At 34.5% G+C, this 115343-nt stretch carries 101 protein-coding genes, 1 pseudogene and 1 riboswitch (2 of these 103 running past the window's edge); of the genes and pseudogenes, 30 read left to right on the forward strand and 72 right to left on the reverse strand.

What is annotated here, in order from left to right; genetic code table 11:
• Together BR43_RS08365 and BR43_RS08370 are read right to left on the reverse strand one after the other, a co-directional pair.
• A protein-coding gene (locus BR43_RS08365) for a carbohydrate ABC transporter permease (protein WP_034561057.1) crosses the window boundary here: on the reverse strand, nucleotides 1-689 show its 5' portion. Its footprint begins 205 nt before the window's first position; only the first 689 of its 894 coding nucleotides appear in the window; the start codon lies at nucleotides 687-689; the stop codon falls past the left edge of the window.
• 88 nt (nucleotides 690-777) lie between these two features.
• Entirely contained in the window at nucleotides 778-2031 is a 1254-nt protein-coding gene (locus BR43_RS08370) for a sugar ABC transporter substrate-binding protein (RefSeq protein WP_034561059.1), read from the reverse strand.
• 305 nt (nucleotides 2032-2336) lie between these two features.
• Here BR43_RS08370 and BR43_RS08375 point away from each other — a divergent pair, with 305 nt between their 5' ends.
• The gene (locus BR43_RS08375) at nucleotides 2337-2852 is read left to right on the forward strand and encodes a cupin domain-containing protein (RefSeq protein WP_034561061.1); all 516 of its coding nucleotides are present in this window, start codon (nucleotides 2337-2339) and stop codon (nucleotides 2850-2852) included.
• 414 nt (nucleotides 2853-3266) lie between these two features.
• Here BR43_RS08375 and BR43_RS08380 read toward each other — a convergent pair whose 3' ends face one another.
• The 23 genes from BR43_RS08380 to BR43_RS19090 all read right to left on the reverse strand — a co-directional run bounded on the left by BR43_RS08380 (nucleotide 3267) and on the right by BR43_RS19090 (nucleotide 26907).
• Nucleotides 3267-4064, reverse strand: a complete 798-nt coding sequence (locus tag BR43_RS08380) for a MurR/RpiR family transcriptional regulator (RefSeq protein WP_034561063.1) — start codon at nucleotides 4062-4064, stop codon at nucleotides 3267-3269.
• A 9-nt stretch (nucleotides 4065-4073) separates the two neighbouring features.
• Nucleotides 4074-5171: an agmatine deiminase gene (aguA, locus tag BR43_RS08385; protein ID WP_034561070.1), complete on the reverse strand. Its 1098-nt coding sequence runs from the start codon at nucleotides 5169-5171 to the stop codon at nucleotides 4074-4076.
• A 132-nt stretch (nucleotides 5172-5303) separates the two neighbouring features.
• Nucleotides 5304-6242: a carbamate kinase gene (arcC, locus tag BR43_RS08390; RefSeq protein WP_034561071.1), complete on the reverse strand. Its 939-nt coding sequence runs from the start codon at nucleotides 6240-6242 to the stop codon at nucleotides 5304-5306.
• 11 nt (nucleotides 6243-6253) lie between these two features.
• Nucleotides 6254-7345: an agmatine deiminase gene (gene aguA, locus BR43_RS08395; protein ID WP_034561073.1), complete on the reverse strand. Its 1092-nt coding sequence runs from the start codon at nucleotides 7343-7345 to the stop codon at nucleotides 6254-6256.
• A gap of 125 nt (nucleotides 7346-7470) precedes the next feature.
• A complete protein-coding gene (locus BR43_RS19085; protein WP_169741033.1) occupies nucleotides 7471-7713 on the reverse strand; it encodes a hypothetical protein in 243 nt (80 codons plus the stop codon).
• Nucleotides 7714-7785: 72 nt separating this feature from the next.
• Complete coding sequence (locus BR43_RS08400; protein ID WP_051933877.1) at nucleotides 7786-8859, reverse strand: MATE family efflux transporter; 1074 nt, start codon at nucleotides 8857-8859, stop codon at nucleotides 7786-7788.
• 34 nt (nucleotides 8860-8893) lie between these two features.
• Nucleotides 8894-10252, reverse strand: a complete 1359-nt coding sequence (locus BR43_RS08405; protein WP_034561080.1) for an APC family permease — start codon at nucleotides 10250-10252, stop codon at nucleotides 8894-8896.
• Nucleotides 10253-10418: 166 nt separating this feature from the next.
• The gene (locus tag BR43_RS08410; RefSeq protein WP_034558391.1) at nucleotides 10419-11804 is read right to left on the reverse strand and encodes an ISNCY family transposase; all 1386 of its coding nucleotides are present in this window, start codon (nucleotides 11802-11804) and stop codon (nucleotides 10419-10421) included.
• Nucleotides 11805-11967: 163 nt separating this feature from the next.
• Nucleotides 11968-12996, reverse strand: coding sequence for a putrescine carbamoyltransferase (gene ptcA / locus BR43_RS08415; protein ID WP_034561083.1), 1029 nt, complete (start codon nucleotides 12994-12996; stop codon nucleotides 11968-11970).
• A gap of 250 nt (nucleotides 12997-13246) precedes the next feature.
• On the reverse strand, nucleotides 13247-14071 hold the full coding sequence (purR, locus tag BR43_RS08420; protein WP_034561084.1) for a pur operon repressor: 825 nt from the start codon (nucleotides 14069-14071) through the stop codon (nucleotides 13247-13249).
• 176 nt (nucleotides 14072-14247) lie between these two features.
• Nucleotides 14248-15081, reverse strand: a complete 834-nt coding sequence (locus BR43_RS08425; protein WP_034561086.1) for a metal ABC transporter permease — start codon at nucleotides 15079-15081, stop codon at nucleotides 14248-14250.
• Nucleotides 15027-15734, reverse strand: a complete 708-nt coding sequence (locus BR43_RS08430; RefSeq protein ID WP_034561088.1) for a metal ABC transporter ATP-binding protein — start codon at nucleotides 15732-15734, stop codon at nucleotides 15027-15029. Before BR43_RS08430 ends, BR43_RS08425 begins: the two co-directional genes overlap by 55 nt.
• A 93-nt stretch (nucleotides 15735-15827) precedes the next feature.
• Nucleotides 15828-16772: a metal ABC transporter substrate-binding protein gene (locus BR43_RS08435; RefSeq protein WP_034561091.1), complete on the reverse strand. Its 945-nt coding sequence runs from the start codon at nucleotides 16770-16772 to the stop codon at nucleotides 15828-15830.
• Nucleotides 16773-17063: 291 nt separating this feature from the next.
• Complete coding sequence (locus tag BR43_RS08440) at nucleotides 17064-18473, reverse strand: glycoside hydrolase family 1 protein (protein WP_034561093.1); 1410 nt, start codon at nucleotides 18471-18473, stop codon at nucleotides 17064-17066.
• Nucleotides 18474-18485: 12 nt separating this feature from the next.
• Nucleotides 18486-20348: a beta-glucoside-specific PTS transporter subunit IIABC gene (locus tag BR43_RS08445; protein ID WP_034561095.1), complete on the reverse strand. Its 1863-nt coding sequence runs from the start codon at nucleotides 20346-20348 to the stop codon at nucleotides 18486-18488.
• 129 nt (nucleotides 20349-20477) lie between these two features.
• The gene (gene licT / locus BR43_RS08450) at nucleotides 20478-21311 is read right to left on the reverse strand and encodes a BglG family transcription antiterminator LicT (protein WP_034561097.1); all 834 of its coding nucleotides are present in this window, start codon (nucleotides 21309-21311) and stop codon (nucleotides 20478-20480) included.
• Between the two features lie 312 nt (nucleotides 21312-21623).
• A complete protein-coding gene (locus BR43_RS08455) occupies nucleotides 21624-22358 on the reverse strand; it encodes an amino acid ABC transporter ATP-binding protein (RefSeq protein WP_034561099.1) in 735 nt (244 codons plus the stop codon).
• Nucleotides 22359-22360: 2 nt separating this feature from the next.
• On the reverse strand, nucleotides 22361-23998 hold the full coding sequence (locus BR43_RS08460; protein WP_034561101.1) for an ABC transporter permease subunit: 1638 nt from the start codon (nucleotides 23996-23998) through the stop codon (nucleotides 22361-22363).
• 118 nt (nucleotides 23999-24116) lie between these two features.
• A riboswitch (Lysine riboswitch) is annotated at nucleotides 24117-24298 on the reverse strand.
• A 106-nt stretch (nucleotides 24299-24404) separates the two neighbouring features.
• On the reverse strand, nucleotides 24405-25601 hold the full coding sequence (locus BR43_RS08465; RefSeq protein WP_034561104.1) for an MFS transporter: 1197 nt from the start codon (nucleotides 25599-25601) through the stop codon (nucleotides 24405-24407).
• Nucleotides 25594-25881, reverse strand: a complete 288-nt coding sequence (locus BR43_RS20165) for a hypothetical protein (protein ID WP_169741034.1) — start codon at nucleotides 25879-25881, stop codon at nucleotides 25594-25596. The genes BR43_RS08465 and BR43_RS20165 overlap by 8 nt, the downstream gene beginning before the upstream one ends.
• A gap of 7 nt (nucleotides 25882-25888) precedes the next feature.
• The gene (locus tag BR43_RS20600) at nucleotides 25889-26023 is read right to left on the reverse strand and encodes a hypothetical protein (RefSeq protein ID WP_281173960.1); all 135 of its coding nucleotides are present in this window, start codon (nucleotides 26021-26023) and stop codon (nucleotides 25889-25891) included.
• A 63-nt stretch (nucleotides 26024-26086) separates the two neighbouring features.
• Nucleotides 26087-26245, reverse strand: a complete 159-nt coding sequence (locus BR43_RS19875) for a hypothetical protein (RefSeq protein WP_157463978.1) — start codon at nucleotides 26243-26245, stop codon at nucleotides 26087-26089.
• Nucleotides 26246-26328: 83 nt separating this feature from the next.
• Nucleotides 26329-26907 (reverse strand): TetR/AcrR family transcriptional regulator, encoded by a 579-nt coding sequence (locus tag BR43_RS19090; protein ID WP_084679831.1) that lies wholly within the window; start codon nucleotides 26905-26907, stop codon nucleotides 26329-26331.
• A gap of 111 nt (nucleotides 26908-27018) precedes the next feature.
• On the opposite strand from BR43_RS19090, the gene BR43_RS08480 reads away from it, so the two are divergent.
• Nucleotides 27019-27435: a hypothetical protein gene (locus BR43_RS08480; protein ID WP_034561110.1), complete on the forward strand. Its 417-nt coding sequence runs from the start codon at nucleotides 27019-27021 to the stop codon at nucleotides 27433-27435.
• Between the two features lie 196 nt (nucleotides 27436-27631).
• On the forward strand, nucleotides 27632-28600 hold the full coding sequence (locus BR43_RS08485) for a ketopantoate reductase family protein (protein WP_034561112.1): 969 nt from the start codon (nucleotides 27632-27634) through the stop codon (nucleotides 28598-28600).
• A 228-nt stretch (nucleotides 28601-28828) separates the two neighbouring features.
• Here BR43_RS08485 and BR43_RS08490 read toward each other — a convergent pair whose 3' ends face one another.
• Both BR43_RS08490 and BR43_RS08495 read right to left on the reverse strand, forming a co-directional pair.
• A complete protein-coding gene (locus tag BR43_RS08490; protein ID WP_034561114.1) occupies nucleotides 28829-30262 on the reverse strand; it encodes a 6-phospho-beta-glucosidase in 1434 nt (477 codons plus the stop codon).
• Nucleotides 30263-30279: 17 nt separating this feature from the next.
• A complete protein-coding gene (locus BR43_RS08495) occupies nucleotides 30280-31626 on the reverse strand; it encodes a PTS sugar transporter subunit IIC (RefSeq protein ID WP_211252919.1) in 1347 nt (448 codons plus the stop codon).
• A gap of 150 nt (nucleotides 31627-31776) precedes the next feature.
• On the opposite strand from BR43_RS08495, the gene BR43_RS08500 reads away from it, so the two are divergent.
• A complete protein-coding gene (locus tag BR43_RS08500) occupies nucleotides 31777-32676 on the forward strand; it encodes a LysR family transcriptional regulator (protein ID WP_034561119.1) in 900 nt (299 codons plus the stop codon).
• A 62-nt stretch (nucleotides 32677-32738) separates the two neighbouring features.
• Here BR43_RS08500 and BR43_RS08505 read toward each other — a convergent pair whose 3' ends face one another.
• Together BR43_RS08505 and ispE are read right to left on the reverse strand one after the other, a co-directional pair.
• A complete protein-coding gene (locus tag BR43_RS08505; RefSeq protein ID WP_034561121.1) occupies nucleotides 32739-33755 on the reverse strand; it encodes an alpha/beta hydrolase in 1017 nt (338 codons plus the stop codon).
• Nucleotides 33756-33917: 162 nt separating this feature from the next.
• Nucleotides 33918-34769, reverse strand: a complete 852-nt coding sequence (ispE, locus tag BR43_RS08510) for a 4-(cytidine 5'-diphospho)-2-C-methyl-D-erythritol kinase (RefSeq protein WP_034561130.1) — start codon at nucleotides 34767-34769, stop codon at nucleotides 33918-33920.
• A 740-nt stretch (nucleotides 34770-35509) separates the two neighbouring features.
• Between ispE and BR43_RS08515 the strand changes: the two genes are divergently transcribed.
• Both BR43_RS08515 and BR43_RS08520 read left to right on the forward strand, forming a co-directional pair.
• A complete protein-coding gene (locus tag BR43_RS08515) occupies nucleotides 35510-37429 on the forward strand; it encodes a beta-glucoside-specific PTS transporter subunit IIABC (RefSeq protein WP_034561132.1) in 1920 nt (639 codons plus the stop codon).
• 101 nt (nucleotides 37430-37530) lie between these two features.
• Complete coding sequence (locus BR43_RS08520) at nucleotides 37531-38958, forward strand: glycoside hydrolase family 1 protein (RefSeq protein ID WP_034561134.1); 1428 nt, start codon at nucleotides 37531-37533, stop codon at nucleotides 38956-38958.
• A gap of 160 nt (nucleotides 38959-39118) precedes the next feature.
• On the opposite strand, the gene BR43_RS08525 is transcribed toward BR43_RS08520, so the two are convergent.
• Nucleotides 39119-39376 carry a Veg family protein gene (locus BR43_RS08525; protein ID WP_034561136.1) on the reverse strand — a complete coding sequence of 86 codons (258 nt, stop codon included), beginning with the start codon at nucleotides 39374-39376 and terminating at the stop codon, nucleotides 39119-39121.
• A gap of 1488 nt (nucleotides 39377-40864) precedes the next feature.
• Between BR43_RS08525 and BR43_RS08530 the strand changes: the two genes are divergently transcribed.
• Nucleotides 40865-42250, forward strand: coding sequence for an ISNCY family transposase (locus tag BR43_RS08530; RefSeq protein WP_034558391.1), 1386 nt, complete (start codon nucleotides 40865-40867; stop codon nucleotides 42248-42250).
• Between the two features lie 708 nt (nucleotides 42251-42958).
• On the opposite strand, the gene BR43_RS20800 is transcribed toward BR43_RS08530, so the two are convergent.
• The 10 genes from BR43_RS20800 to BR43_RS08575 all read right to left on the reverse strand — a co-directional run bounded on the left by BR43_RS20800 (nucleotide 42959) and on the right by BR43_RS08575 (nucleotide 51276).
• Nucleotides 42959-43108, reverse strand: coding sequence for a glycine zipper domain-containing protein (locus tag BR43_RS20800; protein ID WP_483772834.1), 150 nt, complete (start codon nucleotides 43106-43108; stop codon nucleotides 42959-42961).
• A 17-nt stretch (nucleotides 43109-43125) separates the two neighbouring features.
• Entirely contained in the window at nucleotides 43126-44301 is a 1176-nt protein-coding gene (locus tag BR43_RS08535; RefSeq protein ID WP_034561138.1) for an ABC transporter permease, read from the reverse strand.
• Nucleotides 44294-45193 (reverse strand): ABC transporter ATP-binding protein, encoded by a 900-nt coding sequence (locus tag BR43_RS08540; protein ID WP_034561140.1) that lies wholly within the window; start codon nucleotides 45191-45193, stop codon nucleotides 44294-44296. Before BR43_RS08540 ends, BR43_RS08535 begins: the two co-directional genes overlap by 8 nt.
• A gap of 15 nt (nucleotides 45194-45208) precedes the next feature.
• Complete coding sequence (locus tag BR43_RS08545) at nucleotides 45209-45931, reverse strand: SDR family oxidoreductase (RefSeq protein ID WP_034561142.1); 723 nt, start codon at nucleotides 45929-45931, stop codon at nucleotides 45209-45211.
• A gap of 28 nt (nucleotides 45932-45959) precedes the next feature.
• Nucleotides 45960-46511: a hypothetical protein gene (locus tag BR43_RS20170; RefSeq protein ID WP_169741035.1), complete on the reverse strand. Its 552-nt coding sequence runs from the start codon at nucleotides 46509-46511 to the stop codon at nucleotides 45960-45962.
• A 104-nt stretch (nucleotides 46512-46615) separates the two neighbouring features.
• Nucleotides 46616-47788 (reverse strand): IS256 family transposase, encoded by a 1173-nt coding sequence (locus BR43_RS08555; protein ID WP_034558139.1) that lies wholly within the window; start codon nucleotides 47786-47788, stop codon nucleotides 46616-46618.
• 77 nt (nucleotides 47789-47865) lie between these two features.
• On the reverse strand, nucleotides 47866-48207 hold the full coding sequence (locus BR43_RS08560; RefSeq protein WP_034561145.1) for a hypothetical protein: 342 nt from the start codon (nucleotides 48205-48207) through the stop codon (nucleotides 47866-47868).
• The gene (locus tag BR43_RS08565; RefSeq protein ID WP_034561147.1) at nucleotides 48200-49429 is read right to left on the reverse strand and encodes an aminotransferase class III-fold pyridoxal phosphate-dependent enzyme; all 1230 of its coding nucleotides are present in this window, start codon (nucleotides 49427-49429) and stop codon (nucleotides 48200-48202) included. Before BR43_RS08565 ends, BR43_RS08560 begins: the two co-directional genes overlap by 8 nt.
• Complete coding sequence (locus BR43_RS08570) at nucleotides 49422-50138, reverse strand: class I SAM-dependent methyltransferase (protein WP_034561156.1); 717 nt, start codon at nucleotides 50136-50138, stop codon at nucleotides 49422-49424. The genes BR43_RS08565 and BR43_RS08570 overlap by 8 nt, the downstream gene beginning before the upstream one ends.
• Nucleotides 50131-51276, reverse strand: coding sequence for a hypothetical protein (locus tag BR43_RS08575; RefSeq protein WP_034561159.1), 1146 nt, complete (start codon nucleotides 51274-51276; stop codon nucleotides 50131-50133). The genes BR43_RS08570 and BR43_RS08575 overlap by 8 nt, the downstream gene beginning before the upstream one ends.
• 2049 nt (nucleotides 51277-53325) lie before the next feature.
• Here BR43_RS08575 and BR43_RS20445 point away from each other — a divergent pair.
• The gene (locus BR43_RS20445) at nucleotides 53326-53487 is read left to right on the forward strand and encodes a transposase (RefSeq protein WP_245617898.1); all 162 of its coding nucleotides are present in this window, start codon (nucleotides 53326-53328) and stop codon (nucleotides 53485-53487) included.
• Between the two features lie 151 nt (nucleotides 53488-53638).
• Here BR43_RS20445 and rsmA read toward each other — a convergent pair whose 3' ends face one another.
• The 7 genes from rsmA to menB form a co-directional block, all read right to left on the reverse strand.
• Entirely contained in the window at nucleotides 53639-54538 is a 900-nt protein-coding gene (gene rsmA / locus BR43_RS08580) for a 16S rRNA (adenine(1518)-N(6)/adenine(1519)-N(6))-dimethyltransferase RsmA (RefSeq protein ID WP_034561160.1), read from the reverse strand.
• On the reverse strand, nucleotides 54525-55091 hold the full coding sequence (gene rnmV, locus BR43_RS08585) for a ribonuclease M5 (RefSeq protein ID WP_034561162.1): 567 nt from the start codon (nucleotides 55089-55091) through the stop codon (nucleotides 54525-54527). The genes rsmA and rnmV overlap by 14 nt, the downstream gene beginning before the upstream one ends.
• Nucleotides 55088-55858, reverse strand: a complete 771-nt coding sequence (locus BR43_RS08590; protein WP_034561164.1) for a TatD family hydrolase — start codon at nucleotides 55856-55858, stop codon at nucleotides 55088-55090. The genes rnmV and BR43_RS08590 overlap by 4 nt, the downstream gene beginning before the upstream one ends.
• Nucleotides 55859-55979: 121 nt before the next feature.
• Nucleotides 55980-58004: a methionine--tRNA ligase gene (gene metG, locus BR43_RS08595; RefSeq protein WP_034561166.1), complete on the reverse strand. Its 2025-nt coding sequence runs from the start codon at nucleotides 58002-58004 to the stop codon at nucleotides 55980-55982.
• Nucleotides 58005-58151: 147 nt separating this feature from the next.
• The gene (locus BR43_RS08600; protein ID WP_034561169.1) at nucleotides 58152-59573 is read right to left on the reverse strand and encodes a cryptochrome/photolyase family protein; all 1422 of its coding nucleotides are present in this window, start codon (nucleotides 59571-59573) and stop codon (nucleotides 58152-58154) included.
• A 170-nt stretch (nucleotides 59574-59743) separates the two neighbouring features.
• Nucleotides 59744-61186 carry an o-succinylbenzoate--CoA ligase gene (locus BR43_RS08605; protein WP_034561172.1) on the reverse strand — a complete coding sequence of 481 codons (1443 nt, stop codon included), beginning with the start codon at nucleotides 61184-61186 and terminating at the stop codon, nucleotides 59744-59746.
• Between the two features lie 64 nt (nucleotides 61187-61250).
• The gene (gene menB, locus BR43_RS08610) at nucleotides 61251-62069 is read right to left on the reverse strand and encodes a 1,4-dihydroxy-2-naphthoyl-CoA synthase (protein WP_034561174.1); all 819 of its coding nucleotides are present in this window, start codon (nucleotides 62067-62069) and stop codon (nucleotides 61251-61253) included.
• Nucleotides 62070-62206: 137 nt separating this feature from the next.
• Between menB and BR43_RS08615 the strand changes: the two genes are divergently transcribed.
• The 3 genes from BR43_RS08615 to BR43_RS08625 all read left to right on the forward strand — a co-directional run bounded on the left by BR43_RS08615 (nucleotide 62207) and on the right by BR43_RS08625 (nucleotide 64521).
• Nucleotides 62207-62581: a PaaI family thioesterase gene (locus tag BR43_RS08615; RefSeq protein WP_034561176.1), complete on the forward strand. Its 375-nt coding sequence runs from the start codon at nucleotides 62207-62209 to the stop codon at nucleotides 62579-62581.
• A gap of 33 nt (nucleotides 62582-62614) precedes the next feature.
• On the forward strand, nucleotides 62615-63562 hold the full coding sequence (locus tag BR43_RS19100) for a hypothetical protein (RefSeq protein WP_051933880.1): 948 nt from the start codon (nucleotides 62615-62617) through the stop codon (nucleotides 63560-63562).
• A gap of 413 nt (nucleotides 63563-63975) precedes the next feature.
• Nucleotides 63976-64521, forward strand: a complete 546-nt coding sequence (locus BR43_RS08625; protein WP_034561183.1) for a biotin transporter BioY — start codon at nucleotides 63976-63978, stop codon at nucleotides 64519-64521.
• A 74-nt stretch (nucleotides 64522-64595) separates the two neighbouring features.
• Here BR43_RS08625 and BR43_RS08630 read toward each other — a convergent pair whose 3' ends face one another.
• Complete coding sequence (locus BR43_RS08630) at nucleotides 64596-65237, reverse strand: nitroreductase family protein (RefSeq protein WP_034561185.1); 642 nt, start codon at nucleotides 65235-65237, stop codon at nucleotides 64596-64598.
• A 103-nt stretch (nucleotides 65238-65340) separates the two neighbouring features.
• Here BR43_RS08630 and BR43_RS08635 point away from each other — a divergent pair, with 103 nt between their 5' ends.
• The 3 genes from BR43_RS08635 (at nucleotide 65341) to BR43_RS08645 (ending at nucleotide 67460) form a co-directional block, all read left to right on the forward strand.
• A complete protein-coding gene (locus BR43_RS08635; protein WP_051933881.1) occupies nucleotides 65341-65664 on the forward strand; it encodes an ArsR/SmtB family transcription factor in 324 nt (107 codons plus the stop codon).
• Between the two features lie 490 nt (nucleotides 65665-66154).
• Entirely contained in the window at nucleotides 66155-66712 is a 558-nt protein-coding gene (locus tag BR43_RS08640; RefSeq protein ID WP_034561187.1) for a hypothetical protein, read from the forward strand.
• A gap of 97 nt (nucleotides 66713-66809) precedes the next feature.
• Nucleotides 66810-67460: a DUF5105 domain-containing protein gene (locus BR43_RS08645; protein WP_034561190.1), complete on the forward strand. Its 651-nt coding sequence runs from the start codon at nucleotides 66810-66812 to the stop codon at nucleotides 67458-67460.
• A 50-nt stretch (nucleotides 67461-67510) separates the two neighbouring features.
• Here BR43_RS08645 and BR43_RS08650 read toward each other — a convergent pair whose 3' ends face one another.
• Complete coding sequence (locus tag BR43_RS08650; protein ID WP_034561192.1) at nucleotides 67511-68827, reverse strand: C40 family peptidase; 1317 nt, start codon at nucleotides 68825-68827, stop codon at nucleotides 67511-67513.
• 171 nt (nucleotides 68828-68998) lie between these two features.
• Here BR43_RS08650 and BR43_RS08655 point away from each other — a divergent pair, with 171 nt between their 5' ends.
• Entirely contained in the window at nucleotides 68999-69823 is an 825-nt protein-coding gene (locus BR43_RS08655) for a Cof-type HAD-IIB family hydrolase (protein WP_034561194.1), read from the forward strand.
• Between the two features lie 242 nt (nucleotides 69824-70065).
• Here the strand turns inward: BR43_RS08655 and BR43_RS20605 are convergent, their stop codons facing one another.
• Both BR43_RS20605 and BR43_RS08660 read right to left on the reverse strand, forming a co-directional pair.
• Nucleotides 70066-70194 (reverse strand): hypothetical protein, encoded by a 129-nt coding sequence (locus BR43_RS20605; RefSeq protein ID WP_281173961.1) that lies wholly within the window; start codon nucleotides 70192-70194, stop codon nucleotides 70066-70068.
• A 97-nt stretch (nucleotides 70195-70291) separates the two neighbouring features.
• Entirely contained in the window at nucleotides 70292-70528 is a 237-nt protein-coding gene (locus BR43_RS08660) for a (4Fe-4S)-binding protein (protein WP_034561196.1), read from the reverse strand.
• Between the two features lie 259 nt (nucleotides 70529-70787).
• On the opposite strand from BR43_RS08660, the gene BR43_RS08665 reads away from it, so the two are divergent.
• A complete protein-coding gene (locus tag BR43_RS08665; RefSeq protein ID WP_034561198.1) occupies nucleotides 70788-71510 on the forward strand; it encodes a YebC/PmpR family DNA-binding transcriptional regulator in 723 nt (240 codons plus the stop codon).
• 431 nt (nucleotides 71511-71941) lie between these two features.
• On the opposite strand, the gene BR43_RS08670 is transcribed toward BR43_RS08665, so the two are convergent.
• A complete protein-coding gene (locus tag BR43_RS08670; RefSeq protein ID WP_034561200.1) occupies nucleotides 71942-72709 on the reverse strand; it encodes a tyrosine-protein phosphatase in 768 nt (255 codons plus the stop codon).
• Between the two features lie 249 nt (nucleotides 72710-72958).
• Here BR43_RS08670 and BR43_RS08675 point away from each other — a divergent pair, with 249 nt between their 5' ends.
• The 3 genes from BR43_RS08675 to BR43_RS08685 all read left to right on the forward strand — a co-directional run bounded on the left by BR43_RS08675 (nucleotide 72959) and on the right by BR43_RS08685 (nucleotide 75626).
• Nucleotides 72959-73531 carry a glycoside hydrolase family 73 protein gene (locus BR43_RS08675; protein ID WP_034561202.1) on the forward strand — a complete coding sequence of 191 codons (573 nt, stop codon included), beginning with the start codon at nucleotides 72959-72961 and terminating at the stop codon, nucleotides 73529-73531.
• A 75-nt stretch (nucleotides 73532-73606) separates the two neighbouring features.
• A complete protein-coding gene (locus tag BR43_RS08680) occupies nucleotides 73607-74242 on the forward strand; it encodes a response regulator transcription factor (RefSeq protein WP_034561204.1) in 636 nt (211 codons plus the stop codon).
• A gap of 118 nt (nucleotides 74243-74360) precedes the next feature.
• Nucleotides 74361-75626 (forward strand): sensor histidine kinase, encoded by a 1266-nt coding sequence (locus tag BR43_RS08685; RefSeq protein ID WP_245617841.1) that lies wholly within the window; start codon nucleotides 74361-74363, stop codon nucleotides 75624-75626.
• Nucleotides 75627-75933: 307 nt separating this feature from the next.
• On the opposite strand, the gene BR43_RS08690 is transcribed toward BR43_RS08685, so the two are convergent.
• The 5 genes from BR43_RS08690 to BR43_RS08710 all read right to left on the reverse strand — a co-directional run bounded on the left by BR43_RS08690 (nucleotide 75934) and on the right by BR43_RS08710 (nucleotide 81989).
• Complete coding sequence (locus tag BR43_RS08690; protein ID WP_051933882.1) at nucleotides 75934-76551, reverse strand: PepSY domain-containing protein; 618 nt, start codon at nucleotides 76549-76551, stop codon at nucleotides 75934-75936.
• 144 nt (nucleotides 76552-76695) lie between these two features.
• Nucleotides 76696-78075: a catalase KatA gene (gene katA, locus BR43_RS08695; protein WP_245617899.1), complete on the reverse strand. Its 1380-nt coding sequence runs from the start codon at nucleotides 78073-78075 to the stop codon at nucleotides 76696-76698.
• A gap of 274 nt (nucleotides 78076-78349) precedes the next feature.
• Nucleotides 78350-79189, reverse strand: a complete 840-nt coding sequence (locus BR43_RS08700; RefSeq protein ID WP_034561210.1) for a Cof-type HAD-IIB family hydrolase — start codon at nucleotides 79187-79189, stop codon at nucleotides 78350-78352.
• Between the two features lie 329 nt (nucleotides 79190-79518).
• Nucleotides 79519-80790 (reverse strand): hydroxymethylglutaryl-CoA reductase, degradative, encoded by a 1272-nt coding sequence (locus tag BR43_RS08705; protein WP_169741081.1) that lies wholly within the window; start codon nucleotides 80788-80790, stop codon nucleotides 79519-79521.
• Nucleotides 80791-80804: 14 nt separating this feature from the next.
• On the reverse strand, nucleotides 80805-81989 hold the full coding sequence (locus BR43_RS08710) for a thiolase family protein (RefSeq protein WP_034561214.1): 1185 nt from the start codon (nucleotides 81987-81989) through the stop codon (nucleotides 80805-80807).
• 247 nt (nucleotides 81990-82236) lie between these two features.
• On the opposite strand from BR43_RS08710, the gene BR43_RS08715 reads away from it, so the two are divergent.
• Complete coding sequence (locus BR43_RS08715) at nucleotides 82237-83406, forward strand: hydroxymethylglutaryl-CoA synthase (RefSeq protein WP_034561216.1); 1170 nt, start codon at nucleotides 82237-82239, stop codon at nucleotides 83404-83406.
• A gap of 60 nt (nucleotides 83407-83466) precedes the next feature.
• On the opposite strand, the gene BR43_RS08720 is transcribed toward BR43_RS08715, so the two are convergent.
• The 8 genes from BR43_RS08720 to BR43_RS08755 all read right to left on the reverse strand — a co-directional run bounded on the left by BR43_RS08720 (nucleotide 83467) and on the right by BR43_RS08755 (nucleotide 95341).
• The gene (locus BR43_RS08720; RefSeq protein ID WP_034561218.1) at nucleotides 83467-85890 is read right to left on the reverse strand and encodes a bifunctional diguanylate cyclase/phosphodiesterase; all 2424 of its coding nucleotides are present in this window, start codon (nucleotides 85888-85890) and stop codon (nucleotides 83467-83469) included.
• 404 nt (nucleotides 85891-86294) lie between these two features.
• Complete coding sequence (locus BR43_RS08725) at nucleotides 86295-87140, reverse strand: diguanylate cyclase domain-containing protein (protein ID WP_034561220.1); 846 nt, start codon at nucleotides 87138-87140, stop codon at nucleotides 86295-86297.
• Nucleotides 87130-89223 carry a cellulose biosynthesis cyclic di-GMP-binding regulatory protein BcsB gene (locus BR43_RS08730; protein ID WP_034561223.1) on the reverse strand — a complete coding sequence of 698 codons (2094 nt, stop codon included), beginning with the start codon at nucleotides 89221-89223 and terminating at the stop codon, nucleotides 87130-87132. Before BR43_RS08730 ends, BR43_RS08725 begins: the two co-directional genes overlap by 11 nt.
• A 63-nt stretch (nucleotides 89224-89286) precedes the next feature.
• The gene (locus tag BR43_RS08735) at nucleotides 89287-90537 is read right to left on the reverse strand and encodes a glycosyltransferase family 2 protein (protein ID WP_034561225.1); all 1251 of its coding nucleotides are present in this window, start codon (nucleotides 90535-90537) and stop codon (nucleotides 89287-89289) included.
• Between the two features lie 10 nt (nucleotides 90538-90547).
• Nucleotides 90548-92137: a hypothetical protein gene (locus BR43_RS08740; RefSeq protein WP_245617842.1), complete on the reverse strand. Its 1590-nt coding sequence runs from the start codon at nucleotides 92135-92137 to the stop codon at nucleotides 90548-90550.
• Complete coding sequence (wsfD, locus tag BR43_RS08745) at nucleotides 92134-93639, reverse strand: glycan biosynthesis hexose transferase WsfD (protein ID WP_051933883.1); 1506 nt, start codon at nucleotides 93637-93639, stop codon at nucleotides 92134-92136. Before wsfD ends, BR43_RS08740 begins: the two co-directional genes overlap by 4 nt.
• Before the next feature lie 33 nt (nucleotides 93640-93672).
• Complete coding sequence (locus BR43_RS08750) at nucleotides 93673-94875, reverse strand: hypothetical protein (protein ID WP_034561227.1); 1203 nt, start codon at nucleotides 94873-94875, stop codon at nucleotides 93673-93675.
• Between the two features lie 16 nt (nucleotides 94876-94891).
• Nucleotides 94892-95341, reverse strand: a complete 450-nt coding sequence (locus BR43_RS08755; protein ID WP_034561229.1) for a thioredoxin family protein — start codon at nucleotides 95339-95341, stop codon at nucleotides 94892-94894.
• A gap of 478 nt (nucleotides 95342-95819) precedes the next feature.
• On the opposite strand from BR43_RS08755, the gene BR43_RS08760 reads away from it, so the two are divergent.
• The 3 genes from BR43_RS08760 (at nucleotide 95820) to BR43_RS08770 (ending at nucleotide 97355) form a co-directional block, all read left to right on the forward strand.
• A complete protein-coding gene (locus BR43_RS08760; RefSeq protein WP_034561233.1) occupies nucleotides 95820-96023 on the forward strand; it encodes a helix-turn-helix transcriptional regulator in 204 nt (67 codons plus the stop codon).
• A 213-nt stretch (nucleotides 96024-96236) separates the two neighbouring features.
• Nucleotides 96237-96476, forward strand: coding sequence for a hypothetical protein (locus tag BR43_RS08765; RefSeq protein WP_034561235.1), 240 nt, complete (start codon nucleotides 96237-96239; stop codon nucleotides 96474-96476).
• Nucleotides 96477-96512: 36 nt separating this feature from the next.
• Nucleotides 96513-97355: a DUF72 domain-containing protein gene (locus tag BR43_RS08770; RefSeq protein WP_034561237.1), complete on the forward strand. Its 843-nt coding sequence runs from the start codon at nucleotides 96513-96515 to the stop codon at nucleotides 97353-97355.
• 141 nt (nucleotides 97356-97496) lie between these two features.
• Here BR43_RS08770 and BR43_RS08775 read toward each other — a convergent pair whose 3' ends face one another.
• From BR43_RS08775 to BR43_RS08790, 4 genes are all read right to left on the reverse strand, one after another.
• Nucleotides 97497-100145: a calcium-translocating P-type ATPase, PMCA-type gene (locus tag BR43_RS08775; protein WP_034561243.1), complete on the reverse strand. Its 2649-nt coding sequence runs from the start codon at nucleotides 100143-100145 to the stop codon at nucleotides 97497-97499.
• 87 nt (nucleotides 100146-100232) lie between these two features.
• Nucleotides 100233-100814: a TerD family protein gene (locus BR43_RS08780; protein ID WP_034561246.1), complete on the reverse strand. Its 582-nt coding sequence runs from the start codon at nucleotides 100812-100814 to the stop codon at nucleotides 100233-100235.
• A gap of 57 nt (nucleotides 100815-100871) precedes the next feature.
• Nucleotides 100872-101453 (reverse strand): TerD family protein, encoded by a 582-nt coding sequence (locus BR43_RS08785; RefSeq protein ID WP_034561247.1) that lies wholly within the window; start codon nucleotides 101451-101453, stop codon nucleotides 100872-100874.
• Between the two features lie 116 nt (nucleotides 101454-101569).
• Complete coding sequence (locus BR43_RS08790; RefSeq protein ID WP_034561248.1) at nucleotides 101570-102178, reverse strand: TerD family protein; 609 nt, start codon at nucleotides 102176-102178, stop codon at nucleotides 101570-101572.
• Nucleotides 102179-102390: 212 nt separating this feature from the next.
• Here BR43_RS08790 and BR43_RS08795 point away from each other — a divergent pair, with 212 nt between their 5' ends.
• From BR43_RS08795 to BR43_RS08820, 6 genes are all read left to right on the forward strand, one after another.
• Nucleotides 102391-104004 (forward strand): YceG family protein, encoded by a 1614-nt coding sequence (locus BR43_RS08795; protein WP_034561249.1) that lies wholly within the window; start codon nucleotides 102391-102393, stop codon nucleotides 104002-104004.
• A 15-nt stretch (nucleotides 104005-104019) separates the two neighbouring features.
• Nucleotides 104020-105123: a toxic anion resistance protein gene (locus BR43_RS08800; RefSeq protein ID WP_034561250.1), complete on the forward strand. Its 1104-nt coding sequence runs from the start codon at nucleotides 104020-104022 to the stop codon at nucleotides 105121-105123.
• Between the two features lie 98 nt (nucleotides 105124-105221).
• Nucleotides 105222-106454, forward strand: coding sequence for an HpcH/HpaI aldolase/citrate lyase family protein (locus tag BR43_RS08805; RefSeq protein ID WP_034561252.1), 1233 nt, complete (start codon nucleotides 105222-105224; stop codon nucleotides 106452-106454).
• Between the two features lie 2 nt (nucleotides 106455-106456).
• Nucleotides 106457-107827 carry a phosphoribosyltransferase family protein gene (locus BR43_RS08810; RefSeq protein WP_034561253.1) on the forward strand — a complete coding sequence of 457 codons (1371 nt, stop codon included), beginning with the start codon at nucleotides 106457-106459 and terminating at the stop codon, nucleotides 107825-107827.
• A 12-nt stretch (nucleotides 107828-107839) separates the two neighbouring features.
• Complete coding sequence (locus BR43_RS08815) at nucleotides 107840-108997, forward strand: cysteine protease StiP family protein (protein ID WP_034561254.1); 1158 nt, start codon at nucleotides 107840-107842, stop codon at nucleotides 108995-108997.
• On the forward strand, nucleotides 108994-109770 hold the full coding sequence (locus tag BR43_RS08820) for an HAD family hydrolase (protein WP_084679837.1): 777 nt from the start codon (nucleotides 108994-108996) through the stop codon (nucleotides 109768-109770). Before BR43_RS08815 ends, BR43_RS08820 begins: the two co-directional genes overlap by 4 nt.
• Nucleotides 109771-109823: 53 nt before the next feature.
• On the opposite strand, the gene BR43_RS08825 is transcribed toward BR43_RS08820, so the two are convergent.
• The 3 genes and pseudogenes from BR43_RS08825 to BR43_RS08835 all read right to left on the reverse strand — a co-directional run.
• Nucleotides 109824-110258 (reverse strand): NUDIX hydrolase, encoded by a 435-nt coding sequence (locus BR43_RS08825; RefSeq protein WP_034561255.1) that lies wholly within the window; start codon nucleotides 110256-110258, stop codon nucleotides 109824-109826.
• 568 nt (nucleotides 110259-110826) lie between these two features.
• Nucleotides 110827-112365, reverse strand: a complete 1539-nt coding sequence (locus tag BR43_RS08830; protein ID WP_034561257.1) for a flavocytochrome c — start codon at nucleotides 112363-112365, stop codon at nucleotides 110827-110829.
• A 377-nt stretch (nucleotides 112366-112742) separates the two neighbouring features.
• Nucleotides 112743-114098: pseudogene (locus BR43_RS08835) on the reverse strand (PTS transporter subunit EIIC); the annotation flags it as partial.
• Nucleotides 114099-114368: 270 nt separating this feature from the next.
• On the opposite strand from BR43_RS08835, the gene BR43_RS08840 reads away from it, so the two are divergent.
• Nucleotides 114369-115343, forward strand: the 5' portion of a protein-coding gene (locus tag BR43_RS08840) for an enolase C-terminal domain-like protein (protein WP_034561268.1). 225 nt of this gene lie beyond the right edge of the window; 975 of the gene's 1200 nt are visible here — the first part of the coding sequence; its start codon is at nucleotides 114369-114371; its stop codon lies beyond the right edge, outside the window.

Genomic DNA, 115343 nt, shown 5'->3' on the forward strand with positions numbered 1-115343 from the left:
TGCAACCAACCAATCATCGTTGTAATTGTCACAAAAAAGATTGAAAAACGAAGCATTGGTACTGTAATATAACGCAATTGGTTCCAGCGACTAGCTCCATCTAGCTGAGCAGCTTCATAATATGCTTGAGGAATTCCTTGCAACGCTGCTAAAAAGATAATCATATTAATCCCAATCGAACGCCACAACGCAAGGATGACCAAAGAAACTTTCGCAACAATCGGATCTTGTAGCCATGGGATTGGTCCAATATGAACAAATGACAACACATGATTAATCAAACCAATACTCGGATTAAATAAGTACGTCCAAACAACGGCTACAGCTACCACATTTGTAATCGAAGGTGTATAAAAAACTAAGCGCATAAAAGCGAAAAAACGATTATTCCCAAAGTTGATTAATAACGCAATTGCTAGTGAGAAAATAATCACTAATGGCACACCTAAAACAACATAAAAAATCGTGTTCCCAATGGATTTCAGGAAAATCGGATCACTTAAAATATTCTTATAGTTATCAAATCCAATAAAACTAATTCGAGACCAATTAGCTAATCCTGCCAAATTAATATCTGTAAAACTAATGACAAGTGCAATCACAATTGGAAATAAGGAAAATAAAGCGAGTAAAACTAAGGACGGTCCAACAAAGAAATATGGTATTTTTTTATTCAAATAGGCTCTCATAACTTTCCCCTTCTTTTTAAAATCTAGGTAATTTAGTGAAAGAAAGGTAGTCAGTCTAAAAACAACTTGGCTACCTTTCAATCATCCATTACTTACCTAAAAGTGTTTTTGTTTGATCATTCAATTCATTCATTTGTTTTTGAACATCGGCACCATTTCCATAGATTTGTTCCCATGATTTCAAGTAATTTTGACTAATTTCTTCCCATTCTTTCATCATTGGCATTGGTTCTGAATTTTGCAACTGTTCCCCAAAGATTGAGATCATTTTGTCATCGGCTAGAATTGGATCTTCCCATGATTTATGTGAAGTTGGTAATGAATTTGAATTTTTGAAGAAGGTTAATTGATTTTCTGGACGTGCTAAGAATTCAATTAATTTCATGGCATTTTTTTCATTTTTGCTACTTTCAAAGACTGCTAAGTTGGCACCACCTGTGCTAGACATATTGTTTTCTTTTTTCGGTAAAACGGCAGTTGCCCATTTGCCTTCAATATCTGGCGCATTTTCAGTGATCGCATTAATCATCCATGGACCGCTGATAAACATCGGAACAATCCCCGTACCACCAAAGGTTTGTGAAATATCTAGACCTAAATCAGCTTTGGGTGCGCTACCATTTTGAATAAACTTATCTAAATAAGAAACAGCTTCAACAAATGGTTTTTTATCAAATAATGGTGTTCCGTTTTTATCAAATAATTCTGAACCATTTTGTCTAGCAAACATAAATGCTGATGTTGGTTCAGCTAAATCAGCACCAAAACCATACATGTCTTTTCCTCGGTCAGCTAATTTAGTTGCAGCATCAGATAACTCTTCCCAAGTTGCTGGTGCTTTATCGTAGCCAACTTCTTTCAGTAAATCTGTTCGATAATATAACGCACGGGTTTCAGTATACCAAGGGACTGCATAGTATTTATCATCGAATTTAGTCGTAGTAACAGATCCATCGAAGAAGTTCTCAGATTTTAAATTTTTCTCAGAATCAATGTAAGAAGAAATATCTTTTAGCGCTCCAGCATCCACAAATTCTGCCATCCAAGTTGTTCCCATTTGAACAACATCAGGTCCTTCTCCAGACGCAACAGCTGTTAGTAATTTATCATGTGAAGCTGACCAAGGAATGCTTTGAATATCAACTTTAACACCGCTCTCTTTTTCAAAATCATTAAGAATCGGTTGAATCTCTTTACTGCCGTCTCCCATATACCAAAATGTCACTTTATCACTATCTGTTGCTTTTTTACTATCGTCTTTTCCTGAAGAACATCCTGCCAATAATCCTACTGATACAAGCGCTATCGAACTAATAAGTGCAATTTTCTTTTTCATATTCATTTTCTTCTTACCTCCAAATTTCTGTATTTTTTAAAAAATAGAAACGTTTCGACAAATTGATTATATATTTTTTTGCAATCGTTTGCAAGTTTTTTATTTATATTTTTCAAAACAGCTTTGAATCAACCTTTTGTTATTTAAAATAATTAAAACCCAAAACAATAATAGCGCTTACTAGAAACGTTTCTATTTACTTAGAATTTCTTATCCCCTTAACTAAATCAAACTTAAATTCTAACTGTACATTAAGTTTAGAAACCGCTATACTTTTCATATAAATCGTTTACTTAGAAAGGATGTTTTTTATGTCAACACACCAACCAGAAAATTATTGGGTTGAAAAATTAGACTTACTCCCACATTCAGAAGGTGGCTACTTTAAAGAGATGTTCCATTCTGCTGAACAATTTCAAACGGAGGATCAACGTTTACGCCATCATTATTCAAGTATTTATTTTTTATTAAATCAAGAAAGTCCCTCTCATTTTCATCGTTTAAAATCCGATGAAATTTGGTATTATCACACTGGATCACCGTTATCCGTTCATTTATTGCATCCCGATGGACGTTATGAAGAAATTCAATTAGGACTTGATGGTGAGGCTGGACAAGTATTACAAGCTGTAGTTCCTAAAAATGTTATTTTTGGTTCAAGTATTGAAAACAATGGCGATTATGCCTTAGTCAGTTGCATGGTTTCACCAGGATTTGACTATCAAGACTTTGAATTATTTACAAAAGCTCAGTTATTAAAAGATTATCCTGCTCATCATGAAATTATTGAAAAATTAGCCTATGAAACAATTCCAGTTGCGGAATAATAACATTATGTAAAACGATAAATTTTAGAATCCATGCTCTTCATTTATTCAAAAAATAGTCTTGTATTCTTAATTAAGAATGCAAGACTATTTTGATGTTTAACTTTCCATATAAATTCCTTCAATAACAAGTATTTCTGTAATAAATAAAACAATCGCTTTTTTAGAATAATAAGTCAGGATATTCTCCTTTTAAATTATGTATTTTTGTTTAACTCCTGTATATCATGTCAAACATATTCGACATGGTTTAAGCTTTATTTGACACTAAGTAATCTAAACTTGACAGAAAAAGACCATTGACTATCTAAAGAATAAAGACGCTCCATTGACGGAAACGCCTTTTAACCAACTTTTTTGGCTGAATTAAATACTATTTTGTTTCTTATAATTTAGGCAAATATAAAATCTTACTTAACGAAAAACCAAATGATACTCTCCGTCATCTGTGCTGTCTAAGTATTGATAGAGAATCAATTCTAGAATTGCAATCATTGAGATATGAGATGTAATTTCCATCTTATTTAAAAATAATTCATCTGTAAATACATAAAAATTCAAATCGCTCATATTCTGAACAACGTTATTATCTGCACCGGTAATCGAGACAATTAAAGGTCGAATTTCTTTTTTCACATACTGCATCAATTGAATCCATTCTTCATCCTTGCCTTGATAGGTGAGAATAAAAATAATATCTTGAGGAGTAATCTGTTTTTGCACAACTTTACGCATCGCTTGATCGTCAGGAAAGACTACTAAAAATCCTGCAGCGACAAATAAATACTTTACATAATGCATTAGCTGCTTATTCATGCCTTTGGCAAATAAGTAAATAATCGGTTTCTTGCGCAAATATGCCGCCACCAGATCTAGCTTTTTTGTATCAATCACTCGTACAGATTCGTTAATATTTTTTAAGTACTCTTCACGGTAATCTTTTTGAGAAACCACGAAAGGGCTTGGCTTTTCTTCAGTCTTTTGATTGAGCAGTGTGTATTTGGCAACAGTTGTGAATTCACTATATCCAGAGAAACCAATCTTCCGAACAAATCGTAAAAAGGTCGTTGTTGAAACAAAACAATCATCAGAGACTTCTCGAATGCTTTTATTTTTAATCGCGTTTAAATTCTTCACTACATAGTCAAAGAGAAGGTGCTCGTTTTTCGTTAATTCTGCGACATGCGGATTTACTACTTCAAAAAAATCCATCCTTCTCCCCTACTTCCCTTCTGGAATACTTTGCGCAATACAGTGAATGTTCCCACCACCAAGTAAAATTTCTCTTGCTGGCACGCCGATAATTTGTCTATCTGGATAGATTTCCTTTAATTGTGCTTCTGCTAGCAAATCATTTTTATCATCAAATAAGGGATAGATAATTCCTTGATTAGCCGTATAATAGCTTACATACGTTGCGGTTAAGCGATCTCCGGGAAAACGAGGCAACATTCCATTAACCGAGTCTACTCCCTGACTTTCCTCAGTTGTGATATACATAGGTTCAGGCATTAGCATCTTATGAATTAATAATTTGCGCCCTTTAGCATCTGTTGCATTTTTCAATACTTCATATGCCGCATGAGAAATATCATATTGTGGGTCACTTTGATCTTCTGTCCAAGTTAAGACAACTTCTCCTGGTCGAACAACGTTTAAAATATTGTCAATATCCCCATTGGTTTCATCTAAAAAATAACCCTGATTGATCCAAATAATTTTTTCAACATGACAGTAAGCTTTTAAAACAACCTCAATCTCAGACTTTGAAAGCTGACCATTACGTCCTTCCGATAGCAAAACTTCTTCTGTCGTAAATAAAGTACCTTCGCCGTCTACGTGAATCGAACAGCCTTCTAAAACAAAATCTGGCAATGAATAGTAATCAAGTTGATTGAACTCGCAAACTTTTGCGGCAATTAAATCATCTTGATCCCACGGGAAATAAAGCCCGTCTAACAAGCCACCCCACGCATTAAAGCGCCAATCAACTCCACGAACTTCCTTGTGTTGATTCATCACATAAGCGGGGCCAACGTCTTTCATCCAAGCATCATTATTGCTCATCTCTACCACTCGAATGGGATTTGGTAAGGCACTTCGAGCATGTTGGTATTGTTTTGCTGAAACCAGCATTGTAACAGGTTCAAAAGTGGCAATCGCCTTAGCCACTGCCCCATATGCAACTTGCGCTGGTTTGCCACCATTCCGCCAATTATCGGCGCGTTCTGGCCAAATCATATACGTTTCTTGATGAGGTTCAAACTCACCAGGCATCCAAAAACCATCTGCTTGAGGCGTTCCTTTTGACAACTTCATAACCTTATACACTCCTTTTATGTAAACCTAACTGCTTAAATATATCAGAAAATTTATAAATAGACTAGCAATCCCCCTTCAAAAAACGAAGGCTGGCTAAATCAATCATTTAGCACAACCTTTCGCAACCTTTTACGCGGTAATCACTGTTCCAGTCTCTGCTTCTAATAAATTTTTGATATTTTTCAATGATGTTATCACTGCTTTTCCTTTAGGATTTTCCTTAACAAAAGCAATGGCTGCTTCAACTTTAGGCAACATGCTTCCTGGTGCAAATTGATTTTGTTCACTATACATTTCCATGTCTGCAACTGTTACTTGCATCAGCTCTTTTTGATCGGGTTGGTTGTAGTTAATCGCTACATGATCCACCCCAGTTAGAATCACTAACATATCCGCTTTGACTAAAACAGCAATCTTTTCAGAAGCAAAATCCTTATCGATTACTGCTTCAACACCTTGATAAGAACCATTGCGAATGACAACAGGGATTCCTCCTCCGCCACCAGCAATCGTAATCACACCACTTTCTACCAATTGTTGAATAACTGGATATTCAACGATATCAATTGGTTTTGGTGAGGGAACCACTTTACGGTATCCACGACCCGCATCTTCTTTAAAGATAGCTGTTGATTTAGCTTGCTCTGCTTGTGCTTCTTCTAATGTTAGAAATGGACCAATGGGCTTGCTCGGTGCTTGAAAAGCCGGATCATCTTCACTAACAACTACTTGCGTTAACACCGTCACCGCTGATTTCTGAATATTGCGTTTCTTCAATTCATCAACTAATGCATTTTCTAACCAATAGCTGATACTTCCTTGCGTCATAGCTACTGCTGTGTCTAAAGGCATTGCAGGATTTTCAGCGCTTGAACCTAATTGCTGTTGTAATAATAAATTTCCAACTTGTGGACCATTTCCATGAGAAATAATTAACTCATGACCAGCTTCAACAAAGTCAGCTAAATAATAGGATGTTTCCGCTAACGCTTTTTGTTGCGCTTGGGCACTGGCATCATCTGTTAAAATAGCATTTCCGCCTAATGCAACGACAATTCTCTTCTTCATTTTCTCGCTCCTTATTTTGGCACTTGTTGAGTAATACAGTGAACATTACCCCCACCAAGTAAAATTTCTCTTGCTGCAACACCCACAACTTTACGATCTGGATAAAGTTCTTGTAACAAATTAATTGCTTTTTGATCGTTAGGATCATCGAACAACGGGACAATTACCCCACCATTAGCTGTATAATAATTCGCATAGCTTGCCGCCAAACGATCGCCCATTTCTCTAGGAAGTGTACCATCAACAGCGTCTACACCTTGACTTTCAGCATTCGTAATTAAGATTGGTTTTGGTACGTGTAATTTATGCACCTTTAATTTGCGACCTTTTGCATCAGTTTCAGATTCTAGAATTTCCAAACATTCTCTAGAAATCTCATATTGCGGATCCGTTTCATCATCTGTCCAAGCTAACACAACTTCTCCTGGCTTCACAATATTGATGATATTATCCACATGCCCATTGGTTTCATCCAAATAAATTCCACGTTTTAGCCAAATGATTTTTTCTAATGACAAATATTCTTTTAACACTTGTTCAATTTGCTCTTTTGATAATTGAGAATTACGTCCTTCAGAAAGTAAACATTCTTCAGTTGTGATCAACGTTCCTTCGCCATCCACATGAATCGAACCGCCTTCTAAGACAAAATCGTTTAAACGATAGCGATCTTTAAATTCAACTTCGCAGATTTTTTGTGCTACTTGATCGTCCTTATCCCACGGAAAATAAAGTCCGTCGACTAAACCACCCCACGAATTAAAGGCCCAATCAACCCCACGAATCACACCATCTTCATTCTTGACAAATGTTGGACCGCAATCACGAACCCAGGCATCATCATTATCCACTTCAATAACACGAACGCCATCTGGTAACATATGACGCGCATTATCATATTGCGCTGGTGAAACACCCACAGTAACTGGCTCAAACTCATGAATCGCAACTGCGACATCGACAAACGTTTTTTGTGCTGGTTTTCCACCATTGCGCCAGTTATCTGGACGTTCTGGCCATAAAATATAAACACCTTGGTGTGGTTCAAATTCTCCTGGCATACGGAATCCATCTTTTTTGGGTGAGCTATCAATTGTTTTCATCTTTTCTTCTTCCTTTCCAATTTAAGTGAATTATTTATTTTTAAGATACAATCTCGCCATTAACCATTGTTAAAACCGATTGTGTTTGACTTATTTTTTCAGTTGTTGCAATTAAAATAGTTGTATCAGCTTTTACATAACAACATTCCTTCATCTAACGACTTCAATTGAAGCAATTCGTTACGAATCAAAATAACAGACAAGACAAATGCAATTATATCCGCTACAGGCTGACTATGCCATACTCCATCAACACCATATACATTTGAAAATAAGAACATTAAAGGGATGGCTAAAATCAAAAAGCGTGAAACGCCTAAAATAATTGACAATTTAATCTTATCAATCGCTTGAAAATAACCAGACATGATATTGGAAGTTAGACCGAATGCTGAACAGCCAATCATAATAAATGCATTATGTGAAGTTACGGCTACTAGTTATTGATCACCACCGGCAAACAACTCAATCATATTCGTTGAAAATACAGCAAACAATCCCGTTAAAACAGCAACAATAATAAAATTACTGCTGATGCTAATATTGATTAATTCTAAAAGACGGTTTTTCAATTTAGCACCATAATTGTAACTAGCGATTGGTTGCATGCCGTTTGTTAATGCTGTTGTGACTAGATTTAGATTATAGAAGATATAGCCGTTGATAATACCAAATGAAGCCACATCCGTACTAGTTCCTAGCTTTCCTAGCAACACATTGACAACCCACGTAAAGATAAAGCTTGAGATTTGCACAATGAAGAAGGGCAGACCAATAATCAACATATTTTTCATATCAGGGAGGTTCATTTTCATACTCAATCGAATACGAAATCCGGTTTTTCCGACTAAGAAATACACGATTGCCAAAAACCAAACACCGATAGATAAAGCGTAGTAAATCGCAACACTGACAATTCCTAGATTGGCAACTATCACCCCGTAATACAGTTCAACAATTGCAATCACAGAAGCGAGAGTCATTAGAAAAGTTGCAATAATCGGTTTTTCATCTACTCGAACCATATAACAGAGCAATTGACCAATCACGCTAAAAGGAAAACCAATCATAAATATCTGAATAAACGTTGTTGAATGATCTAAAATATCGGGCGTTGCGCCTAATAAACTAGCGACACTACTAGCATTTAAACCAATAACGACAGCTACAATTACCGTAATAATGGTAGTTAACCAAAATCCTTCAGAGAAAATCCGATGCGCCTCAGCTTTTTTGTCTTCACCTAATTTAATCGCTGACATGGTACTTATCCCAATTCCGAAGGCCCCACCTAGCGCTAAACTAAGCAATTCCAACGGCATAATAATACTAACCGTCGCTAAACCTAATGCTCCTAAACCATTGCCAATAATGACACCTTCAATCATCACCATAATGGCTTGGGCAAATACCCCGATTAACGTGCTAGCGCCATATTTTAGAAATAAGCTTTTAATCGGCTTACCCCCTAGTTCGCCTTCAGCAACTTCGATTGTTTCCATACTATCATTCATCTGTTTATCCTCTCTTTCTCAAGGATAGCGAAATTTATTTCTGAGAACCTTTTTTACCAGCAAAATGAATACATAATTCGCCAACAATAACTGAGATAATCGTTCCAATAAGGACAGGAATTTTCTCACCATATTCGCTACTAGCCAATGGAATCGTTGAAAAGAATAACGTAATAATCAATAAAGCGAGTGGCACATAGGCAATAATTCTTAGCAAAGTTGGACCACCGGGAACTTTAAATGGACGTTCTGTATCTGGATCAATTTTGCGTAATTTTAGGAATGCTGGGAACATCATAATATATGAAAGTAACAATGCCACTACATTTAATGAGAAGAAGGCCCAGAAAATATTTTCATTTGGAATAAATGGTGCAGCAATAACTAAGACAGAAGCTACAATTCCATTCATCATTGAAGCGCCAATTGGCATTTGGTTTTTAGGATTTTCCTTAGCAAAAACAGCTGGCATATCATGATTTTTGGCTGCATAAAAGGCTACATAGTTTACACCTAATGCCCATGAAATCAGATTTGCTGCTAAGGTATACATAAATAACAAACCAATAATCACAACAAATGGATTAACACCGCCAACTAAAAGGATAAAGCTATCAATTAAACCACCTGAAGTTGATAGTTGATCGGCAGGGACTGCAGCACCCATTCCAAAGGCTGCAAACAAGTAGAAGAAGGCAATTAAAATTCCGCCATAAATAATTGCTTGAGGAATTTGTTTCTTAGGATTTTCCATATCGCTCGCTAACGTTGTGACTACTTCAAAGCCTAAAAAGTTAAATAAAATAACAGATATAAAGGATAAACTCTTTAAATCAAACTTAGGTAATAACGCAGCACCTGAGAAATCATTTGCCATCCCAACGGTAACTGCATGATAAATTCCTAACACACCTAAACAAAGCATAATCGATACTTTAGCGAAGGCTGCCAGATTTAGAATCCATTTGCTGTCGCTGACTGGGTAACAGCTGATTGCGGTTACAAGCCAGATAAAAATTAATTGAGCAATAATCAATATCGGTTTATTTAAAGATAACCCAAAAATCTGAGTCATTACTTCAGTGAATAGAACCGCCAAACTCGCCATCCATATAGGGAAATTCAACCAATAAAACCAAGCGACGCGTCCGCCCCAACGACGACCAAAAGCCATCTTGACCCAATCATAGATTCCACCATCACCTGTGTAGGTAGTTCCTAGCTCCGCTGAAATTAATCCATAAGGTAGGAAGAATAAGATTAATAGTGAGCCCCACCAGAAAAATTGAGACGAACCGATTGCTGCAGCAGGGGCAGCAGATTCAACAACAAGAATAACAACGACTGCCATTAAAACTGCGTCAAACAAACGAAATTTCTTTTTTTCTTTCATGTTTTATACGCACCTTTCAATTGTGAATAAGAGCAATAGCTGAAAAAGAGGAAACCCGATTATGTCAAGCGAAAGGTAAAATGTCCTAAACCTTAAGCTCACATTAATGCAAGCTTTTCCTTCGTAAAAACTTGCATTAATGTGACCGTATTTGGTAAAATGAGTGTTAAGCTGCTCGTTCAGCTTCGTATTCTTCGAGTGTTTTTCCGATGCTGCGAAGATATCTTTTGAAAGACTCTAGTTTCCACGGGTGAGATTGTGGGGGAATATACTGGCGTCTTTCTTTTTTTTGCTCTGGAATCGGGTCAAACTCTGTTGAATAGTCGTCATGTTCTTTCAGTCTCCTTGTTGTGTATATTTTTTCAGCGATATTTACATAGATTTCGCCGTTAAAGGATTCGATAACGAGGGCTTTTGATCCGCGTGTAAAGTACTGATCTTCGCTACCCTCCGTCGGTAAATAGTAGTTATTTTGATACCGAATGTGATGCCCACTATCGATTTTTCTATTTGCGACTCGTGCTAATAATAAATTCATCTCTGATTTCGTAGGTGCCTTCTCATAGATTGATTCCTTCGTCTTATTACCAAACTTCCTGTTAAATGATTGAATCCATTTTGTTAAAAAATGATTGGCTTCCACAATAGATTGGATCCCTGCTAATTCTAAATCTACAGGAAGTCGTGATTGAACCGTGCCGTTTAATCGTTCTACACGGCCTTTCGCTTGTGGAATAGAGGAGGTACGAATGTCAATACCGAGTTGATGGCAGGCAAAACCAAATTGCGTGAAGGTATCTTCCTCAACGACTTTCTTGGTTTTGGATTGATAGTCAAAAACGGTTCGTTTATCGGTTAAAAAAGCTAAAGGAATCCCTCGGTTACGGAGGATCTGATGGAGCACATGATAATAGCCATTGAGCGTTTCTTGCGTGTCGAAATACCCACCAACGATATCCCCAGAAGCGTCATCAATCGCTAAGTGAAGATGGGTGACGTCGTTCCCGAACCAATTGTATGAACTGGCATCCATTTGAATCAGCTCTCCTTGGTATTTTTTCCTAGAGCGGCTAGGATGGATTTTTTCGGGTGAAGCCAGTTGATCTTCGGCTCTTGGAAGCAGTGGATTATCAAGCTTTGTCTTTGCTTTCATTGATTGTGCTTTGATTCGAGCTTTTATTTTTTTTCGTGTCTTTCTTTGTGTTTTAGGTGAGATAATATTCGCTAGGTATAAAATATTTCGAATCGTTGTATCGGTGTAACAGATCGCATAATCCTCCTTTAATATTTCAGTAAAGTGCTTCACATTCGGTTTTATATTAAACTGTTGATAAAGCCCAATGATTTGTTTTTTTACATCCTCCGGTACGGCATGCATCTGTTTTTTTCCTCTATTGCCGTGTGAAAAAACAGCCTTTCCTCCTTCTTGATATTTTTGGATTAATCGATTGACTTGTCTGATCGAGAGATCTAGTTCAACACAAGCTCTCTTCTTATCTTTTCTTTTTTCTGTGACAGCTTTTATTACGTTATATTTCTTATCTTCATTCATTGTTAGTATTATCCTTTTCATGGTTTGATTTTATCACGAAGGGACATTTTGTGCTTCGATTACATTAAGACATTATCATGTTCGAACGATAATAGCTGAAAAAGAGGAAACCCGATTAATATGTGTCTCGCTCTTTTCCATTAAACTGTTTAGTTAAGCTTTTTTAGTTTGATTCGATAACAGCATTTCTCAACATTAATTCAAATTCTGCATCATATTTAAGCGCTACTGCTTCACTTGCATAATTTAAATGAGGATTTAAGAAATAAACTAATAATGCACGCATTGCTGTTAAACGATTGCCAGCTTCATCTAATACAACTGAATAAGGCGCATCTAAAACTTCATCTGTCACTTCTTCACCACGAGTTGCAGGTAAACAATGTAAGAATTTCACAGTTGGTGCAGCCATATCAATCATCCCTTTGTTGACTTGATATTTAGGATAGAAAGTAGCCATACGTTCTGCTTCTGATAATTCTGCTTCATATAAACCATACCAAACATCTGTATAAATGAAATCAGCATCGGTTAATGCTTCTTTTGCATCTTCAGTGATTAACACGCTACCGCCAGAAAGTTCTGCATTTTTACGACCAATTGCTACTGTTTCTTCTTTAATTTGAAAACCTTTAGGACCATATTGCACAAAATTCATGCCCATTTTTGTTGCCATAAACATTGTTGAAACACATACTTGAGTGGCATCCCCAACAAAAACAATTTTACAATCGCTTAGTTTTTTTCCTGCTGGAAGATGTTCAGTCATAGTAATGATATCTCCTAACTCTTGTGTTGGGTGATTGTAATCACTCATCCCATTAATAACTGGAATCGTTGCATTGTCCGCTAACTCTACAACTGTATGATGACGTTCAACACGAGCCATTAAGATATCAACTAAACGAGAAAGTACACGAGCTGTGTCGCCAACTGATTCATGTCCGCCTAATTGAATTTGACCTGGTGCTAAATATTGAGCATGTCCACCAAGTTGAGTCATTGCTGTTTCAAATGAAACACGGGTACGAGTTGAAGATTGTTCAAAAATCATGCCTAACGTTTTATCTTTTAATAGTGGAGGATAATAGCCATCTTTAATTGATTCTTTTAATTTTAAACCTAATTGAATTAAATAATCGATTTCTGCTTGTGTAAAATTAGTTGTGTCGATAAAATCTCTTTTTGTCATTTGTTTTTCCACCTATCATTTTTATTTGATTTGTCGAATCCTCGAGTATTCTTTTGACACGTTAAGCATACCTTTCTCAACTATTTTTTTAAAGAGTTTACAGCGCTTTCATACCTAAGCAGAGTGAGATGTATTTTGTTACATTTAGTGAAACAGGTTACATAGGATTCAGAAATTAATAGATTCAATCCACAAAAAGAGAGACAAATCATTAGCTGACTTGTCTCTCTTGCATATTATATATCGACTTCTATTTCTTCACTTGATAATAATTTCCTGGGCTTACATGAATCGTTTTGTCGCGAATATCGACTTCATCCACACACAATAACGAAGAGTAATCATCAATCATCCGGTTGCCACTAAATGTTGACTCTGCAAACACCGTTACACCGACTAGTTCAGCTTCAAACTCATCAATCAAACTCTTCATTCCATTAACCGTTCCGCCACCCTTCATAAAGTCATCCACGATTAATACTCGTGAACCACGTTTCAGGCTACGTTTTGACAACTCCATTTTTTCAACACGTTCTGATGAACCAGACACATAGTTGATACTAACTGTTGAACCTTCTGTAATTTTTGAGTCACGACGCACAATAACAAAAGGAACATTTAGATAGCTAGAAACAGCCTGTGCAATTGGCACACCTTTTGTAGCAACAGTCATAACCGCATCGATTTTTTCATTTAAGTATTGCGTTGCGATAATTTTACCAACTTGACGCAAGACACTTGGCTCACCTAACAAATCTGATAAATAAACATATCCACCTGGAAGTAGGCGATCTTGTTCAGATAAACGAATGCACATTTCTTTCACAAATTCATCTGCTTCAACTTTATCAATTTCAGGAATAAATTTTACACCACCAGCTGCACCAGGAACTGTCTCTAACGTTCCAGTACCACGTTCTCTAAACGTTTTTTTCACAATGGTTAAATCTTCACTGATTGAAGACTTTGCTGAATCATAGCGATTAGCAAAATAAGTCAAAGAAACTAATGTATGGGGTCTTTCTAATAAATAACGTGTCATATCAATTAAGCGTTCACTTCTTTTTACCTTCAAAATTGTCACCTCTTTATTTTAATTTTAGTCTAGAATTTTTCACTTTCCTTATTATAATCGTTTTTCACGAAAAAAGGTAGTTAATTCTTTTAAAAACAGTTAAATTGTTCGTTTTTATTATATTTTTCTCATAAAAAAAGAGGAGAATTTTCGGATTCCCCCCTTTTTTGACTAATTTATTTAATTCGGCTAGTCTTTTTTCTAAAAAGTGACAATAATTTTCCAATCATACCACTAAAAATAAAGATGACAATAAAAATTAACGTAATTGTTGCTCCTGGTGGTGTGCCTAATTCATAAGAAGTCGTTAATCCACCAAACATGCCAATCAATCCTACAACCACACCCATTAACATGACTAAATTAAAGCTTTTAGATAAACGCATAGCAATCGCCGCTGGTAAAATCATAATTGCAGAGACTAATAACGCACCAGCAATCGGCATAATCACAGCAATGGTGATCCCTGTGATAACGTTAAACAATAGTGACATAAAACGCACAGGTAACCCCGCTGTAAAAGCTGTATCTTCATCAAAAGTTAACACATACATTGGCTTTCTAAATAAGAAAAACAGAAGAACAATGATTGTAAACAAAACGGCCAATAAATAAACTTGTTCTTGGCTAATCGTTACAATCGAGCCAAATAAATATTGCTGAATACTAGAAGTACCACTTCCTTCATCTAAACTCATCAAAACTAACGCAATCGATAAACCTGCTGACATTAAAACCGCAATTGAAACTTCTGAATAAGTTTTATAGATACTTCGGATATATTCAATGACTACTGCAGCAATCACTACAATAATTAATGTGGTTACAGTCGGATTTACATTTACAAACATTCCTAAAGCCACTCCGGCTAAGGAAATATGTGACAATGTATCTGCCATTAAAGATTGTCTACGCAAAACTAAGAATAAGCCTAATAATGGCGCAATAACGGCAATTAAGAACGAGGCTTGGAAGGCATGTTGCATGAATTCATGGCGAAACATCTCCACGGCGAATCCTCCTTTCGCACTAACTGAATATGACGATCAGCATAGTCTTTTATATCTTCGTGATCATGAGTTACCATCAGAATTCCTTTCCCATGAACCTCACTATTATGACGCAATAATTTATAGAAATCAGCACGTGCTTCAACATCCATCCCAGTAGTTGGCTCATCTAGCACAAACAAATCTGGGTCCGTTGCAAAAATTCGAGCTAGACAAATCCGTTGCTTTTGTCCACCAGATAATTCACCGACTTTTTTATGGCGCATATCCCACATACCTACAGACTGCAATGCCCGTTCAACATGTTCATGATCTTCAGGAGTCAAACGTTTAAACCAGCGTCCTCTTTGATAACGTCCAGAACGAACCAGTTCAATCACTGTGCTAGGAAATCCCGCATTAAACGAAGCTACTTGTTGAGGAATATAGCCGATACTTAATTTTTCACCTTGAACATTTACTGGTGAAATAGTTGCTACACCTTTATCTGGCTTTAATAATCCTAAGACATTTCTTAAAAGAGTTGATTTTGCTGCGCCATTTTCACCTGTTAGCATCACAAATTCACCAGGATCAACATTAAAAGATATATTTTCTAAAACAGGTTCATCATCATAATAAAATGTTAACTCTTTGACATCAATATAATGCAAGTCTAACTCTCCCTTTCAATAATTTATTTCATTTTTTAGACGTTTAAACAACACTTCACTATACGCCAAAATTCATTTAAATAAAAGAATAAACTATTTTATCGATTTTTGTAATGCTGCCAGATTCGATTCCATCACTCGAATATAATCAACACCTTTATCCTGTTCTTCTTTAGTAATGCCTTCAATTGGACTAAGCACTTCAAGCGCTGCCCCTGTTTCATTAGCTAATGTTCGTGCAATTTTTGGTGAAGCCGTTTCTTCAAAGTAAATAACTTTCACATCATTATCCTTTACAAAATCATTTAATTCAGCTAACTTAGCTGGACTAGGTTCTTGATCTGGTGATAAACCAGCGATAGCGACTTGTTTTAAATCATAACGATTGGCTAAATAAGCAAAAGCTGAATGTTGCGTCACAAATGTACGATTTTCAGCATCCTTTAAACCATTTACGAATTTTTGATTCAACGCCTCTAACTTCTCATTATAAGCATCTGCATTTTTTTCATACATTACTTTATTTGCTGGATCAGCCTTAATTACTCCTGCTTTGATTGCATTTACTTCTTCTTGCGCTAATACTGGATCTAACCAAACATGAGGATCATGGGCATGAGAGTGATCGTCATGGCCTTCTTCATCGTGATCGTGATCTTCAGCGCCATCCAGTAATTTAATTTCCTTACTTGCATCAATCACCACAGTTTTCTTTGTATCAACATTCTTCAAAACGCTGGCTACCCACGTTTCCATTTCCTCACTATTGTAAACAAATACGTCAGAATCAGCAATCTTAGCAATATCCTTAGCACTTGGTTCATAATCATGCGGTTCTGTTCCAGCCTTCATTAGTACTGAAACCTCCGCTTGATCGCCAGTTACATTTCGAGCAAAATCATACATTGGATAAAAAGTCGTTACTACTTGCAATTTAGTGCTATCTTTTGCTTCATTATTATTAGAGCCACAACCAACCATTACTAAAATAATTCCTAAAGTCAATGCAATTAAACTTAATTTGTTTCTTTGTTTCATCGATAAATTCCTCCTATAATTAACGGCAACTATTGAATGTCGAAATTAATTGCAACAGCCTTCCTCCACAAAGGATGGATTTCCCAGTTAAACAATTCCATTCAAATAAGTACACAAGCTAACAAATAAATTAGGTTATTTCGCACAAATCGTAACCATTACTATTTGCTTGCATAATGTAGCTTATCATTAACCGAAAGTATCGTCAAGCGAAAACCAATAAAGTTTATTAAATTTATTGGTTTACTAAAAAATCTACCTAAGAATAACTAAATTCTTAGGTAGATTTTCTTATTTCATTACCAAACTCTCACCATTCGTTGCAATTACTTCTTGATACCAATTAAAACTTTTCTTTTTATAACGAGCCAAACTCCCTGAACCATCGTCATTACGATCCACATAAATAAAACCATAACGTTTACGCAATTCAGCTGTCGTAAAGCTAACAAGATCAATACAACCCCATGACGTATAGCCCATTACCTCAACGCCATCTTCAATTGCTTCACTAACTTGAACTAAATGGTCCCGCATATAATCAATACGATAATCATCTAGAACGGTTTTCGTACCATCTTCCAATTCAACTAATTCATCAACCGCACCTAGCCCATTTTCAACAATAAAGACTGGTTTTTGATAACGATCAGCTAAACAGTTTAGATAATAGCGCAAGCCTTCTGGGTCAATTTGCCAGCCCCATTCACTTGCTTTTAGATACGGATTAGGCACGCCGCCAAGAATATTGCCTTCACCTGCCTCAATCGTTTTGTCAACAGACTCGCACGTACTCATATAGTAGCTAAATGAAATAAAATCCACTGTTGCTTTCAATGCTGCTGTATCTTCGGGAGTCATGATTAATTCAATTCCATTTTCTTTAAAGAAGCGTTTGGCATAAGCCGGGTATGCACCCCGAACTTGAATATCTGAAAAGAAGAAATTTTCTCGTTCTGTTGCCATTGCCGCTAAAACATCTGCTGGTGCAGGGGTCAACGGATAAACAGGCATCCCTAAAATCATACAACCAATCTGAGCTGTTGGAATAATCTCATGGCATGCTTGAACCGCTTTGGCGCTAGCAACTAATTCATGATGAATAGCTTGATATAAGTCTTGTTTAGATAATTCATCTTTCGGCGTATGGATGCCACCACTTAAGAATGGCGCATGAGTAATTGAATTGATCTCATTAAACGTTAACCAGTATTTTATTTTATCTTGATAGCGTGTAAAAACTGTTTTTGCATAATGTTCAAAGAAATCAATCATTTGACGACTACGCCAGCCATCATAAGTCCTTGCCAAATGTAATGGTGTTTCATAATGTGACAACGTCACTAAAGGCTCCATTCCATACTTATGACACTCATCAAATACACGATCATAGAAAGCCAATCCTGCTTCATTTGGTTCTAACTCATCACCTTGTGGGAAAATTCGTGACCATGCAATGGATAAACGGAAAGTTTTAAAACCCATCTCGGCAAATAAACGAATATCCTCTTGATAACGATGATAAAAATCAATCCCAACTAACTTTAAATTATCTTCCGTTGGCAACTTCGTTGGCGCTTCACGCCAGCCCTTTGGAGCAACATCTTGAACACTCAAACCTTTGCCATCTTCATCGTAAGCACCTTCACATTGGTTAGCCGCAACTGCGCCGCCCCATAAAAAATCTTTTGGAAAATTCATTTTTCTTCCTCCTTAAACAACATAAATTAATGTCTCTTGACTTTCAGTCTCACTGATTTCTTTGACAACAACATCAATAAAATTCGGTGTATTTGTCACAATAATCGGTGTCACACAGTCATAACCTGCTGCTTTCACTTGATCAAAATCAACCGTTAAAATTGGTTGCCCTTTTTTGACAACATCCCCTGCTTCAATATGCGCCGTGAAAAATTCACCATTTAACTCAACTGTATCCACTCCCACATGAATCAATAATTCAATCCCACTCTCACTAGTCAGACCAATTGCATGCTTTGTTGGAAATAAAACTGAAACTGTACCATCGAAGGGGGCATATAACGTATCTGACTCAGGTAAGATTGCCACACCTTCACCCATCATCTTGCTAGAAAAAGCTTCATCATTAACCTTCTCCAATGGAATAACTTGCCCTTTAACAGGTGCATAGATTTTCATTGGGTCACTACTACCTGTTTTCACTGATTCAGGTGCCTCAACTACCGCTTTTTTACTATCCAAATTCCCTTCATCAATTCCAAATATCCACGTTAAAATAAACGTTAAAACCATTGACATTACAGCAACTATAATAGCATTTATACTATTGCTGTTGCCCTCACCGCCAATAAATTGAGGAATCGATACTAATGATGGAACGGCAAATGCATAGGATTCTAATCCTGTAATTCCCATGTAAACACCACAGATTGCCCCAGAAATCATTGCTGCATATAAAGGACGTTTGTATTTCAACGTAATCCCATAAAGTGCCGGCTCAGTAACTCCTGCTAATAACGCTGAAATTCCCGATCCCATTGCCACTTGCTTTAAATTTTTATCTTTTGTTTTAAAGGAAACTGCTAAAGCCGCCGCCCCTTGCGCTAAATTCGCTGCTAACATCGCTGGTAAAATCAAGATATCTGGCGTAGCTGGTGAAGCAATTAAGAAAATTGGAGCAAATGCCCAATGCATTCCAGTCATCACAATTAACGGCATAAAGGCTGCCATTAAGCCCATTGCTAACCAACCTGCTTTGCTTTGAATCCAAATAATTGCTGTTGATAAAGCTTGACCTGCGTAGATGCCAATTGGTCCAACTAAAACTAACGCAATGATTCCAGAAATCAACAATACCAATAACGGCACCGTAATACTCTTAATCACGGATGGAATAATTTTATCAAAAAAGGTTTCAATGTATTTCATTAACCAAACCATAATTAAAATTGGAATAACTGAAGAACCATATGAAGCTAACGTAACAGGTAAACCGAATAAGTGGAGCGGGTCACCGGCTGTTACCATCCCGACAAAGTTTGGATGCAGCATAATTCCAGCAACTGACACTGCCAGCATTGGCGAAACTTTAAATTTTTGAGCCGCTGTAAAAGCCAACATAATTGGCATAAAGTAAAATGGTGCATCGCCAAAGAATGACAGCATCGCAAAAGTTTGACTGGAATCTTTTAATACTCCAGTCATTGGTAGAATAATCAGCAATACCTTAATCATCCCGCCGCCTAGCATCGCTGGAATCAATGGTGACATACAACCCGAAATCACATCAACAAAGGCTTCAAATAAATTCTTTTTTGGACCTGATTCTTCACTACCTCCATCATTACTAAAATGTCCTAATTTTACTAGCTCTTTATAATAAGAAGAAACATCATTGCCAATAATAATCTGATATTGACCTCCCTTCCGCATAACCCCCATTACACCTGGTACTTGTTTAACCTGATCATCATTAACAATTCCTTCATTATTTAAAACAAAACGCAAACGAGTCATACAATGTGTAACCGATTTAACATTTTTCTCACCACCAACTAACTCAATGATTTCTTTTGCTGTATTTGTATACTTCATTTTTATTCCTCCTAATTTTCAACCTATTGCACTTAAGAAAACAAAGCAAACCTAGCCAGACTTACCAAATAAAGTAAGTCCAACTAGGTCATGCTCCCAAATAATGCTGGGATAACAATCCTATTCTTTTTATAAATTTTTTGTGACTCTTCTAATATGTGCAGTTAGGTATAATAATTCTGTTGAGCTTAACTCATAATCAAATTCCGCCTTAACAAAGTCACCAATCTGCATCGCACACAAATATTCTAGATGATATTTACTTTGCAGTGTAGCCAGTAGCTCCACATCATCATCTTCATAATGTTCCCCAACTAACAGCCGCTGTGCGAAAAATTTTAGATGCGTAATAAAGCGATAATAATCGAGTGAACTTTCATCAAATTCAGTTCGATATTCTTTTTTTACAATATTTTCAATTTGTTTCGTTATTTCTGTGACTTCATAAGCCAGCTGAAAAGTTTTGTCCTGCTCAGCATTCACAAAATGAATGGCAATAAAAGCCGCTTCATCAATTTCAAAAGCGATTCCTAGTTCATTCCGGACAATTTCAATAGCCTTTTCGCCAACGCTGTATTCGTCTGGGTAAAAACGTTCAATGTCCCATCGCAACGGATTTTTTAAAATAATGCCCTCTTGATAACGCTCAACCGAAGAATGAATGTGATCCGTTAAATTTACATAGATCGTTTCATTTAAATTTTTACCAAGCTTAATCTTTCCAAAATTAATAATTTTTTCTGCCACTAAAATATGTTCCATCGGTACATCAATTAAAAGCTCGGTGAATTTGCTTAATGTATCTTTATCACGCAATAAGAAGGTTTTTTCCACCAGTTCCATATCAACTGCTTGATTCCGCTTCTTACCAAAAGCAACACCTTTGCCCATCAATAAAACCTCAACGCCCATACTATTTACAGAAATAACCGTATTATTATTCAACACACGTTTTATGATCATAAAACAACCCCATTTTATACAAAAAAATCCCATTCACTCGCTTTCCCAAAGAGTTCTCCAAAAAGACTCCCAGCCGCGATGCAAATAGGTCCTGCTCACTACAAATAGTGATAACATCCATATATACTGCATTTACACTCTATAGCATGCTTACCCGAAGTAATAACATCTACAGTCTATCTACTAAATTACCACTTATTGAAAGGGCTGTCAACAGCTTTTCAAATTTTCAATAATGAACACACATGTAAATCATGATGAAAATCAAAAAAAGATTGAGTAAAATTTACTCAACCTTTTGATTTTCACTTTTTAACGCAATGTCCGTTGCAAAAACTCTTTTGTCCGATCTTCTTTAGGATGATTAAAGATTTCTTCTGGAGGACCTTCTTCCACAATAACCCCTTTATCCATAAAGACAACCCGATCTGAAACCTCTTTTGCAAAATCCATTTCATGGGTCACGACTAACATCGTTAAACCAATTTTTGCTAACTCTTTCATAACTTTCAATACTTCCCCAACCATTTCAGGATCTAACGCAGAAGTCGGTTCATCAAATAATAAAACATCTGGATCCATCGATAACGCTCTAGCAATCGCAACCCGTTGCTTTTGCCCACCAGAAAGCTGACTTGGTTTTGCATTACTAAATTGCTCCATCCCCACTAACTGTAGGTTTTTACGAGCAACTTTTTCAGCTTCTTCCTTAGAACGCTTCAATACTTTGATCTGTCCCACCATACAATTGCTTAAAACATCATGATTGTTAAACAAATTAAATTGCTGAAAAACCATCCCTAAATGTTTACGATACTCATTAATATCATGAGTATCCTGCATAATGTTGTTGCCTTTATATAAAATATCGCCACCACTTAATTTCTCTAACAAATTAATGCAACGTAGCAATGTCGATTTCCCAGATCCAGAAGAACCGATTACACAGACAACTTCACCTTTATTTACTGAAAAATCAATATCTTTTAACACTTCATGAGCGCCATATGATTTCATTAAATGTTGTACTTCAATAATTTTTTCCATGATTATCTTCCTTCCCGATCATTAATATCTTCAATTGCTGATACTTGCATTTGATTGCCCATCATTGTAAAATCGGCTGGTCCGTCCATTCGTCTCTCAACATAACGCAAAATTCGAGTAACCGTAAAGGTCATAACAAAATAAATGACACAGGCTACTAAGAAGGATTCAAAGTAACGGAAATTATTCCCTGCCACTGACTTCGTTTGGAAGTAAAGCTCTGTAACTGAAATAACATTTAACACTGAAGTATCTTTAATATTAATCACAAATTCATTCCCAGTTGCTGGCAAAATATTACGAACAACTTGTGGTAAAACAACATTCATCATTGTTTGAATATGATTCATTCCAATCGCATGAGCGGCTTCAAATTGACCTTTATCAATCGAAACAATCCCACCACGAACAATCTCAGACATATAGGCTCCAGTATTAATCGATACAATTAGAATAGCTGCAAATAAACGACTCATATCTAAGCCAAAAGCTTGCGCTGATCCATAGAAAATCACCATCGCCTGAACAATCATCGGCGTTCCACGGAAGATTTCAATATAGATAGAAAGAATGGTATTCACTACTTTCAAGACGCCTCTTTTCACCTTAGAATCTGGCGTTGGAATCGTCCGGATCACTCCAATAATCAAACCTAAAATTGAACCGATAATCGTTCCTACAAGAGCGATTAATAAGGTAATCCCCGCTCCTCTTAAGAACATTGGTCCATTCTCTTTGATAATTTTAAAAACCCATTTGAAGCTAAAACCACTATCTTCTAAGTCTGCTGCCGATGGATCATCTGTTGCAGCTGCTGCATTCGCTTCTGATTCAGAAGGTTGATTTTTAATTGCCATCTCCATCATTTGACTGCGTTCTTCATCTGAAATTTTCGCTAACGCTTGATTCACTTCGGTTTTCAATGGACTATTTTTTAATAGCCCTACCGCTGTATCCGTATCTTCTGGCGCTGCGACAAACCCTTCTTTAAATTCAATCATTTTAAAGCTTTTATTTGCTGATTCGGCGGTAATTCCTTCTGGCAATTCAGAAACATACCCATCAATTACACCTGATTGTAAGGCAACACGCATTGCTGTAAAATTATCCATTGCCGTTTCTTGCTTTACACCCTTAATCTGATCAATTACTGAGTAATGGAACGTATTTAATTGGGCTGTAATTTTTGCACCAGCAAAATCTTGAATGGATGTTGCATTCTCATATGGACCACCCTTTTTCACTACCATAACTAGATGGGATTTGTAATAATTATCAGAGAAATCAATTGTTTTTTTACGTTCTGCTGTTGGCGACATTCCCGCCATTACGGCATTGATTTTTCCAGAAGTTAAGGCTGGAATTAAACCATCCCATTCAGTTTTAACGATAACTAATTTTTTCCCCATACTGTCCGCGACTTTTTTCGCCATCTCTACATCATAACCGCCTGCATAATCAGCAGATCCATCAATCTTAACTCCACCATTTGCATCCCCAGTTTGTGTCCAGTTAAACGGCGCATAGCCAGCTTCCATCCCAACAACAAACGTATCTGTTTCCTTATCAGATGCACAACCTGCAATCATAAAAGTAAATGCAGCAATTAATGCTAATCCAAGTACTAGTCTTTTTTTCATTAAAATCTCCTCTTCCTTCTTTCAACTTTTCCATGATAACCTTTAACAAATCGGGTAAAATACAAAACAAAAAACGCCCTAAGTTTTGAGCTTAGGACGTTTGAAAATTCATTTACGTAACCCTGTCAGCACAACTTAATAATCTGGGTAGACTACTAAGACAGTTCTGTAATTATTCATTACAGACCCAACAGAAAATCATGAGGTTATTTTCTATTTCGGCAATAGTTCCTTCTCCAAGCTTCACGGTTTCCTCAAACTCCACGGTGGACTAATAAATATTGCGCCTCTCCCTCATAAATGAGGTTCTATTCAATTCTATCCCAAATTTTACAGTAACTTATTCCCACTGTCAACCCTAGTTTTTGCTTATACTTCAGTAAAAACCCTTTATTTTAATGCGTACTTAAATTTCCTTGACTGAATAAAATACTAGGATAGTTCCTAGCAACGAGCTAATTAATCCAGCCAAAAGCATAATAAAAATGCCATAACTATCTAACAAAACTCCACCTAATAAATTACCAAATACACCACCTAAAGTCATTGCAACAATAACAATAGCTTGCCCTTTCACTTTATCTTCAGGTCGCATTATCCCATTAATGTAATAAACTGAGGCCGGAATATACAAAGCAAATGATAAAAATTGCAATCCTTGTCCAAAATAAATCATGCCTACACTTGGAGCGAATAAAAAAACAACCGCCTTAATCGTAAAGAAAAAAGCTGCCATCTTTAACAAGGTACTCCCCTTTACTTTGCGAACCAAGAAAGTAAAAGCCATCATCATAGGCAACTCCACACTCGCTGCTACCGCCAATGAAATACCAAAATCACTATCACCACCGCCAACATGGTGCATAATCTGAATCAAATACGTATTAATAATATTGTGGAAAATAAATAGACAACAAATTCCAATTAATAATATCAACAACTGAGGATAGCCCTTAAAAAAGTTGATTAATTCTGTGATTTTCAACCCTTTTTTTGAAGCAGCTCTTTCTATTTTCTGCTTTCCAGCCATTTTTGTTGGTGTTTTAAAACTATATGCTATCAAACCAACTAAACCATAAAAAAGAATATATAAATACGGTAAAATCGCTGGACTGAATTTGCTGACAATAAAGCCTAAAATAAAGGACATCGCCGCAAATGATAGCGACCCTAATCCCCGAGCTAGTCCATAGTTAATTGAAATTCCTTGATTAATATATTCAAAAATCAAAGAGTTTAGTAAAGGTTGAATCGTTAACATTAAAGTGCTGATGCTAATAAATAAAAGTGCGACTACCCACTGAATAGTTGGCAGATTAATTAGTAAAATGGACAAAATAATAACAAGTAACGCAAAAATACTAATCATTTCTTTTAAGGTGATTTTTTGTGTCTGATCCGCAAAACTTGCCACAATTGGTTGAATAATAGCAGCGCCAATGTTTGCCATTGCTAAAATTATTCCAACTTCCTTACCAGTAAATCCTTTGTCTAACAAAAAGATTGTTGCAAAAGCAAAAATCGCACAAAAACCCATCCAATACGTACTTTGCAAAAAGGAATAACGAACTGTCAACCAAACAGCATTTTCTTTTTTAGACACCCTTCCACCACACTCCGCTTCTATGTTTTACGTTTTCAAATAAATCGACCTTCTCCAACACAATAGGGACCTTCAAAAATCTCAAATTCCCGACCAATTCCGTAAACTGATAAAAAACTACACCTAAATATTCACGCTCCATATCCTCTTTCATTACACGATGAGGAGGATGATAATTATTTCCTGGGAAATATTCCCGAGCTATTCCATAAAAATAGACTTCCACTAATGATTCTCGCTGTAAAACTAACCATTGATTTACTCTATCATACTCAATCACTACAACACTAAGTCGTTTTCAAATTTGAACATTCGTCAAAAAAGATTGATTTTTTTTCATGAGTTGGCAAAATAATACCTACTACACCAGCTACATTCATTCTAATTCCTTGTGGATAAAAATAGTTTACACTATCTGACATTCTTTTGCCAATTGGATAGCGTTACATCGTCCGTTCCCACTCATCTTGATATGGAGCTAATGCTTACTCCCATGCCTTTTCAAATTGATTTTCAGATAAGAAAAGAGTTGCCTCATCAATCAAAACTTCTTGATCCGTTAAACAAGCTTCCTTTGCCGAAATCTGAATTCCCTGGCCTTCTAACTGCGTAAGTTGTCTCAATTCACAGCGCTTTCCACCCATTTTAATCCACGATTGCTATCCATCAAAATAAAAATAAAGATACTCCATTTTTCAGTTCCTTCCTTATAAGAAAGCAAGCCTATCTATTCTTTATAATCAAATAACTTAGAAATAAATTCCGTCATTTCTAAAACGGTCTCTTGATAATCTGATGCAACCCACCATTGAATTAAATGGCTAATTCCACCTGCTAGAAAAACCGACTCCATACTAAAAGAAACAGCTACTGGTTCATGAATAGTACCACTTCTTTTTATCAGAAAATCTTCAATTTCCTCAGTAAAAAGTGTATCCAGCATCTGGCGTAATTCCAAACTAGTTTGCGTCGCAAACAAGAGCTTAAATAATTTTCGATTTTCAAAAATATACATTAGTACTTTTTCAATAATAAATTCCTTTTGAGAATAATCGATTTTTTCATTGATTTCCTGTTTAATCTGTTCCAAACAAAAAAATAGCAAATGATACTTATCTTCAAAATGGCTATAAAAACTGGATCGACTCACCATCGCCAAGTCACAAATATCCTTCACTGTAACCTTTTCAAAACTTGTTTTATTTAACAAAGAAAACAATGCATCTGACAATAATTTATGTGTTTTCGTTACCCGTAAGTCCTTTTTATATACTGATTTCATGGACACATTTCTAGTTATGTACATTATCTTACACTCTCACAATTCTGTAGATTTTATTTTTTAATTACACCCAGTATACTATATTTGTACTCAGCAAGAAAGAGTTCTAAAAAATAACGAAAGAAGGAATTAAACATGACAAACTACGAAAATAAAGCAGATAAAATCTTAACTAAAACAGCAGAAACTGTAACAAAACTTGATGATACACTTGCAAAAATGGAAGAAACTGACAGCAAAGTGAAACACTTTATTGAACAAGAAAAAGCAATTCATGACATTAAAAAAATTATTCATGAAGGAAAAAAACTAGACAAATTAACAAATAAAGAAATCGATAATGACATTACGATTGCTGAAATCACTGTTGAAGAACAAGCAAAAGCTGTTGATAAAATTGATACTGAATTCACTAAACTTGATGATACTCTAGCTAAATTAACCGATGACAACGACCATAAAGTAAAAAGCTACTTAGAACAAAAGAAAGCCATCCATGAAGTGAAAAAAATCTTACATCAAGTAAATAAATTAGAAAAAATTTCAGACTAAAAAATAAACGACCGTAAAAAGAAAATTTTCTTTTTACGGTCGTTTTCTAATCAATAAAAACGTTGGTATATCAGCCTTTACCCTACTATTTACATAAGAAAAAACTTTTTCAAAAAGAAGGATGTATTTTACCCTTTAAAGTGGTACACTATAGCCAGATAACAAACTAAATTTTAAAATAAAGAGGAGTCTTACCATGCGCATTTTAGTTTTCGGTGCAGGCACAATTGGTTTATCCTATGCTTGGCTTTTATCCGATAATCATGATGTTTCCGTTTATGTTCGATCAGAGAAGGAAGAAACTGCTAATTTAGGTTATTCAATCGCTGTTCAAGATTTACGAAAAGAAAAGAGTTATGCTTTTAGATTTGAACCAACTATTGTTACAGATTTAGATGCTGACTATGACTTAATTCTAGTCACTGTCAATCGTTGCCAACTAGCACAAGTACTGCCTAACCTTAAACAGCACAAAAAAAATGCTCATCTACTTTTTATGCTTAATCATTGGGACATTACTACTGAAATTGAACATTATTTCACAAAAGAAGACTATATTCTAGGCTTCCCTTCCCAAGTCGGAGGCGGACGACATAAAAATAAATTAGATATTATCGTCTTTACAGAAGGTACCATCCTTGGATTACAAGATCCGTGCCAAAAAGCGATTGTCACAAAATACAAAGAAGAATTCGATCAATCCGATTTACATGTGACGATTCAAGAACATATGGTGGATTGGCTTAAAATTCACTATTTGCAACAATCCATTAATGCTGGCGCTATTTTAAAAGCCGGTGGATTTGAAGAATTCTCGTGTAACTCAAAAGCTATTTCTGAAATGATTATCGCCTATCGTGAGGGTTTAAAGGTCTGCGAAGCACTTGGGGTATCTACAAAGAAACTCTTCTCAGCTCGCATGTTCTACTATCCCAAAATTATTGTCACACCCTTTATGAAACATATTTTCCAAAAAAATGAAACTTCTAAAATTCTGCAAGGTCACATGCAACATGGCTTAGTTGAATGGATTTATGGCTATCAAGAAATCCTCAAAACTGGGGAAGAACTAACTATTCCAATGCCAGCTTGGCATTCATATGAAACTTATATTGATAGTTATTTAGAAAAAAATCCAGAATTAGAAATTACTTTAACTAAATAACTTGAGAAATCTCTGGCTTTTTCTTTTTAGTAGCTAGAAAAAATCTTAAACTAATAGAAATCGCAAGAAATCCATTTTATAAATGTTGATTTCTTGCGATTTTATTTAACTGATTTCATTCAAATTACTTAGGATTATTCATGATCTCATCAAGTAAAATCTAAGCTCACTGCAGTCTTTGAATTTGTAACATAACCATCAGGAACAGAATGAGTCCGGATCATTTTCTTACAATTTTTCTCCATTACTTGCAATCACTTGTTGGTACCACGTGAATGATTTTTTCTTATACCGCTTTAGATCACCATTACCATTATCATCTCGATCAACGTAAACAAAACCATACCGTTTTGACATTTCTCCAGTGCTAGCACTAATTAAATCAATGCATCCCCAACTTGTATAACCTAAACAGTCAACACCATCGGCAATGGCTTCGCTAATTTCGATGAGATGATTACGAGTATAATCAATTCGATACGTGTCGTCAATTGTATTATCAGCTTCTAAAATATCTTTGGCTCCTAATCCATTTTCTACAATAAAAAGTGGCTTTTCATAGCGATCATAAAGATCGTTCATGGTAATGCGCAACCCCAGAGGATCAATCTGCCACCCCCATTCAGTTCGTTCCAAATAAGGATTTTTCAAACTGGCAAAAACATTCCCTTCCGTGCTTTCTTTATCACTTAAATCATCACTAGTTAAGCGCGATGAATAGTAACTAAAGGAGATAAAATCAACGGTATTAGTTGCTAAAGTCTCCAAATCTTCAGGCATTATTTCGAGTTGAATGTTCCGTTCTTTGAAAAAGCGTTCTGCGAATTTAGGATAATACCCTTTTGATTGAACATCAATAAAGAAATAGTTAGTCCGATTGGCCTCAATAGCCGCCCAAATATCCTTCGGGTTACAGCTATAGGGATAATAAGTAGCTCCAGCTAGCATACAACCTATTTGAAAAGTAGGATCAATCTCATGGGCTAGTTTTGTTGCTAAAGCCGAAGCTACTAATTGATGATGAGCGCTTTGATATAACACTTGATCCGGATTGGATTCTTCTGATATATCTAAAGCTCCTCCAAATAACGGAATGTGTAAAATCATATTGATTTCGTTAAAGGTTAACCAATACTTAACTTTACCTGTATAACGTTTGAATAAGACTTGGCAATAGTTCAAATAGAAATCAATAAGTTGCCGATTTTTCCAACCACCATAATTGACCATTAAGGCCACTGGTGTATCAAAATGATTAATGGTAACTAAAGGCTCAATATTATAGGATAAACATTCCTCAATCACTTGATCGTAGAAAGATAAACCCGCTTCATTTGGTTCCGACTCATCACCATTAGGGAAAATACGAGCCCAACAGATAGAAAAGCGAAAGGTTTTAAATCCCATTTCTGCCAGCAAAGCAATATCCTCTTTGAAATGATGATAAAAATCAACAGACTCATGACTTGGATAGTAATCATAGGTTGTTTTTAAAGCCTTTAATGGCGCCGCTAACGCATCCTTACGTCCATGTTTCCCATCAGGCAATATATCGACTGGTGACAAACCTTTTCCATCTTTCTGAAAGGCCCCTTCTGATTGGTTAGCTGCAAGAGCACCACCCCATAAAAAGTGTTGCGGGAATTTTTTTGATACAGTCATTGTTTCTCTCCTTTTCATTAAGCAGCCGTTTCTTCAAGGACTGCTTTTTTATCTAGAATTTTAATAAATGGTAGATACATTAATGCACTTGCGAGAATAACGAAAACTTGAAATAAAGCCACTCGCCATGAACCACTGGCGGTTGAAATAAAACCTGACATAATAACAGGCGTACCTAAAGGGATAATCGTTGTCAAACGTGGCAATATATTGATAACCGTTAAAAGGTAAGCCACAACAGATACAACAATTGGAGATAGGACAAAAGGAATAATCATAACTGGATTTAAAACCATTGGTAAACCAAAAATAACAGGTTCGTTAATTCCACAGAAGTTAGCTACAACTGATAGTTTTCCTAAAGTTTTGTATTGACTACTTTTAGCAAAAAAGACGAGATACAAACAGAGTCCTAAAGTCAGACCTGATCCTCCACCAATTGTGTAAACTTGCCAAAATGTTCGATTTAAAATGTTCGGCAACTCATAGACAGAAGTACCCGCATTTAATGCATCTACATTAGCATTATTAAGAGAGGTCCATAATGGATAAAATATAGGCAAAATAATAGCAGTCATGCCATGAATTCCAAGGCTCCATAATAATTGCGCTAAGAAAGCAGCGAATATGAACGACCAAATATTATTACCTAAGAAGTTTTCAATTGGTGCTTGAATCAAGCTGTAAATACCTGATTGAATCCCAGTGACACTCTCTATTGGAATTAAAGCTACTAGTTTATCAACAATCATAAAAAAGATAATGGAAACAAATCCTGGCATTAAACCAGCAAAGGACTTGCCGATAGTTGGTGGTACTGAATCAGGCATTTTAATCATTAAATTTTTTGTTAAAAGAAAATCGTATATTTTAGTTGAGATAAGTGCAACGAAGATAGCCACAAATAACCCCTTTGCCCCTAGCCATTCCATTGGTAAGAAGCTTGCCGCTGGAATTTCAACTCCTTCTACCACTGTGAGATTATTATTTGTTAAAAAATTTTGAATCGTGACAACGGTATTTCCAAAAGGTGTAACAGCTAAAAATGAGAATAGAGCAATCATTCCGGCCACTCCCTGATCACGATTCAACCGTTTAGCAAAAGCATAGGCGATAAAGAAAACCGCATAGATAGATAAAATATCATTAGTGACCTTATTAGGGATATCAAAAAAGTTTTTGAGACCCGTTGTAATAATGAAATTTTGATAGCTGTTGATGGCCAAGTTGTTCAGCAACGAAAACATGGAACCAATAATTAAAACGGGCATTAACATCATAAATCCATCACTTACTGAGCTTAAGTACTTATTTTGAGAAATTTTCATAGCTCGGGGCATTATTTTATCATAGATAAGATTCATCATTTTTCCTCCATTTTTGTTTTATTAAATTAAGGTGAAAACAGGTAGATTGAATACCTGTAATAGCTTGATTGTATACTCTTTCATTCTAGTTTTTCCAATAGTATTGTTCTATAATAGCCATAGACAGAAACTATTAGGAGGTCGTTTATGGATTTAAGATTGCTAAATTATTTTATTGTGCTTTGCGAAGAAATGAACTATGGTCGAGCGGCCAAACGTTTATTTATTACCCAACCCACACTTAGCCAGCAAATGAAATCACTTGAAGAAAACCTAGGTTGCCAATTATTTACAAAGGAACATCATAAGTTAACGATGACACCTGAAGGAGAAGTTCTAAAAATTCAAGCATATAAATTACTACAAGCTGCTAATGAGACAAAACGATTGCTACAAAAAACAAGTACAATAGAAGAACGTAAACTTACTATTTATAGCTCAGGTTGTCATTTTTTTACGGAAAGTTTGGCAGAGTATGCACAACACTACCCAGATGTTTCAGTAAAAATCGATGAGTGTAGTAGTAAAAATGTTGTGCGCAATGTATTGGAGAAGCGGGCTGATTTTGGATTAGTTTATTTGCCAATTGTTAGTAGTACAAGTGACTTGGCTGTAGAGGAATTATTTGAAGATCAGTTTTTTATTGCCGTCAATAAAGAGCATTCCTTTGGACAACACAAACAACTTTCTTTAAAAGTTTTGGAGAATGAACGGTTAATTCTGGTTAAGCCTGGTCTGGCAGTTAGGGAGATGGTCGGGGAAGTAGCCATTCAAAAAAATATTCACTTACACCCAACTTACGAATTTCCTAATTATGTTCCTTGTTTAGATTTAGTTCGGCAAAATGTCGGCGTGACGATCTTACCTATAAGTTTTGCCAAGTTTCATTCTTTAGACAAGCTCCGGTTAATCAAGATTGAAGAACGTATCCCGAAAGCCACGTTAGCATTTTTGTATCGTAAAGAAAAAACATTTGCACCACATCAAGAAGCCTTTATTAATCAGATTAAAGAGCGATTTAAGATGATTGATTTATACAATCCATAAATTAGTACAAATTAAAAGCGTGAAACAAAACTTTTTTTAGTTTTGTTTCACGCTTTTTCAATTTATTTATCTCGATGATTTTCTAAGAAATTCATCACGCGTTCAAATGTATATTTTCCTGCTTCACTATTCATAATAAATTGGTACTCATGCTCCGTTTTAACTTCTTCTGGAAAGAAAATCCCTTCCACTTCAACATCATGCTCTTTCAACAAAGCCACAAAATCTCGACCATGTTCTTCAAATGAAAGCGTGTTGCCATCTGCAATTAATGATGGTGGATAATTATCCGTCATATAGTTTCGCAACGAAACTTGATGCAAACGCTCATCCGTCAACCATTTCTTTTCACCAACATACGCCCATGCAACTTGATTCATTAACAAATTCATCATCACAGATTTACTCTCTGTTCCAAGTTTTTTGATGTCAAATGGACCACAGAACATTAATGCACCTTTCAACGTTTCCAAAGGCACAACAGGTTGAATATCAACAGCGTCTGCTAATTTTTGGTTTGTTTGAATCGTTAAAAATTGACTGACAATTTGCGCACCCGCAGAATCTCCCGCAAAGAAAACTTGGTTCATGTCTATCTGAAACTCTTCTGCATGTTCCTTTAAGTATAAATAACTTTCCGTTAATTGAATCAGCGGACCAGGATATGGCTGTTCAGGCGCCAAAGCATAATTGATATTTCCAACAATATAACCATAACTTGCAATACTTTCTGCATAATTCGTTACATCTCGTTTATCTCCTCCAACATACGCTCCACCATGCATCCAAATCACTAAAGGAAGCTTTCCCGACTGTTCTTTTGGCATAATAACATCCAAAAATCCATTGGCTAAAGTAGAATGATAATCTAAATCCCTCACGATTTTCGTTTTTGCTTTAATTTCAGCATAATTTTCTGGCAAAAGATCCGTTTTAGGACGACTAAAACGCCGACGTAATAGCTTTGATACTGGAGTTGGTGTCAAGTTCACTAGTACTGTTGGAATGGCAACAGCAGCAAATAAAAAGGGGGCTACATATCTTAAAGCTTTCTTAGGTTCTATGTTTAATTTATCCATTCGATTTCCAACTCTCTTTCACTAATTATTAGTTGATTCTAGTTTAACATATTTTTTATTATTTTCTCTGTTTAAATTCCTCTTTTAACAAAAAAGTAAAAAACAAAAATTCATTAAAAAAAACTGATTATTCATAGTTTATAAGAATAATCAGCTTTGCTATTATTTTAATGTTCGTACTAGATAAACTTCTTTACAGAAGCCTTTTAAGCCATTATAAACTCGTTGCGCTCGCGAATACTTACTACACAACGCAAAAATCGTTGGACCACTCCCACTCATTAAAGCCGCATCTGCCCCAAATGTAAGCATCTTCGTTTTAATTCGTTCAATATCTGGATGGCGTTCAATCGTCACATGCTCTAGGACATTTCCAACACTTTGAGTCATTTTAACGTAATCTTGCTCTTTGATTGCTTGAACCATACCTGCTGTATCAGGATGTACCAAGTCATCAAAAGACAACACATTAAAAACCGTTCCTGTTGAAACTCCGACTCTCGGCTTAACTAAAACTACCCAACATTGAGGAATCTCGCCTAAAGGTTGAATTTTCTCTCCTCGTCCTGTCACTAAAGCTGTTCGCCCATAAACACAAAATGGCACATCAGAACCAACTTGCTCACCTAAAACCGCCACCTCATCAAGTGACAAATTCAATTTCCATAATTTGTTTAATCCTCTTAGAGTAGCTGCTGCATCACTACTTCCACCAGCCAAACCAGCTGCGATTGGAATATTTTTTTCAATCATAATTTCAACACCTGTATCAATTTCAAAGGTCTTCTTCATCAACCTTGCTGCTTGATACGCATGATTTCGCCGATCTAAAGGTAAAACACCACTATTGGTTCGGATGACAATTTTATTTTCTTCAATTGAACGTACCGTTACACGGTCTGCTAAATCAACAGATGTCATGACCATCTCTAACTCATGATAGCCATCTTCACGTTTATACAAAGCATCTAACGTCAAATTAATTTTCGCTGGAGCTTTTTCCGTAACTTCCATTCTACACCTATCCCTTCTTTCCTTTAAAATAATCATTTATCTACATTTTGCCTACTGTAATGATTGTCTTCAAATATAGTAGCTTAAAATAAACTATTTGAAAAGAGAAAAGTGTTATTTTTTAATAGAATAATCATCTGATTGTCGTTTCTTCATCAAATTTCAAGAAAAAAAACGAGTCTCATCATCGAACTTAGAATCTGGCAATAAAGTCTATTGACGACTTTCTTCACCAAAAAGTCAGTCTTGTCCTCTTATATCTATACCGAAAACAAATGAATACATTTTTCAAAGTCAACATAATCTTGCTATCTACTAGACACTTCTCTCTTTGTGTCAAGATTATTTAATTTCATTTCAAATCATTCTTTTTTGAGTCTATTTTAAGCATTATACAAGCGATTTAATTATTCACTATCTCGTTGACAGCGCTTTCTAGTTGCTATATACTTAATTTGTTGAACGGATAGTTATTATTCAGTTAAGCTAAACCAAAACAACACTTTCTTAGTGTTGTTTTGGTTTTTTCTATACTCTAAAAGGGAATCCGACATTGTTGATAACGCTACCAACGATGCGAATAAAAGAGATGTAGAGAAGGAATTGCTTTTAACAAAAAATAATAAACTATCATTTTTAAGAAAAGGAGGTGAGAATACGAGTCACCTGTGAAAAAAATAGGTTAAAGCTACTTGGACCTATTCATTAGAATACTAATTATCTACATTGGAGGAATGAAAATGGGCAAATATGAAGAACTTGCAAAAAATATTGTAAAAGAAGTTGGCGGTAAAGAAAATGTCAATGACTTAACAAACTGTATTACCCGATTGCGCTTCAAGTTAAAGGACGAAAGTAAAGCTAACACAGATGTCTTAAAAAATATGGACGGTGTAGTAACTGTCATGCAGGCTGGGGGGCAATATCAAGTTGTTATTGGAAATCATGTAAGTGATGTTCGCAAAGACGTAGACACTGTCTTAGGTGTTCTAGAACCAGACACTAACGTAGGACCAAAAGGAAATTTATTTGATCAATTCGTCGATATGATTTCAGGTATTTTCCAACCAATCCTTGCCCCGCTATCTGCAGCAGGTATGTTAAAAGGAGTAAATGCCATTTTAGCATTTGCATTAGGTTCTGGTTTTTCCGCTAGTCCAACATATGCTGTCTTTAATGCCATGGGAGATGGACTTTTCTTATTACTTCCAATTTTTATTGGATACACAGCGATGAAAAAATTTGGCGGATCACCATTTTTAGGTATGATGATTGCATCCAGTTTAGTCTATACAGGTTTTATTGATGGTTCTGCTACTGCACTATTTGCTGAAGGCGGCGGATTAAACTTCTTTGGAATTCCTTTCTCGATACCAGTTGCTGGATATGGCTCAACAGTTATGCCAATCATTGCTGCAACAGCGTTTGGTGCCTTTCTTGAAAAACAATTAAGCAAAATTATACCAGATGTGGTCAAATTATTCTTAGTACCATTTTTTACTGCACTTATTACCGTACCACTAACCTTCTTAGTCATTGGACCCGTTATGAATATTGTCTCTGATGGACTAGGGAGTGCCTTATTAGCTGTTCAAACATTTAATCCAATTCTTTTTGGTGCTATTCTTGGCTTCTCTTGGCAAGTTCTAGTTATGTTTGGGATGCATTGGGCTCTGATTCCATTTGCTATTATTGCTTTATCTCAAGGTCAACCTACTGCACTCTTAACTCCATCAGGTAGTGTTTCATTTGCTCAAACTGGTGCTGTTTTGGCTGTCATGTTAAAAACAAAAAACGCAAAACTAAAAGAATTATCCATTCCAGCCTTTATCTCAGGACTTTTTGGAGTTACTGAGCCGGCGATTTACGGAATTACTTTACCGAGAAAGAAACCTTTCTGGGCTTCATGTATTGTTGGAGCATTTACAGGGGCTATCTCTATGGGTCTAGGGATCAAAGGGTATCAAATGGGCGGATTGGGAATTTTCCGATATACAAGCTCAATTACACCAGAGGGTGATATGAAATACGCTATTTATAGTATGTTATTAGATTTAGCTGCAATTACTGCTGGTTTTGCTCTAGCTTGGATGATTGGATTTAAAGATGATGAACCAACTTTACAACTATCTAAAGAAGAAGCTAAACTAGTAGCCACTGGGAAAGGTCCAAAAACACAACTATCTAAAACACCTAATCATGAAGAAGAAATATTTGCACCAATCGCTGGTAAAGTAACACCTTTAAGCGAAGCTGGAGATGCTGTTTTTGCGGAAGGTTTAATGGGGAAAGGGCTTGTTATCGAGCCTACTGAAGATTTAGTTCTTGCGCCATTTGATGGTACAGTTATGACACTTTTCCCAACAAAACATGCAATCGGCTTAATCTCAGATAACGGAACTGAATTATTGATTCATATCGGAATCGATACTGTTCAATTAGATGGAAAATATTTTGAAGCCTTTGTCGAACAAAATGCAACAGTCAAAAAAGGCGACAAATTAATTGCCTTTGATCAAGCGGAAATCAAAAAAGCTGGCTACAAAACAGAAATTCCAATTATTATCACAAATACGCCAGATTATCACGATATTATTCCGACAACGCAACCATCCGTTAAAGCTGGGGATGACTTGATTACAACAATCGCTCAAGCTTAGGTTTGATAGAATCAATTGAGCAGATTATAAATAGATCTTACTTTTATAATCTGCTACTTTTTAAGTTCGCAAAATTACAATCAAAAAGGAGTAGAAATAAAATGAGTTTTCCTAAAAATTTTTTATGGGGTGGCGCAACAGCTGCCAATCAATGTGAAGGTGCTTGGAATAGTGATGGTAAAGGAGATTCTATTAGCGATCACAATCGTTCAGGTAGTCGAACATCAAACACACATCGTTCCTTCGACTTTGTGATTGATACAGATAAGTATTACTATCCTAGTCATACTGGAATTGATTCTTATCATCGTTATAAAGAAGATATTGCCTTATTTGCAGAAATGGGCTACAAGGTTTATCGAATGTCGATTGCTTGGACACGGATTTTCCCTAAAGGTGACGAAGATCAGCCCAATGAAGCTGGTTTGCAATACTACGATGACGTTTTTGATGAGCTAGCTAAATATGGCATTGAACCACTTGTTACTATCTCTCACTTTGAATTGCCTTTTCATTTAGGTGAAGCCTATGATGGCTTTTTAGATAAACGTACAATTGGCTTTTATGAGAACTATGCCACGACTCTGTTTAAACGCTATAAAAATAAAGTGAAATATTGGCTAACCTTCAATGAAATTAACTTTGGGACAATGGAACATGGCAAGCGCATCAACGGATTATTTAACCGTGAGTATACAGAAACGGAACAGTATCAAGCTCTCCATAACGTTTTCTTAGCTTCTGCTAAAGCTGTAATCGCTGGACATGCAATCAACCCAGACTTTCAGATTGGCTGTATGTTAGCTTATATTACTATGTATCCGAAAACATGTAAGCCTGAGGATGTCTTAAAAACTCAGCAAACTAACGAAAAATTCAATTACTTCTGTGGGGACGTGCAAGTAAAAGGGCATTATCCTTACTTTATGAAACGTTATTTTGAAAAGAATCAGATTCAAGTTGAGATTACAGACGCCGATAAAAAGCTATTGCAAGAAGGAACAGTTGATTATTACACCTTTAGTTACTATATGACAACTTGTATTGCAGATGATTTAGACAAGCGCAGTGATAAGTCTGGTGGTAATCTATTTGGTGGTGTCTCAAATGAATACCTAGAAACCAGTGATTGGGGCTGGCAAATTGATCCGATTGGATTGCGTTATACGTTAAATCAAATCTATTCTCGTTATGAAATTCCTTTAATGGTAGTTGAAAATGGACTCGGTGCTTTTGATCAGGTAGAAGCTGATGGAACAATTAATGATGACTATCGAATTGATTATTTTAAACGCCACATTATCGAAATGGGCAATGCGATTGAGGATGGCGTTGACTTAATCGGCTACACACCTTGGGGCTGTATTGATTTAATCAGTGCCGGTACTGGTGAAATGAGTAAACGCTATGGTTTTATTTATGTAGACCGCGATGATGAAGGCAACGGTTCACTAGATCGCTCACCAAAGAAATCTTTCTATTGGTATAAACAAGTGATTGAATCAAACGGAGAAAATCTTTCTAATTAACACTCTAAGAACGTAGGACAAAGTACTTTTGTCCTACGTTCTTATTTTTTATCTTCTTACATTCATTTCGTAACGTAAACAACGTTTTCCCTCTATAGACTAAGTTGAGTATCGAATTTTGGATAAAAAAAACGAGCTTCATCAGCTCGTGGTCTTACTATTAAGCATATTGGCGACTTTCTTCGTCAAAAAATTGAATTTCAACGGATTGAGTCAAAACATCTGTATAACTATAAGAAACACGTTCAAATGCATTTTCATCTTGATCTAAATCTACAACGAAAACAGATGGGTAAGTTTCTCGCAAAACTCCCTTTCGTTCGGTCTTTCTTTTGCGACCCGTTTGCGCGGTCAACATAATCTTTCTACCTAACTGACAATCCAAGTTCTTTTTGATACTTGCTAATGTATTTGGCATTAGATTCACCTCACTGAGATTTAGTATAACACACTATAATAAATTTTACAAGTATACCATATGAAATAGTCAGATGCAACTAAAAAAATTCTAATTTAAAAAAACTTATTTTTTCACTTAAAAGTGTGGTAAATCAAGGTTACTTTTACTTAAAAAAACATAAATTCATTGTGAATTTTTATTCAAACAAAAGGAAAAAATGAAAATACATTAAAACAATCATCTATAAAAATACTCACTATACCTAGAATAAATTTTTTTGCCAATTTCTCATCTTCTATCCCCAAATATAGGTATTCACTTTCTTTCTGTAAAAATTATATCATACTTCCCTATAGTTATTCGATACATAATGACTAGCATTTCCATGGGTTTTTGTAGCCTAATTGATAAAATAAAAAACAGAACAACCGAAGCTACTCTGCTTTAATTTAAGAAATTCAGCACTAATTGAGTAGTTGCCATAAACGATCCTTTTTGAAAATAACGATGTCATAAGATAATATCAAATTCGTTGATAACAGCAAGTATAATAGGATTAGCACCCTCACTTTCGAGGGTGCTAATCCTATTATATTACTATAAAAAGGGTGAAAAATCCCGCTGTGTCCATTCAGTATGATTACCCCTAATTTAAGAGGTTCTATAATATATCATGTTGGTGAGTGAAACACTCGTCAACACTTCTTTACGTTTCACTACAAAAAAAGACAGCCAATTGATAAAATAAAGTCTACCAAAACCAAATCACCAGGAGGATGTCCTTATAAATCATGATATGCGAAAATTACTTGGATTAACAGATAAAATCTTCATTTTGAAAAAAACTTTTTAGAAAAACGAGCGGCGAATGGACAAACTCTTTTTATTATTCATGGAAAACTGGACTACCGTCCTTCTCACTGTGACCATTGTGGAAATCAAAACCAAGAAAATCTTATTCGATATGGATTTTATCGAACCGAAACTCAACTTCCACGAATGAACCATTATACAATAAAATTAGTGTTGAAACGAACGCGTTTTTTTCTGTCATCCTTGTGGCCCAACTCCATGATTTTAGTCAATTGATTCTTCACCAACACGATTTGACAAAAAGTCGCAAAAAGCAGTTTGAGAATTCCCTCTCAAACTGCCTAAACCAAACTGATTTTATTCTCTTGAAAAAAAAACATCAATACCCTTTAATGTAGAGCCAAGAACATACTAGTCAATCATATTTAAAATTATTCTCTATATTTCAAAATGAAGTATTGGACCTCTCAAGATACTATTAAAATCAACAGCATTATGGATAGTCCATAAAGTCACGTAAATCAGTTAAACAAAATATACAAGTAGATTATACTTTAATACTTTTTATTTAGCAAATTACAGAATAATCATGTCTACTTTTATATCGTTCGAACATGATAATGTCTTAATGTAATCGAAGCACAAAATGTCCCTTCGTGATAAAATCAAACCATGAAAAGGATAATACTAACAATGAATGAAGATAAGAAATATAACGTAATAAAAGCTGTCACAGAAAAAAGAAAAGATAAGAAGAGAGCTTGTGTTGAACTAGATCTCTCGATCAGACAAGTCAATCGATTAATCCAAAAATATCAAGAAGGAGGAAAGGCTGTTTTTTCACACGGCAATAGAGGAAAAAAACAGATGCATGCCGTACCGGAGGATGTAAAAAAACAAATCATTGGGCTTTATCAACAGTTTAATATAAAACCGAATGTGAAGCACTTTACTGAAATATTAAAGGAGGATTATGCGATCTGTTACACCGATACAACGATTCGAAATATTTTATACCTAGCGAATATTATCTCACCTAAAACACAAAGAAAGACACGAAAAAAAATAAAAGCTCGAATCAAAGCACAATCAATGAAAGCAAAGACAAAGCTTGATAATCCACTGCTTCCAAGAGCCGAAGATCAACTGGCTTCACCCGAAAAAATCCATCCTAGCCGCTCTAGGAAAAAATACCAAGGAGAGCTGATTCAAATGGATGCCAGTTCATACAATTGGTTCGGGAACGACGTCACCCATCTTCACTTAGCGATTGATGACGCTTCTGGGGATATCGTTGGTGGGTATTTCGACACGCAAGAAACGCTCAATGGCTATTATCATGTGCTCCATCAGATCCTCCGTAACCGAGGGATTCCTTTAGCTTTTTTAACCGATAAACGAACCGTTTTTGACTATCAATCCAAAACCAAGAAAGTCGTTGAGGAAGATACCTTCACGCAATTTGGTTTTGCCTGCCATCAACTCGGTATTGACATTCGTACCTCCTCTATTCCACAAGCGAAAGGCCGTGTAGAACGATTAAACGGCACGGTTCAATCACGACTTCCTGTAGATTTAGAATTAGCAGGGATCCAATCTATTGTGGAAGCCAATCATTTTTTAACAAAATGGATTCAATCATTTAACAGGAAGTTTGGTAATAAGACGAAGGAATCAATCTATGAGAAGGCACCTACGAAATCAGAGATGAATTTATTATTAGCACGAGTCGCAAATAGAAAAATCGATAGTGGGCATCACATTCGGTATCAAAATAACTACTATTTACCGACGGAGGGTAGCGAAGATCAGTACTTTACACGCGGATCAAAAGCCCTCGTTATCGAATCCTTTAACGGCGAAATCTATGTAAATATCGCTGAAAAAATATACACAACAAGGAGACTGAAAGAACATGACGACTATTCAACAGAGTTTGACCCGATTCCAGAGCAAAAAAAAGAAAGACGCCAGTATATTCCCCCACAATCTCACCCGTGGAAACTAGAGTCTTTCAAAAGATATCTTCGCAGCATCGGAAAAACACTCGAAGAATACGAAGCTGAACGAGCAGCTTAACACTCATTTTACCAAATACGGTCACATTAATGCAAGTTTTTACGAAGGAAAAGCTTGCATTAATGTGAGCTTAAGGTTTAGGACATTTTACCTTTCGCTTGACAATTACAGAATAATCATGTCTACTTTTAATAATATTATAATTCCCATCTGATTCATACAGTATGTGGATATTATCAAAATATTAAAACAACGGGTATCCTATGGATTCAAATTATTTAAAAATATAAAACTAAGTCGTTTCGTTTATAGTCCTCTTCAATTTAATCCATCATTCTTTATTGACAACGAGTCTAAATTTTAAAAAGCACCTCCACCACTATTACCTCCGGATCCTCCCGAGGTTGAACCTTTGCCAGTTAACCAATTCCAAATTGAATTCATTATTCTCACCTCCTTTCAATTTTAATAGGACTTTTCTCATTAACGGTAATTTGAGGAAATACCTAAAAACCATGAAAAACAAACTAATTGAGTTCTATATTTGCTCCCAAAACTTATACCTTAATGAACGCCCCTTTAGAAATTTATTATTTTAAGTTTAGGAAAATTATGTGTATTATTTATAATTGAGGGACTAGACTGCTAATGTTAAAAAAAGACTGATATAGTAGCATTTCCCCATCTACCATACAAAAAATGTCGAATTTCGGATGAAACCTAAAAATACGAATAATACTGTATTTCTATTATACGAGGATTGAAAATTCACTTTTTACCTAGGTACAGATTATTAAAAACAACTCCTAAACAAATTGCCATAGAGAACCCTATCAAAAAATTTTTGAACGCTATTCCTATTGCTATTCCTACACATACTCCTATCGATATTCCCAAAAATGAAACTTGCCCTTTCATAAAAACACCTCCATTGATTATTTTTCACTTTTAAACACTTTTTTTGTATATATTAATGCGGATATATGAAATAACACAACAATTGCAAATACTAATATAATTATTGAAATAACTATTTCTAAATTACTCACATTGTTGTTTATCATTCTAATCGGCATTGAAAAAGATGATATAAAAGGAACAAAAGATATCACCTTTAAAATACCACTATTTGGATTGTACAAGCCAATCATATAACTAAAAATGAATGATACCATGGTTACTAATGCTATAGGTAGTGTTACCTTTGAAGCATCTTCTATTCTATTAGAAAAAACACCACATAATCCTGAGAAAATAGTATATAAAATCACGCCTAACAATAAAAACAAAAATTGATATATCAAATCTTTGTAGGATAAATTACTAAAAAAATCTGATGAATTAATTAGGAAATTAAACTTGTCGTTTCCACGCACAAACAATATTAGAGGTATAGAAAATAAAGCGTATATACTTATTTGTGTTAATATGGTTAAAAATACTCCTATTAATTTTCCTAAAAAGTAGTTTTTAGCGGTCATACTCGACAAGATTACTTCTATTATCTTTGAAGATTTTTCAGTTGCAATTTCTTGACTCATAGTGGATGAATACATAATTATTATTAAAAACAATACTAATGAAACGATAACGGTTAATATCGATCGATAAATGTGGTCGTGATCATGTTTTTTATGATCAATATTCAATATTGGCTCTATTGATAATGCAACCGCTTGGTTCTCATCGATATTAGCTGTAATTTTATTTAATGATGATTGCATATAGCTTAAATTTTGAAGAATATCGTAATTAACAGAATTTACTACTTCATCATTATTTGAATAAAAATCACCAATAATTCTATCAGAGGTATTACTTACTTTTAAAAAACCATCAATCTCACTTTTTTTTAATTTATTCAGTATAATATTTTCAGTCTCTCCTGAAAATTTAAATTGAGTTGTAGAATTACTTTCAAATAAAACTTCTTGTTGTGCTTCATTTAGTCCACTTACAATTACAGTATTTTTTTCAATGTTTTTTATCTCAGGAATAAAAAATATAGCGCTTATAACTGCTATTATTGGGAGAATTATCATTAAGCGAAATGGTATTGATTTAATTTGCTTTAGCCATGTTTTTTTTATCACTATAAAAGTTTTATTCATTTTGAGACTCCATTTCCATATTAAATATCTCGTATAACGTTGGTGGTTGATGACTAAACAAACTAACATAACCTTCATTATCTGCTATTTCTTTAAAAATCACTTTGCCTATCGAGCTATCAGAAATAGAAATCAACCATTTATCATTTTCTAAGTTCTTTATATTTTGAACTCCTTTAATGTTTTTTAAATAGGTTGCATCTGAAGTTTCTACTAAAACATTCAATTTTTCATAATTCCCTTTTATATTATTAACTGAGTTATTTAGTATCATTTCCCCTTTTTTTAACATTAATATTTTATTACATAACCCTTCCACACTATCCATGTTGTGACTGGAAAAGATAATTCCTACGCCTTGAGTTTTTAGTCTTTTGATAATAGAAATCAATATTTTTATATTAGAGGGATCTAAACCACTAAAAGGCTCGTCTAAAATAATAAATTTAGGATTATGGATAAATGTACATATTAACTGTATTTTTTGTTGATTCCCTTTGGATAATTTTTTTATTATATCTTTTCTATCACCCTTCACATCCAGTTCTTTTAACCAATAATCTATTTTAGGTATTATATCTTTTTTTTTACATCCTTTTAACTCTGCAAAATAAATAATTTGATCTTGAACTGTAGATTTTAAATCTAATCCCCTTTCTTCAGGTAAATAACCTACATAATTATACTTATTCGTAGAAAATATATCTGAAGTAAAAACTATTTCACCTTCGCATACAGGGATAAAACTTAAAATAGCTTTTAATAAGGTACTTTTTCCTGCGCCGTTAGGTCCTATTAGACCTATAACATCACTTTCGTTTATAGAAAAATTAATATTTGACAAGATTTTTTTATTTGTATATTTCACACTTATATTATTTACATCCAACAAAATAACACTTCCTTTTTATACAATAGTATATCCGTAATCAACAATTATATTTTGTCCTCTGATCGCTTTACTTTTTTTATCAAAAAGAAATTCTATAGCATATATGATATCTTCCAACGTAACAAATCTTTTATAAGGAATTTTCCTACGCAATTTTTCTCCTTCTAAAGTGTTATTAAGAAATATTTGATTATTAGCTGTTATTATATATGACGGTGAAATAGCATTTATTTGAACATCTTTCTCTGTATTTTGTAATAAATCTATCGATATATTTTTAATAATTTGTATCAAAGCTGCTTTAGAAGCACCATATTCTATTCTTTTATCATGACCTACAACTCCATTTTGAGAAGCAATTACTACGATACTTGTATACTCTCCTAATAAATCATAAATACTTTTTAATAGAAAGACAAATCCTCTAACATTAACATTCATTGTGTAATCAAACATTTCTTCATTAGTAGAAAAAAAATCATTCATATAATTAATACCAGCAGAATATAGTATCTTATTAATAGGATACAACTCTTCACATGCTATATATTCTTTCAATTTTTTTAATTGTGATGAGTCTGTCACATCTATCTTTATTTGATAAACATTATCTGAAATTTCCATATTTTTTTGATATGAATGGTCAACTGAAATTATTTTATTATATTTACTTCTATTTTCTAAAATAAATTTCTTTCCAATAGATCCATTTCCACCTACGACTAGTATATTATCCATGTATATCCTTCTTTCTTCTAATTGTCTTCTAAATTAAATATCTAACTAATAAAATTAGATTATAAGATACTGTCAATATGATAAGAACGAGATTAATAGTACCAATAATTAAAATTTTGTTAGATACTTTTTTTTTATTTTTAAAAAAAGAAAAATATTCTTTCATGTAATCATCTGTTGATAGAATTGTAGAAATCATCCAATAACCATCCATCTTCAAAAAAGGAATACTATTAACTATTAATAAATTAATGTTAACTAGGTTAAATACATATAGATAGACATTATTATTTAAAATTGATAAAAAACAACCTATCCCTAATAGAACAATTTGACTTTTTATACCAGCACTCATTAAATAAAGTTTTTTGTTTTTATTAAAAAAATTCATAAACGGAACTGTTATAAAAAAAAGAGGTATAAAAAGATATCTTAATGAGAAACCTATATTAACTGTCTTCATATTTATTTCACTTTGGTAAACATATAGGTGTGAAATTTCATGTATCATACTTATAAATAGCTGACTAAATAAAGAAAAAAATATTATATTAAAATCCGCAATATTGATCATTTCCATATTTGTTATTGAAAAAAAATGATTGTAGATAATTGATACTACAACCAATAAAAAGTCAAGTCCATAATCCTGTGTAAAATACTATACAACGTTTCTATTGTTTCTTACTTGCTAAAATTTATATACTTTCTTGTAGAACTAATCCATTCTTCATGCAGGTCCATAAGAACTGCCCCAATCAATCGATTGGCTGAAGCATGATTTGGAAAGATTCGAATGATCTTTTCTCTTCTGCGAACCTCTTGGTTTAATCGTTCAAGAAGATTGGTACTTTTTAGTCGATTGTGGGAGTTACCTAGGACAGTATATTGAAAGGCATCTTCGAAGCCATTATCTAAGGTCTCGTAAGCTTTTGTGTATTTCTTTTGGTCGTAGTATTCTTCAACCAGACGATTTTTAGCTTCTCGTGCTAAATTAATATCCGTAAACTTGAAGATAGCTTTTACAGCTTCTCTAAAAGGTTTAGAATTCTTCTTAGGAATTGTTGTAAAGATATTTCTTAAGAAGTGAACTTGGCATCTCTGCCAACTTGCGTTGGTAAAGGATTTACGAATCGCAGATACTAAGCCTTTATGAGCGTCAGAAATAACGAGTTCTACACCTTGTAATCCTCTTTCTTTTAAGTATTCAAAGAAGTTAGACCATGTGTTATCACTCTCTTCATTTTGAATCATGAAGCCAATAATTTCACGATCGCCATCTTTGGTTATTCCAATCGCAATGTGACAACTCTTAGAAAGTACTCGATTATCTTCTCTAATCTTTATGTACAGGACATCAGTCATCAAGTAAGGATAGTTTATATCTGAAAGCGATCGATTTTGCCATTCATTGACCAGAGGGTCTAACTGTTCAGTCAGACTAGAAACAAAGGACTTAGAAACTGATTTACCACATAACTCCTCAACAATCTTAGAGACTTTACGTGTTGAAACGCCTGAAACATACATCTCAAGCATTGAAGCAAGCAGCGCCTTTTCATTTCGCTGATACCGCTCAAACACCGTCGGTGAAAACTCACCATCACGTGTTCTAGGTACTCTTAATTCAAGTGTACCAACGCGAGTCGTAAAGTCACGCTCGTAGTAGCCATTTCGTTGACTCTGACGACTTTCAGATCGTTCATAGTCATCAGCTTTAATGTATTCTGTTCGTTGGTTTTCCATCAACTGATTGAAAACTGTCGTTAAAATATTTTTAGACACATCATCTTTAACGGAATGTTCAATAATACTTTGAACCTCTTCGTTGTTCAGTGTAAAATGTACTTGGGTCATGTAAAGTCCTCCTGGGTATGTTTTTAATGGTTAAAAACATTGTACCGTAAAAGGGCTGTTACATGGCCTTTTAACTTTTACACAATTATATGGACTTTATCCAATAAAACAGCTAATATTACTGATTTATTTGAAGTTAGATATCGAAAAATAGGAAAAAATTTATTCAGATTTTTTATTTCTATTTTAAATTTAAATAAAGAAAAATCCGTCATACTTTTTGAGCTATTTTCATGTAAAAATGATTTTAAGGGATTATTTTTTTTCTTAACTTCTTCTTCTTTTAAATATTCGAATACTTCACCATCAGTTATAATCATTTTATTATTAAATTCATTATAAACAGCTAATTTATCATCATCGATAAATAATAAGTTTAGAATTATATTTTTTAGTTTTATACGTTTTACTTTAAGCATAATGTAATCCTTTTTTGAAGATAATATTTACACACGAAGCATATTTTTCCGCTGTCATAGTTAAAATTGGAAATAATGTTATACCATTATTTCTACCATCTGAGTAGATGTACACTAAGACCCCAATATTTTTAAGCTCTTCTATCAAGTTTAATAAATGTGGAGAATTTATTTCGATTGAAGCCATTGCACCTTTGCTTTTATATTTAAGATTATATTGTACAGCTATTTTATTAAAAGACTTCTCTAATAAATTCACATTATAAAATATTTCTTTTTCATATTTTATAAAGTAATCAATTGTTATTTTAGCAGACACCATTCCTAATAAATTTCCATTTTGAGTGGAAAAATGTTCGATATCTTTTCTAATAAGCTTACGTTCAATTTCCTTAGAAAATAAGACTGCTCCAAGAGGTGTAATTCCATTGTTTATAGATTTACTTAAACACAATATATCTGGTTTCTCTTCTAAATTAGTCAGATAAAAACGATTACCAGTTCTGTAAAAGCCTGTTGCTACCTCGTCAAAAATAGATATTATATTTCTTTCTTTTAATATTTTTAACAACTTATTAAAAAAATTACTATTTGAAAAATTTAGTCCTCCTGACGCAATTATAGGTTCCATAACAAAAAACATTATATCTTGATAGTTTTCCTCTATATAATCAATGATATATTGACATTTTTCTACGTTGTCTGGAAATGGTAGGTAAATAATATTATTTTTTAATAAACTATAATCATTATTTATAAGCGCATCTAATCCACTAACAGCCATTCCACCAAAAAAATTACCATGATATGAGTCGTTAAAAGTAACTATTTTCCCATTTTTCCCACAACTTTTTTGTGCTATTTTAATGGCTAATTCCATGGATTCAGAACCACTATTAGTAAAAAAAACTTTTTTAAAATCTTCAATTCCAACAAAATCAAGTAATTTTTTGGAAACTTCTTCATACAACGGGTTCTTATATGATTGAATATCTAGATATGGTATTCCTCTACCTAATAAATCAGAAAAACATCTAATTACGTCACTGTATAAATTTTCATCATACCCTAAAGATACGTTCCAAAGTCCACTTCTCAAGTCATAATATCTTTTTTTATTAATATCAATAAGTTCAAAGTTTATTGCAGATTCTACTATTAGATCACTATACAAAGTTGAACTATTTACACTACCGGATAATAGTGTATATCCACTATTCATCTCCCAGCCTCCAATGCATCATTTTGTAGCTATTGTTACTTTCTACAAAAACTTTCTTAAAATTAAAATTAGTAAATAAAGAATTTATATCTTGGTCGGTATGCATATACTTTACACTGTATCCTAAATGATTTTTTGCATATATATTATATACGATCTTATTTCCATTTATAAAATTAGTGAAATAGTATGTTGTGTTTTCAAAGCTTTCTTTTTGCAATTGATTAGATGTTTCTAAAAAAAAATTTGAATCTATAATGTCAAAAAAAATATTTCCATTCTTTTTAAGAATTTTTCTTAATAGTGTAAGAATTTTTTCAATCTCAGCGAAAGAGAATAACGAGATAGTAGTTGCTGGAATTATAACAGCATCATACTCCTTTTTTTCATTCCCTAGTTCAAATATTGACATATTTTTTACAAATTGTCTAAACTTTGAAGGAATACAACTCATCATTTCTTTTGATAATTCAATTCCAGTTATATTGTATCCACTCTTTCTAAGTGGAGTAAATATCCTTCCAGTACCTGTTCCTATTTCTAAGATTTTTTCATTTTTTCCTAATACTTTTTTATAAAATGATAAATCATTAAGTTCTGTTGCATAATTATAATATTCAATAAATGTTGGAGATTTGTATATATCATTCGTTATTTCAGAGCTTTTAATTTTATGATAAAAGTGTTTTGAAATATAATCTTCATGCATTTAAAAGTATCTCCCTTCCGTTATTGATCAAGTTAATATCAATTTCATTTTCTTCTTCTGAAATATTTTTTAATAAAATTTCAAAAATTTCAAAAAAAGTAGCATCAACATCAAATAATCTTTTTTCCAACATGTTATATAAAAAGTATTTATCTTTATTCTCACAAAATCCAATCCATTTTGAAAACTCATTGTCTGTATCAGTAGGAAGGTATTTGTATGAATTATATGCTGTTACAAAAACATATTCCTTTTTATAAAGGTTATTGATTTCAATAGATAGAAAAAATATATCTATTAATCTGTTAGAATACTCCTTTTTCAATGGTTTAGAATGTATTGAATAGTTGTTTTTAATGTCTGTAATTCTGCTATCTATATTTCCTAATTTTGTAGTTCTCCTAATATCTAAAAATATTTGATTATTCTCAATAATAAGTCTATTTAATTTAAATTTGTTTAATAGTGGATATATATCTAAAATATTACTTGATTTTAAGTCACTTTTTCCTGTATTAATGAAGAAATATAAATATTTTTCTATTTCTTCTACTTCTAATTCATAAATATCATCGATGTTTGTATTTTTATATTTTTCATATATTTCATATATTAAAGGCAAGTTTTTTTCTTTTTCAACTAGATTAGTGTTAAAAATTAGTACAGAATTTAAAAAACATGAATCAACAACCGTGCTGTTCAATAAATTTATATCGTTTTGACCAAATACATAAATGTGTTTAATATTTCCTGATTTCATTTTTTCAGGATATGCCCCTGTAATTAATGATTTAAAACTAAATTCATACATTTTTAAAAAATCGGATTCTAACCTATCTACATATTTAATTTCAGGGAAATATACCACATTATATTTTACAGTACCTTCTAAGTAATTTTTTATTCTTTTTAATCTTGAACTCTCTACATTTGAAATAAAATAAACTTCCTCATATTCTTTGAATTCTATATAATCTTTAAAACTCTCAAATGTTTCATTATTAAAATCTAATCGTTCAAAATCAATATCATTACCATATGCATTTCTTACTAATTTCTGCTCTTCTAGTGAAAATTCTTCGTCAAATAAAATCTCTTCATAATCCTGAACCTTAAAAAAAACTTTTTTATTAAACATTATTAAAATAACCCCTTTCATTTTCTATTGTACTACTTTATATAGTATATAGAAAGTTGTTTTTTATTAAATAATAAAACAGTTATATTTGAAAGATTATATATTTAAAAAATATTGGTATTTTTATTTTAATGTTGTATAATAGAAAATATTGGAGGTGTTATAAATGCTTAAGTTTGAAGAAGTAGATAGTGAGAAACTTAATTGTGGTTGGTGTATGGGTGGTGGTGTCGTTGGCGGTATCGCTTTTGTCGGGTGTGTATTATGGATCTTAACTTAAATTAAAGGGGGGAATAACATGTTGAAATTTGAAGAAGTATCAGTTGAAAAATTAAACAGCCATGGAACAGACTTTTGGACCGGATTTATTGGTGGAGCTGGCATTGCTATTGGTATAGGTGGAATCATATTAACATAAAAATTAAGCTTTATTTTTCAAATTGAGTAATAAAACCTATCTGTTTGTATATAATAAAAAATATTTTAAATAGAAATCTTATAGTTTATATGACCTAAAAAGTAGCCCATGTATCAAGATATACATGGGTTACTTTTTCTTAAAATAGTATTCTATTTTGAGAACCATACACTTAAAGGATTTTATTATTCTTAAACATTTTGTATTAGAACGAATAGAATAGTTCATTGTAGTCACTAACAGAAATTACTAAAAATTAATTTATATATATAACAAATTTACTAGTTTTTCATAAAAATACTACCTTTATTCCAAAAAAATAACGGTTAAAAATTACACAGGTAAATTTCTTATAAAAGGTTTTTTACATTAAATATCAATAAACACAATGTACAAAATACAATTCCTAGCATCATACAACCAATCTCTGTTTGTTGTTTTTTTAATAAAAAAAATGGTCTACTTAACGAAATCAATTCTTTGATTTATTGTTGATATAAGAAAATCGTAACTTCTTGTGTCTTTCTTTAAAAAAAAAATAGGTTCTATAATATATCATGTTGGTGAGTGAAACACTCGTCAACACTTCTTTACGTTTCGCTACAAAAAAAGACAGCCAATTGATAAAATAAAGTCTACCAAAACCAAATCACCAGGAGGATGTCCTTATAAATCATGATATGCGAAAATTACTTGGATTAACAGATAAAATCTTCATTTTGAAAAAAACTTTTTAGAAAAACGAGCGGCGAATGGACAAACTCTTTTTATTATTCATGGAAAACTGGACTACCGTCCTTCTCACTGTGACCATTGTGGAAATCAAAACCAAGAAAATCTTATTCGATATGGATTTTATCGAACCGAAACTCAACTTCCACGAATGAACCATTATACAATAAAATTAGCTTTGAAACGAACGCGTTTTTTCTGTCATCATTGTGGCTCAACCTTTAGTGCAAAAATATCCATTGTTGCACTAAAAGATCCACCTTGCGGCATCTTTAAAACATCAAATTGCGTTAGACTTAACCGAAAATCTATCTTGTACATATATTGGGCAAACACAAGATGTTTCAAGTGCGATGAGTTTTATTTATGTAGACGGAAAAACTCATCAGCTCATTGATATTCTTAAAGACTGAACACTGCACCATCTGGTCACTCATTTTATGAGTTATTCTCATAAAGCACGACTCAATGTAAAATACTTGGTTATTGATCGATTTCATATTGTTCAACATATACAACGACCCTTTAATACTTTACGGATTCAACTAATGTATCGATTCAAGTAAAGCAACTCGGAGGATGCAAAAAAGTATCGTCGTTTAAAACGATACTGGTCCTTATTTTTTAAAGATTCCAATCAGTTAGACACAGAAAAACATTTTTATAATCGCTTGTTTAAACGACCACTTTGCCAAAAAGATATCATGAATGAACTCTTAACCTATCATCCAATTCTCAAACAGGCTTATGATGAAATGCATTTGCTTAAGTATTCCATACTTTGTAAAAATAGTGAGTTATTTTTCGATTTACTCGACCAATTACCAAAGAGCTTACCCGACTGATTTCGTAAGAAACTGACTTTCTTAAAAAAACATAAGGAAGGCATCTCAAATGCCATTCATCTTCCTTATTCTAATGGAATCGTTGAAGGATTAAACAATAAAATCAAAATCATTAAACGAGTTGCCTATGGCTACCGGAACTTTATAAACTTTCGTACACGAATTTATCTAATTCAAGGAGAACTTTTAACCCAAAACAAGAGAAAAGAAAAGTAGGTGAGGAATTAAAATTCTTCACCTACTCCATGATTTTAGTCAATTGATTCTTCACCAACAAAATTTGACAAAGGGCCATTTAAGAAAAAGCAACTAAGACGAAATTCATGAATTCCGCCTTAGTTCTGTAATTTATAAATACTAAAATTATTTATTTCCCACTATTTTCTGGCATCACATCGACAATCGCATCTGCCAAACGGCCAAATTCGGTTAACGATAAAGTTTCCCCACGTCTTGTCGGATCAATCTCAGCCAGCTCTAAGACTTTTGTCAATTTTTCACGAGTTTCCTCATCTTTTCCATAACGAACTAATAGATTATTCCATAACGTTTTACGGCGTTGCACAAAGGCTGCACGAGCTACTTGGAAGAAAATTCGTTCATCCTTCACTTTTACACTTGGCTCGGCTCTTCTCGTTAATTTGATAATCGCTGAATCGACATTAGGCTGTGGTACAAAAACAGTTTTTGGTACAATAAAGGCAATTTCTGCCTCCATGTAGTACTGAATTGCAATCGATAAAGAACCATAGGCTTTTGTACTTGGTGAAGCTGTAATTCGATCGCCAACTTCTTTTTGGGTCATAATTACTAATCCATCAATCCGAACTGTTGATTCTAGGAAATGCATAATAATCGGTGTCGTAATATAATAAGGCAGATTCGCCACAACCATTAAACGCTCTTCTAAGTCAATTCGGCTGCTTAAAATTTCAGAAAGATTTGCCTTTAAAACATCATTATGAACAATTTCAACATTGTCGTAAGGGCTTAGTGTATCCGCCAAAACAGGCAGTAAACGGTCGTCAATTTCAAACGAAACGACTTTTTTACTTGCTCGTGCTAAAGGTTCGGTTAACGCTCCGATTCCCGGTCCAACTTCAACAACGTTCGTATTTTTATTTAAATCAGCTGCTGCAACGATGTTTACTAACACATTTCCATCGACAATAAAATTTTGTCCTAAGCTTTTCTTGACAGAAAATCCATGTTTTGCAAGGATTTCTTTAGTTCTACTAGGTGTTGCAATGTCCTTATGTTGGGTCATGTTCGTCCTCCAAGATTTGTTGCATCGCTTCAATTACTTCTTCAGGCGTAATCTGAAACATCTGCAATCTTTTTTCAAGTTGTTTGCCGTTAGTATACCCGATATTTAACGCAGCGCCTAGCTTTTCACGTCTTTTCTTAGCAAATTGACCTGCTAAAAGCCCAGCATCAATCAATAGTTGACGAGAAATTAAGGATTCTTTTTCAAGAGTCTCCGTATAAGCTTTACTTAGCGCTTCACGGATTACCTCAGGCTTGGCATGTTCGATTCCTAGACTTCCTTTACCTTTTGGCTTGGCATCCTCTACTTTTAAAAAAGCATGCTTAACGCCGGGTACTGCACGGGAAATCGTTTTGCGAATTTTTTCTCCTGGAAAATCAGGATCCGTAAAGACAATAACACCTCGAGTTTCCTGTGCTTTAGCAATTAATTTCAATGTAGCATCATCAATTGCCGAACCTCTCGTTTCCAAGGTATCCGCATCCACTGCTTCTTTAATCCGACGAGTATCGTCACGACCTTCAACAACGATGATTTCTTTGATTTTTTTCATCGGTCTAACCTAAATAATTTTTTGGCATTCGCTGTTGTTTGCTTAGCCACTTCTTCGTAAGAAAGACCCCTAAGTTCCGCAACTCGTTCTGCAACATATTTTACATAAGCCGGTTCATTTCGTTTTCCTCTAAAAGGGACTGGCGATAAATAAGGCGCATCTGTTTCAACTAATAACTTATCAAAAGGAACTTTTGTCGCAACTTCGTGAACGTCAAACGCTTTTTTAAAGGTTACAACACCACTCATAGAAATATGCATTCCAAGATCTAAAAAGCGCTCCATCCATTCCACATCTCCACTAAAACTATGCATAATGCCACCAATATCCTCAACATGCTCTTCTTTAAGAATTTGGTAGGTATCCTCAATAGCATCTCGCATATGAATACTAATAGGCAAATTCAATTCCTTCGCAATCTGCATCTGACGGCGAAAAACGGTTTTTTGTACATCATGAGGAGACGTATCCCAATGATAATCCAAGCCCATTTCTCCCATTGCGACAACTTTAGGTAATTGTAATTGTTCGATTAACTTTGTCTCGATTTGATCGGTATATAAATAAGCTTCTGTTGGATGCCAACCAATAATACTATAGAGTTCTGGATAATCTTGACTTAACTGTAACGATTTCTCAATCGTCTTCTCATCAAATCCCACAATCGCCATATTTGTTACATCATTGGCTTTTGCCCGTGCTACAGCTTCTGGAATCTCAGCATCAAAAGCGGAATCATTTAAGTGTGTATGTGTATCAAATAACATTTATTTTTTCCTCCCTTTCACAATAGTTGGATTAAAACGACAAACACCCTGCCGAAGTTAAACAGCAGGGCTCTATCTTTAAACGAAGCTCATTCAATAAAAGAATCAACCCCCATTTTATTTAGGCGATTTCAGAACCATTTCCAGCTGATTGTGGAGCTTCAATCACTTGAAGAACACCATCTTTTTCAGCAGAAAGAATCATTCCTTGGCTAATTTCACCACGCATCTTACGCGGTTTTAAGTTAGCAACAATCACTACTTTTTTACCAATTAACGCTTCAGGTTGTGGATACCACTGAGCAATTCCAGATAAGATTTGACGGTGATCCTTGTCCCCAGCATCTAAACGGAATTTAAGCAATTTATCTGCGCCTTCAACTTTGCGACAGTCGATAACTTCTGCAACTTTTAATTCAACTTTATCAAAGTCTTCGTATTTAATTTCCTTCTCTTTTGTTGAAACTAATTCAGTATCTTCTGGACTCCACACACCTGTTTCCTCCTCTGCTGTTTCAGCATCTACCGGTTTGCCTGCTGCCATCTGTTCTTTAATATAGTTTGCCTCTTCCTCTAAATCTAAACGCGGGAAGATTGGTGTTCCTTTTTCTACAACTTGTGTATTTTCTGGGAATTGACCGAATCCAACTGTTTTAAAGTCACCAGCCCATTCGCCAGTGATACCTAATTGAGCAAAGATTTCTTTTGGAGCATGAGTCAAGAATGGTTGTAAAAGAATTCCTGAAACCCGCAAGCTTTCCGCTAAATGAACCATCACACTATCTAGCTCAGCTTTTTTCGTTTCATCTTTGACTAACTTCCAAGGCTCTGTTTCATCGATATATTTATTTGCACGAGAAATCAAACGCCACACTTCAGCCAAAGCTGTACTAAACTGCATGTTGTCCATTTCAGTTTGATAATTAACAACAACTTCTGCTGCTAATTCTTTTAGTGGTGCATCAAAATCCGTGACATTTCCTACATAATTCGGCACCGCTCCACCACAATATTTATTAATCATGGCAACTGTTCGGTTTAGCAGATTTCCTAAGTCATTCGCTAAATCATAGTTCACACGAGAAACAAAATCTTCTGGCGTAAAGACACCGTCGCTACCAAATGAAACTTCACGCATTAAATAATAACGTAATGCATCTAGCCCAAAATGCTCAACTAACATTTCTGGATAAACAACATTGCCTTTTGATTTCGACATTTTGCCATCTTTCATTAATAACCAACCATGTCCGAAAATTTTCTTAGGTAATGGTAGTTCAAGAGCCATTAACATAATCGGCCAATAAATTGTATGGAAACGTACGATTTCTTTTCCAACCATATGCACATCGGCAGGCCAGAATTTATCGTATAACGTTGTATCATCGGTACCATATCCTAAAGCAGTAATATAGTTTGCTAAAGCATCAATCCATACATAAATAACATGTTTTGGATTACTTGGTACTTTAACACCCCAAGTAAATGTCGTTCTTGAAACAGCTAAATCTTCCAAACCAGGTTTAATGAAGTTGTTAATCATTTCATTCTTACGTGATTCTGGTTGAATAAAGTCAGGATGTTCTTCATAGTAAGCTAGCAAACGATCTGCATATTTGCTCATACGGAAGAAATAAGACTCTTCTTTAATCAGTTCAACTTCATGACCACTTGGCGCTTTCCCACCAATTACATTGCCGTCAGCATCGCGATAAACTTCTTCTAATTGTGTTTCAGTGAAAAACTCTTCATCAGGAACCGAGTACCAACCAGTATATTCACCTAAATAAATATCACCTTGAGCCAATAATTTTTCAAAAATATCACCAACAACCTTCTCATGAATTGGATCTGTTGTACGGATGAATTTATCATTACTGATTTCTAATAAACGCCAAACTTCTTGCATATGGTCAGCCATTGTATTGACATATTCTTGCGGTGTAATGCCTAGTTCATCCGCTTTATTTTCGATTTTTTGACCATGTTCATCACTACCAGTTAAATAGAATACATCGAAATCTTGCATTCTTTTATAGCGTGCCATTACGTCACAGGCTATTGTTGTATAGGAGTTCCCAATATGTAGCTTACCGCTTGGGTAATAAATTGGGGTTGTAATATAAAAGGGCTTTTTTTCAGTCACTTAGTGTGCCTCCTTGAGTATTTTAAATTTCTAGACTACTGGCTATTCTTAAATAGTATAACATAAAATGAAACTAGAATGCTGGATAACTGCGAAAAATCCAAGGAAAACCAAGGATTTTTCAGATTAAATTTCCATAACAAATCGTTAGTACCCTTTAAACATATCGATCGCTTCTTGGCGCATTTTTGCATGCTCTACAATTGGAAAGGGATAATCCTCACCAATCTTAATCTGTAATTTTTGCTGCAATTCACTAGGCATTTTGCTTGGTTCGTGAAGGTATTTCAGCGGAACTTGCTCCAAAACAGGTAAATACTGCCGAATAAACAAACCATCTTTGTCAAAACGTTGGCTTTGAGTAGTTGGATTGAATATTCGGAAATAAGGAACGGCATCGGTTCCAGTTGAAGCCGCCCACTGCCAGCCACCAATATTAGAAGCTGCGTCATAGTCAATCAACTGCTGAGCAAAATAGGCTTCGCCTTCACGCCAATCAATCAGCAAATCTTTCACTAGAAAAGAAGCAACGACCATTCGTAAACGATTATGCATCCAGCCTGTTTGATTCAGTTGTTTCATCGCCGCATCAACTAAAGGAAAACCTGTTGCGCCATTTTTCCAAGCTTCTAAAAAGCTCTGATTTTGATTCCAACTAAGCTGACGATACTTCTTTTGAATTTCCAACTTATTTTGCTGAGGATTTTCAAAATAAATCATATTATAAAAATCTCGCCAACATAATTCTTTAATATAGGTTGCTTTTCCTTCCGTATCTGTAGCTTCTTGATTCACTCGATGATAAACTTCACGAATCGAGATTTCACCTGTTCTTAAGTATTGAGAAAGGCGACTCGTTCCATCAATACTTGGACTATCACGCTGTACATGATACTCTTCTACACTAAACTGAATAAAATGACTAAGTTGTTTGCGCGCGACAGAAGCTCCAACCTTTGTTAACCAAATCGGATTAATGACTGCCGTCAACTTTTCTAGCTGTTCTTGACCTTGTTGAAAGAACTGTCGTTGATCGATGGAACATTGCGCTAGCTGCTCTTGATTAATTTTTTGGAAACGAGGTTTTTCTAGCTGTTTCCACTTGTTGTAATAAGGCGTAAATACTTTAAAGGCTGTACCATCTTGTTTCCGGATGTCCGTAACACCATGTAAATGACTATCTTGAAAACTATAAGTATCAATCGCTAAATTTGCTAAAAGGGCTTCCATTTTTTGATCTCGCTCTCTGCCAAATCCACGCTGATCTTGATTGTAGTAAAGCTTTGTTAGTTTAGGTAGTTGCTCCTTTAAAGCAGTAAAGGCCGTTTCAAGATCGCCATAGATAAAATGAATTGGAAAACCTGCCGCTTCGGCTACTTTACTAAATTGAGCGACTGCACTAAAAAAGTAGGCATGATTCATACTGTTGGGCTTAAATTGTTGCGGATTAAGATGAAAAATAGCGACTAATGAGTCTGTTTTATTTTGCTGAATAGATAACGCTTCGATTAAGGCTGTATTGTCGGTTAATCTCAAGTCCTTGCGAAATAAAAATCCAGTTATATTCATACCAAACTCCTTTCTTACTGAAAATTAAGTTTGTTTGTATTATGAAATAAAAGTCATAAAAAAACAACTAATTCAAACTAAAAAAGCTTTTTAAGTCTGTTAAGGATAGCTTTGCTGTACTCTCTGCTATTTTGCCTTCACTTCACTTAAAAAGCCTATTCGTTATTTTTTCATTTGATTAACTTATGGCGCATAATTTTTCCTGCAGCATTACGAGGAAGTTCTTTTAAAATCATAAACTTTTTAGGAATCTTATAGTGGGCCAATTTGATACGGCAAAATGCTTTCATCTGCTCTTGATCTACTATCTGTCCCTCTGATAAAACCACATAAGCTACCGGAACTTGCTCCCAATCAGCATCTTGAATCCCAATCACGGCAACATCTTGAACCCCTGGAAACTCTAATAAAACATGTTCTACCTCAGCAGGATAGATATTCTCACCACCAGAAATAATAATATCTGTCAACCGACTCACGATAAATAAATAACCATCTTGATCCAAATAACCAACATCTCCTGTATGAAACCAATCCGTCTTTTTAAATGCTGGCTGGTGCAAGTAACCTTTCGTAATATTCGGCGCCTTCAACAAAATTTCCCCATGTTCATAAGGAGCGCACTTCTCTTGATTTTCCGTCACAATCTTTAACTCAACTGGAAATAAAGGCAGTCCCGAAGAACCGATTTTTTCCTCTGCCATTTGCATATTAAGAGCTACAACTTGAGAAGCTGTTTCAGTCATTCCATAAGATTGAATAACTGGGATACCGTGCTGTTGACACATCGTTAACGTTCCTACATCAATCGGTCCTCCACCTAACAAGAGACAGCGAAAATCAGGATGATAGTTTTTCGCTCCTAAATTCACTAATAATCGTTTTAACATTACCGAAACAACGGAAATCATCTTGCCTTCACCTGAAATTAAATAACGATTAATCTCCTCTTCATCAAAAGTGGCGAATAAGTAAACCGGCATCCCATAAATTAAGCTACGCATCATAATCGAAAAACCACTAATATGAAATAACGGAACTGGACACAACCAGCTATCCTTTTCAGATAAACCTAAGTTCAAGGCTGAACCCATTGCACTCCACCAATGATTGTTAAACGTTTGCTGAACACCTTTTGGTAATCCCGTTGTGCCTGAAGTGTACATAATCGATGTCACTTCGTCTAAGTCAAATTCAGAGATAGGCACACATTCTTTTTCAGGTAATTTTTTTAGTTGTCGAAAACTCAAAGCTTTTTCTTGCCAGAGTAAATCCAATCCCTCAATACTATCTGTGAACTCCTCTTGATAAACTACTTTGGCTACTTTTGCATCCTTAAGTTGATGGGTAATTTCATTGGCTGTCAACCGATGATTTAGAAATACGATTGGGTGACCTAATTGTTGCAATGCCAAAATTAAAAAATAAAGTTTGGCTGAATTTCCACCTAAAACAGCAATTGGCGCTTTTTTTAGCACGTCTAATTGATTCAGTTGACTCGCTACTTTTAAAACTTCCTTTTGTAACTCGCTAAATGTCCAACTCTGTTCTTGATACACAAGAGCCTTCTGATTCGGTGATAATAAAACACGCTTTGTTAGCCAATTCTCCATTGAGTAAATTCTCCTTTCATAAAAAAACTGAACTCAATGAGTTCAGTTTGATGATTTCTCTATTTTATGGGAATTTTGGAAATTGATTAAAGTCTGGATCGCGTTTTTCTAAGAACGCATTTTTACCTTCTTTAGCTTCTTCGCTTGTATAATACAGTAACGTTGCATCCCCAGCAAATTGTTGCAAGCCAGCTAATCCATCTGTATCAGCGTTCATTGCTGCTTTAATAAAGCGTAGCGCTGTTGGACTTTTCTTCAACATCTCTCTAGCCCATGACATTGTTTCAGTTTCCACATCGGCAACTGGGACAACCGTATTAATCCAGCCCATCTCCAATGCTTCTGTCGCTGTATATTGACGACACATAAACCAAACTTCTTTTGCCTTTTTATGACCAATGACGCGCGCTAAATACCCAGAACCGTAGCCTGCATCAAAACTCCCAACATTCGGGCCTGTTTGACCAAATTTTGCATTATCTCCAGCAATTGTTAGATCACAAACTAATTGCAAGACATTCCCGCCACCAATTGACCAGCCTTTTACCATTGCGACTACTGGTTTTGGAATCACACGAATTAAACGTTGTAAATCTAACACATTTAGACGAGGAATATTATCTTCTCCAACATAACCACCATTGCCACGAACACTTTGGTCGCCACCTGAACAAAAAGCATTATCTCCTTGTCCAGTTAAAATAATCACGCCAATATCTGAATCATCTCGGCTAATTGTAAAAGCTTCAATCATTTCTGAAACTGTTTTAGGCGTAAATGCATTGTGAACCTGTGGGCGATTAATCGTAATTTTCGCAATATGGTCCGTTTTTTCAAATAAAATTTCATCGTATTCTTTAATTGTTTCCCAGTTTTCTGTCATGGATATAAGTCTCCTTTATTGGTTCATTTACTTTACTAGTTTACCTCATTTTAACAGAAAATACTTGCTTTCTGACCCCATTTCCCCTAATTTGTGGTAAATTTAAAGAGAGATAAGTAAATGAAGGAGGCAATTTCATGGATTTAATGGAGTTTTTAGGAATTAAAACGGTTTCTATCACTAAAGAAGAGGTCTGTCTAGAACTAGATATTCAGGAACAACACAAACAACCTTATGGCGTTATGCATGGAGGAATCTCAGCCGTCTTAGCTGAAACCGCTGCTAGTCTAGGAGCAAATGCAAATCTAGATACAACTAAACAAGTTGCTGTTGGTCTAGAGTTAAATCTCAATCATTTACGCGGTGTCACATCTGGTATTCTTCAAACTTACGCAACTCCTCTTCACATCGGCAAACAAACCCATGTTTGGGAAATTAAAATCAACAATCAAAAAGATCAGTTGATTAGCGTAGGGCGTTGCACATTATTTGTTCAAAAACTAACAAAATAATCACTAATTATTTAGTAAAAAGGAGCTATTTTCATGGATAAGAAAAAAGAAACCCGAGCCAATTATCAAAAGTATCATACATTTGAATTTTTAGAAAAGCGGCAAAATGATCCTGCTTGGCGTGATCAATATTTACAGGTAAAAGCGGAAAGGCAACGAGCTACAATCAAGGCTTTCATTTTCTCTTTCGCACTATTCGCTGTCGCATTACTTTTTATTTTCGTGCTGTATCCTGCTTTTGATAATGCTATGAATAAACCAAATAATTCTGACGATATTCAAGAGCTAGCTTATTCAACTAGGGAATCTGATACTAGTGCGGATACAAGTTCAAGGACTACTTATGCAAGACAAGATACCAATTCCCAAATAACAAATGACCCATCAACATCTGAAAGCAATTCTACTTATACAGAAAATCCACCAAAAGTTTATTCAGAACTAGAAAAACAAGAAATCAATGAACAATTTCTTAATTGGGCTGGAGAACGTGCAAAAATTGCCGGGATGGCAGTAAACTCAGCTTATTTCAATCATGGTGCTAGTGGTATTGGAGATTGGTATGCACGAACTCCCGATGGCTTAGTTCAAGTCCAACAACAAGTGAAAGAAGGAAAACCAGGATATGATTATTTCTCCATTCATTCTTTAGGAGGCGTCGTCTTTTACTATTCCTTAGCTGATGAACGAGGGAAAAGTGACGAGATAAATGATCAAAAAAAATTGATTTCCTCTACTGCCACTGGATTTAACGTGATTGCTGATAGTGACCAGCCTATTGTAAAATACCTTTTAGGTGATAACGGTGTTGTTTACGAAGCCAACAGTACTGGAGCATTTTCAGATTATTTCTATGTTGCAGATAACACTGGAGATCTAACTGCTCTTTATAAACCTGAGGAACTGAAAGACTTTATTGTATCAAAAGACACTGCTGCCCAAGAGGAATTTAAACGTATTTTAGGACAGTATCCTAATTAAATAAAAAAATAGCTAATTAAAAAAATTGAAGACTATGCAACCCTCCTAAAATTAGAAGGGTTGCATAGTCTTACTTTATTATTCAGACAGACACAACTACTATCAACTGTATATAAGTAGTAAAAAATAGTATACATGTATCAAACGATCCGTAGATAGCTGAATGATTTAGGAAAATATGCGATTGTCCTCCTTCCCCTATGAATTATCCGGGTAATTCTTACTAGAACCTATCTGTTTACATACTAGCAACCAGTCAGTGATTGACATCTTCTTTACTTAATTTTATAAATAAAAAAATTGATTTTTAGTGTTTCATGATCAAAATTCCATTTTTTTATTTGCATTTCTCTCGATTTACTGTTAACCTTATTTTAAAATAAGGTTAACTAAAAAAGGAGAACACACCTATTATGCGCAACGAAAAATTAAAACAATTGATCCTTAATGCTGAATTTGCTATCATGCTAGCTATTATTGCTCAAATCACCATTCCGTTTGGTCCAATTCCCTTAACTGGGCAAACATTTGCAGTTGGAATGATTGCTACTATCTTAGGCGGATGGAACGCTATGATTTCTGTATGTATTTACTTACTCTTAGGCTTAATTGGAATTCCTGTCTTTGCTGGATTTTCTTCAGGACTAGGCGCCTTATTAGGACCTACTGGTGGATTCTTAATTGGCTTTATTTTTAATGCTTTCATTACAGGTTGGTTATTAGAAAAAACATCATTTACCCTTTCATGGGCAGTTTTTGCTAATTTAATTGGGGCCCTTGTTACGTTATTATTTGGTAGTATTTGGTTAAAATATGGAGCTGGTATGGAATGGACTGCTGCTTTTAATGGTGGTTTTATCCCCTTCATCCTTCCTGGAATTATCAAAGGAATCCTGGCTGCTATTTGTGGAATTGCGGTACGTAAACGTTTGGTTCATGCTCACTATTTACCAGAATAACTGCGAATATCAAAAAATAACCCTTAAGCCAATGAGTCTAACTCTTGGTTTAAGGGTATAATTTTACTTAAGTTTTATTTCCATGTTGTAATTTCTGAGATAGGCAAACGCACAGATTCATAACCAGCATCTACGGCTTTTCCAATGGATACAATCATAACTGGAATATAGCGTTCTGGATCTAAGTCAAAAGCTTCTGCTAATTTATCTTTTTCAAACCCACCGATTGGATTCGTATCATAGCCATATGCACGTGCAACTAACATCAATTGCATTGCTGCTAAACTACCATCAATCAAAGCAACTTCTTGTTTTTGTGTTTTTGACATCCCGTCGTAGTAAGGCGTTAATGCAGCTAATTGTTGTTCTTTAATCTCCGCAGGCATTAATCCTTTTTCAACAGCCGTTCCATAAATAGCCTCTGAATAATCAAAACTGTTCATGTCACCAAATATTAAAATCATTGCTGATGATGAGTCATTTTGCAGTGTGTTAAAACGAATTAAAGGTTTTAACGTTGCTTTAGATTCCTCAGATTCTACAACAACAAAACGCCATGGTTGCATGTTCACTGAAGAAGGTGCTGTGACAGAATCGGCTAAAATTTCAGTCATTTCTTCTTTACTAATCTTCACTGTAGGGTCGTAGTTACGTAGAGAACGGCGCCCTTTAAGTATATCTTCAAAATTATTATTTTTATAGCTTGTAGTTGTCATTTTCGTTAGCCTCCAATTATTTAGTTCGATTTTTTTCGAACAAACACACTATAGCATTATCTTTAATTATTGTAAAGTTATTTATTTGTGTTATAGTAAGGGCATGAAAAATTCAAATTCACCTGAAACCTGTAACAAGTTAGCAAATTTTTTCCAAGCTTTGAGCGATCCTATTCGGTTAGATATTGTAGCCTGCTTATTAGAAGTTAAAGAAAGGAGAATTAAAACCGATTGTTACGCAATTTCTAAATCTACGTTATCTCACCATATTAAAATTTTAAAAGATGTAGGACTTATAAAAGTAAAAAAAGAAGGCGTCACCCATATTTATTATTTAGATAGGGAAGAAATCAATCAACAATATCCAGGTATTTTAGATTTGCTTACATTAAAATTAGTAACTCAAGAAAATCAACCTTACGTTTAAATGAAGAAAAAGCATTTCCTGACAATGGAAATGCTTTTTTACTAAGTCACTTTAGCATTCAAACTCATTAATTTTACCTTGATTCTTTCTTGAATTTACATAGATTCAAAATCACTTCAATTTTTTTACGTAAATTCTCCATATTTCCTAAATGAAAGAAAAAATAGTCATCCGTTAAAATGAACATGATATTGCCACTTATAGAACGCATTAACTTTATTAAGATTAGTTGAATTCAAAGCAGTCTACTATAAAAAAAGGGGAATCAAGGGAAGACATAACTGCACTATCAGAAGGTATTACATCCAAAAGGAAAACAAATAATTGACTAATTTTTCATGATGTATTTCAATTATCTAGCTAATAAATGGAGTGTATATTTTTTATCCACCACTATTATTCATAAAACAGTACTATTCTATTGACAATATTTAATTTGATGCTATGATGGAATTGACATATTAATTTATCAATAAAAAGGAGATTTACTATGAAAAAACAATTAATTCTATCAGCTGCTATTATTAGCCTAGGAGCAACTTTATTTTTAGTCCAACCACAAAAGGTTACAGCGGCATCAACTTCTGCAAACTTTGCGGTTAAACAGGAACGTTTAAATCAGCGTTTAGAAAAAATATTAGCAAAAGTAGATACACATGTTCAAGCTAAAGTTACTGAAAAATTTGAGATAAAAAAAGCTGCTCTTGCAGAAGCTGAAAAAAAAGCTCAAGAAGCTACAGCTTTAGCTGCTGAAACTGCTAAAGCCGAACAAAAAGCCCAAGAAGATGCAAATGTTGCAGCAGAAGTATCAGCTCAACAACAACCAGTCCCAGAGGCTCCTGCTCCTACTCCTGTTGAAACACCAAATACAGAAACAGCTGCTAGTCCTGAAGCAACACCAGAAGTTAATTCTGGTGCCTCACAAAATTGGCAAGAATATAAAAATAAAGGTCAAGACTTCGGTAACAGACTTAGTGATCCTAACTTAACACCTGAACAACGTCAATCTATCGTGAGTGAAAAGAAAGATTACTATAAAAATCGTTAATCTAACATAATTAAATAAATAGACATCTGATTCCAAGCTAAATGCATCTTATTTAGTTTGGAATCTTAATATATAATGAATGAACGGAGCGGTTTAATTGAAAAAAAAATTACTAACAGGAATGGTTTCTTTAACTCTTTTAATTTTAGTTGGTTGTCAGTCTAACTCAAAAAAAGTAGAACCTGTTGAAGCTGCAGAAACCTATATTAATTCGTATATGTACCAGAAAGATTCTGACAAAATGAAAGAAACCTTTGATCTTGAACCAACATCCCTAGAAACTCAGTCAGAAAAAAACTTTGTTGCCAATTTTAAAAAATTATTGGATTTAGATGATACCTCTAATGATAAATTAAATGAGCTTTATCAGAAATATCAAGTCAGTATCCATAATAATACTAGCTATAAAGCAAAATTAATTAATGATGATAAAAAAAATCCAATCATTGAATTATCTATCATTGGTTTAAACGAACCTGAGGATACTTGGATGGATACAGCCATTTCTAAAAAATTAGATGAAAATCCTGATTTAATAACTGCTAGCATGGATGAATCCGCTATCAAAAAAGTCAGCCAAACCTTACAGTTGGATTTACTTTTTGAATCTGTAAAAGAGAGTACTCCTAAAAAAGAGAGCGTTCAATTAAATATGCTACTTGAAGAAAACCCTAAAAATAAAAACACTTGGCAAATAAAAGATGAAAAAAATTTTTTAGATGATTTAAATACTGCATTTGGACTATAAAAAAACTAGCTCAGACAATTGAACAATCAATTGTTTGAGCTAATTTTTATTTATCCTCTTACACGAACGCCAAAACTTGGTCCATAATACGGTGAAAGGTTTGATACTTTTACAACGTCCCCAGTTTCTGGTGCATGAATATATTGATTATTTCCCATATAAATCCCAACGTGATGCGTTAACCCACGCGATCCCCAGAAAATTAAATCACCTGGCTGAATTTGATTTAAATTTAAATACGTTCCCTGATATTCCTGTTGATATGTTACCCGTGAAAGAGAAACTCCAACTCGTGCATAGACATATTGAACAAAGCTGGAACAGTCAAATCCAACGATACCTGCACCTTCGCCAAACCCAAGGCTTGGTCCATTCACGTTACCGCCACCCCATGAATAAGGAGTTCCTTTCCATTTTTGAGCTTCACTTAAAAGTGCAGCTACACTAAAACTAACCGCTGGTGGCGGTGTTGGGCTAGGAGCTGGTGGCGTCGGTTCTACTGGATTAGTTGCTGATGGTGGTGCAACAGGTTCTTCAACTTGAGCTGGCTCTGGATCTACATGTGTATTGGCGGAAACAGGCACTGCCGCTAACGCCGGCTCTTTTATATCTACTGCCTTGGCAGCGGCCTCTTCACTAGCCTTTCTTTCAGCAATTTCTTGGGCTAAACGCTGATTTTCCGCTTGTTTTTGTTGTGCTATTTCTTTTTCATTCATAAATTTATTTTTTTGTGATTCTTCAGTTGCCCGTTGTACTGCCAATTCGCTTTGTAAAACGGTTTGCTGCAGTTGCTTTGATTCTAACTGACTTTTTTTCGTTTCTGAAGCCAAAATTGTAGCATCAAGATTTTTCATCGTGGTATCAATTTCTGTTTGATGTGCCACTAATAACTTTTTATCTTGCTCTTGAACTTTTAAAACTGTTGAATTCGCAGAAATTAATGTCCAAACTGCATTAATTCGTCCTAGAACTTCGGATACCGATGTAGCTTCAATAATTACACGCAGATAATTAGCAGGATCACCATGTACTTGTGCTGCTCGAGCTTGCTTGTTAATTTCGCCTTCTCGTTGCTGAATTCTTTCGGACAACTCATCAATATTTTGAACCAATGTCGTTTTCTTTTCAGTTAATTCTTTTTGTGTCGTTGCTAGTTCAACTGACTTATCCTCAATCGCTTTCATTTCTATTTGTAAACTTTTCAAATCCGAAGCGGCCATTTGTTCTTGATTCGCAACTTGATTAATTTTAGATTCTTGATTGGAAATTTTGCTATCATAATCATCCGCAAAAACACTTATTGGAAAATTAAGTAACGAAGTCGATACAACTCCGATTAATACTACTTTGGTGATTTTTTTCTGCATAGTTTCTCCTCCTATTTCAAGTTTATCTTTTTACTATGTACAACAATTTCATTAGACAAATCTAATTATACCATATGTAATTTTTTTTTGCTTCTAAAATAATCCTTGACATGGTATCCATTACACAGCTTATTATAAAATCTCAAGCGATACTAAAGGAGGAGTTCAAACATGTATAAATTAATTGCCTGTGATTTAGATGAAACATTAATCGGTGAAGATAAACACGTTTCCTTGAAGAATCGTGAGGCTATTCGGAAAGCCCAGTCTCAAGGAGTAAAATTTGCTATTGCAACAGGACGAGGTTACCGAACGGTTCAAGATACACTACTAGAGTTAGGCTTACATGATTTATTAGATGAATACGTGATTTCGTTTAACGGTGGCGTTATTACTGAAAATAAAAATAATCGTGTACTGACTTTTAATGGAATTACCTTTCAACAAGGAAAAGCATTATTTGAATTTGGCTTAAAATACGATGTTTGTATGCATATCTACACGGAAAATGATGTCTATATTTATAACTTCCATCCTGAAGAAAAGGCTTATTTAAAAGGGCGAATTAATAATTGTATCGAATTAATTCAGCCGTCGATTGACTTTTTAAAAGACATCCCCTTAGTAAAAATTCTATTTCAAAATAGTAATAAACAGTATTTAGAAAAAATCCATCAAGATATTCTCCCCCTTGTTGAAGATCAATTTGATATTAGCTATTCTTCAAATCGGTATATTGAATTTAACCAACAAGGAGTTAATAAAGGCTCAGCCTTACTGCATTTAGCTGATTTACTAGAGATTCCCCATAGTCAGACTATGTCAATTGGGGATAATACAAACGATTTAACAATGATTCGAGCTGCTCAATTAGGGATTAGCGTACAGAATGGAACGCCAGATATTAAGGCTGAAGCTAATTATATTGCTCCTGAGAATTTTCAAGAAGATGCTGTTGCTGCAGTAATTGAGAAATTTATTTTAACTGAATTATAGGCAATAAAACTCCATTAAAATAACAATAAATCAAAACAGCATTATCATTCATGAATGATAATGCTGTTTTGATTCGCTAACGTAGATACCATAAAAGAATCGTCCTCATCCTACACTAATGAACATTTTTACCAATCGAATCTCTAGCAGTCGTTTCAATTTCGCTATCATGTTCAAACAATTAATCTTCCAACTCATTAATTGTTTCTGTCATCTGATCCAGCTTAACTTGAATTTCCTGTTCATCTGATTGTCCATTCTCCAAAAAAAATAGCAACTTCCTCAATCGCTAATTTTACTTTGTCTACCAAAAAAACAGGGAAATCGTTCTCTTGATACTTCTCTTCTAAATACAAAATTTTCTTATTCACAGGATTCATCCCAGTTTTATTTTTATCCTACTGCACTGAAATAACAAGCTACTTTACATGTGGCTACACAACAAAAAAACATTATACATGATTATGATTACGCTTTTTCAATATATTTTAACGCACCACTAGGACAAGTGCGAATGATTCGTTTCACTTCATCTAAGCTTCCATTGTCAGGTTGAATCCATGGTTTACGCTCTAAATTAAAAATTTCACTATTTCCTCTTACGCAATTTCCAGCATGTGCACACACATGAGTATTGAAATAAACATCAATGTCTTTTCCACGATATTGTCGATATCCTTGTTCTTTTAATAGTTGGCTATCCATTTAAAAAACCTCCTTGTATATTCATAAGTATAAACCTATCCTTCTAAAACAACAATATTACGCTGTTAAATCTAATATAATTTTAAGCGTTTTCAAAAAAACAAAAAGCTCTTCTTTTGATAATAAAACTTTCTTTCTCGCAAAAAAGTATTTTCTATCAAGAGATTTAACTACATTTAAAAAAATTCTTAACAAATTCAAGTGGAACCAGTATAATAATACAGATGACTAAAATTCAATTAAGAGAGTGAGTGAAAATATGGGTCGTAAATGGGCAAATATTAAAGACAAAAAAGCATCAAAAGATGCAACAAATAGTCGAGTTTATGCAAAATTCGGGATTGAAATTTATGTAGCTGCAAAACAAGGGGATCCAGATCCACAAACTAACCAAAAACTTCGCTTTGTTATTGAGCGAGCTAAAACTTATAATGTTCCTAAACATATTATTGATCGAGCTATTGAAAAAGCTAAAGGTGGCGATGATGAAAATTATTCTGAATTGCGCTATGAAGGATTTGGACCAAACGGCTCAATGATTATTGTAGATGCTTTAACAAATAATGTGAATCGTACTGCTTCTAATGTCCGTGCTGCTTATGGGAAAAATGGTGGAAATATGGGTGTTAGTGGAGCGGTTGCTTATATGTTTGATAACACTGCAATTTTTGGTGTTGAGGGCAAAGATGCCGAAGAACTTCTAGAACTTTTAATGGAAGCTGATCTTGATGTTCGTGATATTTTAGAAGAAGACGGGCAATCCATTATCTATGCGGAGCCTAATGATTTTAATGCTGTGCAAGAAGCACTTAAAGCCAGTGGTATTGAAGAGTTTACCGTTGCTGAAATTGAAATGATTCCGCAAAATGAAGTTACACTTGAAGGTGACGACTTAGCTAATTTTGAAAAGTTAATCGACGCTCTTGAAGATGAAGACGATGTTCAAAAAGTTTATCATAATGTTGATTTAGACAACGAATAAAAGAAAAAGAGTGGTACCTGAAAATTAATTTTCAGGTACCACTCTTTTTACTGCGTCAAGAATTATTTCCATTTGTTAATGAAACCTTGAACAGTATCTAACCATGATTGAATAATATTAATTAACCACATATATAATTCCCTCCTTTACAATTAACTACTGTTATTATATACTATTTTTACCTTTTTTAATTATTTACAAATTCCTAATATGCTGAAAAAAAATAAATTATACAGCATTTACCCGATTATCCAATCAATTTTTCTTATAAAAATTCATAAAACTGTTTTTTTACGCCTAAAACATTAATTATTTCACCCTATTTTCATAAACACCATTCTAACTTTAAATAAATTAAGGCTTACATTTTTTTATTTACCTAATTTTTCCTCAAAAAAAAGCAAACTCACAATAAGTTTGCTTTCCATTAATTATTCCCTTAAATAGTTAAATTGTAATTCTTTTTTATCTCCTTTAGAAACTGCTAATCCCGTCGTTAGATATGAATCAAAGGAGCCGTACTCTTTCTCAATAGTTTGCCAAGCTGTCTCTAAGTACTCTGATTTCACACTCATTAAATTATTCAATCCTTGCAACTGGTCAGCATTTAAGCCTTTTTCTTTTGCATCTGCTAAAATCAGTTGATTTGCAATCACACGTTGTACATTTGTTTTCAAATAATCATCCATAATATCCTTGCGATTTACACCTAACATTCCTAGTAAAATAGCCGCTCCAACACCGGTTCGATCTTTTCCAGCAAAACAGTGAAAAAGTAAAGATCCTTCCGTATTTTCAAGTGCTAGACGAACAAACTCTTGATACCCCTTAATTGCATAATCATTGGTAATTAATGTACGATATAAGTCTTTCATTCTATTATCTGAAGCTTCTGGATCGAGATTTGCCATCATACCATCTTCACTAGCTGTATTCATCTTATTTTTCTTTAAAATATCGATATTTGTATAATTGACATTTTCTAAACTATCATCTGGCTTTTCAGAAATTTCATCCAAGCCACGTAAATCAATAATTCCTTGTAATTGATAATTTTCCGTCAAAATACGACTATCTTGCGAACTCAATCCTACTACTTCACCTGAACGCAATAAGCGCTTCCCCTGAACTTTGCGTCCATCACTTGTTTGATAACCACCTAGATCACGAAAATTTACTAATGTTTTTAACTCAGTCATAAAAAATCCTCCTAATTGATTACTTAGATTTATGTACCTTATCTTCCAGTTCAGTATAGCGAACCTCTTGTTTAAATTCAACTTCATTTCGATAAACTAAAAATCCATCAGAGTTCCAATTCGCCATATTACTGTAACATTCCTTTTTTATACTTAAGCTACAAGCTGAATATTCAATGATTAAGCAAAGATTCTAGTAACACAGTCTTTGCTTAATTCATTAAAACTTTACTGAAAAGGATGATTTCTATGAACAGATTAAAAAAATTATTATGGGGTATACTACTTATTAGTTTAATCACTCTTGGAACTGTAAAACTCAATAAAACAGAGCAGAATCTTTATTTCTATCAACTAGAAGATGCGAAAATTCTGCAACAACAGCAAAAATTTATTAAGCAAATTGCGACTGAAGCAAAAAAATTACAAGCTAAAAATCATTTATTTGCTAGTATTACTATCGCTCAAGCCATTCTAGAATCCGATTGGGGCAATAGTGAGTTGGCGACTGAATCCAATAATTTATTTGGAATCAAAGAAACTGATGGAGCCGAAGCAAGTATTTTACCAACTGACGAGTATGAAAACGGGCAACGAATTACAATTCATGCAGCCTTTAAAAAATATCCTACTATTGAGGATTCCTTGTCAGATCACATGGTATTTTTAGAGGGTGCCAGCTATGCTCCTGTTAAAGCAAGTCAAGATTATAGAGAAGCTGCGTATGCCTTGCAAAAAGGTGGCTATGCGACAGATCCAGCTTATGCTGAAAAATTAATTGAGTTAATTGAACAATTTGAATTGAATCGTTTTGATCTTTAATATCATTTTATTATCAAACTTGATTAAAAAAAGGTATACTTTTGGTAATTAGAGCATAAAGGAGTACATTTTATTATGAATATTCTCATCGCCGATGACAGCCCAGAAATGGTGCAAATTCTCACAGCCTATTTGAAAAAAGCTGGATTTACTGTTTTTAGTGCTATTGATGGAGAAGAAGCACTAGATATTTTCTACCAAGAACAATTAGATTTAGCCATCTTAGACTGGATGATGCCGAAGCTAGATGGAATCCAAGTTACAAAAGAAATGAAAAAAGTTAGCCCTATCAAGGTTTTAATGCTGACTGCCAAAAGTGAAGGAGAGGATGAAGTCACCTCATTGACTAGTGGTGCAGATGAATTTATCACAAAACCTTTTCACCCTCAAGTCTTACTGCTTCGTATTAAAAAATTACTGGGAATTAGCGATTCTATTCAATTTCAAGACTTACTAATGGATCCGTTAACTATGAAAGTTTGGCGAAATGAGCATGCTCTGGAATTAACAAAAAAAGAATTTGAATTGTTTATGCTTCTGTATAAAAATCGGGGGCATATCTTAACTCGTGAACAGTTATTAGTTGGCGTCTGGGGCATGGATTATGATGGAGTTCCTCGAACTGTAGATACTCATATCCGTCGATTACGAGAAAAAATTGGTGAAGAAAAAATAAGTACGAAGCGAGGAGTTGGCTATCTTATTGACTAAATTCAAATCTAGAATCAGCACAAAACTCACTTTGACTCTATCTATCATTATATTTTTGAGTTTTTTATTCGTGGTGCTAATCAACACTGTATTTTTGCCACGTTATTATCTTTACAAAATGGAGAATAAAATTGATACTGTGAGTCAAAAATTAAAAACTGGTTCCATAACAGAACAAGCAGAACAACTAGAAGAAGAGTATCAAGTAACTATTTTGAAACTGGATATGCAAAACATCTCGATTGATGACTTAAATGAAACGATTCGGACAGCCTTAACTCGAAAAGGAATTGCCCTTAACCGCTTTTGGATTACAGAAGAAACCTTAAAACAATTAGCACAACAACCAACATCAATTCAAAAACGTTACAATCAGGGTAAACAAAAATCTAGCTTTTTAGTTAATCTTCAATTAGTTGATCAACATCTCTATCTAGTTGGAATTTCAATGGTGGATTTTTCTGAAACAGCAACAATTATCAACACATTTACTTTTATCTCATTAGGCTTTATTCTAATTATTGTACTAATTCTAGTTTATTTTTCAACTAAAAAAATCACACAACCCTTAACTGAGTTAAAAGAAGTTGCTGAAAAAATTGCTCAATTTACCTTTGTTCAAGCTACACAACTCCCACCAAATGAAATCGGTGAATTAGCTTTAAGTATTAATAAAATGAGTCATGATTTAGAACATTATCAGACTAGTCTACTAACTAAAAATCAACAATTAAAACAATTTACCGCTGATTTAACTCATGAATTAAAAACACCTATCGCTATTATTAAAGCATATGGAAATGGCATCAAAGATGAATTAGATGATGGTACTTATTTAGAAACCATCTTAACCCAAGCTGATTTATTAACGACTATTACAACTAAAATGTTGGATTACGCTAAATTAGAACAACAAGATTTACACTTAGAATCCTTTTCAATCATTGAGTTACTGCACCAGCGAATAAACTTATTGCAACCTGTATTCAAAGAACAAAATAGCCATTTAATCATTCAGGGCGAAGCAGAGCTAAAACATTCCACAATTATTGGGGATAAACTTTTACTAGCACAAGTTTTTGACAACTTGTTAACAAATGCTCTTAAATACGCTACCATACCTGAACTTACACTTAAATGGCAGGAAACAGCGACAACTCTCAAGTTAATGATTCGTAATCCAACGACATTAACAGCTGATTTTTCCACCGATAAGCTTTGGGAAGCCTTTTATGTTCATGAAAAATCTCGTAACAAAAATCTTTCTGGAACAGGTTTGGGTTTAGCCATTGTTAAAACCATTATGGAACAGCATGATTTTAATATTGATTCAAAAATAGTCAATCAGGAGATTGAATTTTCTCTAGAATTCAAAAAAGCTTAGAAAATTTTTCTAAGCTTTTTTAGTTATTCACATCAAACAATCTTTGCTGTGGATAATCAGACTTATTTAGTTTATTTTCCCACAGATATTCACAAGTTATACACATAGTTATGCACAATTCACCATTAGCTTCCATTAAACTTATTAATAGCTATTTATTCACACTTTGTTTAGTTCAATAATGTATAACTCCTACCTAAACATCTCAAAACTGTGGATAACTTTTTATTTACACTCTATTTTAGATGAGTTATACACATAGTTATGCACATTTCACTTAATAATGTTAATAACTACCGATTTTTAATTAATCTACCTCGATTAGTTTCCCATTGATTCCATCAATTTTTAACTCTGTATCATTTTGACCATCTTCAAATTTCACCCCATAAACAATACGTTGATTGTCTTTTTCTAATGTCCATTCAGTTACATTTCCAGTTATTTTTTTATTATTCGCAACTGTCCCTGCTGATTCGATAGCTTTTTTAGGGGAAATTACATTAGTCAAATCTAATCCCTCTTCTTTTTTAGCGACTCCATTACGTTCATCCTTATCTAACGGTTCTTGCTCTTCTTTTGAGATTTCTTTAGTTGTCGCATCTACTTTTAACTCATATTCGTTGGTTTCATCAATGCCTTTAATTTTATATTTATATTGTCCAAAATCTGTACCTAGTTCAATTTTAGTAATAGCTGTATTCGGATGTTTATCTGTAAAGGCAGCAATTGCTTCATCTAAACTTATTTTAAACTCTGTGTTTTTTAAACTTGTTGATGTTGGATGTGAACTGACTGTAAGTGATTCTGAGCTAGCAACACTACTAGTTACTCGTTGGTTCCCATCATTATCATTGCCACATGCACCCAACAAACTAAGCGACACCAAACAAACTAAAGCAGTTATTATTTTTTTATTCATCATTTTTGTTCTCCTTTTAAATCTACTCCATATTTAATTCAGTATACCAATAATTATGGTTTAATTCATCCGTCTAACGTCTGATTTCCTATAAATCAAAAAAAGCGACAAAAAACGCATGCGTCTTTTGCCACTTCTGTGAATGCTTTAAATTTTTATTCCTAAGCCTGCTGCAACTCTTGCTCCATATTCTGGATCAGCTTTTAGGAAGTGATGAATTTGGCGAGCCTTAATGAGGTCATCTTTTACTGGCATCATATGACCAACAATATTTTCAATTAAACGCGTTTGCTCATCCTCAGGTAAAAGACGATACAAATCGCCGGCTTGAGTATAATGATCGTCATCATCATAAGCAACCGCATCTGCCATTCCATGAACTTCAAAACTTGCTTGTTTATTAGCTGGTGTTTCTGTTGGACCACCTAAGCTATTTGGTTCGTAATAAACTGAACCACCACCATTCGCATCTGTTCGCATTGCACCATCACGATGATAATTAGCAACTTCATTCTTCGGACGATTAATTGGCAATAGATGACTATTTGTCCCCACACGATGACGATGAGCATCACCATAAGCAAATAAACGCCCTTGCAATAATTTATCTGGTGAAAAATCAATGCCTGGTACAATGTTCCCTGGTGAAAAAGTTACTTGTTCTACCTCAGCAAAATAATTATCAGGATTACGATCTAGTACCATACGCCCCACTTCAATTAGCGGATAATCTTTTTGTGACCAAACTTTCGTGACATCAAATGGATTAAAACGGTACGTTTCAGCATCTTTCAACGGCATAATTTGCACACATAATTTCCAAGCTGGCGCATCTCCGTTTTCAATAGCATTGAATAAATCTTCTGTATGATGATCAGGGTTCTTGCCGTCCATTTCTTCGGCAACTTTAGCTGATAAATTCTTAATTCCTTGCTCTGTTTTAAAGTGATATTTTATCCAAACACTTTCTCCAGCAGCATTCGTCCATTTAAATGTATGACTACCAAAGCCATGCATATGGCGGAATGTTGCAGGAATACCACGATCTGACATTAAGATTGTAACTTGGTGTAAAGATTCTGGCGACAATGACCAAAAATCCCAGATTGCATTATGATTTTTCAAATGAGTTTGTGGATCACGTTTTTGAGTATGAATAAAATCAGGAAACTTAATCGCATCACGAATAAAGAAGATTGGTGTATTATTTCCAACAATGTCATAATTTCCCTCTTCAGTATATAATTTCACTGCAAATCCACGAGGATCACGAGCTGTATCTGATGAGCCACTTTCCCCAGCAACTGTTGAAAATCGAGTGAATACGTCTGTTTTTTTTCCAACTTCTGATAAAAAATCAGCTTTTGTATACTTCGTTACATCATTCGTTACTTCAAAATAACCATGTGCTCCTGCACCTTTAGCATGAACTACTCGTTCTGGAATACGTTCGCGGTTAAAATGAGCTAACTTTTCTAGTAATGCAACATTTTGGATTAATACGGGGCCACGATTACCGGCAGTCATTGAATTTTGATTGTCTCCAATTGGTGCTCCTGCATCAGTTGTCAAATTGGCTTTCTGGCTGTCTAAATTTTTAGTCACGACTAATCACCTCTTTTTTTTATTTCTATTCTCAAATCAGAATAGTTCTTTTATAAGTATAACTAGGAATTTTTTTAGAATCAATCTTCCTGCTTTAAAAAAACACATAAATAACAACTTATAAATAAAATAAGAAATGTTTAATACTACAACAGAGCCTCTAACGATAAAATTAAATAACTTTAAATTAATTTCGTCATTCTAAAATATTTAATTTTTGTAACCCATGTAAAATCCCATCATCTTCTGGCTTATCTGTAATTAAATTCGCAACTGCTTTCAATTCATCACGACCATTTTCCATCGCAATACCCGTTCCAACAATTTTTAGCATGTCAATATCGTTTAAACCATCTCCAAAAGCAGCAGACTGCTCAATAGGGATATGCAATAATTCTAAAAGCTTCACTATGCCGATTGCCTTTGAGCCATTATCTGGACAAACATCAACAGAATGAGGATTCCAACGCATAAAATTACAAGACGGAAATTCCTGACTATAGTACTGATCGAATTCTTCACTGGCATGTAACATACATTGATAAATGACCCGTTCTTCATAATATTCCTTTAAAATCGGGTGTTTCTTTTTAGATTTTCCCGAATATTTTACAAATAAATTCACTAGAAAATGAGGTGGCGCAAAAGGTAAGCCTTGGGTAAGTCTTTTCTGCCAGCCATTCGGACTTAACGCCATAGAAGAGTTCCCAAGAATTTTTTCTGCTCCTGCAAAATCAATGGTTTGTTGATTTTTTTCAGCAGCTTGAGCTAGATGTTTTACAATACTTGGTTTCATTGAATTTTGATAGATCACTTCATTTTTATGCACCACATATTGACCATTTAATGAAATATGGGTATCTATTCCCAGTTCGTCTATAATTTCTTTAATCCGAAATGGCGGACGACCTGTGGCAATCGCAGGAATGATTCCTTGTTCTTTTAATTGTGCAATTGCTTCTTTAGCAGAAGGCGGAATCTGCCGTTTACTATCTAACAACGTACCATCAATATCAAAAAATACAATTTTATACATACATTCTCCTGATCTTGTTTGTTTATTTTTTCACTTGTTCTATTTTACCTCTTTAATTAAAGCGCTTCAAGTTAAGTTTTAGATTCGTGAATTAAGTTATTTAACTTCAGTAAATTAATCTGAATCAATTCAAAAAGAACCTAGCTATGCGTATAGACGTCATGAACTAGATTCCCTTTTAAGTTAGAACAGATTAGCTTTTTTTATCATTTTGATCCTTCAACCATTTGGCACGTGACGTAAAGCCCCATGCCCCACAGCCAATAAGAATCAGAATGAAAATGAATAACAACAAAGACATACTTCTCACCACGATTCTTTTAAGAATTTTAGTTCCGTATCTTGTCTAAAATTTGTTGCGCTGTAGCTAAGTTTTGCGTTTTTTCTTGTTTTAATTTTGCAACTACTTCGTCGATTTCAGATTCCTTGGCTCCTGCATGAATAGCTAATGACTTAATCTGCAAGGACATATGTCCCTTTTGAATTCCTTCTGATACCAGAGCTTTTAAGGCTGAAAAATTTTGTGCCAAACCAACGGAGACAATGATGCTAGCTAGTTCGGTTGCATATTGAATCTGCATCAATTGTTGATTGACTTTCGCTAATGGTAAGACGCTAATTGCGCCACCAACGATTCCAACTGGCATTGGCAAAGTTAATTCCCCTGCTAGGTTTCCTGCTTCATTGATACACCAATAGGACATCGCTTCATAACGACCATTTCGACTAGCGTAAGCATGGGCTCCAGCTTCAATCGCTCGAAAATCATTTCCCGATGCTAAAACAACCGAATCAATGCCGTTCATAATGCCTTTATTGTGAGTGGCTGCTCGGTAAGGATCAAGGTGAGCATAGCGAGTCGCTTCAACAATTCGTTCCGCAATCCACTGCCCATCATAATCAGCTGTAGTCAATTGTTTTGGATCAACTTCACACATAGCCGTTACCAATGACGCATCTCCATAATTACTAAGAATTTGCATCAGAATCTCACCATGAATCCACTCTTTTATCGAACTTGCCGTCGCTTCTAAAATCGTGTTAATCATATTCGCACCCATTGCTTCTTGTACATCAATAATTAAATGGATTGTTAGAAATTCCGCTTCTCCTGTTTCATTTTCAATGACCCGCGTTTCAACTCGCTGCACTCCACCACCACGTTTTACAATTGATGGATAAGCAAGATTGGCAATCTCAATAATCTCAGCTTCTTTCTCTTGAACGACTCTCTTGGCTTCTTCTACATCGACTAAATCTTTAAAAATAAGCTGACCAATCATGCAACGTTCTTTGATCTCTGTTTTAAAACCACCTAATGGACGTGCTAGTTTCGCTCCATTACTACTAGCGGCAATAACAGAAGGTTCCTCAACTACCATTGGCACAACTACATCTTTTCCATCTACTAGAAAATTCAAGGCCACACCTAAAGGTAATGGGAATTGGCTGATTTGGTTCTCAATCATATTGTCAGCAATGGTCTCACTTAAAAGCGGGTTCTCTATGAACAATTTGCCAGCTTCCGCTGTTACAAATCCTCTCTCGGTTAATAAGTTAATTCGCTCTTGACGACTTTTTTGATAAAATTTAGAAATCATTGAATCCAACGTACTCACACTCCAGTATTCATTTCAATAATCATTGCGACACCGATTCCGCCACCAACGCACAATGACGCTAAACCAGTTTTTTTCTTTGTTTGTTTTAATTCTTGTAGCAAAGTTGTGACAATTCTTGATCCAGATGCACCAATTGGATGGCCTAAAGCAATCGCGCCACCGTAAATATTCAGTTTTTCAGCTGGAATTTCTAAATCTCTAGCAACCGCAATGGATTGTGCAGCAAAAGCTTCATTTAATTGAAACAAATCAATCTCATCTAGCGTGTAATTCCCTTTTTTAAGAACTTCTTTAACAGCATAGTAAGGCGCATATCCCATGATAGCTGGATCAATCCCTACTTCTGAGCTTGCTTTAATTGTTGCTAGATAAGGAATTCCTTGAGCTTCTGCATGTTCTTTAGACATTAATAGTAAAGCAGATGCACCATCATTAATTCCCGAAGCATTTCCTGCTGTGACAGTACCTCCCTCTTTAAAGACAGTTCGTAAGGTTGCTAATTTTTCTCGCGGCGAATTGCCTCGAATCGTTTCATCTTGGCTAAATACAGTTCCATCCATGAGTTCAACTGAAACAATCTCATCAATAAACCGACCTTCTGCTTGAGCTTTTGCGGCTTTCATTTGTGAATCAAAAGCAAAATCATCTTGAGCTTCGCGACTAATCTCGAATTGTTCTGCGATATTCTCTGCTGTAATTCCCATGTGGTAGTTACCAAATGCATCCGTTAAGCCATCTACTAACATACTACTGTGAAATTCTTTTGTATCAATCGTTTCTGGATGTTCCATCTTACTCGCTTCGACTAAATATGGAGCTTGTGACATATTTTCAGTTCCACCAACTACAACTACATCAGCTTCTCCTAGCTGAATCGCCTGTCTACCTAGCATAATTGCCTTCATTCCTGAACCACAAACCTCATTCACTGTCATAGCTGGAGCGCTGTAAGGAATACCAGCGTTAATTGAGATTTGGCGAGCAACATTTTGTCCTAATCCTGATTGTAAAACATTCCCGAAAATTACTTGATCTACTTGATCTGACGCAATCTTACCGCGTTTTAAAACTTCTTTAACAACGGTTTTCCCTAGTTCAATCGCAGATATTTCTTTCAGACTGCCTTTAAATTTTCCAATAGGTGTTCGCACTGCATCTATAATAACGATTTCTTTCATAAGTAGTCTCCTTTAAACGTAATCATTAAACTACTTGCATTATATCACGGGAAATCTTAAAATTCGCGTAAAATTAATTAAAGAATCTCATGATTAAACATTCTCACTCCTTTTCTAGCGTAAAGTCATTTCAGCTTTTAAAGAATTTGCTAAATTTTAATTAGATTGAGCTATAGATGTTGTCTTTTCACTAGTTTTCTAATAAACTTAATATGTTGTAAAATACATTAACGAAAAGGGATTGCATATGAAAATTGGAATAGATAAAATAAGTTTTTATACACCTGCTTTTTATGTCGACATGACTGAATTAGCTTTGGTACGTGAGATTGATCCTAATAAATTTACTATTGGTATTGGACAAGATAAAATGGCCTTTGCGCCGATTACACAAGATGCTGTCACAATGGGAGCAAATGCAGCTTTAGATATTTTGACTGAGGAGGACCGTCAAAGTATTGAATTAGTCATTTTAGCTACAGAATCAGGAATCGATCAATCAAAAGCTGGATCGATTTATATTCACCGCTTATTAGGCATTCAACCTTTTGCACGTTCAATTGAGATTAAAGAAGCTTGTTATGGTGCGACTGCTGGAATTAATTTAGCAAAAGATTATATCGCAAAACATCCTAATAGCAAAGTGCTGGTAATTGGATCTGATATTGCGCGTTATGGATTAGACACCCCTGGAGAAGCTACACAAGGTGCTGGTGCAGTAGCGATGTTACTTTCAGCGAATCCTCGTTGCATTGCCCTAGAAGATGACCAAGTCTTTCTAACAGAGGATATTATGGACTTCTGGCGCCCTGTTTATTCTGAGTATGCGTATGTCCAAGGAAAATATTCAACTGAACAATATCTACATTTCTTTGAAACGATTTGGGCTGAATATCAACGAAAATTCAATCAACCTTTAGAAAGTTTTACGGCTCTTTGCTTCCATTTACCTTATACAAAAATGGGAAAAAAAGCGTTAGACTTAATTATTGAGTCTGCTCCAGTAGCAGATCAGGAGCGATTACTTGAAAATTATCGTTTAAGTACACTTTATAGCCGAAATATTGGCAATATCTATACGGGTTCATTGTATTTGAGTTTGATTTCCTTACTTGACCATCAATCACAATTGAAAGCTGGGAATAAAATTGGCTTCTTTAGTTATGGTTCTGGAGCTGTTGGTGAGTTCTTTAGCGGTCATCTACAAGAAGGATTTAAGGAGCATATTGTGACAAGCCAGCATCAAAATTTGTTAGCCAATCGAACTAAACTTTCAATCGCTGATTACGAAACACGCTTTAAACAAGAGTTGCCTAAAGATGGCTCTACATTTGAAATAGATGCTACAAGTGATCCTGCATCTATTATGCTGACTGGAATTACAGAGCATATGCGTCAATACATTCGGAAAGATTAATAAAATAACAAAAAACTGAGAAAATAAATTTTCTCAGTTTTTTTTATAGCAATTTTTTTACTAAAACCAACAACTTTCTATTTCATCTGCTGAAACAGGTTTGGAAAAATAATATCCTTGAATAATAAAATTTCCCATTGAAAACAAAGTCATTAACTGTTCATGAGTTTCAACGCCTTCAACAATGACTTGTAAATCTAACTGTTGTGCTAGTTGAATAATACTTTTAGTAACCGCAGCAACTTTTTCATTCTCGTTTAGTGCATTCGTAAAACTTCGGTCAATCTTCAAGCTTTGAATCGGAAAATCAATAAGATAACGTAACGAGCTATACCCTGTTCCAAAATCATCAATGCTTAATTGAATACCTAAATCATGTAATTGATGTAAGATCCCTTTAGACTTTGTTACATTTTCCATCAAAACCGTTTCTGTAATTTCTAATTCTAATAAGTGTGGTGGGATTTGATACGCTGCAATTTGCTTTTCAATTAAGACGACAACATCTTCTTCTTGGAAATGATTGGCCGACAAATTCAGTGAAATTGGTACATCATGTCCTTCATCCCGCCATTTTTTTATTTGTTGGCAGACCATTTCTACAATCTGTTCACTAAGCTGAATAATATGTCCTGTTTTTTCAGCAAAATCGATAAATTCATCTGGATATCGCAGTCCATCTTCACCAGGAACTTGCCAACGAATTAGTGCTTCAACTCCATAAAGTTTTCCTGTTTCTGCATAAACCTTAGGCTGATAATGTAAGAGAAATTCTCTATTCTCAATCCCCTTCATCAGTACTAATTCTCGTTGGTATTCATTTTGTAACTCTTTTTCATACTCTGAATACAAAACAATTAATGTTTCTCCCGTTTTCCGAACATGTTGCTTAGCTGAAAACATAGCAATATCAGCCTTTGTTAATAAATCATCTAGCTTACTTCCATCATGATACGCTTTTACTAAACCAATACTGGCTGTTGGATGAATCTGGACTTTATCAATCACAATCATCCGTTTAAAAACTTTTAAGAGATTTTCTCCAACCGTTTCCGTCTCTCCTTCATACTCTTCCAGAAAAGTTAGTACAAATTCATCTCCGCCAACTCTAGCTAAAAAGTACTCTTTTCCAATATATTTTTGAATTCGCTTTGCTAACTCAGCAAGATAATGGTCACCGATTTGATGTCCAAAATTATCATTTATTTTCTTCAGTTCATTAACATCAATATAATAAATACTGAGTGATGTCATGTTCCTTTCATTGTTGCGCTTTTTTAACTCTTTCAAGCAATCTTCGATGTATTCCTTCATAAAATGACGATTCGGCAAATGAGTCAGACCATCATGGTAAGTTAAGCTACGAATCATTTTTTCCATCTGATTCTCTGCGGTTACATCGGTTCCCATGACAAAAATCTCTGTCACTTCAACATTTTTAAAAATAACTGGAACCATCTGAATTCTAGAAATTCGCTCTTGTTCTTTACCAACTATTATCTTAGTTTCAAATTGAACATTTTTATGTTTTTCAGCAGCTTCTAAGAAATAGCTTTTCGCTCGTTGATATTCCTTTGGACTTAAAAAATCCATAATAGCTGGCATTTCTAACCCATCCATAATATTAAAAACTTCCTTGGCTGCGTCATTTAGAATAAGCACTTCGCCATTTATTTTCAATAAACCAATTGGATTCGGGTGACTTTTTAATAAAGAATAGCTCATATTTTTAAGTTTGTTAATCTCGCGATAGTTGGAATCAAATAAGTAACTAATAATCGTCAGTCCCAGAAAGCTCAGTTGAAGCATAATAATAGCAAAGCTAAAAATAATAACAAAATAAAGAGTATGCTCACCAATTATTGGTTGAAAAGCCAGACCTTCAAAGTAACGTAATTCCCATAAACTGAACCCATGTAAAATACTTATGACTATTGATAAAATAAAGGCATTTTTTGAATCTTGGATAAAGCGATCTTTCCCTATTAAATAAGTATCTTGTCTTAAAATTAACCATAACGTAAAGTAAGACAACACAAAATACAACAGAATGAAACTAATTAAAAAAAGAGGATTAAAGGCAATTGTTTTATCTAAAATTCCTCGAATACCAAGATAACGTATATTCAGCATCCCACTAGTCAACAATAGACTTCCTAAAATGAGGTCTTTTCTTTTTATATTTTTTTTGCTAATAATAAGCAACGTTATATAGCAACAAACTAATAATATCAACCAAGCTATCCACGTATAACGGGATTGATACACTAAATGCATCTTGGAATAGTAGCTGACTAAGCCAATGTATTGAATCGAGCCAATCCCAATGCTTAACATCACAGCTTTCAGGATAATCCAACTATTTTTACGAAAAGGGTTCTTATCTATTAAAAAATGATTGATACTTACAATATTAAAAATAGTAAACAGTGCAATCAAATAAGTGCAAATAACGAAAATCGGAATATACGTACTAATCTGCATCTTGAATCACTCCTTTGATTATCACGGGCTAAGCTTTCACTTGACTCAGCACTGAATGTATTCGCTATGTAAAAATAACGATTATTAAGTTTATTTACCTACCAGTATTAATTTTAATCTATTTAGTAAAAAAACGCCAAAGTAAAAATTACTTTCTATGTAAACTTTAATTTCCCTTAGTAAGCGCTGTTCTTATTTATTCATGCATCCACAGATAAAGAAGACTACTACAACAAAACTAAGAAAAAAAACCACTTAAAAATCTAACTAAAAAACAGTTAAAAGCGTTTTATACCAGTATAAAAATCATAAAATGAACTAAGAAGAAGAAATAACGACTAAACATATAGTTCCTTCTTCTTAGCACCTAATTCCACTAGAAAACCAACAATTGGGTTTCTTTTTTACACATCGTACTCTAACTCTTTAATTGCTGCTTCAATAAAATCATACGGAGTTTGGATAGTTTCAGCATCAAACTGTTTTGCTCCTGTACGAATAGCAATCTCTACTTGATTCTGACTAGAGAATTCATTAGCACTTTCCTCAAAAAATTCTTTAATCCGCTCTGTTACAATTCGTGAACCATCCTGATCTGTAAACAATAATAAACCCCAAGTCAGATTTTCACGATTTAAAACATAAAGAATATCGTTATCACGAATAGCGTGTTTCATGGTATTCGTCACTCGGCGCACAACCTCAGAAATTTGTTCATCAGATAACATTCGCTGTAATTCATTCCAATACTTCACTTGAATTACAACCATGGTCACTGGTAGATTAAAACGGCGAGAGGTTGACATAAAGACTTGTGCATCTTCTTTATACGCTCGCATTGTTCTCAATCTCGTTTCATCATCTAGAATACCAAGCTGACGATTTTTCCGTTCTAATTGAGTATTTTCTTCTTGTAGTTGAAGTGTATGGTAACCAAATAAATAGATCATCACTGAAAATAAAGGAGTCATAACGAGCCAAAAATAGAGGCTAGTTCCAAAAGATTGGCTTGTTGTGATAGATATATATAACGCATAACTCCCTTCCAGAAAGATAAAAATTAGATTTAAAATCAAACCAATTGTTAAATTTGTGAAATAAGTGATAATTGCTAATAACATAGCAATATTCATAAAAACAACGTTTTGAACAAAGGAACCTTGATTGAAGGATGTAAAAACAACCACAATAAAAGATAATAAGAGAAATCCAAGCAAGGATAGATCGGAAAATAATTTACTATTTTTCATTTTTATCCCCCTTTTTCACACGATTCTTTTTAAAGACTAGCACTAAAGCTACGATTATTGAAGCAAGTAATAAGCCTACCAAACCAAGATAAACCAACAAATCTGATTGTTCTTTAGCCTTATCAATAAAACTCTTATGCTCGTCAATATCGGCTACCTTTTTAAAGCGATAGCTATTAATTCGATTGTCCTTATCCACTGTAAAGGCATCGCCTTCATGAGTTTTAACTTTCTCTTGTGTGGCGATTTCCTTAGAAGCCAAGTAGACTGACTGAGGTGTTGCACCTGTCAGTACTAAGAATCCATTTCCTGATAAGAATGGTGAATTAATTAATTGTCCCGTTCCAATCTGCTGACCATACTCAGATTCAATACTTAATTTTTCATTTGATACAAAGCCTTTGCCTGCTTCATCGTATTTAAAATACAATTTGTCATTAATCGACTGAATCAATTCATTATCCAAAGCTGAACCAAAAGTAATAATATTGCTCTCTTTTAATTCATTTTTGCTTGCAGAACTTGGGAAAAATTCTACCTCTCCCGTGTTATCTTGCGCGTATTTTCCTAATAAATTAAAAATATTCGTCATTGATCGATAATAATCTGTATTCATCTTTTTAGGCAATACAACTGCCACTTGATTAAAACTACCATCTTTTAAAAATGGGAACGGGTAGTTTTGAAACAGCAAATCAGTTCGATCTTTTGTATTCACTGTCATCATTGATTCAGGTGAAATATACGCCCACGGAGTCTGCCCTTGTGCTGGTGTACAAGGTAAGTTCGGAATCTCTAAGTCAAAACTAATCGTAACAGCAAAATTACCAGAAACATCTAAATCCGTTGGTAAATTAAAGCTAGCCGTGTCACCTTCAGCAAAATCTTTACTTAATTTTTTACTTCCAATCGGAACGCCTGCAATAGAAACCGTCATTAATGAGCGATCAAAATTAAGATTCTGAGCATAACGAAAGGCAACATTTACTTGACTATTAGCTGCCAATGAGCGATTTGCTGGTAATGTCATAAAGTAAGTTTGTTCTTGATGGAAGGGACCTTTTAACTCATCACCAGTAGGCGTTAATTGAAATTCTTCATCAATTTTCAAATGAGAAGTTGTCGTATCGGTCTTATCCGTAACTACTTTTTGTTGTTCTTGCGTTTCAGACATTAATTCTTGATTCGATACATAACGACCAGCCTTGACTAAGGCTGTTTTATTGCTAGAAGTAATAACTAAAACAGCTTGCTGATCTTTTTTTATCAACTGAATAACAGCGTCATTCTTAACCTGATTGGCATCAATCTGTGCCTTGTATTCCTCAGGCAAATTACCATACTCAGCAATTAGTACTACTAAGGATTTGCCAGCTAGTTCTTTATCATTTAGCGTGCCTACTGGAATTTGTTGATCGTCTTGTTGATTTGCTTTGGCATAACCTGATAAAGCATAAACAGACGTTTCCAATTCTGTCTCTGTTGCCTTTTCCGGAACTAGGATTGCAACTTCTTTTTGAACAACCGAATCCATTCCTCCAAAACGTTTATTAAAATCTTGGATTTTAGGTTCCATCTCTGTTTTTGTATAAATCACACCAACATTAGACCCTTTATAAACATGAAGCCAATCTGCGGGTGTTTCTGTAATTCGACAAACATCTTCTGAATCAGTTGTTTCAATACTTCCTTCGATTTTAAGTGTATTTGCACCGATTTTTAATAGTTCTTTAGGTATTTCTAAGTCGATTGATTCCTTTTCTACGCCATCTCCATTTGGGCGAAAAGAGTAGAACTTAGCACCGTTAATTGAAAAAGTAATGCTGGAAACATCTGCCTTCGTTAATTGAGATACTTTATAATCTATATTCAAATTCACACGATCAACATTCCAATAATCTAATACTTGAAAGTAAAGATTAGTCGTTGATGAAATCCCCGTTAATGAACTATCTGTATTTTGAAATTTAGTAATAAAAGTATTGGTATCGTCCTTAGGTGATGTCTCTGCTCCTTGTACAATTACCGGCCACGCTACTAAAACAATTACTATTGCCAAACAATTTGCTAGCCATCTTTTCATGCGCTTATGCTCCTTTTTATGCTACAGTTTTTGATTCTTTTTTATATCAATAACATTCTCATTTTAAAATCGTTCGGTTTTATACCATTTTGCTTCGCGTTTTAAAACCGTTTCCTTAATATACATCACCATACCGTAAGCTGCTACAACTAGCCACATCTGACTATAAGTGATATACATCAAGAGGATAATGCCGATATTTCCAATTCCTAATTCCCCTTTTTCAGTAGTGATGGTGATAAAGGTACCTACGACAAACAAAATAATCGCTAGCAACCAAAGTAATCCACTAAATCCAGCTAAGGTCGTTGTAACATACCCCATTAGATTCAGAACCAATAACACATCAGAAACAACTAATGACGTCATTAAAAGAAAATAAATAGATAGAAAATATAAAATATCAAAACGGATTTTACGTGCTTTAGGATCAAATAGTAAACGAGCATTTTTTACAATTACATAAATATTCCCTTTGACCCATCGAGTCCGCTGGCGAAACCAGACTTTTAAAGTTTGTGGTTCTTGCTCCCATGTAACTGCCTTTGGCTGAAACTTAATTTTATAGCCCATCATATAAATCCGAAAGCTAATCTCAGTATCTTCTGCCAGAGCTTTTTCATCCCAACCACCAATAGCCTCGATGATTGAACGTCGCACAATAAAATTCGTACCTGGAATTGTGCATAGTTTAAATAATTGCCAACGACCAGCTTGTGCCATCCATTGAAATGACAATGTTTCAATATTAATAAAACGTGTTAACAAACTAGCATTGCGGTTACGCGTTCTAAATTTACCGATTACGCCACCAAGACTATCGTCATTGGTTAATTCTGCCACTAAATAGCGCAAGGCGGTTTTTTCAGGTGTATTATCCGCATCATAAATCGCCATAATTTCTCCTTTGGCTTGTTTAAAGCCAATATTTAAAGCGTTAGATTTGCCTTTCCCACCAGTAATTGCATCTGTATTAATAATATGCAATTGACGTCCTGGATTTTTATTTTGAATAGCAGCCAATAGTTCCGCACTATTATCAGAAGAGTTATCATTAATCACAATAATCTCATAGCGATCTTGTGGATAATCAAAACGCAATAAGGATTCCACTGTTTTCACAATTACGACACCTTCGTTATGTGCTGGAACCATAATTGTCACCATTGGAGGATCACCTTTAATTTCTGGAACTGGTTTACGTTCTGTTTTCATATAATAAATATATCCTGCAATAATCAATACAACATTGATTAACAATAATCCCCAGATAGAAAGTGTGGCCACCAATAATAGATAATCTGGAATTGTCATTATTTTCCCCTCACTTTCGATATTTCCCACGATACAAGTTATATCCTACAATGAAAAAGATACTTAAAACAAATAGTACACCGATAATGATAACGGTTAAGATTTTATCTTGGACATTGAAGAAACCCGCTAAACTTCCCTCTAGTTGATCCTCTTTAGCTGATTGATGTTGATCCTGTGGAACTGCTTCAGTGTAGCGACGTTTACCATTTACTTTGATCACGCCTTGATTCGCTTCGATTTTGTTCATGATTGTACTCACTTTATGTTCGGTTAAATTGATTCTTCTAAAGAGAACCGGCAATTGCGAAATTTTTTCTTCAATAGCCAATACTTCCTTACCAGTTTCTGGAAATTCATAAGTTAATGCTGTTGGTGTACTAAATTGATGATTGTTCATATTTTCCCACTCGACTTGCTGTAATTTCTCAGCTGGCAGCCCATAATAAGTTGTTTTATAAACTGGAGAAATAGTCGTTGCTTCTTTGATTTGATACGTTTTAGGGTTTGGCAGTAATACTAATGAATCTGAATATGTCAAAGCTGTTTGTTGATAAAATCCATCTTGGTTCCAATATGCTGGCGCACTAATACTAATTGGGTAAACATTACGCTGAACTAACTCGTCAATAGTCGTCGACATAATATCTTTTAACGCTTGTTTATCTTTACTTAATCCTCTTGTTTCAGGAGTTTGTAGAATAAATTCACCATTACGAGCTATGATATATTGCAACGCTCTTGTATAGTTATCCATTGCTTTTAAATCTGTATTTTCCCAAACACTAGTGCCACTAATAACAAAGGGAACTCCTGCCGCATACATTTTATCTGCTAGATATTCTAATAACTCAAGATTTGAAAAAGGTGTAATTCCAGTGAACATTAATATAGGTGAGTAATTAGCCGTTAGCGAACTATCCTCTGCCAGCCACTTCTGCAACAATTGGCTAGATAAAAGAAAACCTAATCCTGTTGAATCAAAAAATGGTAGATAGGCCACATTATTTTTCAAAATACCAAAAGGATAACTCTTCGTTTGATTTTCAAAGTCTAAGGTTCCCAAATCTGGCGCATCTTTTGGTAACTGGCTTGCTACATCCAGTGTTACCGTCTGTTCGCCAATTTCTGATGCTTTGATACTAGCACTAAATAAAGTGTAACGCTCCCCGGTAATTTCTTTCAGCTGAATCTCCATTTGTTGCTGCCAACTAGCAGGCAAATCAGATCCAAGATGCAATTTCAATCCAGAAAAGGTATCTCGATCTGTTAAAAAATCTTGGTTTTTAATTGCCAAATCTGGCGCCTGTATCATTGTAACTAGTCCAGTAAACCCTTGTAATTGCTGTGAACGATAATCATCAATTGATAGCCTTGTAACCTCTACATTAAAGCTTGTTAATAGTCGGGTTAACGAGCTAATCTTCTCTTCACCATTATTCACACTATCTAAACTATCATAGGCTAGTAATATTTTTTTCGATGCTGGTACAGTTTCTGCATGGGCAACTGAAGCGATTGAAAAAGCAAGCAGGCAACTACTAGCTAACAAAACCGTCAAGAAAAGCAATTGAGTTAAATGTCTATCTAAAGCCTTCATTTATCTAACCCATCTCCTTCCATACGATCAGCCCACAATCGGTTCGTTAACGCATCACTAACCGTCATTACCGTTAGAAAATCAAAAATAACGGCACTTAAAAATAAATGTTTTGCTAAATCTGCGTCACCATCACCAATTACAGACACAATCAAAATAACAAAAACCATTGCTAAACTCGCTATAATTAACCAATAACGCAACATTCTTCGAGGCGCATTTTGTTTATACGCAGCGTAAACACTTGGAAAATAAATGCCTAGATATACGAATGTCCAAATAATCAAAAAGCCCATGGTTTTAGGGAAAAATTCTCGCTTAATGCTACTATATAAAGTAAAATAGCGCGTCCGTTCTTTAAACGGTTTTCCAGCAGATTTTTCGTAATTCCCCATCTCATAAGGTTGAACTTGATGGATATCATTCGCTGCTGCACTTAAAATTGTATAAAAGTCAGCTGGATTAAATAAATAATGCTTTAAAACCCAACCAAATCCATATCTATCATAAAATTCCTTCAACATATAATTTCCATTTGTATCGATAGCTGAGTATTCTTGAAAATAAGTATTGCCTTTTAATAAAGCAAATTGTTCTTCCATATTCCCGTCTTCTAACGCTTTTTCTGGATTTTCTGACTCCAATAACACTCCACGAGTCATTGACTGAAATTGATTAATATTATTGAACTCTGTTGTAATAAGAGTATACGTTAATGCCCCAGAGACAAGTACAAGCACTAATCCCAGAGTCACAAACAACCGATAAAAAAGTTGTTTTCTAACCATTAACACCCCAACAAAAATCAAGCCAATACACACTGCCAATGGTGCGTTCTGCTGTTTTGCCGTAATCATAAAAACCGAGCTAACTGTCAGTAACACAATCATAGCTATTTGGTTATAGCGTTTACGATAAAGCAGTAAGGTTGCCGCAAATACATAGAGCATCATGATAAACATAATAGGTTCACTATACAAAGAATTAAAATACAACGTATACGCTGTATCACCAAAAACAAGTACTACTATACATGCCAAAATATATCCAGTTTTACGTTTAGTTCCATACGTTAGACCCTCTGTTAATAGGTAAATAGCACCTAAATATAAGATAAAATAAAGACCACCTAAAAAACGAATATCAAACATCGCTTGACTATAAAACAGCTTATTAAGTAATAAGGCTAATTGAATAAATAAAGTTTGAGACGAAAATAGACTCGCTATATTTTCATTATAGTATTGTAAAATCCCATAGTTTTTCACAAAATAGCCAAAATATTGATCGCTGTCTTTTGAAAGCTCATATAAGCCATTGCTGTAAATCATCCTAAAAAAATCGCCGTTATCTGCAATTCCGTTAATTGGCGGAACAAACAATAATATTCCAACAATGATTCCAACTAGCAATACCGCCAACCATGCAGGAGAAATAAAACGACTGATAAAATGTAAAGGTTTCTCTAAAATTGATTTTATTTTTTGTAGTAAAAGCCTCATTAGCTCACCTCCCAGATACCTCTTCAATTATCCTTAATATTGATAGGTTAATAACGCAATTAAATTGTTGAAAGAAAAAGCTGCTTGTGTGGAAACATCTCCATATCCACCATTTAACGGACTAGCTGAATCGTTAATCTGGCTGGCTTCCATGTGATCCATTGCTAAATCATAAAATTCTTGATCGCCGACTTCTGAGGCGATCATTGCTGCAATTCCATATGCCGCTGCAGATTGATTTGTATCTGTAACTTTTCCAGTTGGTGAGTAGCGATTAGCAAGTTTTCCATTTGCCACTTGTTGTTTAACAAAATTCAGGCTTTCAGTTTTTGCTTGATTCACTTCTGCCAAACGTAAAATCGTTAGCAATGATTCCACCACATTAATTTCTTCACTATCAAAGTAAGTTTTTTTCTGATAATCATAACGCGTTTGATAGAGAGGAAATGTATCACCTAAATATCCTCCTGTTAGAATACGTTCTTGCTCAGTAAGTAGAGTTTGTTTTTCATTATCAGGTAACGACAACAATTTAAGCGTTCGTAAATCGATATAACATAACGTAACAAACTGATTTCGTTGATCTGTTTGGCTATCATGAAAATCAACCATTTCATCGCCTTGAATATTCGTTGTTAACAGACGGCTACCATAGGTTTTCCCTAAATCTGAATATTCCTTTACTCCAAAAGCTTGATTTCCTTCAAATAAACCTCTAACTAAACGTAAATCATCAACAACCGCATTGACTGGATATAATTTTTTCTTTTTAGGACTAAAACGATAACTAAATTGATCCTGATCATTAAAGACTTTTAACGCTTTAGACCAAGTTTGATCAAATAATTTTTTATCTTTCGCTAGCGCGCTATAGCGTAACAACAACCCTGCGGACTCACTTAGAACTTCATGCCCCGTTGCTACATCTTGATTCTCATCTGTATCTAAAAAATTCGTATAAATACCAAATTCGCTGGTCATCTGTTTTTGAATGAAATTCAATAACGCCTCTTGATTTTTAGCCGTTGTTGCTCGTTTTGCACCATAACCACTAGTAGGTCGAATGATCTTCACTACTTCTTGCTCCTCTGCACTGGTGATTGAACTTAATTGCGAAATTGGTGCAGTTGCATTTCTCATAGACTCTTTTTTTACTATATGAGAATAAAAAAAGATCCCACTACCTAAAATAAGAACAAGAACCAGAAGTCCAATACTTATTTTCTTAGTATTCATTGCCTTAAAACTCCCTTTATTCATTTTCTGCTAGAAATGCGTTAATTTTAGCTTCGTCTTTATAATTATCTAATCGCTGTGTAACTTGTCCATTTTTAATTACTAAAACTGCTGGTACAGAAGTTATTTCTGTCTTTGCAATTACATCTTCAAAAGTTTTTACATCAGCCTTTTTGCCATCATCTGTATTATAGTAGAGAATATTTTGTTTATTCGTTGCCAAAGCATTTTCGAGCAACGGTTGAAAAGCCTGACATTTGTCACACGTTGGGCGACCGATATAAACTAGTCCATCTTTTTTTTCATCAAATAACGTCACTATTTTCTGTGCATTCACATTTTCAATTCCTATATTCGGACTAGCTTTTTCTTTTACTGGTTTTGCTTGATTTGTAAAAAATAATACCACGGCTACGCTAACTAAAATAACACCTGCTACCGACCAAATTTTCCATCCTATTTTCATTTCTCCGCCTCACTTTTCTCCTGATAATTCTTGATTTTATAAAATTCTAACCATAAGTATAAATAAAATTCAGTTATTAAATTTAGTTATTTCTATCAATTATATGATCTTATATAAAATTTTAGCATAACTCATCAAATATGGTTAGCTAGAAGGTTTATTTCTTGATATTTTTTAGATTCAGACTTAAGTTACACTCCTGAAAAGAGGTTCTTTTTACACTCATTATATAATAACGTAAATTTTACTATTTAAATAGTAAAAACCGTCTGAATCTAACGATTTGTTTATCAATTTTTTTTGTTATCTAATAAAGAAATGATAAAGCCCATATAAATGGAGCGATTTATTCATTTCAGATACAACTCATGATTTGTGAACTAAACGTAGTTCCAAATAAGAGAAGTTGACTTCACATTATACACGTTGTATATTGAACATATAAAGTCATATAGTTCCCTACAAAGGAGGATCTTCTTTGACAACAATACTAAACAAGGTACGAGAAGAAAGAAAAACAAAAAAAATGACACAAGAAGAGCTTGCAGGGAAAGTCGGCGTTACAAGGAGAACAATCATCTCACTGGAAAAGGGAAGTTATGTTCCATCATTATTACTAGCTCTTGATCTGTCAGAAGTACTTGATATCAAAATTGATGAATTATTTTTAAAAAGCGACTGACTAATGAAAATATTATCTTTGAAGCAGTTGGAAACTCAATCATGGTTTTATTACTTGCTACTGCCTTGATTGAAGTAATTTCAACGAATATCCACTGCACTACGAATGGATTTCAGACTACAATTAGGACTAAAGTCCACTGGATTTATCGTTTACCTACTTGCCTTTATTCTTTGTAGCTGGATTTTTAGCAAAAAGGAGAAAAGCTATCCAATGAAGGCTGGCGAGTTTAGCATTGCTGATGAACGAGAGAATACTACTGCTTATTTTATTGCTTCATGTACTGCTATGATAACTAGCTTGTCGATGTTTATATTCATCAATAGTTGGATGAATCCACCTTTTAAGACTCGTCTTGATTTACTTACTTCAGGCATTATACTATTTGCTTTGGTGATCTGCACTGGCTTCATTTCCTATGCAATCGTTTGGTGTGTACAGAATACAAGATAAAACATTTAATTAGCATAACCAAGAAAGGAGCCACGTATGATTACAATTGGCTTAACGAATTGGAAAGGTCACAACACTTTAATTGTTGATAAAAATAAAGAGCTAGAAAATTATACTTCCCATTTTCCCTTTGTTGAAATGGATACTAGCTTCTATTCCATTCAACCTGAAAATAACCTTTTAAACTGGATAGATAAAACGCCTGCAGGATTTCAATTTATTCCGAAAGCTTTTCAAGCAATGACGACTCATCGAGAATGGGGCGATTATTTTACCAGTGAGGCACTAATGTTTAAAGTTTTTATCGATTCTTTTCAACCGATGCTAGACGCCAAAAGAATCAAAGCTTTTCTCTTTCAATTTCCACCTTATTTTGCTTGTTCTAGTGAAAATGTCCTTTATTTGCGCAAGATTCGGCACTGGATGGGAGATTTGCCTGTTGCAATTGAATTTAGAAACCATACCTGGTTTTCTGAGCTTTATTATGGGAAAACGATTGAATTTCTTAAAGAAATGCAGTTTATTCAGACTACTGTCGATCAACCTCAGACTCAAACAAATAGTATTCCTCGTGTTTTAGAAGTAACTAATCCAGAACTGACGCTACTTCGATTACATGGTCGTAACTTTGATGGTTGGTTAAATGCAAGTAATCCTGACTGGCGCAAAACTAGAACACTGTACAATTACAATCACGCTGAGATAACTGAGATTAAAGGCTATGTAGAAAAATTGGCTCTTCATGCTAAAGAAGTTGCCGTTATTTTCAATAATAATTCTGGCGGACATGCAGCTGGCAACGCTAAGGAACTACAAAAGCAGCTAAATCTGACCTTCCCCAACCTAGCACCACAGCAAATGGGCTTGGATTTATTTTAAGAAAGCAACAAAGGTCTATGATAAAAGTGCATAGCTCCACTAAATAAGAAGAGATCACTTTTTTACCAACGTATATACACAGAAAAAAATCGAAACAAAACTACAACATAGTTTTGTTTCGAGTTTTTATTTTTATGTTAATTAATCTTTTGAAATAGCTTTTACAATCAATTTACGACACATATCAATTGGAATAGCTAAGACAGATAAACCGAGAACCATTGCCCATTCATGGAAGTTTAATGGCGTTGTTCTTAAGATTGGACCACCAATAAAGGTCATCACAATTTGAACGACAATAATCAATAACATAATGCGTAAAAACATCTTATTACGATTTAAGTTATCGAAAATATTCAGTTTCTCTGTACGTGTATTGAATCCATTAAAGACAGCATACAAGATAAAGAATGAGAAGAAACCTGTTTGAAGAGCTAAAAGATCATTATCAAAGAATTTCAACATGAACTCGCCTTTTAACATCCAAAGACCAATCGCTGTAATCACGACACCTTCAGTTGCAAATGCAGAGAACATTCCTTTAGTAACAATGTTTTCAGCACGATCTTTTGGTTTTTCTTTCATATAACGTCTCAATGTTGGTTCTGCACCAAAGGCAAGAGCTGCCAATGTATCCATTACTAAGTTAACCCATAACATTTGTGTAATCGTCAATGGATGATCGATTCCTACAAATGGTGCGATAAAGCTGATTAATAAAGCTCCAACGTTTAAAGTTAATTGGAAGACGATAAATTTTTGAATTGAACGGTAAATTGTACGACCGAAGAGAATCGATTGTGCAATTGATTTAAAGTTATCATCTAAAATAACAATATCGCCAGCTTCTTTAGCAACTTCAGTTCCGCTACCCATTGCAAACCCAACGTCTGCACGTTTCAAGGCTGGACTATCATTTACACCATCACCAGTCATCCCAACAACTAAACCAATTTCTTGTGATAAACGAACTAAACGTGATTTATCCGTTGGCAAAGCACGAGCGATCACTCGAATATTAGGTAAGATTGATTTGACTTCTTCATCTGGCATTTCATTTAATTCTTGCGATGTTAATACAATGTCATCTTCTGCTTGTAAAATATTTGCATCTTTCGCAATTGCCACGGCTGTTTCTTTACGGTCACCAGTAATCATAACTACTTGAACGCCTGCTTGTTGTACTTCGTGGATTGCTTCAATTGCTTCTGGACGAACATCATCACGAATAGCTAAAATTCCGACTAATGTATAATCCGAAGGTAAGCTTTCTTCTGTTACGACTTCATCTGTTGTTGCTAAGATTAACACACGAATTGATTTTTTCGCTAATTCGTTAATTTTATTATCTAATTCTGCTAGTTTTGTAAAAGCAACTTTTTGTCCATCTTGATCATAATACGTTGAACAGTTTGGTAAAATCTTTTCTGGCGCCCCTTTAATTAAGGTTGTATTCCAATCACCAGCTACTTGTGTTGCTGAGAATTTACGTGCAGAAGAGAATGGGATTGTCGTTACATGTTCTAGTGTTCCAAATGATTTCTCATCTTTTTCAACGAAGGCTAAAACAGCTTTTTCTGTTGGATTCCCACCAATAATCAGGATTCCACCATTTTCATCTTCTGTCATAACCGCATTTGTATTATTTAAAATCGTTGTACTAACAATGCGTTTTAATTCAGTTGGAATTTCACCTAATTTGCTATAATCCTCGTTCGCACCGTTAATATAAGAAACAACATCTAATTGTCCTTTAGTAATCGTTCCTGTTTTATCAGAGAATAACATGTTTAAGCTTCCGCTTGTTTCGATACCTTCTAACTTACGAACTAAGATATTGTCACGTAGCATTTTTTTCATGTTTTGTGATAATACCATTGCAATCATCATTGGCAAACCTTCTGGAACAGCTACTACAATAATAATAACTGCTAAAATAAAGGCTTCAACAACGTTATTTCCGACTTCACCAATGTTGCTAAAATATTCGCTAATTTTAGCGCCATTAAATTGGTTTTCAATAAAAATTTTGTTGACCATAAATGAAATAAAGATTAAAACCCCACCAGTATAACCAGCTTTTGAAATTTTATCTGCTAAATCAGCAAGTTTTAATTTCAATGGAGATTCACGTTCTTCAACTGTTAATTCAGAGGCCATTTGACCGAAGAATGATTTGTCTCCGACTTTAGTTACTTTCATTACAGCTTCACCACTAGTAATTACGGCACCACGGAATAAAGCATGTTCATTAAATGTATCGCCATCTTCGTACTCTTGACCTGGCTCTAAAGGAATTTTTTTCGCTTCATCAGATTCACCATTTAGTGAAGCTTGATCGACTTTTAAGTCACCATCTAACAACACACCATCAGCAGGAATTTTATCCCCTGTTTGTAAGATGATTTCATCACCTTGAACAATATCATCGATTTTAATCTCAACAACATGTCCGTCTCGAAAGACTTTAACGATAATCTTAGAGGCATCTTCTTGTAATTTTTGGAAAGCTGATTCATTTGAGAATTCGCTCCATGTTCCAATTAATGTTGCTAATAATACAGCAATTGCGATTCCTAGTGCTTCAAACCATTCTGCATAACCTAAAAAGGCAAAAATAAGATTTAATACAAGTGCTACTAGTAAGATTTTGATAATTGGATCATCAAAATTGCCTTTTAATTTGTCGAGAAACGTTTCGGTTTCTTTTTCAGTTAATCCATTCGTACCATGTTCTTGCCTTGACTTTTCAACTTCTGCTGTTGTTAAGCCGCTAAATTTTTTATTCAATTTTTGTTCTCCCTTTTTTATCTAAAATTAATTGCAAGAAAGGAATAAGCTTATTCCCTTCTTGCAATCGAATACTTACTCATTTATTTATAGAACATCTAAACCATAGGCTTGAACAAGAGATGCTAAGCCACCTTGGTAGCCGCTTCCGATGGCATTAAATTTCCATTCGCCGTTATGACGGTACAACTCACAGAAAACAACTGCTGTTTCAACTGAGAAATCTTCACCTAAATCAAAATTAATAATCTCTTCACCAGTTTCTTCATTCAAAATATGAACAAATGCATTGGAAACTTGTCCAAAGTTTTGGTTACGAGCAACCGCATCATCAATTGTTACTGTAATGGCAATGCGATCAATTGATGGTGAAATTTTTGATAAATCGATTTTGATTTGCTCATCATCGCCATCTCCTTCACCAGTACGGTTATCTCCTGTATGCACGACTGAACCATCTTCTGATTCTAAGTTGTTATAGAAAATAAAGCCATTTTCGTTGATACATTTGCCATTGGCATTTAATAAGAAAGCTGAAGCGTCTAAGTCAAAGGCAGCTCCACCATCATATTGATTTGTATCCCAGCCTAAACCAACGATTGTTTTTGTTAAACCAGGATTTGTTTTTGTTAAGTCAACTTTTTGACCTTTTGATAAATTAATAGCCATAAATTGTTCCATCCCATCTTAAAATAAAGTATAGTACTGTATTTTTGATTTTGTTCATTAACCGATGTTTACGCCAAAGTCTTTACCTAAAGCAGCTAAACCACCTTGATAGCCACTACCAATTGCTGTAAATTTCCATTCGCCGTTATGACGATACAATTCACCAACAACAATTGCTGTTTCAATTGAGAAGTCTTCACCTAAATCATAGCGAATCAATTCTTCTTCTGAGTCAGCATTCACAATTCGGATAAAGGCATTTGATACTTGACCAAAGTTTTGATTACGCGTCTCTGCATCGTCAATCGTTACTGTGAAACGGATTTTTTCAATTGCTGAATCGACACCGCCTAATTGGATGTTAATTGATTCATCATCGCCGTCTCCTTCGCCTGTACGATTATCGCCTTGATGAACAACCGCTCCATCAACACTAGTTGGTTGATTATAGAAGATAAAATCCGCATCGCTTCTAACTTTTTCGTTACCAGCAAGTAAAAAGACTTCAGCATCTAAATCAAAGTCTGCTTGACCATCATATTTATTCGTATCCCAACCAAGTCCTACACGAATTTTAGTTAAACCAGGATTTGTTTTTGTTAAATCTACTTTTTGTCCTTTTGCTAATGAAACTGCCATAATAACATCCTCCTAAATTTTAATTTAGTTCCTATACAATTATTCTACAAGAATAATTGTATAGGAACTACGATCAAATATCATCAGCCTTCCGACGGATACTTGACTAAAATTGCTTAACGATAAGACTCTAACATTTGTGTTAAGCTTGCTACATTCATACCGCTTCCAATTGCTGCAAATTTCCATTCATTTTCATGACGATACAATTCACCAGCTACTAATCCAGTCAAACCTTGATAATTGTCTGTTAAGTTATAACGTGCAATTTCAACACCAGAATCATCCATAATACGAATAAACGCATTTTGAATCATACCAAAATCTTGTCCACGTTTTTGCCCTTGATAGATATTTACAACAAAAACTATTTTATTGTATTTTGAATCGATTTTATTAAGAGAAACTTTAATGACTTCATCGTCTCCCTCTCCTTCACCTGTTAAATTATCACCCTGATGAACAATTGCGCCATCAGCACTTTTTAAATTTCCAAAATAAACTACATCTTTTTTACCAACAAAGCGATCATTTTGCAATAAAATAACAGACGCATCACAATCAATAGCTTGACCTTTTGAACCGCCACCAAACAAACCACTTAATAATCCACCGCCGCCTGATTTCGCTACCTCATCCCAACCAAGTCCTACAGTCAAGTTATTTAATGTCGGATTTGATTTAGTCAAATCGATTTTTTGACCCTTTGATAAATTAATTGCCATCTCTATCGCTCTCCATTCTCTTTGTTATTATGCCCCTACATCTCTAATCAAGCTTATGGAAATATAATTTTTGTTGATTAGTTTGTATGTATTGGATATACTTTGATTATATCATATTCAAGTTTATTTTGTATTCTAATATTCCGTATATTTATTGTTTAAAACTGAAGTTATTATGAAAAAACTAACAAAAAGTTGAGGTGGATTATGTTATGGAATTACGTCCGATTCCTCAAAATATTAACCAAATTGATTGGCAGGTAGAGTTCCCTATTCCCGTCTCTACAAGGATTGGATTTGAAAAATCAACTGACGAGATTAGTTACCCACAAATATATGGCGTTATTTTGGGTGTTCCTTTAGATGAATTCAGTTATAACGAATGGCTATATGATTTAGTGTATGCCGACCATTCAAAAATTCATTTATTAAACGGAAATTTAGACAAACAAATTGATAATCAAGTATTCCAAGGTATCCAAAAACTGTTCAATACTCACCAGGAACAAAAAGGGCTAAGTCCAAATCGTTTTGTTGCATTTATGCAGGGAAATAATTTGCTACCTTTGAAAAACCATCCAGACCATTACCGTTATTTAACTTTGAAATTTATTGATTTAATCACAATTTTTTCAGAAAATAATGGTGGTTTATTGCATCCAGATTTCAGACGCGTTGTCGTTGACTGTATCAAATGGGGCTTTAATTATATTGACAAATGGTTGCAAGCAATTGACTTTCCAAATGAAATCCCTCAAGTGATTTGGTATGGGGCGGCTTCAAAAAGTGAGGTTTATTTTCTGATTTTACTGTATTTGCTTGGCTTTGATGTGTTAGTTTTCAATAGCGAGAAGAACAATATTTTCAAGGACTTAAAAGGAATTACTATTCCAACTTTTGAGTATCCAAGTGAAATGCCCTTAGAACCTTTTCCTACTGAAAAACCAACAAGAAAATCGACAACTGCTAGAAAAGCATCCATGGAATTGAACAAAATTATGAATTCCGATGGTAGCTTATTATTAAAACCTTTTCAATTAAGAGAGTATTTGCCAGAAAGTATTACCTTGCAAACTACCTATGATGAAATCCGCATTATTGGGAAGGAAAAAGCCTTTGTTCGCCCGAACTTCAAAGTGAAAAACGAACTTGTTGAGATTCCTACTTTATTCTCAAAAGTCTTGGGTATTTCTACAGATCGCACTAAATATTGGCAAGATTTTTATGAATTAAAACAAAGCACTTCGTTAGTTGAAGTCATCAGAACTTTTCCGATTAAGCCAGAGATTAAAGGAAATCAGAAATTTCATTATCAATTCGCCTTAGAAAATGGACGCTTAAATCCAGAAAAAATCATTGAGTCGAATTGGTGGTTGCATAAAGAAGTATCAAAAGGAATGCAGTTAGCTTTAGCTAGCGGAATTAGCCGTTGTGTTGAAAAGGCTGATTTTTTGCCACAAGGAAAAGAAACGAAGGAAGATATCCAACTTTATCTTTTCTCTCAAGCAATGAATATCCCACCTGTAATTACAAAATTACTGCAGCAGTTTGATTACGCCCAAGACATTCCTAAAATAATGATTTATAATGACGGCAATAGTGGTATTTTCACTAGATCAGATGCTGCTTTGTTATTAATTTTAAATGAAATTGGATTTGATATTGTCATCTACAATCCAACGGGACAAAATGATATTGAGCTTTATATTGAAGCTAGTAAATTTGATAGTCACTGGCTGGACGAAGTTAGCTTTAATGAAACATTCCAGACTAGCGCCAAAGGAACAACTGCACTAAAATCAATCTTTAATAAATTTGTTAAATAAAAGGAGCCTAATAAAATGGAAAACCAAGATATGAATGAATTAGTAGAAGTTGAAGTCGTTAGTGTTGAGAAAAAATTGTCTCAAGCAGAAGCTCAAAAAGAACAATTAAAAACGTTACCAGAAGTAATCAATATCAGCGGAAACATTGACATTAAAGATCAAATCTCAATTTTAGAATTCGGAAAAGAGCCTGCGGAAGGCATTTCACAATTCTCAGGTCGTATTTTAAACAATATGAGTGTCGCAGAAACACAAAAATCAACGGTTATGTTGACTCAACTTGGCAAAATCATGGATAAATTTGAACCAGAAGATTTTACTGAAGAAAAGAAAGGGTTCCTAGGCAAGCTTTTCGGTAAAGGGAAAGATGTCATGGCAGCAATCATGGCTAAATACCAAACGATGGGCGGCGAAATCGAAGTCGTTTATACTGAAATCAAAAAATATGAAGTTAAAATGAAAAATAATGTGCATATGCTAAATCAGCTAGCTGAAGAAAATATTCGCTATTATCTTGAATTAGAAAAATATATCGCTGCAGGTGAATTAATCGCTGAGAACCTAAGAAACAATACCATTCCTCAATTACAAACACGAGTAAACAATGGCGAACAGATGGCTGGCATTGAGTTAAGTAAAATGACGGCCGCTTTAGAAATGATTGAACAACGCATCTATGATTTAGAAATGGCGAAGCAAGTTTCATTACAAACCGGTCCACAAATCGATATGCTACAAAAAGGGAATGTTCGCTTAATCGGAAAAATCAACTCTGCCTTTGTTATTACGATTCCAGTATTTAAGAGTGCTTTGATTCAGGCAGTTGCCATTAAACAACAAAAAATGACGGCTGAAGCTATGACTGAACTAGACAATCGCACAAATGAAATGTTATTGAAAAACGCTCAAAACATTTCACAAAACAGCATTGAAATTGCGAAATTATCTGGCGCACCAAGTATCAAGATTGAAACAATGGAACAAACTTGGAGTACCATTATGAATGGTCTTGAAGAAACGAAACAAATCGAAGCTCAAAATATTGTTGAACGCGAAGCTGGTAGAAAACGCCTGCTTGAACTACAAACAGACTATGAAGCACAAAAGCATAAAATGTAAACAGTAAAAAAAGAACCCTATAAGAAGTTGATGTTGTCGGTTTAGACTAGGCATCAGCTTCTTTACTTTAATGAATCGGACGAATGGAGGCACATATCATGAAACATTTTAATTATTTAACTGCGCAAGATAAAGAAACTATTTTCTACAAGGAACCTCAAACTATTAAAATTAGCCATGCTCCTGATTTAACGACACACTCTTCAAAATATGATAAAGCACTACTTGCAAATGCTCTTGGAGCAGCTATGTATATGCCGGGAAACAGAGAAGATATTGCCAAATTAATTATCACTCAACGTTATTCAGCGACTACTTATATCCTTTGTTTAGAAGACAGTATTGGCGATATGAGTTTAGATGTTGCGGAAGCCAATTTAATAGAACAACTGACTTTAATCCAAGAACATTTTTCAACTCAAACTTCTGCAGAACAAGCCAATAATCCTGCTTTATTTGTCCGAATCCGCACGCCGGAACATCTACGTGCTTTTAGCGAAAAACTGGGAACACTCATAAAAATAATTAATGGATTCGCTATGCCCAAGGCGGATAACGAAAGCATTGAAGGTTATTTTACTAGCTTAATTGAGGTTTCCCAAAAAGCCGGAACTTGGCTGTGGGGAATGCCTATTTTAGAATCAAAAAACCTTATGATTCGTCGCACTAGAGAACAGGAATTAAATCAGCTTTATGATTATTTGACTCAGCCTGAAATCGAGAAATATGTTTTAGCTATTCGATTAGGTGCTACCGATATGTGCGGTTTATTTGGTGTACGCCGTAGTATTGATTCTACTATTTATGATGTTTCTGTAATGCGTGATTTTATGACAGATGTCTTGAATTATTTTACAATGGATCGCCGCTTTGTTGTGACAGGCTGTGTGTGGGAATTTTTCAGCAAACGTCCTCGAATGTTAAAACCACTTTTGCGGGAAACGCCTTTCGCAGATAAGCTAGGAAAAGACGGACAACTGATTCGCAAGTCCTTAATTTCTGAAGCAAATGATGGTCTGATTCATGAGGTTATGTTTGATAAACAAAATGGGATTATGGGAAAAACGTGTATTCATCCCACTCATATTGTCCCTGTTAATAGTCAATTGGTTGTACCAAAAGAAGAATATTACGATGCGAAACGCATACTAGATAGTACCAATGGCGAGGTTGGCGTTTTCAAAAGTGAAAAAGGAAATAAAATGAATGAAGTCAAACCGCATTTACTTTGGGCTAATCAAGTCATGCGACGAGCTGAAATTTATGGTGTTTTTAACGATGAAAAAGACTTTGTCGATTTATTAATTGCAGAATATTTAAGTGAGGATTAAACATGAGTAAACAACAGATTTATACAGTCGCCGAAGGTCTGGATATCCAAGTAACCCTTACAGAAAATCCATTTCAAATTGAACCAACGGCTTTATTTAGAATGGCGGCTCGCATCAACAAAAAACGCAATTTTCTTTTTGTGAGTCCTGTTTTAGGGAAGCATTTGCCTGTCAACCCAGCAATTCCTTTACTAGTTGGACGTGCTTTAGCTTTGATTTATGGTGACTGTTATCAAGAACAACAAGCCGTCATCCGTGAAACATTAAATCAGATTGATGCACCATTTAATTTTAATCAGGCGGACTTGCCACAGATAAATCTTAGTAAACCGGTCACTATTATTGGCTTTTGTGAAACAGCAACCGCATTGGGACAAGCTTTTTTTGAAAGCTTTGCCTCACCTGCAACATATATTCACACAACTCGAGAACAACTAGGCGAAGATATTGCACCGTTGCTTTCTTTTGAAGAGGAGCATAGTCACGCCACTGCTCATAAAGTTTATGCTAGTGATCCAAGCTTTTTTCAACATACAAACGAGATTATTTTAGTGGATGATGAAGTGACTACTGGAAAGACAAATTTAAATATTATTCGCGATATCGTCAGAGCATTTCCTCATAAAAAAATTTTTTCAATTATTTCTATTTTGGACTGGCGTAATGAATCCCATCAGCAAGCAGTTCGTGACTTGGAACAAGAATTAGAAATCACCATTAAGGAATACGCTCTGTTAAAAGGTTTAGTAACTGAAATCGGTCAGCCTACTTCTTTGACAGAAGAGTCTTTAGTGACTGCCGCTGATTTAACTAGTCAATTACAGCCAACCTTGATTGAACAGCAAAATTTATGGAATTTCCCTAAAATTCAACTTGGAAGTGCAAATGACGTTGCTGTGAACTTGCCTTATTTGGAAGCCACTGGACGTTTTGGAATAAACAATCAACAAAACTATGTTATTCTTGAAAAAATAGAACGTCTTGGAAATTATCTGCAGGAAATACGAACGGCTGGCAATTGTTTAGTTCTAGGAACTGGAGAATTTATGTATTTGCCTATGCGGATTGCTAGCTTTATGGGCGAACAGGTCTTTTTTCATGCTACAACAAGAAGCCCTATTTTAAGCCGTTCCTTACCAAATTACCCTATTTTTAACAAGAGAAGTTTTTCAGGAATTGAACAACCTGGGGCAAGAAACTTTGTTTATACGATTCCAGAAAATCATTATCAAGATATCTTCGTTATGCTAGAACGCATTTTAGATAAAACTGGATTAATGGAATTAAATCAACAATTAGCCACTTGTAAAGCAACTAACCTTTATTTCTTAGATTTTTCCACAAATACACTTTATCGTTCACAAAACTATTAGGAGCTGATCTGTATGAAACCATTTATTAAGGGAAGTTATTCTGATGATGATGTTATTTTTCTTTTACAGGATATTAGCAAAAATGTTGCTGAAATCGCTACTGCTGAACGAGAAAAACTGATTCAGTCTGGGATTCATTATTCAGAGATGCTACCTGTTGAATATCAACCAACTGCTGAATATATAGCTTTATTCAAAGAAACCTTGGCAGATTCCGCGACACGTATTGCTTTATCTGTTGGAATTGTTGCAGAAAAAATTATTACTGATAAACTAAAAAATTACAATGATGATTTAGATCAAGTCTTTGCTAATCTTGTGTTAGTCAGCTTAGCTCGTGCAGGCACACCGATTGGCGTTCTCGTTAAACGTTATTTTAAATTCGTCTATCACGTAGATATTCCCCATTATTCTATCTCGATTATTCGTGGACGCGGCATTGATGAAGTGGCTTTAGATTATATTTATCAACAATCCGCAACTGCTGATATTCAATTTATCGATGGCTGGACTGGCAAAGGTGCCATTACAAAAGAATTAACCGAAGCCTGTATGCAGTATAATCAAGCTCACCAGCTAAGCCAGCCTCTTTCTGATAAATTAGCCGTCCTAGCTGATACCGGTAGCTGTACGACCCTTTTTGGGACTAGAGATGACTTTCTGATTCCAAGCGCATGCTTAAATTCAACTGTTTCAGGATTAGTTAGCCGCACTGTTTTGAATGAACATTTCATTAAGCCTGGAGAAGTCCATGGCGCTAAATATTATCAAGAATTTGAAGACTTAGATTTATCCAACGACTATGTTGACGCCATTATGGAAGCTTTTCGTCAAAATCAAACTGAGATTGAGGAACAAATTGCTAAAAGCTTAGCTAGCTGGGATCCCGATGAAATTCCTGATTGGGCTGGTATGAAGGCCATTGAACAAATGAAAATTGATTTTCATTATGACAGCATTCATTTCATTAAACCTGGGGTTGGAGAAACTACCCGTGTGTTACTGCGTCGAGTACCAGAAAAATTATTGATTAATCCTGAACGTAAAAACGATTTGCGGCATATTTTATTACTAGCAAAAGAACTACACGTTCCTGTTGAAGAGTATCATAATATGCCCTACTCATGCTGCGGCTTAATTAAACAACAAGCTGGAGAGAAAGAAGTATGAAAAAAGTTCTCTTTACTGATCTAGACGGAACTATTCTTTTTTCTAAAAACTCATTACCAGCGGATTTATCTGATGAAAATTGCGAAATTATTGAAACCTATTCAAATGGACAGCATGGGTATATGGAACGTCAAACATGGGCTTATCTAGCAAATTGGTCAATCAATAATTATCTGATTCCTGTTACCACCCGCTCCACTGAGCAATATCAACGTTTAGAAACCGGTTTAGCTGTCTTTAATTTGCCTTACGCACTCACTAGCAATGGCGGCAATCTTTACCGCTTTGGACAATTAGATGAATCTTGGCATCAAGACATTCGTCTATCCTTAGCAAATGAATTAAAAGTAGCTAGCGATGCATTGACGGTTGTAAAACAATTCGTTCCAGCTGAGTTCATTCGCAAAATCAAGCAAATTGATACACTCTATTTTTGTCTGTTAGTCGTTGAACGTATTTGGGAATCTGAACGAATTCGAGAAGTAAACCAGCTATTGCAGCCTTTAAACTGGCATGCTTATTTTCAACATAAAAAGCTCTATGTACTGCCTATTCCTTTGTCTAAAGAAAATGCTATTAAAAAACTCAAAAAAGAATGGTCATCTCAGGATATCAAAATCCATAAAACATTGGCTATGGGAGATACAACTATGGACTATCACATGTTGCTTCAACAAGAGAACTATCTTTACTTTGGAATAGCTGATAGCCTGCATTTTAAACTACGAAACACACCGTATTCATTTAAATCCATTCAAGCCTTTCTAGATTAAAAACCGTCCTAACCTCCAAAATAATGGGGTTAGGACGGTTTTTAATCTAGAGTTTAATTACGGTCAAAGCTCATTAATTTCAAACTCTTTAGATAGGCTTGAACTTTTTCAAAATTCTCTTGATTTTTTTTATAGAAGGGTAAAGCCTTTACTTCATCAGCAGTTAGCCATTTACTTTCAAGATAACTCTTAGAAATTGAGACAGATTGAATATCCGTCAGGCTGACATAGACATTTTTATTGATGACAGGCGCAGATTCTTTCTTTAATTGCTGTTTACATAAGTAGAACGTTTTAGTTACATTCACTTTCAATTGGATTTCTTTCTGAACTGCACGCTTCGTTGCCACAAGAGGTGTTTCGTCCCCCACGACGTCCCCACTAACTGGCTTCCAAAAAAGCGTATTCTCTTCTTCAATAGACAACATTAAAAATTTTTTCATTTTGTAGTGATAAATCCAACACTCAATACTATTTTTTATTTCCATACATAAGCCCTTCCTTTTCTATACCTAGTAATATACCTGTTATTTTATTAATAAATAAATTAGATTTATATTTTTATTTTCACATCTGAAATAATTAAGACAACGTTATATTTTAACATAATAACTTATCGTTTTATTAAAAAAACTAATTTTTTCATATGTTTATAATAAAAAACAACCTTTCTACGATTATACTTCAAAAAAACCAAATAATATCAAGGCTTACAAAAATGTTAGATTAAAAAAATTGATTTCAAAAAATAAATCCCGCTAAAAAACTGCTAATTTGAAAGTGGATTCATTTCATTTTAAAATTTAGAAATATCTATACAATTTCGTTATTTTAACTCAATAAACAGGCAACTTCAAAAGAATATTTAATCTATTTCCTTGATTAAATATGAGTTAACATTGTCATTATTGATAATTTATTTAGTCAAAAACAATTAGAAAAAACTATTTAAATTCATTATTATTTACTTAATATTTTTATTAAAAGACAAGTATTCTATAACAATATAATCAAAAAAAACTGACGAAGAAAAATTCTCGTCAGTTTCTAACCTTCTTATTTAGCTGATTCAACAAACTCAGCAGATTTTTCTCCAGCTTGACGACCAAAGATAATGATCTCTGCAACAGAGTTTCCACCAATACGATTTCCACCGTGTAATCCTCCAACTACTTCACCGGCTGCAAATAGCCCAGTAATTGGTTGACCTTCTTTATTCAGCACTTCTGTATTTGTGTTAATTTTTACGCCACCCATTGTATAATGGATTCCCGGTGCAATTTTGATTGCATAATATGGACCTTTTGAAAGATCGTTATCCATACCTGTTTTTCTACCAAAATCAGCATCTGATTTCGCCGCAACATTTTCATTCCATTTTGATACAGTAGCTTCTAATGCATCACTTGGAACTGAAAGTTCTTTAGCTAAGTCAGCAATTGTTTTACCTTCTACAACAAAACCTTGTTTTTCATACTGAGCAATTGCAGTAGCTCTTTCTTTAACACCAGCATCAAAGATTAGATAGGCAAATTTATCTGGTGTTTCATTTACGGCTTTAGAAACGACATCACGTGTATCTAATTCATTTACAAAACGTTCACCTGTTGAAGATACTAAGATAGCTCCTTCACCACGAACCACTTCACCGATTAAATAAGATTTCTCTTGTTGAACAGTTGGGTGAATTTGAATTTCGTTCATATCCACTGTAGTTCCACCAGCTTTTTCAATCATTTTAATTCCATCGCCTTGGCTACCTTCTTGGTTTGTTGTTACATAACCTTTAAGATCAGGATTAATTTCACTAATCATTTCTAAGTTTGCACCAAATCCACCTGTTGTTACAACAACGGCATTTGAACTAACGGTTTTTTCATCTTTCCCATCAAACACAACTTTGACACCCGTTGTTTTTCCATCTTTTTCAATAACTTCTTTAACATCTGCATTTACAAATAATGGAATTTTTTCTTCTTGTACATTACGAACTAAACCAGCAACTAAATATTGTCCAACAGCTGAACCATCTTCTGGTCTATGTGTACGTTTTTCACTCATACCACCTGTAATTGTGATATTGTTTAAACGAATTCCTTTAGTATCTAACCAATCAATTGCGCTAGCTGAATGATCTACGAAGAAACGCAACATTTCTTTATCATTAGTACCATGTCCACCTTTTAAGGTTTCTTCATAAAATAAATCATTACTATCTTTGATTCCTTGTTCAGTTTGGAATTTTGTTTCTGAAGCATTCATTCCTGATGAAGCTTTCATTGTATTTCCACCTGCAATTGGCATTTTTTCAAAAATGACAGGGTTCATACCTTTTTCTTTTGCTTCAAGAGCGGCTGACATTCCTGCTCCACCTGCTCCAACGATAACGATATCGTATTTATCTTTAAGTTGATCTAACGCTGTATAACTAGTAGCTTCTGATGCACCAGAAAGTGTTTCAGAAGATTCTTTTTCTCCTTTTGATGATGAAGCTTTGCTTGATTCTTTATCTTTCCCACTTCCGCCACCACAACCAGCAACAACAAGTAGTACTGCACACACCATGACAAACATAGCAAAAAATCTTTTTTTCATGATCTAAAACCTCCAAGTTTTTTTGTTCGTTATTCAAAAATAAAAAGCTTTTTACATTTGTGAATTAATGAACAATTATTACTGGTTTATCATACCAGATTCCATTAACTGTCGCAATGCTAAATCACTGATTTCTGCTAGATAATTCGCTTATTTCAAAAAAATTATTCTGATTTAACCAAACATTCATACTCTTCTAATTTTTGTGAAATAAACCAACTGCTTAACTCCAAAAAGCAGATTACAAAAGAATAAGCCTATTTTGTTTGTTAACAAAACGGCTTATTTTTAAAACCAATTCTTATACATACAATAAAAAAATACTTTTGATTTAAATTTTTAAGAACCACACTCACTATTTTTTGGTATCGCTATCAATTATTCTCTTCTACCGACTTTCCAACTAAAACATAACCCAGAGTAAACGAAGTTACTAACGCTAGAGTAATTCCTAGAAGGGCATAAATAAAGTAAGGTCCAATATAAGCTGGCAAACTAAAAATACTTGATAAAATATAACCATACAATCGAACTCCGAAGAAACTAATAAATGCTGATGCTACTGAACTCCCGATTGTTGCGGCAATAAAGGCCTTTTTATATTTTGTTAAAACCCCGAACAAGGCTGGTTCTGTAATTCCTAATAAACCAGAAACTACCGCTGAAATAATAATCGAACGTTCTTTTTTATCATTTGTCTTAAAATACATCGCTAACGTTGCTCCAGTAATTGACATATTTGCCATAAACATCATTGGCATCAACATATCGTAACCTTGATTAGCAAAATTTTGTAACGCAATCGGCGTCATCGCATGATGCATCCCAGTTAAAATGGCAATTGGTCGAATGGCTCCAACAACAACACCTGCTAAAACTGGTGAAATATCAAATAACAACTGAATTACCCAAGCTAAGCCATTTCCTAGATGAATTCCAATTGGTCCGACTACCGTCAAAGCTAAAAAACCTGAAATAAATAAAGTTAAGGTTGGAGTAAAAACCGTTCTAAGTACTTCTGGCATATACCGATCAACCAATCGAAAAACGTACCCCATCAACCACACGGAGAAAATAATCGGAATAACTGTTCCAGAATAATTAAAAACAGGAATTGGAATCAGCTCTAAGAAGTGAAATGCGGATACTTCTCCTAATTTTGCAGCATCTACTAAAGTCGGATACATAATAATTGACGCAATCGCAATAGCTAAATATTGATTTGTTTTAAATATTTTTGCTGCTGAAGCGGCTAAGAAAAATGGCAAGAAGACAAAAACTCCGCTGGCAATCATATCAATAATTCGCACCGTATCACTGGTGGCTGAGATAACGTTTAAAGCTGTTAATCCGGCAATCAATCCTTTAATCATCCCTGCTCCTGCAATAGCCGGAACAATCGGACCAAATACTCCTGATACCGTATCCATAAACATAGAAACAAAGCTTTTCTTCTTTTTATCAACCGGTTCTGCTTCAGTAATTGATAGTTCCAATTGATTCGCTAGCAGATTATAATACTCCACAACATTCGTTCCAATAATCACTTGAAATTGATCTTGATTAAATTGAACCCCCATTACACCCTCTAAGGATTTAAGTTCTTCTTCTGAAACTTGTGTTTCATCTTTTAAATCAAATCTAAGTCTGGTCATACAATGCCATACGTTATTAATATTCTCACGTCCACCAACATATAAAATGATTTTTTGGACAACTTCATTTTTTTCCATCTCATTGCTCCTATTCGTAGTTAGTTGTTACGAATCCACGTGTTTCCGTTTACAAAACTCATAATAGCATAGAACATTCAAAATAAAAAACAAACCAAAACGAATGAAACCATCTAAAAAACCTTTATTTATCCTGATTTTTTTAGAATTTACTAAAAAATTGGACTGGTTTTTATAAAGATAATGCAAACTTTTCAAACCAAATTGACTATCCAACGATATTCATGTTTCAATGAGAGGGAAACTAACTTAGAAAAGAGGATTTATTTTATGACTCCAACGATCATTACAAATATTACCTGCTTTACATTAAAACCTGACCGACATAACTTAGTCATTGTAAAAGTAGAAACTGATAAACAAGTAACAGGATACGGTTGCGCTACTTTTCAGCAACGACCTAAAGCCGTGGAAACCATTGTTGCAGATTACCTAAAGCCGCTTTTAATTGGCAAAGACGCGAATAATATCGAAGACTTATGGCATTTGATGATGGTAAATGCATACTGGCGTAACGGTCCAGTTATTAATAATGGAGTTTCTGGGGTCGATATGGCACTCTGGGACATTAAAGGAAAACTAGCAAATATGCCACTTTATCAATTATTTGGCGGCAAATCACGGGATGCTATTCCAGCCTATACTCATGCTGTAGCGGATTCCTTAGAGGATCTATATGTCGAAGTAGACCATATTCTAGCTCAAGGATACAAACATATTCGTTGTCAGTTAGGCTTTTATGGCGGTAATCCGACGAACCTTCATAGTACAAAAAATCCAACTCCCGGTTCTTATTTCGATCAAGATGACTATGCAGCTACAACATTAAATATGTTTAAGTCCTTACGTGAAAAATATAACCATGAATTCCATATTTTACATGATATTCATGAGCGACTTTATCCAAATCAAGCCGTTCAGTTTGCTAAAAATGTAGAGAAATACCAACCATACTATATTGAAGATCTACTTCCCCCAGATCAGAATGAATGGTTAAGCCAAATTCGTTCCCAAACATCGACAGCCATTGCAACGGGGGAATTATTTAATAATCCAATGGAATGGAAAAATCTAATTATCAATCGTCAAATCGACTTTTTACGCTGTCATGTTTCACAAATTGGTGGCATCACACCGGCATTAAAACTCGGTGCTCTTTGTGAAGCCTTTGGTGTTCAAGTCGCATGGCATACCCCTTCCGATATTTCACCAATTGGAATGGCAGTGAATACGCATTTAAATATT

The organism is Carnobacterium gallinarum DSM 4847, from assembly GCF_000744375.1.
GTDB classification, from domain to species: Bacteria; Bacillota; Bacilli; order Lactobacillales; family Carnobacteriaceae; genus Carnobacterium; species Carnobacterium gallinarum.

What these genes read in the sequence shown, in the direction of transcription:
- BR43_RS08370 (WP_034561059.1), bottom strand. Translation starts at nt 2,031, where the DNA reads ATGAATATGAAAAAGAAAATTGCACTTATTAGTTCGATAGCGCTTGTA.
- BR43_RS08375 (WP_034561061.1), top strand. Translation starts at nt 2,337, where the DNA reads ATGTCAACACACCAACCAGAAAATTATTGGGTTGAAAAATTAGACTTA.
- BR43_RS08380 (WP_034561063.1), bottom strand. Translation starts at nt 4,064, where the DNA reads ATGGATTTTTTTGAAGTAGTAAATCCGCATGTCGCAGAATTAACGAAA.
- aguA (WP_034561070.1), bottom strand. Translation starts at nt 5,171, where the DNA reads ATGAAGTTGTCAAAAGGAACGCCTCAAGCAGATGGTTTTTGGATGCCT.
- arcC (WP_034561071.1), bottom strand. Translation starts at nt 6,242, where the DNA reads ATGAAGAAGAGAATTGTCGTTGCATTAGGCGGAAATGCTATTTTAACA.
- aguA (WP_034561073.1), bottom strand. Translation starts at nt 7,345, where the DNA reads ATGAAAACAATTGATAGCTCACCCAAAAAAGATGGATTCCGTATGCCA.
- BR43_RS19085 (WP_169741033.1), bottom strand. Translation starts at nt 7,713, where the DNA reads ATGTCTGGTTATTTTCAAGCGATTGATAAGATTAAATTGTCAATTATT.
- BR43_RS08400 (WP_051933877.1), bottom strand. Translation starts at nt 8,859, where the DNA reads ATGAATGATAGTATGGAAACAATCGAAGTTGCTGAAGGCGAACTAGGG.
- BR43_RS08405 (WP_034561080.1), bottom strand. Translation starts at nt 10,252, where the DNA reads ATGAAAGAAAAAAAGAAATTTCGTTTGTTTGACGCAGTTTTAATGGCA.
- BR43_RS08410 (WP_034558391.1), bottom strand. Translation starts at nt 11,804, where the DNA reads ATGAATGAAGATAAGAAATATAACGTAATAAAAGCTGTCACAGAAAAA.
- ptcA (WP_034561083.1), bottom strand. Translation starts at nt 12,996, where the DNA reads ATGACAAAAAGAGATTTTATCGACACAACTAATTTTACACAAGCAGAA.
- BR43_RS08435 (WP_034561091.1), bottom strand. Translation starts at nt 16,772, where the DNA reads ATGAAACAAAGAAACAAATTAAGTTTAATTGCATTGACTTTAGGAATT.
- BR43_RS08440 (WP_034561093.1), bottom strand. Translation starts at nt 18,473, where the DNA reads ATGAATTTTCCAAAAGATTTTTTATGGGGCGGCGCAGTTGCGGCTAAC.
- BR43_RS08445 (WP_034561095.1), bottom strand. Translation starts at nt 20,348, where the DNA reads ATGAAGTATACAAATACAGCAAAAGAAATCATTGAGTTAGTTGGTGGT.
- licT (WP_034561097.1), bottom strand. Translation starts at nt 21,311, where the DNA reads ATGATCATAAAACGTGTGTTGAATAATAATACGGTTATTTCTGTAAAT.
- BR43_RS08455 (WP_034561099.1), bottom strand. Translation starts at nt 22,358, where the DNA reads ATGGAAAAAATTATTGAAGTACAACATTTAATGAAATCATATGGCGCT.
- BR43_RS08460 (WP_034561101.1), bottom strand. Translation starts at nt 23,998, where the DNA reads ATGAAAAAAAGACTAGTACTTGGATTAGCATTAATTGCTGCATTTACT.
- BR43_RS20600 (WP_281173960.1), bottom strand. Translation starts at nt 26,023, where the DNA reads ATGTCAGATAGTGTAAACTATTTTTATCCACAAGGAATTAGAATGAAT.
- BR43_RS19875 (WP_157463978.1), bottom strand. Translation starts at nt 26,245, where the DNA reads ATGGGTGGAAAGCGCTGTGAATTGAGACAACTTACGCAGTTAGAAGGC.
- BR43_RS19090 (WP_084679831.1), bottom strand. Translation starts at nt 26,907, where the DNA reads ATGTACATAACTAGAAATGTGTCCATGAAATCAGTATATAAAAAGGAC.
- BR43_RS08480 (WP_034561110.1), top strand. Translation starts at nt 27,019, where the DNA reads ATGACAAACTACGAAAATAAAGCAGATAAAATCTTAACTAAAACAGCA.
- BR43_RS08485 (WP_034561112.1), top strand. Translation starts at nt 27,632, where the DNA reads ATGCGCATTTTAGTTTTCGGTGCAGGCACAATTGGTTTATCCTATGCT.
- BR43_RS08490 (WP_034561114.1), bottom strand. Translation starts at nt 30,262, where the DNA reads ATGACTGTATCAAAAAAATTCCCGCAACACTTTTTATGGGGTGGTGCT.
- BR43_RS08495 (WP_211252919.1), bottom strand. Translation starts at nt 31,626, where the DNA reads ATGAATCTTATCTATGATAAAATAATGCCCCGAGCTATGAAAATTTCT.
- BR43_RS08500 (WP_034561119.1), top strand. Translation starts at nt 31,777, where the DNA reads ATGGATTTAAGATTGCTAAATTATTTTATTGTGCTTTGCGAAGAAATG.
- BR43_RS08505 (WP_034561121.1), bottom strand. Translation starts at nt 33,755, where the DNA reads ATGGATAAATTAAACATAGAACCTAAGAAAGCTTTAAGATATGTAGCC.
- ispE (WP_034561130.1), bottom strand. Translation starts at nt 34,769, where the DNA reads ATGGAAGTTACGGAAAAAGCTCCAGCGAAAATTAATTTGACGTTAGAT.
- BR43_RS08515 (WP_034561132.1), top strand. Translation starts at nt 35,510, where the DNA reads ATGGGCAAATATGAAGAACTTGCAAAAAATATTGTAAAAGAAGTTGGC.
- BR43_RS08520 (WP_034561134.1), top strand. Translation starts at nt 37,531, where the DNA reads ATGAGTTTTCCTAAAAATTTTTTATGGGGTGGCGCAACAGCTGCCAAT.
- BR43_RS08525 (WP_034561136.1), bottom strand. Translation starts at nt 39,376, where the DNA reads ATGCCAAATACATTAGCAAGTATCAAAAAGAACTTGGATTGTCAGTTA.
- BR43_RS08530 (WP_034558391.1), top strand. Translation starts at nt 40,865, where the DNA reads ATGAATGAAGATAAGAAATATAACGTAATAAAAGCTGTCACAGAAAAA.
- BR43_RS20800 (WP_483772834.1), bottom strand. Translation starts at nt 43,108, where the DNA reads ATGAAAGGGCAAGTTTCATTTTTGGGAATATCGATAGGAGTATGTGTA.
- BR43_RS08535 (WP_034561138.1), bottom strand. Translation starts at nt 44,301, where the DNA reads ATGAATAAAACTTTTATAGTGATAAAAAAAACATGGCTAAAGCAAATT.
- BR43_RS08545 (WP_034561142.1), bottom strand. Translation starts at nt 45,931, where the DNA reads ATGGATAATATACTAGTCGTAGGTGGAAATGGATCTATTGGAAAGAAA.
- BR43_RS20170 (WP_169741035.1), bottom strand. Translation starts at nt 46,511, where the DNA reads ATGGAAATGATCAATATTGCGGATTTTAATATAATATTTTTTTCTTTA.
- BR43_RS08555 (WP_034558139.1), bottom strand. Translation starts at nt 47,788, where the DNA reads ATGACCCAAGTACATTTTACACTGAACAACGAAGAGGTTCAAAGTATT.
- BR43_RS08560 (WP_034561145.1), bottom strand. Translation starts at nt 48,207, where the DNA reads ATGCTTAAAGTAAAACGTATAAAACTAAAAAATATAATTCTAAACTTA.
- BR43_RS08565 (WP_034561147.1), bottom strand. Translation starts at nt 49,429, where the DNA reads ATGAATAGTGGATATACACTATTATCCGGTAGTGTAAATAGTTCAACT.
- BR43_RS08570 (WP_034561156.1), bottom strand. Translation starts at nt 50,138, where the DNA reads ATGCATGAAGATTATATTTCAAAACACTTTTATCATAAAATTAAAAGC.
- BR43_RS08575 (WP_034561159.1), bottom strand. Translation starts at nt 51,276, where the DNA reads ATGTTTAATAAAAAAGTTTTTTTTAAGGTTCAGGATTATGAAGAGATT.
- rsmA (WP_034561160.1), bottom strand. Translation starts at nt 54,538, where the DNA reads ATGACCCAACATAAGGACATTGCAACACCTAGTAGAACTAAAGAAATC.
- rnmV (WP_034561162.1), bottom strand. Translation starts at nt 55,091, where the DNA reads ATGAAAAAAATCAAAGAAATCATCGTTGTTGAAGGTCGTGACGATACT.
- BR43_RS08590 (WP_034561164.1), bottom strand. Translation starts at nt 55,858, where the DNA reads ATGTTATTTGATACACATACACACTTAAATGATTCCGCTTTTGATGCT.
- BR43_RS08600 (WP_034561169.1), bottom strand. Translation starts at nt 59,573, where the DNA reads ATGAATATAACTGGATTTTTATTTCGCAAGGACTTGAGATTAACCGAC.
- BR43_RS08605 (WP_034561172.1), bottom strand. Translation starts at nt 61,186, where the DNA reads ATGGAGAATTGGCTAACAAAGCGTGTTTTATTATCACCGAATCAGAAG.
- menB (WP_034561174.1), bottom strand. Translation starts at nt 62,069, where the DNA reads ATGACAGAAAACTGGGAAACAATTAAAGAATACGATGAAATTTTATTT.
- BR43_RS08615 (WP_034561176.1), top strand. Translation starts at nt 62,207, where the DNA reads ATGGATTTAATGGAGTTTTTAGGAATTAAAACGGTTTCTATCACTAAA.
- BR43_RS19100 (WP_051933880.1), top strand. Translation starts at nt 62,615, where the DNA reads ATGGATAAGAAAAAAGAAACCCGAGCCAATTATCAAAAGTATCATACA.
- BR43_RS08625 (WP_034561183.1), top strand. Translation starts at nt 63,976, where the DNA reads ATGCGCAACGAAAAATTAAAACAATTGATCCTTAATGCTGAATTTGCT.
- BR43_RS08630 (WP_034561185.1), bottom strand. Translation starts at nt 65,237, where the DNA reads ATGACAACTACAAGCTATAAAAATAATAATTTTGAAGATATACTTAAA.
- BR43_RS08635 (WP_051933881.1), top strand. Translation starts at nt 65,341, where the DNA reads ATGAAAAATTCAAATTCACCTGAAACCTGTAACAAGTTAGCAAATTTT.
- BR43_RS08640 (WP_034561187.1), top strand. Translation starts at nt 66,155, where the DNA reads ATGAAAAAACAATTAATTCTATCAGCTGCTATTATTAGCCTAGGAGCA.
- BR43_RS08650 (WP_034561192.1), bottom strand. Translation starts at nt 68,827, where the DNA reads ATGCAGAAAAAAATCACCAAAGTAGTATTAATCGGAGTTGTATCGACT.
- BR43_RS08655 (WP_034561194.1), top strand. Translation starts at nt 68,999, where the DNA reads ATGTATAAATTAATTGCCTGTGATTTAGATGAAACATTAATCGGTGAA.
- BR43_RS08660 (WP_034561196.1), bottom strand. Translation starts at nt 70,528, where the DNA reads ATGGATAGCCAACTATTAAAAGAACAAGGATATCGACAATATCGTGGA.
- BR43_RS08665 (WP_034561198.1), top strand. Translation starts at nt 70,788, where the DNA reads ATGGGTCGTAAATGGGCAAATATTAAAGACAAAAAAGCATCAAAAGAT.
- BR43_RS08670 (WP_034561200.1), bottom strand. Translation starts at nt 72,709, where the DNA reads ATGACTGAGTTAAAAACATTAGTAAATTTTCGTGATCTAGGTGGTTAT.
- BR43_RS08675 (WP_034561202.1), top strand. Translation starts at nt 72,959, where the DNA reads ATGAACAGATTAAAAAAATTATTATGGGGTATACTACTTATTAGTTTA.
- BR43_RS08680 (WP_034561204.1), top strand. Translation starts at nt 73,607, where the DNA reads ATGAATATTCTCATCGCCGATGACAGCCCAGAAATGGTGCAAATTCTC.
- BR43_RS08685 (WP_245617841.1), top strand. Translation starts at nt 74,361, where the DNA reads ATGGAGAATAAAATTGATACTGTGAGTCAAAAATTAAAAACTGGTTCC.
- BR43_RS08690 (WP_051933882.1), bottom strand. Translation starts at nt 76,551, where the DNA reads ATGATGAATAAAAAAATAATAACTGCTTTAGTTTGTTTGGTGTCGCTT.
- katA (WP_245617899.1), bottom strand. Translation starts at nt 78,075, where the DNA reads ATGACTGCCGGTAATCGTGGCCCCGTATTAATCCAAAATGTTGCATTA.
- BR43_RS08700 (WP_034561210.1), bottom strand. Translation starts at nt 79,189, where the DNA reads ATGTATAAAATTGTATTTTTTGATATTGATGGTACGTTGTTAGATAGT.
- BR43_RS08705 (WP_169741081.1), bottom strand. Translation starts at nt 80,790, where the DNA reads ATGATTTCTAAATTTTATCAAAAAAGTCGTCAAGAGCGAATTAACTTA.
- BR43_RS08710 (WP_034561214.1), bottom strand. Translation starts at nt 81,989, where the DNA reads ATGAAAGAAATCGTTATTATAGATGCAGTGCGAACACCTATTGGAAAA.
- BR43_RS08715 (WP_034561216.1), top strand. Translation starts at nt 82,237, where the DNA reads ATGAAAATTGGAATAGATAAAATAAGTTTTTATACACCTGCTTTTTAT.
- BR43_RS08720 (WP_034561218.1), bottom strand. Translation starts at nt 85,890, where the DNA reads ATGCAGATTAGTACGTATATTCCGATTTTCGTTATTTGCACTTATTTG.
- BR43_RS08725 (WP_034561220.1), bottom strand. Translation starts at nt 87,140, where the DNA reads ATGAAAAATAGTAAATTATTTTCCGATCTATCCTTGCTTGGATTTCTC.
- BR43_RS08730 (WP_034561223.1), bottom strand. Translation starts at nt 89,223, where the DNA reads ATGAAAAGATGGCTAGCAAATTGTTTGGCAATAGTAATTGTTTTAGTA.
- BR43_RS08735 (WP_034561225.1), bottom strand. Translation starts at nt 90,537, where the DNA reads ATGACAATTCCAGATTATCTATTATTGGTGGCCACACTTTCTATCTGG.
- BR43_RS08740 (WP_245617842.1), bottom strand. Translation starts at nt 92,137, where the DNA reads ATGAAGGCTTTAGATAGACATTTAACTCAATTGCTTTTCTTGACGGTT.
- wsfD (WP_051933883.1), bottom strand. Translation starts at nt 93,639, where the DNA reads ATGAGGCTTTTACTACAAAAAATAAAATCAATTTTAGAGAAACCTTTA.
- BR43_RS08750 (WP_034561227.1), bottom strand. Translation starts at nt 94,875, where the DNA reads ATGAATACTAAGAAAATAAGTATTGGACTTCTGGTTCTTGTTCTTATT.
- BR43_RS08755 (WP_034561229.1), bottom strand. Translation starts at nt 95,341, where the DNA reads ATGAAAATAGGATGGAAAATTTGGTCGGTAGCAGGTGTTATTTTAGTT.
- BR43_RS08765 (WP_034561235.1), top strand. Translation starts at nt 96,237, where the DNA reads ATGAAGGCTGGCGAGTTTAGCATTGCTGATGAACGAGAGAATACTACT.
- BR43_RS08770 (WP_034561237.1), top strand. Translation starts at nt 96,513, where the DNA reads ATGATTACAATTGGCTTAACGAATTGGAAAGGTCACAACACTTTAATT.
- BR43_RS08780 (WP_034561246.1), bottom strand. Translation starts at nt 100,814, where the DNA reads ATGGCTATTAATTTATCAAAAGGTCAAAAAGTTGACTTAACAAAAACA.
- BR43_RS08785 (WP_034561247.1), bottom strand. Translation starts at nt 101,453, where the DNA reads ATGGCAGTTTCATTAGCAAAAGGACAAAAAGTAGATTTAACAAAAACA.
- BR43_RS08790 (WP_034561248.1), bottom strand. Translation starts at nt 102,178, where the DNA reads ATGGCAATTAATTTATCAAAGGGTCAAAAAATCGATTTGACTAAATCA.
- BR43_RS08795 (WP_034561249.1), top strand. Translation starts at nt 102,391, where the DNA reads ATGGAATTACGTCCGATTCCTCAAAATATTAACCAAATTGATTGGCAG.
- BR43_RS08800 (WP_034561250.1), top strand. Translation starts at nt 104,020, where the DNA reads ATGGAAAACCAAGATATGAATGAATTAGTAGAAGTTGAAGTCGTTAGT.
- BR43_RS08805 (WP_034561252.1), top strand. Translation starts at nt 105,222, where the DNA reads ATGAAACATTTTAATTATTTAACTGCGCAAGATAAAGAAACTATTTTC.
- BR43_RS08810 (WP_034561253.1), top strand. Translation starts at nt 106,457, where the DNA reads ATGAGTAAACAACAGATTTATACAGTCGCCGAAGGTCTGGATATCCAA.
- BR43_RS08815 (WP_034561254.1), top strand. Translation starts at nt 107,840, where the DNA reads ATGAAACCATTTATTAAGGGAAGTTATTCTGATGATGATGTTATTTTT.
- BR43_RS08820 (WP_084679837.1), top strand. Translation starts at nt 108,994, where the DNA reads ATGAAAAAAGTTCTCTTTACTGATCTAGACGGAACTATTCTTTTTTCT.
- BR43_RS08825 (WP_034561255.1), bottom strand. Translation starts at nt 110,258, where the DNA reads ATGGAAATAAAAAATAGTATTGAGTGTTGGATTTATCACTACAAAATG.
- BR43_RS08830 (WP_034561257.1), bottom strand. Translation starts at nt 112,365, where the DNA reads ATGAAAAAAAGATTTTTTGCTATGTTTGTCATGGTGTGTGCAGTACTA.